103 protein-coding genes and 1 tRNA gene (1 of these 104 running past the window's edge) are annotated in these 115,343 nt (G+C 34.6%); 88 read left to right on the top strand and 16 right to left on the bottom strand.

Annotated features, from left to right (window positions below):
• The 14 genes from ACVQ8P_RS07785 to ACVQ8P_RS07720 all read left to right on the top strand — a co-directional run.
• A protein-coding gene (locus ACVQ8P_RS07785) for a YihY/virulence factor BrkB family protein (RefSeq protein WP_462298655.1) crosses the window boundary here: on the top strand, nucleotides 1-145 show its final stretch. The gene continues 749 nt to the left of window position 1, outside the view; 145 of the gene's 894 nt are visible here — the last part of the coding sequence; its start codon lies off the left edge, out of view; its stop codon occupies nucleotides 143-145.
• Nucleotides 146-546: 401 nt separating this feature from the next.
• Nucleotides 547-1,536 (top strand): LCP family glycopolymer transferase, encoded by a 990-nt coding sequence (locus ACVQ8P_RS07780; RefSeq protein WP_462298654.1) that lies wholly within the window; start codon nucleotides 547-549, stop codon nucleotides 1,534-1,536.
• Between the two features lie 13 nt (nucleotides 1,537-1,549).
• On the top strand, nucleotides 1,550-2,293 hold the full coding sequence (locus ACVQ8P_RS07775; protein ID WP_462298653.1) for a YveK family protein: 744 nt from the start codon (nucleotides 1,550-1,552) through the stop codon (nucleotides 2,291-2,293).
• A gap of 20 nt (nucleotides 2,294-2,313) precedes the next feature.
• Nucleotides 2,314-3,039, top strand: a complete 726-nt coding sequence (locus ACVQ8P_RS07770) for a CpsD/CapB family tyrosine-protein kinase (RefSeq protein ID WP_462298652.1) — start codon at nucleotides 2,314-2,316, stop codon at nucleotides 3,037-3,039.
• Nucleotides 3,040-3,089: 50 nt separating this feature from the next.
• Entirely contained in the window at nucleotides 3,090-4,922 is a 1,833-nt protein-coding gene (locus ACVQ8P_RS07765; protein ID WP_462298651.1) for a polysaccharide biosynthesis protein, read from the top strand.
• Nucleotide 4,923: 1 nt separating this feature from the next.
• Nucleotides 4,924-5,541, top strand: a complete 618-nt coding sequence (locus ACVQ8P_RS07760; RefSeq protein WP_462298650.1) for a sugar transferase — start codon at nucleotides 4,924-4,926, stop codon at nucleotides 5,539-5,541.
• Nucleotides 5,507-6,391, top strand: a complete 885-nt coding sequence (locus ACVQ8P_RS07755; RefSeq protein ID WP_462298649.1) for an NAD-dependent epimerase/dehydratase family protein — start codon at nucleotides 5,507-5,509, stop codon at nucleotides 6,389-6,391. Before ACVQ8P_RS07760 ends, ACVQ8P_RS07755 begins: the two co-directional genes overlap by 35 nt.
• A complete protein-coding gene (locus ACVQ8P_RS07750) occupies nucleotides 6,388-7,536 on the top strand; it encodes a glycosyltransferase (protein ID WP_462298648.1) in 1,149 nt (382 codons plus the stop codon). Before ACVQ8P_RS07755 ends, ACVQ8P_RS07750 begins: the two co-directional genes overlap by 4 nt.
• A 182-nt stretch (nucleotides 7,537-7,718) precedes the next feature.
• On the top strand, nucleotides 7,719-8,702 hold the full coding sequence (locus ACVQ8P_RS07745) for a stealth family protein (protein WP_462298647.1): 984 nt from the start codon (nucleotides 7,719-7,721) through the stop codon (nucleotides 8,700-8,702).
• Nucleotides 8,703-8,714: 12 nt separating this feature from the next.
• Nucleotides 8,715-9,989, top strand: coding sequence for a hypothetical protein (locus tag ACVQ8P_RS07740; protein ID WP_462298646.1), 1,275 nt, complete (start codon nucleotides 8,715-8,717; stop codon nucleotides 9,987-9,989).
• Nucleotides 9,986-10,912, top strand: a complete 927-nt coding sequence (locus ACVQ8P_RS07735; protein WP_462298645.1) for a glycosyltransferase — start codon at nucleotides 9,986-9,988, stop codon at nucleotides 10,910-10,912. Before ACVQ8P_RS07740 ends, ACVQ8P_RS07735 begins: the two co-directional genes overlap by 4 nt.
• 759 nt (nucleotides 10,913-11,671) lie before the next feature.
• Nucleotides 11,672-13,087 (top strand): oligosaccharide flippase family protein, encoded by a 1,416-nt coding sequence (locus ACVQ8P_RS07730; protein ID WP_462298644.1) that lies wholly within the window; start codon nucleotides 11,672-11,674, stop codon nucleotides 13,085-13,087.
• A gap of 457 nt (nucleotides 13,088-13,544) precedes the next feature.
• Entirely contained in the window at nucleotides 13,545-14,720 is a 1,176-nt protein-coding gene (locus ACVQ8P_RS07725; RefSeq protein WP_462298643.1) for a CDP-glycerol glycerophosphotransferase family protein, read from the top strand.
• Between the two features lie 141 nt (nucleotides 14,721-14,861).
• Complete coding sequence (locus ACVQ8P_RS07720) at nucleotides 14,862-15,674, top strand: TIM barrel protein (RefSeq protein ID WP_462298642.1); 813 nt, start codon at nucleotides 14,862-14,864, stop codon at nucleotides 15,672-15,674.
• Between the two features lie 45 nt (nucleotides 15,675-15,719).
• On the opposite strand, the gene ACVQ8P_RS07715 is transcribed toward ACVQ8P_RS07720, so the two are convergent.
• The 4 genes from ACVQ8P_RS07715 to ACVQ8P_RS07700 form a co-directional block, all read right to left on the bottom strand.
• On the bottom strand, nucleotides 15,720-17,012 hold the full coding sequence (locus ACVQ8P_RS07715; protein ID WP_462298641.1) for an APC family permease: 1,293 nt from the start codon (nucleotides 17,010-17,012) through the stop codon (nucleotides 15,720-15,722).
• A 121-nt stretch (nucleotides 17,013-17,133) separates the two neighbouring features.
• Complete coding sequence (locus tag ACVQ8P_RS07710) at nucleotides 17,134-17,361, bottom strand: DUF2922 domain-containing protein (protein ID WP_462298640.1); 228 nt, start codon at nucleotides 17,359-17,361, stop codon at nucleotides 17,134-17,136.
• A gap of 23 nt (nucleotides 17,362-17,384) precedes the next feature.
• On the bottom strand, nucleotides 17,385-17,585 hold the full coding sequence (locus ACVQ8P_RS07705; protein WP_462298639.1) for a DUF1659 domain-containing protein: 201 nt from the start codon (nucleotides 17,583-17,585) through the stop codon (nucleotides 17,385-17,387).
• 100 nt (nucleotides 17,586-17,685) lie between these two features.
• A complete protein-coding gene (locus ACVQ8P_RS07700; protein WP_462298638.1) occupies nucleotides 17,686-18,249 on the bottom strand; it encodes a sigma-70 RNA polymerase sigma factor region 4 domain-containing protein in 564 nt (187 codons plus the stop codon).
• Between ACVQ8P_RS07700 and ACVQ8P_RS07695 the strand changes: the two genes are divergently transcribed.
• The 4 genes from ACVQ8P_RS07695 (at nucleotide 18,248) to ACVQ8P_RS07680 (ending at nucleotide 22,853) form a co-directional block, all read left to right on the top strand.
• Entirely contained in the window at nucleotides 18,248-18,379 is a 132-nt protein-coding gene (locus ACVQ8P_RS07695; protein ID WP_462298637.1) for a hypothetical protein, read from the top strand. The genes ACVQ8P_RS07700 and ACVQ8P_RS07695 overlap by 2 nt on opposite strands.
• A 133-nt stretch (nucleotides 18,380-18,512) precedes the next feature.
• Entirely contained in the window at nucleotides 18,513-19,364 is an 852-nt protein-coding gene (locus ACVQ8P_RS07690) for a hypothetical protein (RefSeq protein WP_462298636.1), read from the top strand.
• A gap of 91 nt (nucleotides 19,365-19,455) precedes the next feature.
• Entirely contained in the window at nucleotides 19,456-21,090 is a 1,635-nt protein-coding gene (locus ACVQ8P_RS07685) for a glucosaminidase domain-containing protein (RefSeq protein WP_462298635.1), read from the top strand.
• 38 nt (nucleotides 21,091-21,128) lie between these two features.
• Complete coding sequence (locus ACVQ8P_RS07680) at nucleotides 21,129-22,853, top strand: N-acetylmuramoyl-L-alanine amidase (protein WP_462298634.1); 1,725 nt, start codon at nucleotides 21,129-21,131, stop codon at nucleotides 22,851-22,853.
• Between the two features lie 54 nt (nucleotides 22,854-22,907).
• Here the strand turns inward: ACVQ8P_RS07680 and rlmD are convergent, their stop codons facing one another.
• On the bottom strand, nucleotides 22,908-24,305 hold the full coding sequence (gene rlmD / locus ACVQ8P_RS07675; RefSeq protein ID WP_462298633.1) for a 23S rRNA (uracil(1939)-C(5))-methyltransferase RlmD: 1,398 nt from the start codon (nucleotides 24,303-24,305) through the stop codon (nucleotides 22,908-22,910).
• Between the two features lie 107 nt (nucleotides 24,306-24,412).
• Here rlmD and recX point away from each other — a divergent pair, with 107 nt between their 5' ends.
• The 11 genes from recX (at nucleotide 24,413) to ACVQ8P_RS07620 (ending at nucleotide 40,568) form a co-directional block, all read left to right on the top strand.
• Nucleotides 24,413-25,222, top strand: coding sequence for a recombination regulator RecX (recX, locus tag ACVQ8P_RS07670; RefSeq protein WP_462298632.1), 810 nt, complete (start codon nucleotides 24,413-24,415; stop codon nucleotides 25,220-25,222).
• Nucleotides 25,219-26,340 (top strand): A/G-specific adenine glycosylase, encoded by a 1,122-nt coding sequence (mutY, locus tag ACVQ8P_RS07665; RefSeq protein WP_462298631.1) that lies wholly within the window; start codon nucleotides 25,219-25,221, stop codon nucleotides 26,338-26,340. Before recX ends, mutY begins: the two co-directional genes overlap by 4 nt.
• Before the next feature lie 82 nt (nucleotides 26,341-26,422).
• Complete coding sequence (ntdP, locus tag ACVQ8P_RS07660) at nucleotides 26,423-26,980, top strand: nucleoside tri-diphosphate phosphatase (protein WP_462298630.1); 558 nt, start codon at nucleotides 26,423-26,425, stop codon at nucleotides 26,978-26,980.
• A 149-nt stretch (nucleotides 26,981-27,129) separates the two neighbouring features.
• Nucleotides 27,130-32,073: a bifunctional glycosyltransferase/CDP-glycerol:glycerophosphate glycerophosphotransferase gene (locus tag ACVQ8P_RS07655; protein ID WP_462298629.1), complete on the top strand. Its 4,944-nt coding sequence runs from the start codon at nucleotides 27,130-27,132 to the stop codon at nucleotides 32,071-32,073.
• Nucleotides 32,074-32,218: 145 nt separating this feature from the next.
• Nucleotides 32,219-33,331, top strand: coding sequence for an AI-2E family transporter (locus tag ACVQ8P_RS07650; protein WP_462298628.1), 1,113 nt, complete (start codon nucleotides 32,219-32,221; stop codon nucleotides 33,329-33,331).
• Nucleotides 33,332-33,399: 68 nt separating this feature from the next.
• Nucleotides 33,400-33,792, top strand: a complete 393-nt coding sequence (gene tagD / locus ACVQ8P_RS07645) for a glycerol-3-phosphate cytidylyltransferase (RefSeq protein WP_462298627.1) — start codon at nucleotides 33,400-33,402, stop codon at nucleotides 33,790-33,792.
• 73 nt (nucleotides 33,793-33,865) lie between these two features.
• Nucleotides 33,866-35,083 carry a CDP-glycerol glycerophosphotransferase family protein gene (locus ACVQ8P_RS07640; protein ID WP_462298626.1) on the top strand — a complete coding sequence of 406 codons (1,218 nt, stop codon included), beginning with the start codon at nucleotides 33,866-33,868 and terminating at the stop codon, nucleotides 35,081-35,083.
• A 154-nt stretch (nucleotides 35,084-35,237) separates the two neighbouring features.
• Nucleotides 35,238-36,755, top strand: a complete 1,518-nt coding sequence (locus tag ACVQ8P_RS07635; RefSeq protein ID WP_462298625.1) for an ATP-binding cassette domain-containing protein — start codon at nucleotides 35,238-35,240, stop codon at nucleotides 36,753-36,755.
• A gap of 36 nt (nucleotides 36,756-36,791) precedes the next feature.
• A complete protein-coding gene (locus tag ACVQ8P_RS07630) occupies nucleotides 36,792-37,436 on the top strand; it encodes a LysM peptidoglycan-binding domain-containing protein (RefSeq protein ID WP_462298624.1) in 645 nt (214 codons plus the stop codon).
• 87 nt (nucleotides 37,437-37,523) lie between these two features.
• Complete coding sequence (locus ACVQ8P_RS07625; RefSeq protein WP_462298623.1) at nucleotides 37,524-38,867, top strand: hemolysin family protein; 1,344 nt, start codon at nucleotides 37,524-37,526, stop codon at nucleotides 38,865-38,867.
• Nucleotides 38,868-38,990: 123 nt separating this feature from the next.
• Nucleotides 38,991-40,568, top strand: a complete 1,578-nt coding sequence (locus tag ACVQ8P_RS07620; RefSeq protein WP_462298622.1) for a peptide chain release factor 3 — start codon at nucleotides 38,991-38,993, stop codon at nucleotides 40,566-40,568.
• Between the two features lie 46 nt (nucleotides 40,569-40,614).
• On the opposite strand, the gene ACVQ8P_RS07615 is transcribed toward ACVQ8P_RS07620, so the two are convergent.
• Nucleotides 40,615-41,700: a MucBP domain-containing protein gene (locus ACVQ8P_RS07615; RefSeq protein WP_462298621.1), complete on the bottom strand. Its 1,086-nt coding sequence runs from the start codon at nucleotides 41,698-41,700 to the stop codon at nucleotides 40,615-40,617.
• 154 nt (nucleotides 41,701-41,854) lie between these two features.
• On the bottom strand, nucleotides 41,855-44,080 hold the full coding sequence (locus ACVQ8P_RS07610) for an ATP-dependent Clp protease ATP-binding subunit (protein WP_462298620.1): 2,226 nt from the start codon (nucleotides 44,078-44,080) through the stop codon (nucleotides 41,855-41,857).
• 203 nt (nucleotides 44,081-44,283) lie between these two features.
• Between ACVQ8P_RS07610 and ACVQ8P_RS07605 the strand changes: the two genes are divergently transcribed.
• The 7 genes from ACVQ8P_RS07605 to ACVQ8P_RS07575 all read left to right on the top strand — a co-directional run bounded on the left by ACVQ8P_RS07605 (nucleotide 44,284) and on the right by ACVQ8P_RS07575 (nucleotide 50,404).
• The gene (locus ACVQ8P_RS07605) at nucleotides 44,284-44,472 is read left to right on the top strand and encodes a hypothetical protein (RefSeq protein ID WP_057973672.1); all 189 of its coding nucleotides are present in this window, start codon (nucleotides 44,284-44,286) and stop codon (nucleotides 44,470-44,472) included.
• Between the two features lie 162 nt (nucleotides 44,473-44,634).
• Nucleotides 44,635-44,901 carry a phosphocarrier protein HPr gene (locus ACVQ8P_RS07600; RefSeq protein ID WP_462298619.1) on the top strand — a complete coding sequence of 89 codons (267 nt, stop codon included), beginning with the start codon at nucleotides 44,635-44,637 and terminating at the stop codon, nucleotides 44,899-44,901.
• Nucleotides 44,901-46,622 carry a phosphoenolpyruvate--protein phosphotransferase gene (ptsP, locus tag ACVQ8P_RS07595; protein ID WP_462298618.1) on the top strand — a complete coding sequence of 574 codons (1,722 nt, stop codon included), beginning with the start codon at nucleotides 44,901-44,903 and terminating at the stop codon, nucleotides 46,620-46,622. Before ACVQ8P_RS07600 ends, ptsP begins: the two co-directional genes overlap by 1 nt.
• A gap of 150 nt (nucleotides 46,623-46,772) precedes the next feature.
• On the top strand, nucleotides 46,773-47,951 hold the full coding sequence (locus ACVQ8P_RS07590) for a glycosyltransferase family 4 protein (RefSeq protein WP_462298617.1): 1,179 nt from the start codon (nucleotides 46,773-46,775) through the stop codon (nucleotides 47,949-47,951).
• A 29-nt stretch (nucleotides 47,952-47,980) separates the two neighbouring features.
• Nucleotides 47,981-49,003: a glycosyltransferase family 4 protein gene (locus ACVQ8P_RS07585; RefSeq protein WP_462298616.1), complete on the top strand. Its 1,023-nt coding sequence runs from the start codon at nucleotides 47,981-47,983 to the stop codon at nucleotides 49,001-49,003.
• A gap of 3 nt (nucleotides 49,004-49,006) precedes the next feature.
• Nucleotides 49,007-50,035: a lysylphosphatidylglycerol synthase transmembrane domain-containing protein gene (locus tag ACVQ8P_RS07580; RefSeq protein ID WP_462298615.1), complete on the top strand. Its 1,029-nt coding sequence runs from the start codon at nucleotides 49,007-49,009 to the stop codon at nucleotides 50,033-50,035.
• Nucleotides 50,036-50,053: 18 nt separating this feature from the next.
• Nucleotides 50,054-50,404: an MmcQ/YjbR family DNA-binding protein gene (locus ACVQ8P_RS07575; protein WP_462298614.1), complete on the top strand. Its 351-nt coding sequence runs from the start codon at nucleotides 50,054-50,056 to the stop codon at nucleotides 50,402-50,404.
• Nucleotides 50,405-50,466: 62 nt separating this feature from the next.
• On the opposite strand, the gene ACVQ8P_RS07570 is transcribed toward ACVQ8P_RS07575, so the two are convergent.
• Nucleotides 50,467-51,642 (bottom strand): pyridoxal phosphate-dependent aminotransferase, encoded by a 1,176-nt coding sequence (locus tag ACVQ8P_RS07570; RefSeq protein WP_462298613.1) that lies wholly within the window; start codon nucleotides 51,640-51,642, stop codon nucleotides 50,467-50,469.
• Between the two features lie 136 nt (nucleotides 51,643-51,778).
• On the opposite strand from ACVQ8P_RS07570, the gene ACVQ8P_RS07565 reads away from it, so the two are divergent.
• From ACVQ8P_RS07565 to ACVQ8P_RS07430, 28 genes are all read left to right on the top strand, one after another.
• Nucleotides 51,779-52,012 (top strand): YkuJ family protein, encoded by a 234-nt coding sequence (locus ACVQ8P_RS07565; protein WP_462298612.1) that lies wholly within the window; start codon nucleotides 51,779-51,781, stop codon nucleotides 52,010-52,012.
• A 74-nt stretch (nucleotides 52,013-52,086) separates the two neighbouring features.
• Nucleotides 52,087-54,150 (top strand): LTA synthase family protein, encoded by a 2,064-nt coding sequence (locus tag ACVQ8P_RS07560; protein WP_462298611.1) that lies wholly within the window; start codon nucleotides 52,087-52,089, stop codon nucleotides 54,148-54,150.
• A 139-nt stretch (nucleotides 54,151-54,289) separates the two neighbouring features.
• Nucleotides 54,290-55,168, top strand: coding sequence for a phosphate ABC transporter substrate-binding protein PstS family protein (locus ACVQ8P_RS07555; RefSeq protein WP_462298610.1), 879 nt, complete (start codon nucleotides 54,290-54,292; stop codon nucleotides 55,166-55,168).
• Between the two features lie 2 nt (nucleotides 55,169-55,170).
• A complete protein-coding gene (gene pstC / locus ACVQ8P_RS07550) occupies nucleotides 55,171-56,091 on the top strand; it encodes a phosphate ABC transporter permease subunit PstC (protein ID WP_462298609.1) in 921 nt (306 codons plus the stop codon).
• Nucleotides 56,091-56,978 carry a phosphate ABC transporter permease PstA gene (pstA, locus tag ACVQ8P_RS07545; RefSeq protein ID WP_462298608.1) on the top strand — a complete coding sequence of 296 codons (888 nt, stop codon included), beginning with the start codon at nucleotides 56,091-56,093 and terminating at the stop codon, nucleotides 56,976-56,978. Before pstC ends, pstA begins: the two co-directional genes overlap by 1 nt.
• A gap of 21 nt (nucleotides 56,979-56,999) precedes the next feature.
• The gene (gene pstB, locus ACVQ8P_RS07540; protein WP_462298607.1) at nucleotides 57,000-57,803 is read left to right on the top strand and encodes a phosphate ABC transporter ATP-binding protein PstB; all 804 of its coding nucleotides are present in this window, start codon (nucleotides 57,000-57,002) and stop codon (nucleotides 57,801-57,803) included.
• A 12-nt stretch (nucleotides 57,804-57,815) separates the two neighbouring features.
• Complete coding sequence (gene pstB, locus ACVQ8P_RS07535; RefSeq protein ID WP_462298606.1) at nucleotides 57,816-58,571, top strand: phosphate ABC transporter ATP-binding protein PstB; 756 nt, start codon at nucleotides 57,816-57,818, stop codon at nucleotides 58,569-58,571.
• 17 nt (nucleotides 58,572-58,588) lie between these two features.
• Nucleotides 58,589-59,275 carry a phosphate signaling complex protein PhoU gene (gene phoU / locus ACVQ8P_RS07530; RefSeq protein ID WP_462298605.1) on the top strand — a complete coding sequence of 229 codons (687 nt, stop codon included), beginning with the start codon at nucleotides 58,589-58,591 and terminating at the stop codon, nucleotides 59,273-59,275.
• Between the two features lie 154 nt (nucleotides 59,276-59,429).
• On the top strand, nucleotides 59,430-59,744 hold the full coding sequence (locus ACVQ8P_RS07525; RefSeq protein WP_462298604.1) for a PspC domain-containing protein: 315 nt from the start codon (nucleotides 59,430-59,432) through the stop codon (nucleotides 59,742-59,744).
• Between the two features lie 17 nt (nucleotides 59,745-59,761).
• On the top strand, nucleotides 59,762-60,115 hold the full coding sequence (locus ACVQ8P_RS07520; protein ID WP_462298603.1) for a phage holin family protein: 354 nt from the start codon (nucleotides 59,762-59,764) through the stop codon (nucleotides 60,113-60,115).
• An 11-nt stretch (nucleotides 60,116-60,126) separates the two neighbouring features.
• Complete coding sequence (hprK, locus tag ACVQ8P_RS07515; protein WP_462298602.1) at nucleotides 60,127-61,065, top strand: HPr(Ser) kinase/phosphatase; 939 nt, start codon at nucleotides 60,127-60,129, stop codon at nucleotides 61,063-61,065.
• A gap of 18 nt (nucleotides 61,066-61,083) precedes the next feature.
• Nucleotides 61,084-61,905, top strand: coding sequence for a prolipoprotein diacylglyceryl transferase (gene lgt / locus ACVQ8P_RS07510; protein WP_462298831.1), 822 nt, complete (start codon nucleotides 61,084-61,086; stop codon nucleotides 61,903-61,905).
• 83 nt (nucleotides 61,906-61,988) lie between these two features.
• Nucleotides 61,989-63,008, top strand: coding sequence for an NAD(P)H-dependent glycerol-3-phosphate dehydrogenase (locus tag ACVQ8P_RS07505; RefSeq protein ID WP_462298601.1), 1,020 nt, complete (start codon nucleotides 61,989-61,991; stop codon nucleotides 63,006-63,008).
• A 14-nt stretch (nucleotides 63,009-63,022) separates the two neighbouring features.
• Nucleotides 63,023-63,922: a UTP--glucose-1-phosphate uridylyltransferase GalU gene (galU, locus tag ACVQ8P_RS07500; protein ID WP_462298600.1), complete on the top strand. Its 900-nt coding sequence runs from the start codon at nucleotides 63,023-63,025 to the stop codon at nucleotides 63,920-63,922.
• 139 nt (nucleotides 63,923-64,061) lie between these two features.
• A complete protein-coding gene (trxB, locus tag ACVQ8P_RS07495) occupies nucleotides 64,062-65,000 on the top strand; it encodes a thioredoxin-disulfide reductase (protein ID WP_462298599.1) in 939 nt (312 codons plus the stop codon).
• Nucleotides 65,001-65,131: 131 nt separating this feature from the next.
• Nucleotides 65,132-66,475 (top strand): DHA2 family efflux MFS transporter permease subunit, encoded by a 1,344-nt coding sequence (locus ACVQ8P_RS07490; RefSeq protein WP_462298598.1) that lies wholly within the window; start codon nucleotides 65,132-65,134, stop codon nucleotides 66,473-66,475.
• Nucleotides 66,476-66,578: 103 nt separating this feature from the next.
• The gene (locus ACVQ8P_RS07485; RefSeq protein ID WP_462298597.1) at nucleotides 66,579-67,064 is read left to right on the top strand and encodes a MarR family winged helix-turn-helix transcriptional regulator; all 486 of its coding nucleotides are present in this window, start codon (nucleotides 66,579-66,581) and stop codon (nucleotides 67,062-67,064) included.
• Nucleotides 67,065-67,138: 74 nt separating this feature from the next.
• A complete protein-coding gene (locus ACVQ8P_RS07480) occupies nucleotides 67,139-68,866 on the top strand; it encodes a phospho-sugar mutase (protein ID WP_462298596.1) in 1,728 nt (575 codons plus the stop codon).
• A gap of 210 nt (nucleotides 68,867-69,076) precedes the next feature.
• Nucleotides 69,077-69,709, top strand: coding sequence for a YfbR-like 5'-deoxynucleotidase (locus ACVQ8P_RS07475; protein ID WP_462298595.1), 633 nt, complete (start codon nucleotides 69,077-69,079; stop codon nucleotides 69,707-69,709).
• A gap of 139 nt (nucleotides 69,710-69,848) precedes the next feature.
• Nucleotides 69,849-70,712: a DegV family protein gene (locus ACVQ8P_RS07470; RefSeq protein ID WP_462298594.1), complete on the top strand. Its 864-nt coding sequence runs from the start codon at nucleotides 69,849-69,851 to the stop codon at nucleotides 70,710-70,712.
• A 148-nt stretch (nucleotides 70,713-70,860) separates the two neighbouring features.
• Complete coding sequence (uvrB, locus tag ACVQ8P_RS07465; protein ID WP_462298593.1) at nucleotides 70,861-72,864, top strand: excinuclease ABC subunit UvrB; 2,004 nt, start codon at nucleotides 70,861-70,863, stop codon at nucleotides 72,862-72,864.
• A gap of 14 nt (nucleotides 72,865-72,878) precedes the next feature.
• Entirely contained in the window at nucleotides 72,879-75,734 is a 2,856-nt protein-coding gene (gene uvrA / locus ACVQ8P_RS07460) for an excinuclease ABC subunit UvrA (protein WP_462298592.1), read from the top strand.
• 135 nt (nucleotides 75,735-75,869) lie between these two features.
• Nucleotides 75,870-76,529 carry a serine dehydratase beta chain gene (locus ACVQ8P_RS07455; RefSeq protein WP_462298591.1) on the top strand — a complete coding sequence of 220 codons (660 nt, stop codon included), beginning with the start codon at nucleotides 75,870-75,872 and terminating at the stop codon, nucleotides 76,527-76,529.
• Between the two features lie 12 nt (nucleotides 76,530-76,541).
• Entirely contained in the window at nucleotides 76,542-77,423 is an 882-nt protein-coding gene (gene sdaAA / locus ACVQ8P_RS07450; protein ID WP_462298590.1) for an L-serine ammonia-lyase, iron-sulfur-dependent, subunit alpha, read from the top strand.
• 87 nt (nucleotides 77,424-77,510) lie between these two features.
• Nucleotides 77,511-78,395 (top strand): RNase adapter RapZ, encoded by an 885-nt coding sequence (gene rapZ / locus ACVQ8P_RS07445; RefSeq protein WP_462298589.1) that lies wholly within the window; start codon nucleotides 77,511-77,513, stop codon nucleotides 78,393-78,395.
• The gene (locus ACVQ8P_RS07440; protein ID WP_462298588.1) at nucleotides 78,392-79,411 is read left to right on the top strand and encodes a gluconeogenesis factor YvcK family protein; all 1,020 of its coding nucleotides are present in this window, start codon (nucleotides 78,392-78,394) and stop codon (nucleotides 79,409-79,411) included. Before rapZ ends, ACVQ8P_RS07440 begins: the two co-directional genes overlap by 4 nt.
• 20 nt (nucleotides 79,412-79,431) lie before the next feature.
• Complete coding sequence (gene whiA, locus ACVQ8P_RS07435) at nucleotides 79,432-80,370, top strand: DNA-binding protein WhiA (RefSeq protein ID WP_462298587.1); 939 nt, start codon at nucleotides 79,432-79,434, stop codon at nucleotides 80,368-80,370.
• A gap of 22 nt (nucleotides 80,371-80,392) precedes the next feature.
• Nucleotides 80,393-80,644 carry a kinase to dihydroxyacetone kinase gene (locus tag ACVQ8P_RS07430; protein ID WP_462298586.1) on the top strand — a complete coding sequence of 84 codons (252 nt, stop codon included), beginning with the start codon at nucleotides 80,393-80,395 and terminating at the stop codon, nucleotides 80,642-80,644.
• A gap of 128 nt (nucleotides 80,645-80,772) precedes the next feature.
• On the opposite strand, the gene clpP is transcribed toward ACVQ8P_RS07430, so the two are convergent.
• Together clpP and ACVQ8P_RS07420 are read right to left on the bottom strand one after the other, a co-directional pair.
• On the bottom strand, nucleotides 80,773-81,366 hold the full coding sequence (gene clpP / locus ACVQ8P_RS07425) for an ATP-dependent Clp endopeptidase proteolytic subunit ClpP (protein ID WP_462298585.1): 594 nt from the start codon (nucleotides 81,364-81,366) through the stop codon (nucleotides 80,773-80,775).
• Nucleotides 81,367-81,787: 421 nt separating this feature from the next.
• Nucleotides 81,788-81,859 (bottom strand) — tRNA-Arg (locus ACVQ8P_RS07420).
• A gap of 67 nt (nucleotides 81,860-81,926) precedes the next feature.
• Here ACVQ8P_RS07420 and rpoN point away from each other — a divergent pair.
• The 11 genes from rpoN (at nucleotide 81,927) to smpB (ending at nucleotide 94,566) form a co-directional block, all read left to right on the top strand.
• Nucleotides 81,927-83,264: an RNA polymerase factor sigma-54 gene (rpoN, locus tag ACVQ8P_RS07415; RefSeq protein WP_462298584.1), complete on the top strand. Its 1,338-nt coding sequence runs from the start codon at nucleotides 81,927-81,929 to the stop codon at nucleotides 83,262-83,264.
• A gap of 232 nt (nucleotides 83,265-83,496) precedes the next feature.
• Nucleotides 83,497-84,525 (top strand): sugar-binding transcriptional regulator, encoded by a 1,029-nt coding sequence (locus tag ACVQ8P_RS07410; protein ID WP_462298583.1) that lies wholly within the window; start codon nucleotides 83,497-83,499, stop codon nucleotides 84,523-84,525.
• Between the two features lie 60 nt (nucleotides 84,526-84,585).
• Nucleotides 84,586-85,605, top strand: coding sequence for a type I glyceraldehyde-3-phosphate dehydrogenase (gene gap, locus ACVQ8P_RS07405; protein ID WP_462298582.1), 1,020 nt, complete (start codon nucleotides 84,586-84,588; stop codon nucleotides 85,603-85,605).
• A gap of 104 nt (nucleotides 85,606-85,709) precedes the next feature.
• Entirely contained in the window at nucleotides 85,710-86,900 is a 1,191-nt protein-coding gene (locus tag ACVQ8P_RS07400) for a phosphoglycerate kinase (RefSeq protein WP_462298581.1), read from the top strand.
• Nucleotides 86,901-86,955: 55 nt separating this feature from the next.
• Nucleotides 86,956-87,711: a triose-phosphate isomerase gene (gene tpiA / locus ACVQ8P_RS07395; protein WP_462298580.1), complete on the top strand. Its 756-nt coding sequence runs from the start codon at nucleotides 86,956-86,958 to the stop codon at nucleotides 87,709-87,711.
• 110 nt (nucleotides 87,712-87,821) lie between these two features.
• Nucleotides 87,822-89,150: a phosphopyruvate hydratase gene (eno, locus tag ACVQ8P_RS07390; RefSeq protein WP_462298579.1), complete on the top strand. Its 1,329-nt coding sequence runs from the start codon at nucleotides 87,822-87,824 to the stop codon at nucleotides 89,148-89,150.
• Between the two features lie 160 nt (nucleotides 89,151-89,310).
• Entirely contained in the window at nucleotides 89,311-89,631 is a 321-nt protein-coding gene (locus ACVQ8P_RS07385) for a bacteriocin immunity protein (protein WP_462298578.1), read from the top strand.
• Nucleotides 89,632-89,763: 132 nt separating this feature from the next.
• Complete coding sequence (locus tag ACVQ8P_RS07380; protein ID WP_462298577.1) at nucleotides 89,764-91,311, top strand: ClC family H(+)/Cl(-) exchange transporter; 1,548 nt, start codon at nucleotides 89,764-89,766, stop codon at nucleotides 91,309-91,311.
• 87 nt (nucleotides 91,312-91,398) lie between these two features.
• A complete protein-coding gene (gene secG, locus ACVQ8P_RS07375) occupies nucleotides 91,399-91,638 on the top strand; it encodes a preprotein translocase subunit SecG (protein ID WP_462298576.1) in 240 nt (79 codons plus the stop codon).
• 100 nt (nucleotides 91,639-91,738) lie between these two features.
• Nucleotides 91,739-94,081: a ribonuclease R gene (gene rnr, locus ACVQ8P_RS07370; protein WP_462298575.1), complete on the top strand. Its 2,343-nt coding sequence runs from the start codon at nucleotides 91,739-91,741 to the stop codon at nucleotides 94,079-94,081.
• Nucleotides 94,082-94,098: 17 nt separating this feature from the next.
• On the top strand, nucleotides 94,099-94,566 hold the full coding sequence (smpB, locus tag ACVQ8P_RS07365; protein ID WP_462298574.1) for an SsrA-binding protein SmpB: 468 nt from the start codon (nucleotides 94,099-94,101) through the stop codon (nucleotides 94,564-94,566).
• Between the two features lie 45 nt (nucleotides 94,567-94,611).
• Here smpB and ACVQ8P_RS07360 read toward each other — a convergent pair whose 3' ends face one another.
• Complete coding sequence (locus ACVQ8P_RS07360) at nucleotides 94,612-96,243, bottom strand: ABC-F family ATP-binding cassette domain-containing protein (protein ID WP_462298573.1); 1,632 nt, start codon at nucleotides 96,241-96,243, stop codon at nucleotides 94,612-94,614.
• A gap of 233 nt (nucleotides 96,244-96,476) precedes the next feature.
• On the opposite strand from ACVQ8P_RS07360, the gene ACVQ8P_RS07355 reads away from it, so the two are divergent.
• Nucleotides 96,477-97,556 carry a 3D domain-containing protein gene (locus ACVQ8P_RS07355; RefSeq protein ID WP_462298572.1) on the top strand — a complete coding sequence of 360 codons (1,080 nt, stop codon included), beginning with the start codon at nucleotides 96,477-96,479 and terminating at the stop codon, nucleotides 97,554-97,556.
• Between the two features lie 612 nt (nucleotides 97,557-98,168).
• Here the strand turns inward: ACVQ8P_RS07355 and ACVQ8P_RS07350 are convergent.
• Nucleotides 98,169-98,735 (bottom strand): N-acetyltransferase family protein, encoded by a 567-nt coding sequence (locus ACVQ8P_RS07350; protein ID WP_462298571.1) that lies wholly within the window; start codon nucleotides 98,733-98,735, stop codon nucleotides 98,169-98,171.
• Between the two features lie 128 nt (nucleotides 98,736-98,863).
• Here ACVQ8P_RS07350 and ACVQ8P_RS07345 point away from each other — a divergent pair, with 128 nt between their 5' ends.
• From ACVQ8P_RS07345 to ACVQ8P_RS07330, 4 genes are all read left to right on the top strand, one after another.
• Nucleotides 98,864-100,300, top strand: coding sequence for an amino acid ABC transporter substrate-binding protein/permease (locus ACVQ8P_RS07345; protein ID WP_462298570.1), 1,437 nt, complete (start codon nucleotides 98,864-98,866; stop codon nucleotides 100,298-100,300).
• The gene (locus ACVQ8P_RS07340; protein ID WP_462298569.1) at nucleotides 100,300-101,037 is read left to right on the top strand and encodes an amino acid ABC transporter ATP-binding protein; all 738 of its coding nucleotides are present in this window, start codon (nucleotides 100,300-100,302) and stop codon (nucleotides 101,035-101,037) included. Before ACVQ8P_RS07345 ends, ACVQ8P_RS07340 begins: the two co-directional genes overlap by 1 nt.
• A gap of 149 nt (nucleotides 101,038-101,186) precedes the next feature.
• On the top strand, nucleotides 101,187-102,506 hold the full coding sequence (locus ACVQ8P_RS07335; RefSeq protein WP_462298568.1) for a PTS transporter subunit EIIC: 1,320 nt from the start codon (nucleotides 101,187-101,189) through the stop codon (nucleotides 102,504-102,506).
• Nucleotides 102,496-103,365, top strand: coding sequence for an alpha/beta hydrolase (locus ACVQ8P_RS07330; protein ID WP_462298567.1), 870 nt, complete (start codon nucleotides 102,496-102,498; stop codon nucleotides 103,363-103,365). The genes ACVQ8P_RS07335 and ACVQ8P_RS07330 overlap by 11 nt, the downstream gene beginning before the upstream one ends.
• Before the next feature lie 81 nt (nucleotides 103,366-103,446).
• On the opposite strand, the gene ACVQ8P_RS07325 is transcribed toward ACVQ8P_RS07330, so the two are convergent.
• Entirely contained in the window at nucleotides 103,447-104,313 is an 867-nt protein-coding gene (locus tag ACVQ8P_RS07325; protein WP_462298566.1) for a Cof-type HAD-IIB family hydrolase, read from the bottom strand.
• Nucleotides 104,314-104,439: 126 nt separating this feature from the next.
• Between ACVQ8P_RS07325 and ACVQ8P_RS07320 the strand changes: the two genes are divergently transcribed.
• The 3 genes from ACVQ8P_RS07320 to tsaE are packed head-to-tail and all read left to right on the top strand — an operon-like array spanning nucleotide 104,440 to nucleotide 106,594.
• Complete coding sequence (locus ACVQ8P_RS07320; protein WP_462298565.1) at nucleotides 104,440-105,117, top strand: uracil-DNA glycosylase; 678 nt, start codon at nucleotides 104,440-104,442, stop codon at nucleotides 105,115-105,117.
• A gap of 15 nt (nucleotides 105,118-105,132) precedes the next feature.
• A complete protein-coding gene (gene pta, locus ACVQ8P_RS07315) occupies nucleotides 105,133-106,122 on the top strand; it encodes a phosphate acetyltransferase (protein ID WP_462298564.1) in 990 nt (329 codons plus the stop codon).
• 16 nt (nucleotides 106,123-106,138) lie between these two features.
• Entirely contained in the window at nucleotides 106,139-106,594 is a 456-nt protein-coding gene (gene tsaE / locus ACVQ8P_RS07310) for a tRNA (adenosine(37)-N6)-threonylcarbamoyltransferase complex ATPase subunit type 1 TsaE (RefSeq protein WP_462298563.1), read from the top strand.
• Nucleotides 106,595-106,694: 100 nt separating this feature from the next.
• Here tsaE and ACVQ8P_RS07305 read toward each other — a convergent pair whose 3' ends face one another.
• Both ACVQ8P_RS07305 and ACVQ8P_RS07300 read right to left on the bottom strand, forming a co-directional pair.
• A complete protein-coding gene (locus ACVQ8P_RS07305) occupies nucleotides 106,695-107,168 on the bottom strand; it encodes a glutathione peroxidase (RefSeq protein WP_462298562.1) in 474 nt (157 codons plus the stop codon).
• A gap of 54 nt (nucleotides 107,169-107,222) precedes the next feature.
• Nucleotides 107,223-107,756 (bottom strand): 3'-5' exonuclease, encoded by a 534-nt coding sequence (locus ACVQ8P_RS07300; RefSeq protein ID WP_462298561.1) that lies wholly within the window; start codon nucleotides 107,754-107,756, stop codon nucleotides 107,223-107,225.
• Between the two features lie 190 nt (nucleotides 107,757-107,946).
• On the opposite strand from ACVQ8P_RS07300, the gene murB reads away from it, so the two are divergent.
• Complete coding sequence (murB, locus tag ACVQ8P_RS07295; protein WP_462298560.1) at nucleotides 107,947-108,846, top strand: UDP-N-acetylmuramate dehydrogenase; 900 nt, start codon at nucleotides 107,947-107,949, stop codon at nucleotides 108,844-108,846.
• Nucleotides 108,847-108,865: 19 nt separating this feature from the next.
• Nucleotides 108,866-110,974, top strand: coding sequence for a cation:proton antiporter domain-containing protein (locus ACVQ8P_RS07290; protein ID WP_462298559.1), 2,109 nt, complete (start codon nucleotides 108,866-108,868; stop codon nucleotides 110,972-110,974).
• A gap of 38 nt (nucleotides 110,975-111,012) precedes the next feature.
• On the opposite strand, the gene ACVQ8P_RS07285 is transcribed toward ACVQ8P_RS07290, so the two are convergent.
• Nucleotides 111,013-111,669 carry a DUF1361 domain-containing protein gene (locus ACVQ8P_RS07285; protein ID WP_462298558.1) on the bottom strand — a complete coding sequence of 219 codons (657 nt, stop codon included), beginning with the start codon at nucleotides 111,667-111,669 and terminating at the stop codon, nucleotides 111,013-111,015.
• A gap of 158 nt (nucleotides 111,670-111,827) precedes the next feature.
• On the opposite strand from ACVQ8P_RS07285, the gene cdaA reads away from it, so the two are divergent.
• The 3 genes from cdaA to glmM are packed head-to-tail and all read left to right on the top strand — an operon-like array spanning nucleotide 111,828 to nucleotide 115,184.
• Complete coding sequence (gene cdaA / locus ACVQ8P_RS07280) at nucleotides 111,828-112,670, top strand: diadenylate cyclase CdaA (RefSeq protein WP_462298557.1); 843 nt, start codon at nucleotides 111,828-111,830, stop codon at nucleotides 112,668-112,670.
• Nucleotides 112,667-113,815, top strand: a complete 1,149-nt coding sequence (locus tag ACVQ8P_RS07275) for a CdaR family protein (protein ID WP_462298556.1) — start codon at nucleotides 112,667-112,669, stop codon at nucleotides 113,813-113,815. Before cdaA ends, ACVQ8P_RS07275 begins: the two co-directional genes overlap by 4 nt.
• A 13-nt stretch (nucleotides 113,816-113,828) precedes the next feature.
• Entirely contained in the window at nucleotides 113,829-115,184 is a 1,356-nt protein-coding gene (gene glmM, locus ACVQ8P_RS07270; RefSeq protein ID WP_462298830.1) for a phosphoglucosamine mutase, read from the top strand.
• Nucleotides 115,185-115,343: the final 159 nt, after the last annotated feature.

The following is a 115,343-nucleotide window of genomic DNA, read 5'->3' as shown; positions in this document are numbered from 1 at the left end:
GAATTTTGGTGCATGGATAATTATGTTAGGTGCCGTACTGAATGCAACAATCGCAATTATTCGTCATGGAGAAATTGAAGAGCAATCAAGTCGGTTGAATACGTTAGTTAATCAGTATACAGACCGATCAAATCGAAAAAAGTAGAAAAATAAGTAATGAGTGTGATGCAGACTAATAGTTGCGAAAGTAACGTTTCGTAGATGTTAGTCTGTTTTTGTATTTATATAGAAGAAAATAGTATAATATAATTTTTTTGTTATATTGATACTAAAATTATTGATTTGTAGAAATTATTGTTTAATAAGAAATTTTTTTGTATTGAAAATGAAATATTTCAATGGTAAACGTAACGTATAATTAAAGAAGCAGTACGCTTAGGCTTTGAAAGCGAAAACAAATAAAAAAGAGAGGCTTATCTATTGACAATAGAATTAAATAATGATTAGACAAAAGAATTTAAGTTTCATTTAAGAATGTTAACAGGTATAATGAATTATTGTGTTATTGTATACATCTTTAAAAAAATTATTTAGGGGTAATCAATTATGAGTGAAGAGCAACATCAACATCATCAAGGTAGCCACAAGAGGCATCATAGCCACAAAAAGAAAAGAATGAGTACGCCAAAAAAATGGGTAATTAGCGTTGGCGTTGTTATCGCCGCTTTATTGGTAATTGGCGGAGGAATGATGGCTAAGATTTATCTAGATGCAAAAGACGTTGTAGATAACACGTATCAAAAAGCTGAGGTTAAAAGTAAACGAACAACTGGTGCTGTGTCATTAAAGAAAGAGGCACCCTTCTCAGTATTAATTTTAGGTGTAGATACTGGTGAAGATAATAGAACGGATCAGGGGCGCTCTGATACAATGATGGTGGCAACCATTAATCCAAAAACGAAAACAACAACATTGACTAGCTTGCCTCGTGATACGAAGATTCCGATCGCTGGACATGGGACAGAGAATAAGTTAAATGCTGCGTATGCATATGGTGACGTGTCGTTAGCAATGGATACAATTCAAAACTACTTGAATATTCCAATTGATTACTACGTTGAAATGAATATGAAAGGATTAGAAGAATTAACGGGCGCTGTTGGGCCTATTACAGTTAATAATCCATTCACTTTCACAGCTGAAAAATATTCTTATGAAAAGGGCGAGGTTGAATTAACTGAGAGTAATGTCCTAGATTTTTCTAGAATGAGACATTCCGACCCTAATGGTGACTACGGTCGTCAAAAAAGACAACGATCAGTTGTAACTGCTTTAGGTAAGAATATCGCATCAGTTAGTGGTGTCACAAAGTACAAACAGATTTTAAGTGCCTTAGAAAGTAACATGAAAACAGACTTAAAATTCTCCGATATGAAAGTAATTGCGACTAAATATCGAAGTGCAATTGGTAAAATTGAGGATGTGCAACTTCAAGGCCAATCACAAATGATTAATGGTGTATCATATGAAGTGGTCCCAACAGAACAAGTGACGAAGGTATCTAAAATGATCAGAAAACAATTAGAATTAGACTAGGAGACTTATACCAATGGAAGAAACGATTAATATTGAACAAATTTTTAATATTTTAAAAAAACATCTTAAATTAATTGGTGGAATAACCATTACAGGGGCATTATTAGCATTTATTGTAACGATATTCTTCATGACACCCAAATATGATGCCACGGTTCAAATTTTGGTTAACAGGACAGAAACAGACAATAATATGGCCGCTGCATATAATACGCAGCAAGCGGATGTTCAGATGATTAATACGTATAAAGATATTATTCAAAACAAAATCGTCTTGGATCCAGTTAGAAAAGAAATAGCTAAGAAAGATAATTTTATTGGGACAAGCGATGAGTTAAAAGGGCAAATAAGTATTTCTAATGAAGAAAATTCACAAGTTTTTAGTGTGACTGTCCAAGACACAAATGCTTATCGTGCGGCTGATATCGCCAATGCTGTAGCTGATACGTTTAAAAAGAAAATTAAAAAAATGATGAAAGTTAATAATGTCACGATTGTGGCTGATGCAATCGCAAAACCAGATGCGGTGTCACCAAATAAAAAAATGAACGTTTTAATAGGTCTGTTACTTGGTGCAATTATTGGAATCGCAATTGCGTTTGCAATAGAGTTGCTCGATAAAACAATCAAGGGAACTGATTTTTTGACTGACCTTGGATTGGCTAACCTTGGCATGATTAATCATATTGATGAAATTAAGAAAAGCCAAGGACTTTTTGGGCAAGCAACATTGGGAGCACGAAAACATATTAATTAGGCAGATAGGAGTTATACAGAATGAGTTTATTTAGAAAAGAAAAGAAATTATCCACTGATAGTATTGATAACGGGGTTGGATTGATTACAGTGACGCAACCAACATCGACGATTGCAGAACAATTTCGGACAGTGAGAACGAATATTCAATTTTCAAGTATTGATAAAGAAATGAAAGTTATTATGGCAACTTCTTCAGGCCCTTCTGAGGGGAAATCAACAATTATCACTAACCTTGCTGTTACGTATGCTAATCAAGGGCTAAAAGTCTTATTAATTGATGCAGATATGCGTCGACCAACGGCCCATCGAACATTTGGCTTGAGTAATCAAACAGGATTAACAAATTGTTTGACAGAAAAAGACATTGATGTTGCAAAAGCAGTTGAGGAAACGCCTATTGAGAACCTTTATGTTATGCCTGCAGGTCCTACACCACCTAATCCATCGGAATTGTTGAATACAAAACGTATGGATTCATTACTTTCTGCTGTCGCTGAACAAATGGATATGGTTATTATTGATACTCCCCCATTGATTTCTGTGACAGATGCGCAGATTGTGGCAACTAAAGTTGATGGCACAATTTTAGTTGTTCGAGAAGGTGTAGCTAATAAAGCTGCTGTCGTAAAAGCGAAGGAACTGTTGGATACTGTTCATGCGAGAATTATCGGTACAATTTTGAATGACGTTTCAGGTAGTGATGAGTCAGGTTATTATGGTGGCTATTATGGATATTATAAATAACGGTTAGTAATATTTATTTGGAAAATAATTTAAGGGAGCAGGGATTGTAAATGAGTAGAAAAAGTAAGCAAGTTGTTTTAACTGGGTTGGATAGTGCTATTTGGATAGTTGCTATTTTATTATCAGTACTATTTTTGGCACCATATATTAATTTTAGTAATTCTGATTTACTAATATTTGGCTGTATAGGACTGGTTTCATATCTGGTGGCGGGTTATTCTTTGAAACTTTTTTCAAAGATTAATCGATATACTGGATTCAAGGAAATGATTTCAATTTTCGCCGCTACGACAACTGCAGCTTTAATTAGTAATATCTGTTATTTCTTCATTAATAGTACAAGGTACAGTTTTCGCTTTGGAATACTAGCGTATTTATTTGCATTACTTTTCATTTGTGGTAGTCGGTTTGCATGGCGATATCTTGTTGAGCATATCTTGAATAATGGAGAATCAAAGCCACAAATTACAACACTGATTGTTGGTGCTGGAGATGGTGCAGAAGTATTAATGGAAAGAATTCAACGAGATAATGCCGATTTGAATGTTATAGGGTATGTTGATAACGATCCACAAAAACAAAAAATGTGGATGATGGGTAAAAAAGTTTTGGGAACCTTTAATGATATTTCTGTAATTGTTAAAGATTATGATGTTAAGCAAGTTTCAATTGCTATTCCATCATTAGCTCCTAAGAACTATGAGGATTTATTAGATATTTTAAATCCTTTAAAAATTAAGATAAACCGTATGTCAAGTTTTGAAGATATGCTAGAAGACAATAGTGATTCTAGAAAAATGCACGATATTGATGTCGTAGATTTACTGGGTCGTCAAGAAATTAAGCTTGATATGGCTAAGATTGAAAGTAAATTATTTGGCAAAACAATTCTAGTTACTGGTGCTGGTGGGTCTATTGGCTCAGAAATTTGTCGTCAGGTTAGCAAATTCAGTCCTAAACGATTAATTCTTTTAGGCCATGGAGAAAATTCAATTTACTTGATTCATCAAGAATTGAAAAATCTTTACGCTGGAAAGATTGATATTGTGCCAATAATTGCTGATGTACAAGATCGTGAACATATTTTTGATTTAATGGCACAATATAAGCCAGATCTCGTGTATCATGCTGCGGCACATAAACATGTGCCATTAATGGAAGCAAATCCAACTGAAGCGATTAAAAATAACGTTTATGGTACAAAAAATGTTGCAGAGGCAGCTAAAGCTGCTAATGTAACGTCGTTTGTTATGATTTCAACAGATAAAGCAGTTAACCCACCTAATATTATGGGCGCAACTAAACGTCTTGCTGAAATGATTGTGACTAGTTTGAATGAAGAAGGTCATACAAAATTTGCCGTTGTTCGTTTTGGTAATGTGCTTGGTAGCCGTGGTAGTGTCGTACCACTCTTTAAAAAGCAAATTGCTAAAGGTGGACCAGTTACAGTTACTGATCTTAGGATGACAAGATTCTTTATGACAATCCCAGAAGCTAGTCGCTTGGTAATTCAAGCTGGAACGCTATCAAAGGGTGGAGAATTATTCATTTTGGATATGGGTAAACCGGTTAAAATTGTTGATTTAGCTCGAAAAATGATTAAATTAAGCGGATATAGTGAACAAGAGATTAAGATTGTTGAATCAGGTATGAGACCTGGAGAAAAATTGTACGAAGAGTTGTTAGTAAGTAGTGAAAAACAGCAGAAACAAGTTTATGAAAAAATCTTCTTGGGTAAGGTAACACCATATAAGATTGATGATATTATGAGCTTTGTTAAGAGTGTTGGGCCATTAACGGGTGATGCTTTGAAGAAGAAAGTAATTAGTTATGCGCATACTCATAATGGTGAACCATCAATTGATTCGGAAGGTATGAATTAATATGTATAGGAATTTTTTTAAAAGAATAATCGATTTTGTTGTTGCATTAATAGGCCTTGTACTTTTATCGCCTATTTTTTTGCTTATCGCGATTATTGTTAAAGTGGATTCAAAAGGCCCAGTTTTTTTTAAACAAAAACGAGTAAGTATTTATAAAACATACTTTGGTATCTTGAAATTTAGAACAATGAGAACTGATACTCCTGATGTGCCAACACATTTATTAGAAGATCCAGATATATTTATTACATACTCAGGTAAAATTCTTCGAAAAACTAGTCTTGATGAATTACCCCAAATTATTAATATTCTAACAGGTAAGATGAGCATTATTGGTCCACGTCCAGCACTTTGGAGTCAAGAGGATTTAATTAATGAACGTGATAAATATGGTGCTAACGATGTTCTACCGGGTTTAACGGGTCTCGCACAAATTAATGGACGAGATGAGTTGCCGATTCGAGAAAAAGCAAAACTTGATGGTAAATATGTTGCACAAATTTCATTTGGACAAGATGTGAAGATATTCTTTGGCACAATTAGTTCAGTTTTGAAACACGATGGTGTTCAGGAAGGCAAAAAAAATGCAAAAAAAGATATTAATCACCGGAGCAAATAGCTATATTGCAAAATCATTTAAAAATTGGATGGATCATTCCAATGCTGAAGAAATGACAATTGAAATGATAAGTGTTCGTGATGAAGCATGGAAAAAAATGAATTTTGGTCTGTATGACACAATAATAAATGTAGCAGGCATTGCTCATGTTTCGTCTAATCCAAATTTAAAAGATCAATATTACAAAGTAAATAGAGATCTTGCAATTAACTTGGCTGAAAAAGCTAAATCTGAGGGAGTTAAACAATTTATATTTTTATCAAGTATGATTGTATACGGTGAAAAAAAGGGATTGAAAAGTTCTAATATAATTGATCAAGACACACCTATGAATCCGATTGATTTTTATGGGGATAGTAAGTTACAGGCGGATGTTAAAATTCAATCATTAACAGATGAAGAATTTAAGACAGTTGTTATTAGAACACCAATGGTTTATGGACCAAATAGTAAAGGAAATTTTCCAAAATTATTAAAGTTAGCTCAAAAGGCACCTATTTTTCCTAGTATTTCCAATGAACGTAGTATGATTTATATAGATGTTTTGACAGAATTTATTAAGCAAACAATCGTTAATGATGTAGCAGGACTATATTTTCCACAAAATATGGATTATGTTTCCACAAGCGATATAATAAAGGTTACAAGAAAACTATTAAATAAGAAAACGCATCTAATTTCTGTTTTTAATCCGTTAATATATTTATTATCTAAAAAGTTTCGTATTTTTAACAAAATATACGGTAATAAAGTCTATGAGAAAAAGATTAGCCAGTATCCCTTTGAATATACATTGGGACTTACGTTAGAGGACTCAATAAAAAAAATATTGATGGAGGAAAAAGAATGAAAAAGGTCTTAATTGTTGCGTCAGTTGCATCGATGATTGAACAATTTAATATGGATAATATTAAAATATTACAAGAGTTGGGATATAAAGTCGAAGTTGCAACTAATTTCTCTTTTGCAGGAACTATAACGGATAATATTGCTAATTCTTTAAAAAAGAAACTTGAAGAAAAAGATGTTATATGTCATCAGGTAGATTTTTTAAGAGGAATTGGATCAATTAAAGCAAATAAAAAAGCAATGGAACAACTTAAAAAGCTAAAAAATAAAGTTACCTACGATTTTGTACACTGTCATTCACCAATTGGGGGAGTACTAACTAGATTAGTATTTAAAAACAGCGATAAAACAAAGATTATTTATACAGCGCATGGATTTCAATTTTTTAAAGGTGGGCCAAAAAAAGATTGGATTTTATTTTATCCTGTTGAACGTTACTTAGCTAAATACACAGATATTCTAATAACGATAAATAAGGCGGATTATAAAATTGGAGAATCTTTCGGCATAAAAAAGGTTATCTATGTGCCTGGTGTTGGAATTAAATGGGATGAACTACGTAAAGAATTAGATAATATCAGTGACGTGAAGAAAAGATTGGGTATATCTGAAAATAGTAAAGTGATGATTTCAGTAGGTGAATTATCTATATTAAAAAATCATATTGTAGGGATAGAAGCAATAAATAGACTAAAGAATAACATTGATATCACATATATTATTTGTGGTGTTGGGGATCAAAGAGACATATTAGAGAGAAAAGTAAAAGAATATGGGTTAGAAAAAAAAGTAATTTTTACTGGATATTCTAAAAATATTAAACAGTATTTAGATATTGCAGATTTTTCTCTATTTCCATCAAAAAGAGAAGGATTAGGTCTTGCAGGACTTGAGGCAATGGCAACTGGACTACCATTAGTGAGCTCATATCTAGGAGGTATCAAGGATTACACAAATGATGGGATTAGTGGACGTGTAATCGAAAATCCTAATGATGTGGATAAATTTATGAAAGCTATAGAAGAGATAGCAAATCTCGATGAAAAAGAGTACAAGAAAATTGCCCAAAATAATATTGAAGTATCTAAAAAATATAGCATTAAGAATGTAAATAAGATAATGGCTGATTTGTATTCTGAAATGTAGAGTAAGTTGTAAATATAATTTCAAGAATGATGTTTAATAGTACATTACTTGAATATATAGTAAACATTTTTCATATTTTAATAACGAACATAGTAATTGGGAATGTTGTATAAAATATGACACATATAACTAAGAATATTTGTAATTTTTATACACTATAAGATGAATAGAAGAGGACATACATGAAAATTGATTTCGTTGTTACTTGGGTAGATGGTGCTGATCCAGAACTTATAGAAAGTAAAAAAAATTTTCTTCCAAAAGAAAAGATAAATAATGACTCAATCCGTTATAGAGATTATGGGACGTTTAAATATTGGTTTAGGTCTGTAGAAAAATATGCACCATGGGTAAATAAAATCTATGTGGTAACAAATGGGCAAGTACCAGATTTTCTTGATATCAAAAATGATAAAATTATATTTATCAAGCACAGTGATTACATTCCTAATGAATATTTACCTACGTTTAGTTCGATACCAATAGAATTAAATTTTGCTAACATTACTGGATTGTCAGAACATTTTGTTGTTTTTAATGATGATACTTTTTTGAATGACTACGTAAAGCCAACTGATTTCTTTTCAAAATCAGGATTACCTAAAGATTCTTTAATAATGAATATTATTACACCTGTAGAAGATTTTGATCACATTTTTGTAAATGATCTTAAAATTATTAATAATAATTTTGATAAACGAAAAGTATTTAGGAATAACTTTACGAAAGCTTTTAATATAAAATATGGATATTTAAATTTATTAAATATCATTTTAATGCCTTGGCCTAGAATCCCTAGATTTATAGATTTTCATATACCGCTATCGTTTAAAAAAAGCACATATAAGAATGTTTTAGAGAAAATAAATGATGATTTTATCAAATCATCGGCTCATAAGTTTAGGGAAATAAGTGACATTAATGATTGGGTTATTAGGTACTGGCAATTATGTAGTGGGGAATTTTCTCCAAGAAGTATTAAATTTGGAAAAATGTGGACACTAGGTAATATTCAAAAAGTTGAAAATGATATTTTACAAAAAAAACACAAAGTTATTTGTATCAATGATTTTGATCTAGATGATGAAGAATATACAATCAGTATAAATATCTTGCAAAAGTCATTCGAGCAAACTTTAACTAATAAATCAAGTTATGAATTATAAAGGAGAACTGTAATGTTATCCCCAATAGTATTATTTTTTTATATTTTTCAATTTCCCATAGATATTGTAAGTACGATTCCTTCTTTATTGATTAGTTCATCAACAATTTTATTAATACCATTTATTATTTTATTTTTAGTGAATTCTGCATATCAAAAAAAAGTTAACTTATTTTTAAAAAATAAGTTAATTAGAAGTATATTATGGAGTTTTTTTGTATTAATTATAGCGTCATTATTATTTGTTATTTTTAGAAATACGAATGATTATAGTTTTACTATAATATTATTGCCACAGTTTATTCAGTTAATCATTGGAATAATTGTTTTACCGTATATTTTAGAATCAAACGTATCAATAAAAAAATTACTTGTAGAAATTTTTTGTATGCAATCAATTATTGAATTTATGGCATTAGTAAGTCCTACTTTTTTAAACATGACAAATATTTTTAGGATTTCACGAGCAGTAGAAAGAAGTCAAAATGCTGATGGTGGTGCTCGTGCGACCGGGATTGCTATAGTAGCATATTTTGGGTTGGCTATTGCTTTTGCAGTAGTGGAATTTATGTTTGTTTATTTTTGGAAAGAAATAGAATATACCAATTTTATGATTAAAATTAGTATATTAATTTTAATCATATTTGGTGGCATTATCGCTGGAAGGACATCGTTTATTGGATTCATTTTTGGAATATTGGTAGTTATTGTACGAGATTTTAGTAAAGGGATAAAAATAAAAAAAATACACATAAAAGTAAGGAATTTATATATGTTTATTATTAGTTTAATAATTTTAATTTTTGGAATTGGAATTATTGTTATTTTTAATATTTCTTCAAAAATTTCTGAATTTATAGCAAGTAATCCTGCAATACAGTCCTTTCAGAAATTTACACTGAGATTGTTTGTGAATTATCAAACGACTGGTAAATTTACTGATAATTCTGTGGAAAGGTTAAAAACAATGTATTTCCCAATATCAATAAAAAGTTTCTTTTGGGGTGATGCGTTATTTACAAATAAGGATAAAACATATTATATGCATACAGATGCCGGTTATATGAGGCAACTACTTTATTCGGGAGTATTTGGATTTTTATATCTTGTTTGGTATCAATTTAAGTTTATAAAGGCAATTAAACCAAAGTTTTTTTCTTTATGTTTGTTGATTTTACTGTTTATTTTAAATTATAAAGGTGTTGTAATAGGAACCTCGTCGATTATTCAAAGCTTATTATTGGCGCTTATTGCTGATGAAATCTTTAAGGGGGAAAAAGTATTTTGAAGACGGTAAGTGTACTAATGAGTGTATATAATGAAAAATATGAATGGATTGAGGAAGCTGTAAACTCTATTCTTAGACAACAAGATGTACAGATACAGTTAATTATTGTAGTAGATAATCCAAATGAGAATGCATTAGTTAAGTTTATTCAAGAATTAAGTGAAAATCGTAAAAATATAGAGGTAGTTGTTAATAAAATTAACGAAGGGCTAGTAAATAGTTTAAATACTGCATTATCATATGCTACAGGAGAGTATATTGCTCGAATGGATGCGGATGACATTTCATATTTAAATAGATTTTCAGCAGAAATAAAATATTTAAAGCAATATAATTTAGATTTTGTAATGGCTGAAACTTTATTGATGGCTGAAAATGGGGAGAAAATAAAATCCTCGACTTATCCAGAAATGCATGGAAAAACTTTTGAAAAGATGGAACTGATAAAAAATATTTCAAGACATTCAACATGGTTAGCAAAGAAAAAAGTTTTTTTTGAGTTAAATGGTTATAGAAAAATTGAATTTACTGAAGATCTTGATTTTATATATCGAGCTATAGAAAAAGGCTATAAGTTGGGTAAAATGGGTGAGCCTCTTGTGAAATATAGAGTGAGAGATAATGGAATTACTAAAACTAATTTACTAGCTCAGTGGAAAGTATATTCAAAATTAAGAAAACTTGCCAATAAAAAAACGGTAAGTAGAACGAGTCCTAAAAAAATAAATTCTGTTATAAAAAAATTAACTGATCGACAAAAAATGTCTTTTATTAAAAGTAATGATTTACTTTATATGATAAAGCAAACAAATAATATAATACAAAAGACGTTTTTATTTTTTAAATTATTAATTAGTTCAAAATATGTGTTAGAATTAATTACTTTTCAGATAAATAGCCGAATCAAGGGAAAAAATTTATAAAAAGCAATATTTATATGAAAAGATGATGTTATGTTAAATATCCGAAAAAGCCCTTAGATTGTTAACGACAGACCTAGTGGTTAATTAAGATATTATATTCTTATCAATATTATTTGTGATTAATTGGATATTAGTTACATCAGTCTGTGGCTTATGGGTGTTGCCTTACCATATAGGAGTTAAGCACGTATCAATTTTCGGATAAGATAATTCGACATCTTTAAATTATATTCTAGAATCACTGCAATGATTTTAGGATATCCATAAATTCTAAAGTTGTCGTTCTTAACGACTAATTTTCTTAAATTTTCCTATTGGTTTTCTTGGAAGCTAACTTAATAATTAAGTCTATTGAGGTACCTTAGATGTTTTTAAAATCAATAACATCTGTGTGAATTGAACTTAATTATTTAAGTATGACTCAACGTTTGCTAACATTTAAAATTATTTTCTAATGTAAGTTAATTAAGAATAGTTTGATAATGAAGTTCAGATTCTTTAGCTAATTTTTTAGATTACCGCCATCATTTACCAATAGAATTTTTGAAGTCTTGATCATAATGGTTTGTCATAAAAGTACCTCCATAGATTATTATACAGAACGAAAGAAAAATGTCCGTAAATACATCATAGGAGTAGTATTGATTCATTATATTTTTTATAGTGGATAACATTGTAAAAAATGTAAAAGGGAAAGTAATTAAATTCTTTTTACTAGTATTCAGTTAGTAATTAAATAATGATAAGGAGATTATGGGTATGAAAAAAATAATTACGAATGTCGCATATCAAGGGCTATTTCAACTGGTCAAGATTATAATGCCCATGATAACGATTCCAATAGTAGCAAATGCATTGGGACCAACTGGTATAGGTACCTATAATTATACGGGATCTATCGTTGGTTATTTTTTATTGTTTGCTGGATTAGGAATACCACTGTATGGGAGTCGTGAGATTGCAACCAAGAGAGACAGCAAAATCGAAATGTCTCGTTTATTTTGGGAAATTGAAATTTTCAGTGTTTTAATTTCTGGAATATCTATGATTATATTTTTGATATTTGCGACATTTTCAAATTATAAGATAATCTATTACTTACAAGCGATGTTAATTTTTTCGTCCATGTTAGACATATCTTGGTTTTTTAGAGGTATTGAAGATTTTAAAAAAATTACTTTGGCAAATTTATTAGTTTCAATATTAACATTCATAATGATCATTTTGTTTGTTAAAAAAAGTAGTGATATATATATATATGTGGGAACAATGACATTCGGTACTGTTATATCTCAAATGGTTCTTTGGTTGTTTATATTCAAAAAAATTAGTTTTGTAAAGGTTACGTTACGGCAAGTTATCAGTCATTTTAAAAATATTGGAACTTATTTCATACCTCAAGTTGGCATGACTGTTTATCTTAACATGAATCGAACAATACTTGGATTAGTTATAGGAACTACAGCAGTTGGTTTTTTTTCTAATGCAAATATTATACCTGCCATTTTGGCACAACTTATTTTAACTGTTGATTCAGTTATGCTGCCTAAATTAACATATCTTTATTCAAAAGGTGAGAATGAAAAAATATTTAAATTGTGGGATATTGTATTTAATTTTCAATTGTTTATTACAATTCCAATAATGGTGGGTTTGATTTTAGTGGTACCAAAACTTGTTCCTTGGTTTTTTGGACCAAAATTTAGTGGAATAGAACATTATCTGATGGCAATGAGTCTATTAGTAGTAATTATCCCAATGGGAAGCGCAATTTCTAGACAATATTTAATTCCCATTGGTAATATGAAATATTATAATTTATCTGTTGTTGTGGGGGCTATTATCAGTTTAATAGTCAATCTAAGTTTGATTCCGTTTCTTGGAATATGGGGTGCTGTTATTGGAACACTCGTTGCTGAAACATTTGTTACGGTCACTAGAGTTATCAAACTTATAAAGGAAACTGGTTTTAAATATAAATGGATAGAATTTTTAAAATATTTGATAGCTAGTATTATAATGTTTGTTATTACTAGAGCAGTCACAGTAGGATATCCAAGTGGTTTAGTGACCAATATAGTGCAGTCGTTAATTGGTGCAACTATTTATTTAATCGTTACAATAATGATTAAAGCAAACCCAATAATGGAATTAATAAAAAAACGTAAGTATTAATAAACCATCCTTGATTGTAAAATGCTGTCAAGAAAAAAATATGAAAGAGAAACAATTAATAAGTTAGTATTTTCATTTTTACCAATAATTATTTGAGCATTAAATCATAATCCGGACTGTGTATTATTCATCGAAGATACTTTTAAGTAACTTATGAAATGCGTTATAAAAATAATGAACTAATAGTAATAACATTACATTAGTTCATTATTTAATTTTGTAACTAAATTGGTTATCGGAACCAATATCAAATAGATTAAGCCTTGCCACTACTGAGAAACATGAAAGGTAAGTAATGAGTTTAATCAATCTGATCTGAACAAGTTTTAAAACGTTCTGTGTATAAGAATGCTCAAATGAATTATGCTACTGTATCAAATTTCTGGACAAAAATATTGATATAAAATTTTTTTTGCTATTAAAAAGTGAACATAATTTTAATAAGGAGATTAACAAAGTGAAAAAAAGTTATAAAATTAGTGTACGAAATTTTTTGGCAAAAATTATTAATTTTATCTATACTCATGCATATTTTTTATGGGTTTTTCCAATTAATAATAAAAAAGTTGTTTTTCAATCTTTTAATGGCTTACGTGGTTATGCTGACAATGGCAAATACATCACAGAAGAACTGTTAAAGTATAATGATTTGTCTATTGTATGGTTGGTTCGAAAGGGAGTAAATTCAACATTTCCAAGTAATGTTAAGCAGGTTAATCGGTTATCAGTCCGAGCATTGTTTGAACTTGCGACTGCGAAAGTCTGGGTTAATGATCAACGGAGTGTTTGGGTACCACCTAAACGTTCATCTCAGACCTATATTATGGTTTGGCATGGAGGTGTTGTGCCAATTAAAATGGTTGAAAAAGACGCTGAACGCGATCTTCCTAAGGGTTACATAAAAAATGCTATGCTTGATTCTAAGAGAACAGATTTAATGATTGCAGGCAGTCAACTAGATGTTGATCTTATTCGTAATTCATTTTGGTATAATGGAGAAATTTTGCTATCAGGGCTTCCGAAATATGATAATTATTTTAATGAAGTGAATCACAATAATTCGGAGGTAAATACATATTTTAATTTAAGTCCAAATGATAAAATATTTTTCTATGTACCAACATTTAGAAAAATATTTGACGCAAGTGTATATGGACTTGATTATGAACGTATTATTACGGTCTTACACAAAAGGTTTGGAGGCAATTGGAAATGTATGATTCGGTTACATCCAAATATAAAAAATCATTTTTCTGAACTTAATTTACCAAAAGATGTTATTGATGCTAGTCAATACCCTGACACTCAAGAACTAATTATGAGGTCTGATTTTGTTGTTTCCGATTATTCTTCGACGGTAATTGATGGAATGTTAGCTAAGAAGAATGTTTTTTTGTACACTCCGGATTTAGATGAATATTTAATACATGATAGAGGAATGTATACTAATCCTTATGAACTACCATTTTCTATTGCAAAAAATCAAACAGATATCGAACAAATTATTTATGGTTTTGATGAGCAAAAATACAGAAAAATAATTGAAGAATACATGCAAGCTAACCAGATAGATATGTCAGGAAATAGTTCTCAAAAAGTCGCAGAGTATATATTGACAAAATTGACCAAATAATATAGTAGAGGCTACTTCTATCATATTATTTATGGTTAAAGTTTTTTTTATTTCTATAGTAAGCATTAAGGTGAACTTTAAGCCGCTCTTTTTTATTTCTAATCATTTTCATGCTAACATAGTACTAAGGAGATGATTAGAATGACAATGCCATTAGGATTAAAAGCAGGCACTGAACCTATTCAACTGCATGATCGTTTGCAGCATAAACCAGACGTTTTCGAATTTTATCTCAATGAATTCGACGTCACTGGTGATGGGTTAAAACGATTATCAGACGAGATTGATGAAGTGAAGGACACAACTAACAAGATTGTGATGCATCATCCAATGAAGTTTGGGGAGCAGGCAGTTGAATTAGCTGTGTCTGAGACGGCTAATCCCAAGTTATATCGATTTGTTAGAGAGAGTACGGAGACATTAATTCAATTAGCGAAAGATAAGTCAATTCAAACGTTAATCCATGGGTCATATAGTAAACAAACACCTATGATTATCGCTGAGTATCCCAACTTTGAGGCTGCACAAGCAACCTTGTTTAAACGGATGGACTATTATCAACAATATGGGCAAGAGCATGTGATGTTTGAAAACTCAATTTCTGATTTATTTTATTATGGATCTGAAGCCTCAGATCAGCTTATTTTACAAAAAGGCTATCGCTTAGCTTTTGATACATCGCATACGTTTATTAAACAATCAGGCAGCAATGCCAGTTTGCAAGCAAGCTTAAAACGCTTGATGCCCAATATCGTTCATTATCACTTAGTTGATTCCATGGGTGAATTCCACGATAGTTTACCGCTGGGCAAGGGGAAGATTGACTGGAAGCAGGCTTACCCTTTATTGAATCCGAACGCAACTTCAATCTACGAAATTGATTTAGCCAATCAAAATGATTGCCGCGAAATGCTTGAAAGTCATGACTATTTACAGAATTTACTAGAAAAATAGAGCTTAGGTTTGATTCACTTCACAACAATGAATCAGACCGTAGCTCTATTTTTTTTGATTATCAAACCAGTACAATAAACAACCTAATACTAAAACGATAACGCCGAACAAGACAATTTTCCAAGTGAAACTAAAGAGTAAGTAGAGTGATACAATCAGCGCGATACTTGGAATAATTGGGCCACCAGGTAATTTGAAACCTTTTGGCAAGTTGGGATCATTATTGAATTTAAATGTTGCTAAAATAGTTGGTACATATTGGACAAATGAGGCGAAGACAATACATGATACTAAGAACAAGTAGCTTCCGCTCAGTAGCAGCAAGATACTTGTGACCGACGTTGCGATAATGGCGACAACGGGTGTATCGTGTTTGCTTTGTTTGCCGACAATTTTTGGTAATAATTGATGCTCGTTTGCTAAAGAAGCAGCGACCACAGGTGTATTGAAGGAAACTGAGATAGCGACACCAAGGATTGAGATGATCATGCCAATGACGATAATCATATACCCCCATTGTCCGAAGATACTTTTGAAGGCTTCCGCAATTGGTAAACTATGTGTCCCTAATTTAGGTCCAAGGACACCAACGGCAACCGATTGAAGTAAGACATAGAGTAAGGTTACGGTCGCAATTACACTCAATAAGGCTTTGGGAATGTTTTTTTCTGGATTATCCATTTTTGCTGCAGCAATTGGTAAGAATGAGAATCCCGTGTACATATAGAAAATGACACCAAATGCGGTATTGAATCTCGTAAACAATTGCGTGCCATTGTGAATATCAGCTGGAATAATTGGTGTAAAATGGGCACTTTTAACGAATAGAGCACCCGCAATGATAAAGAGTAGCATGATGAAGACTTTCGCTGTAGACGATAGGTTATCTGCGAAATCCAAGATAGCTGTGCCAAAATAATTGATGATGCCTAAAATTGTGACTAAAATAATAGCTGTTAAATTATAAATGGGTGCTTGATTCAAGGCTGGAAAAATAATTTTTAGAATGGTCAATAGAGCGGCGATTTCAGCTGATAGCGTGACAACGCCTAATACCCAAGTGAAGATACCAACTTGGAAGCCGGTAAACTTGCCGAATGCATTATAAGCATAGAGCCATGCAGCGCCATCTTCCGAAAATTTACTAGCCAGTGTTGCGTAACAGAGAACAATCGTTGTGACAGCTAATGCTGCAAGAATGATTGTGACAATGCTGAATGCCCCGATATCGTTATAAATGTTACCAGATAGCAAGAATATCCCCGAGCCAATAATTCCGTTAATCCCTAATAAGAAAACGGTAAAGAATGTCATTTTTTTATCTTTTATTTTGTTCATTATATCTCCCCTTATCCAGACAAATGTCCTAAATTTAGCATATCGAATGTCGTGTTAAAACGCAATTGATAGCCATTATGAGGATACAAAAAAAGCCAACAATTAAGTTGGCTTTCAAGGGTTAGACTAATTCGTTCTTGTAGATTGGTGTTTCAATTGTTTCAACAAACTGTGCTGAGACAGGGGTTACGAACATTTTTTCGTTATCACGATGGAATAAATCAGCAGCCGTGATATCGTCCATGGCTTTCTTAACAGTTGCTGGATCTAAATCTGTATTCACATAACGTAGTTTCATATGGCGTGTTTTACCTGTTTCATTTTTAAAGGCTAAATCTAATTGTTTCATATGTTTTCCTCCTTAGTTTTTGTTTAAGCTAAAAGACTTGATTCCGTACGGATAACTAATTTAACTGTGTTATCTCCCGTTAAGGTTTCAATTGTAGCACCAAGTTGTGCAATGGCTTCGTTAGAGGCAGTTTCAGTAATGTTAGCGAATGAACGTTTACGTTCAGCCCCGTCAGAACTTAATCCCTCAACGATGACGTTTGTTTTTACCCAAGTTTTACTCATGTGTATTCTCCTTTGTGTGTCTTTATTTGATAAGTGCCGCGACGCCTTACATAGATAATAAAGAATCAGCGACGCACTTTGTAAAGCAACTAGTCAAAATTTATTCCCGATTCATTTGCGCAATGACTAAAAGAGCTTTTTTACCAACGTTATTGCGCCAGTTATAGGCAGTTTGACGGCTGACGTGGTGACTTGTGGCAATTTCAGCGACCGTTTGATGTCTGATATAACAATCGACTAGATAATGTTGTTCGACGGTTGAACACAAATCGTATAGGGCTTTAAAAAGATGTTCAGTGAATAATTTTTCAGCAATGGTATCTTGCGTTTGAAGGGTCAAATCAATAATGGCATCAGTTGGGTTCGTTGAATCATCCCCGTTAGGTTCTAGATGGGTCTGTTGATTGGACTGACGATTAATCAAATCAAGCAGTCGCCAGTAGACGCGTTGATAGGCGTACACCATGAAAGTCTGTTCGTTATCTTCAATACATTTAGGATATTGGTCGTAAGCTGCACTGAAAGCTAGGCGACCTTCTTGCACGAAATCATCATATGAAGGATGATTTTGATTTAAAGCCATTTTTTTCAAGACGCCGAAGACAAGTGCATCACGATTGTTTTCTAATAGGAAAGTTAATCCTGGATTTGGTTGATTTGTCATGTTAGATAGTAGCTCCGCTTCATTATTAGGATTCCTTGGCCAAGGTTCTTCATTAGAATACGGACTTATTGGTTCAGAAAATACCCGACGAAATGGGACTATTTATGGGTTTTTGATGAGCATTTGTTAAATAAAGGTCATTTTTAAGCTTTCTTAAGATAAACTTAATCATTACGCTTAAGTTCACACAAGATTGTGAGCGATAAAATCTGTACCGTAAGTTAAGTTGCTAAACAAATTGAAACAAGAAAGGGAGTAAGCTATTGAATTGGAAGAAAGAGGGAAGCCGGAATTTTGAGGAAATTATTGATTATCCGGAAACACGCTTGTTATCTGTTGGAACACAATATTGGCGGACGTTGTTGGAGAACCATCCGATTATTGATGTGTTGGATGATGATTTTTTCACGGAACATGGGATAGTGACCGATAATTATCAGGTTAATATGGAGACCACATTGTATATCCATCATATGAATGAAAAACGGGGTAATCTGCGTTCCATTATTTTTGACAAACATAAAGGCATTTTATTGTGTAAATATACAACAACAAATTTTGTGAACCGTTTAATTAATGAAAAGATTCTAACTTTTGTGGCAATGCGTGCAATTGGGTCATTAGTTGAAAAGAAACAAGCATTACCTTATACCTGTGGCATGTATCAATTGTTTCCAGACAGTGGGCCTTCAAAACGTGGGGCGTCGTGGACCGCAGGGCATCACTTGGCAAATATTTCTGATGTCGAAAGTGGGACGGATTTATTTTTTAATAATGGGTTGAGAATCCGAGTTCAAAGTAATTATGCCCAATTCCTGAAACAATTGAATTTGGCGCATCTTTTTACGGATATTCAGGATTCCTTGGCTAGTAAAGTCGCTGCTGAACTTGGTTATGAAACGCCAATTCCTCAATTTAGATACCATGATGCAATCTTGTCATTAGTTCAAAATCGATGTGATACTTACGTGGATAAGATTGATTTTATTAAGGAAGTGAAACGATTATTAGCTGTCTATACTTTGAAAGGTTATTCTGATGAAGCTCCCGATGATTCAGTTATCAAGCAGACATGTAGTTGGACGCATACGAATAGAGGCATACTGCATTACTAATTGTAATCATAATGTAACGAAAAACCCCACCACTAGACCCAACGTTTTGATATAATTATAAGATGACAGATTTGTAAAACAGGGGGAAAGCATGCATAAAAGAAAGTTATTAGTAAAGTTAATGACAGTAACATTCGTCGCTATTACCGGATTTAGTGTGATGAATTTACCAATCGTGAACCAAGGGAACCACGAATCAACAGTTGATGCCGCAACAGTCGTACAAACGCAAGCCTTCGTTAAGAAGATGGGGCCAACTATTCAAGCAGTCTCAAAAGAAAAAAACTTATATTCATCAGTGATGTTAGCACAAATGATTCTCGAATGTTCTTGGGGTCAAAGTAAACTTGCAACTCAGGCGAATAACTACTTTGGGATGAAGGGGAGCTACAACGGACAATCATATTCAGTTAAATCATTGGAATATGATAAAAAAGGTAACCCCTATTACGCAGTTTCAAAGTTCAGAAAATATCCAAATGTTAAAGCATCAATCGAAGATTACGCAAACCATATGCGTAATGGTGTCGATTGGGATGCTAATTACTACTCAGGAACATGGCGTGAAAAAGCTAGCACCTACCAGAAGGCTACAGCAGCGTTGAGTTTAAGATACTCAACAAGTAGTGCTTACGGTAAGATGTTGAATACATTAATTTCAACATACGGTTTACATGAGTTAGATCAGGATGTAAAAGTTGCCTATAATGGTGCGGCAGGATCTGAAACAGTGAAAGTTACTAATTCAGGTTACCGTCTCTATAATCATGTTAAAGGGACAGCGGGAAGTACAGATAAAGGTGTCGCTTCTAAGCTAGCTGGTAAAACAGTTTATGCAGATATGCGTGGTGTTAAAGATGGTAGTACCACATGGTATCGAGTAAGGGCAAAAGGGACAACGACTAAGTATTGGATTTATAGTCAAGCTTTAAAATTAAGAAAGGTAAATTATTCAGCAATGAATATTGCTGGGACTTTTAATGGTAAGTCATATCAGTTACATAATCATGTTTATAATTCAGAGTATTTATCTAAAAAGACTGGTGATTCTAAATCATATAGAAATAAAAAATATACGATCAATAATAAAGCGGTCATTACAGATTACAATGGTGTTAAATCAACGATGCATCGTATTAAAATTGGTGCCAATAATCATTGGGTTTATACGGGTGCTGTGAAGAAGCAAGCATTAGATAAATTAGAAAAACATCGTGCAGATGGCTCAGAAACGGCAACAGTGAATGCGAATAGTTATGTTTTATATAACACTGTTAAAAATACAACAGATAATACAGTTAGTTATGGGATGTCAACAAAGTTGACGGGTCAAAAAGTTCAGTTATTATCTCGCGCAGAGAAACGAAATGCAGGAACAACATGGTACCAAATAAAAGTTGGTTCAGAAAAATATTGGGTTTATGCTAATGCAGTAACCTTTAATCAACAGGTTACCTATAAGGCACTTAAACAAACGGCAACAGTTAGCAAAAATAGTGCGTACCGATTACATGATCATGTGTATAATTCAGAATATTTGTCATCAACAACGGCTAAAGCAAGTGATACAACAATTAAAGGGCAAGCTGTTACTATAGACTGTATGGCAACGATTAAAGAAAAAGGTAAAGCAAATTCTTACATGTATCGATTTACCGTTAAGTCAACGGGGAAAACCTATTGGACTTATGGTAGCGTATTAGTTGGTCGTGCTAATGCTTCTTAGTGTTTAGTGAAGAATAAAAATAGGAGAACTATTAAAAAATGCAGAAAAATTTAATAATGAAATTTACCATTATTCTAGGTATTGTAATGGGGGGATTAATGATTGGAAGTGGGACTTCAGTCTCGGCTTCATCTAAGGTAAATGATTATATACATTCGCAAAAGATACAACCCAATAGTGTAACAAGTTCAATTTGGAGTGGTTTTCCAACAAGTGGTATGGGCTATCGACGTGGTAAACCTGAAGGTGTAGTTATTCATGAAACAGCTAATCCATCATCTACTATTACGGGTGAAATTGCATATATGAAATCTAATTATAAAAATGCGTTTGTACATAGTTTTATTGATGATAATCATATTATTAATATTGCTAAGACTAATTTAATGTCTTGGGGATCTGGAGCAGTCGGTAATCAGCGTTATGTTCAATTTGAGGAAACACGTGTGCACAGTAAGAAAGCTTTCGCACGTGAAGTTAATAATGCAGCGTACTATGTTGCATATATATTACAACAATATGGATTAAAACCAAGTTTAGCAACTGCCTCGAATCATGGCTCAGTTGCGACTATTTGGGCACATGCCGATGTTAGTAATTATCTAGGTGGTACAGATCATGGTGACCCAGTAGGATACTATAGTGATTCTGGTAAAACTTGGTTTAATGATGCATATACAATGACAGATTTATATACCTTAATTAAAGAATATTATGCTCAATTAAGTGTAAAGGTAGTGTATAATAGTGCGGCAGGATCTGAAACTGTAAAGGTTAATAATTCGGGTTACCGTCTTTATAATCATGTTAAAGGCACATCTGGTAGTGTAGATAAAGGAGCTGCTTCTAAGCTAGCTGGTAAAATAGTCTATGCAGATATGCGCAGTGTTAAAAATGGTAGTACCACATGGTATCGAGTAAGAGCTAAGGGATCATCAACTAAATATTGGGTTTATAGTCAAGCTTTAAAATTAAGGAACATAAAATATTCAGCAATGAATATTGCTGGGACTTTTAATGGTAAATCATATCAGTTGCATAATCATGTTTATAATTCAGATTATTTGTCTAAAAAGACGGGTGATTCTAAAGAATATAAAAATAAAACATATAAAATTAATAGTAAAGCAGTTGTTACTGATTACGATGGTGCTCAATCAACGATGTATCGAATTAAAATTGGTGCCAATAATCATTGGGTTTATACGGGTGCAGTGAAGAAGCAAGCACTAGATAAATTAGAAAAACATCGTGCAGATGGCTCAGAAACGGCAACAGTGAATGCGAATAGTTATGTTTTATATAACACTGTTAAAAATACAACAGATAATACAGTTAGTTATGGGATGTCAACAAAGTTGACGGGTCAAAAAGTTCAGTTATTATCTCGCGCAGAGAAACGAAATGCAGGAACAACATGGTACCAAATAAAAGTTGGTTCAGAAAAATATTGGGTTTATGCTAATGCAGTAACCTTTAATCAACAGGTTACCTATAAGGCACTTAAACAAACGGCAACAGTTAGCAAAACAAGTACGTATCGGTTACATGATCATGTGTATAATTCAGAATACTTGTCATTAACAACAGCTAAAGCAAGTGATGCAGAAATTAAAGGTCAAGCTGTTACTATAGACTGTATGGCAACGATTAAAGAAAAAGGTAAAGCAAATTCTTACATGTATCGATTTACCGTTAAGTCAACGGGGAAAACTTATTGGACTTATGGTAGCGTATTAGTTGGACGAACTGATATTGTTTAGGGTAGATAGTTAGATAAAGCAAAAAAAATAAGCCATCTGGCTTATTTTTTTTGCTTATTTTCCAGAAGAACGACGTGATAATTTAACGACGGCTTCAACTTTTGATGTTTGTGGGAACATATCGATTGATTGAATGTAATCAACACGGTATGATTTTGTTAATAATTCTAGGTCTTTGGCAAGTGTCGAAGGATTACATGACACATAGACAAATTTCTTAGGACGACTCTTATTGATTGCGTCAATTAATTGATCATCTAAACCAGTACGTGGGGGATCAACGACCAAGGCGTCAGGGACAAAGCCTTCTTCTAACCATTTTGGTAAGATATCTTCTGCTTTACCGACTTCATAAGTCGTATTTTCTTGATGTGATAAGACTGCATTTTCTCTAGCATCTTCAATTGCTTCAGGTGTCGTATCCATTCCACGAACTTCTTTAGCGCCATGGGCAACATAAAGGCCAATTGTACCAACACCACAGTAAGCATCAACTAATGATTCACTCTTATCCAAGTTAAGGGCTTTACCGATTTCGTCGTACAAAACACCGGTTTGGACTGGGTTTAATTGGAAGAAAGCCCGTGCTGACAATTTGAATTTCATTTTACCAAGACGTTCCATGATGAAATCTTGTCCAGCAATGTTGATCGTTTCGTCGCCCCAAACAAGAGAGGTTTCGCCTTTGTTGATATTTTGCATCACTGAAGTGACCATAGGTAATTCTTCTAAAATATGCATGACTAATTCGCGTTTCTTAGGTAACTTAGATGAGTTTGTAATGAAAGTTAATTGCACCTCACCAGTATCGAATGATTCACGAACAGCAAGTGTTTTGATAATACCTGATTTGGCTTCTTCATTATAGATAGGAATTTCAAGTTCTTCTAATAAAGCAACTACATGACGAATAACTAACATCGTTGTTGGACGTTGTGTGCTAAATTCTTTTAAGTCGACTAAATCATGACTCTTGGGTTTGTAAAGACCCGCAATTACATGACCGTCTTTTTCACGAACTTGGAATTGCGCCTTATTACGGTATTCATAAGGTGTCTGCATACCGATAGTTGGTTTTAAATCATAATGTTCATAGCCACGGGGTTTGTATCTTTCTAAAGATTGGACGATAACATCTTTTTTGAAATCTAATTGACCTTTGTAGTTTAAATGTTCTAATTCGATACCACCAACTTCACCGTAAGTGGCATCTTTTGGTTCAACACGGACGGGGCTTTGTTTACGAATTTTGTGAATTTTAGCGTTGATGTAAGTGGGTGACACACTAGTCACTTCTGCCACAACGACTTCATCTGGAAGTGCACCAGGTACGAATGTAATCTTACGTTTGTAGTAGCCGATACCTTCACCATTAATGCCTAAGCGTTTAATAGTTAAAGGGAAGCGTGAACCGGCTTCGATTTCTGTTCCAAATTCTTGATTGTCTGCCATAGTTTTTATAAACTCCTTATTGCTTTTTCCTTATTATAACACAGGTAATATTGGCATTTTGGCAGTTCAAAGATATAATAACAAGATAAGCATTTAAAGGAGTAAACATGACAAAAAAAATTACAAAAATTACGACACAAAAACGTGTCGGTCGCTATAATGTTTTTCTTGATGAGAAGTACGCTTTTCCAATTGGAGAAGAAGTTTTGATTTCGTTTCATCTTGCAAAAGGGATGGAGTTAGATGACGCATTAATTCAACAAATTGCTAATGCAGATGATCGATCAAAGGCTTATTCTAAAGCATTAAATTACCTATCTACGCAAATGCGAACAGTCAAAGAAATTAAAGATTATTTGAAAAAATATGAAATTACTGAAGATGCAATTGAAGAAACGATTGAAAAATTAGATGAATTTAGATTAATTAATGATCTCGAGTATGCTAAAAGCTATGTGCGCACCATGATGCATACTTCTGATAAAGGGCCAACGGTTATTCGTCAGAAGTTACGATTAAAAGGTGTTGCCGTTGAGAGCATTGATGAGGCATTAGAAGAGTTTCCAGTTGATGAGCAGCTAGAAAATGGGATTAAAGTTGCCGAAAAATTAGTTAAACATTATCATGATCAATCATTTAAAAATTTAACCAATAAGGTTCGTCAGGCATTGATGACTAAAGGCTTTAAATCGGACGATGTCTCACAAATCATGGATGCTTTAGAACTTGAGATGGATCCTGAAGAAGAATGGGATGCCCTTGTTAAACAAGGAGATAAAGTTTGGAAACGACAACGTGGCTTAGAAGGTAGTCAACGAGCTATGAAAGTGAAACAAGGCTTATTTCAAAAAGGGTTCCAGTTTGACGATATTAATGAATATATTGAATTGAAAGAACAAGATGAGGCGCTTGAATGAAGATGTGGGATGACGCAAAAATTAAAGAGTTTCAAGACACCTTGTTGACTTGGTACGATAGTGAGAAACGTGTCTTACCTTGGCGTAAAGACCATGAGCCTTATCACATTTGGGTGTCAGAGATTATGCTGCAACAAACGCAAGTCAACACGGTTATTCCGTATTATGAACGGTTTATGGATTGGTTTCCAACGGTTGAACAGTTTGCAAATGCGCCAGAAGAAAAAATTCTAAAAGCGTGGGAAGGGCTTGGGTATTATTCGAGAGTCCGCAACATGCAAAAAGCAGCTAAGCAAGTTGTTCAAGATTATGAAGGGCAATGGCCACAAACGGCTGCGGAATTACAAAATTTAGTTGGCATTGGGCCTTATACGGCGGGGGCAATTGCGAGTATTGCCTTTAATGAAGTGGTTCCTGCGGTTGATGGGAATGCGTTTCGGGTCTTTTCACGGTTATTTGAGATAGAAGAGGACATTGCGAAGCCACAGACACGTGTGGTTTTTGAAAAAGTGATTCAACAAGTCATTTCTAAAAAACGGCCTGGTGACTTTAACCAAGCGGTCATGGACTTAGGCTCAAGTTACATGAGTGCCAAGAATCCTGATACTGAGCATTCGCCAGTTAAAGCCTTCAATCAAGCTTATTTAGATGGAAAAGAATTGGTATTTCCAGTGAAATCAAAGAAACCACGTCCAGTTGAAATTCCCTATATTGCCTTGGTCATCGAAACGGATAAAGGGTATTTGTTCGAGAAACGGTCGAGTAAAGGGATGCTTGCTAATTTATTAGCCTTTCCTTTAATTAAAGTGGAAGAGTTGAAAGACAAACCAGATGAAGAATTGTTAACAGATGATGTGGTTGCTCGATTAAGTCAATGGAGCCAGACTAATTTGGCTCATCAGTTGGCGTTTTCTGCGTTGGAAGGACAAGTAGTCAAACATACCTTTACGCATCAAAAATGGCTGATTGACTTATTTGTTGTGAAAACAACTTCGTTTGATTTAAGTTATTTTCCTGGTGAATTCGTACCTGTGCAAGATTTTGATCAGATTGCAGTGCCTAAAGTGCAACAAAAGATTTGGGACCGATATTTAAGTCTTTCCTCAAATAAATCTTAGTAAAATGGCTCTTTTTTTGGTATAATATCTTTGCAATCGATGTAAAATGTGCGACGTGTTTAGAAAGTAGGTTTTGGTAGAGATGAGTAATCAGTCAAAGGAGCCTAAAGAAGGCGACTTCATTACCATAAAGAGTTATAAACACGACGGTAGTTTGCATCGAACTTGGCGTGATACGATGGTGTTAAAAACAAGTGAGAACATGATTATTGGTTGTAATGATCATACCTTAGTGACCGAAGCAGATGGTCGACGATGGGTGACCAGAGAACCCGCAATCATCTTTTTTCATAAGCATTATTGGTTTAATATCATAGCCATGATACGTGATAACGGCGTTTCTTATTATTGTAATTTGGCCTCACCAGCCACTTTGGATAAGGAAGCTTTGAAATATATAGATTATGATTTAGATGTCAAAGTTTTCCCAGATGGTGAGAAGCGGTTATTGGATGTAGATGAATATGCAGAACACGGGAAAAAATGGGATTATTCTAACGATATCGATAAGATATTGAAGTATAATGTCCGGACACTCGTAGACTGGATAGATAACGGGAAAGGGCCATTTTCTAAAGAATATATAGATATCTGGTACAATCGTTACCTCGAACTAGCGGAACGTGAGAATAAAAAATAGAAAAGGGTATTCGTCATTTTTATGGTGGGTACTCTTTTCTATTGTGATCATAACTTGACTTGGAAAGTTTGAATATATTATTGAAAATATACATGCTATACTTGTAAAATGTATACAAGTAGAAGAATTTTAAGGAGACAACATAAATAATGACAAAAAATACACCTTTACTTTCAGTTATAATTTTAGGATATAATGTTGAAGAATTTATTGAAGAAAGTATCAACTCGATACTAGAACAAAGTTATAAAAATTTGGAAATTATTTTAATTGATGATGGTTCTACTGATTTAACAGCAAAAATTATGGATCGTTACGTAGCATTATTTGATAATATTGAAGTTATACACAAGGATAATGGTGGACCAAGTGCTGCTAGAAATGCAGGGATTGAGGCTGCTACTGGTGAATATATTGCTTTTGTTGATGGTGATGATTTAGTTCCAGCAAATGCCTATCATTTATTAATGGCATCTGTTGAACAAACAAATTCAGATTTAGCAACTGGTGCAGTTGTAAGGTTTAATTCCACACGTAATGTACGTTCGTATATACATAAGTTGGCTATTAAAGATACGGTATATCAGACGTCTATTCAAGAACATCCAGAATTAGTTTATGATACGACCTCGTGGAACAAAGTTTACCGATTAAAATTGTTTATAGAAAATAATTTACGCTATCCCGTAGGAATGTTGTATGAAGATATTCCTGTTATGATGGCTGCTCATTTACTAGCAAATCATATCAATATCATTACAAGTCCAGTATATAAATGGCGTTGGCGAGAGGGTGATAATAAGTCTATCACACAGAGTCGTGGCAATAATATACAACATTATAAAGATCGGTTGAAAATGCTAAAACTGACTCGTTCATATATGAAACAATATGGCGCCACTCAAAATGTTGAAGATGCTTTTAATTTAAAATTATTAGCTACTGATATTCCATTATCAATGCAGGACATTAGGGAATCGGAAGAAGATTACATATTAGAATTTCAAAAAATGACAACTTTAATAATTCGAGATATTAATCCTGAGTTATTTAAGCAACTATCTATTAAAAATCAGATTCAATATGCAGCTCTTTTACAAGGAAATATTAAAGATTTAAAAAAATATAGTTATCGTCGTAAAAATATTGGACAAATTATTGAACGAAAGAATAAATATAAATTCGTGGACCCTAATATTTCAGTAGATGTTGCTAACGCGGTAAGCATTGAAAAATCACAAAAATTTGAGCAACGTATTTTAAAAGTAGATTTTGATGAAAAAACTAATGAAACGACGATAACGGGATGGCTACAACTTAATCAATTAAAAGTAACTAAAAAATTAAAAGAAAATTTTACAGTTAAATTAGTAAATATTTTAACTGATAAAGTAATGCCAATAGCGTTTAATCGAGAAAGTATTAAGCGGCGTCGACATTTATTTAAACACTCTGATTATCGTTATTTTAAGATAACATTTAATCAGCAACAAGCGTATCAAATATTAGGAAATGGTATTTGGAAAGTACAAGTTAATTATCAAGTGAAAAATATTAATGTTACAGATTTTTTAGCGAGTCCAAAACGTAAATTTAAAAGTAATATACTTTCTGAGAATGGATACCAAATTAAAACTGCTTTCAGTTTTGATTGGACATTAGCATTTAATGTGATGCCACTGCAGATAAGTGAGACTGAGAGTAAAAAAGAATTTCAAACAAATTTAATTCAAACAATTTCGGTTGACCATGATAAAATAACTATTTCAGCATGGTTGAATAAGCCGGATACGACCAATTTAATTAGTATCGATAAGAAAAATAATAAGATTATTTCTCAAGTTATCGGGAATAAAAAAAATGTGTCTACACATCAAGTAATATTTGAATTTTCAGTTCATGAGATTATTAATTCTAGTTCTGTAGCGCAAAAATATCTTCAATTAGTAGATAAGCAAGGACTAAATTTAAATTATGAATTTTCACATGAGAAGCAAGTACAAAAATATGAGGTTGCTCAACATAGTTTATTGATTCAAAAAAATATGAAAAATAAAATTGGACTTTTTATTGCTTCACGTTTTTCAAAATTGATTGAAATACAGTGGTTAAATGATAGTCAATTACAACTAATTGCTGAAAATACGTTATTTCAAGAAAAAGCTAATAAAATTATTTTACGAGTAATCGATCAGAATGAACAATATAAGTATCAATTTGATGACATTGAAATGAATTCTAATGGTAAAATTTTAGCTAATATAAATTTAATTAATGAACAAAAAGATAGTTTTATTAAGGCTGCTAAGTACAGTATCTATCTGGATTTTTATTTTGATAATCAAGTTATCCACTCACAACTTAATGTAGAACCTGAACTTTTAGAAACATTTGAGAGTCACACCAACAATTTAGTTAGAACTTCATTAACCGTAACAAACAATCAATTTTTGATTTTAAATCAGAAATTATCATGGGATAGACAAGATTCTACTAAATTAAAACGTGCAATTAATTTTTCTATATATTACCCATTGCAACGATTGTTTCCTTTGAAAAAGAAAACAATTGTTTTTGATAGCTACTGGGGTGCATATTTTAATGGTAATGAAAAAGCTATTTATGATTACATTCAAGAAAATTTCCCTGATTATGAATGTATATGGTTGTTTAAAGATCCTAACACAACTATTACTGGTAATGGCCAACGAGTTCGTTATTTTAGCAAAAAATATTGGTACTATATGGCACGTGCTAAATATTTTATTGAGAATACAAATCTCCCTAATCAATATGCAAAACGTCAAGGACAAGTAGAAGTTCAATCATTACATGGAACTTTTATGAAAACTATGGGGTTTGATGAACCTTATTTCAAAGATGGATCAAAAGGTCGTCAAAATAATTTTCTGAAGCGAATTAAACGTTGGGACTATCTTGTTTCACCTTCTCCATACATGGATAAAACAGCTAGTCATGCGTTTAATTTTGAAAAAAAGCTAATTACATCAGGATTTCCAAGAAATGATGTTCTTTATCAAAAAAATAACGAAACAAATATATTACAGATTAAAAAGTCTCTTAAAATACCGTTGGATAAAAAAGTGATTCTGTATGCACCAACATATCGTAATAAAGATGGTTTTGATTTTCAGTTAAATATTAAGCAGATGCAAGATAAATTAAGTGACGAATATGTTCTGTTAGTAAGATTACATTATTTTGTTGCAAATAAAATTGATTTAACTGAATTTGAAGGATTTACTTATGATGTTTCGAATTATCCAACAGTAGAGAACTTATATTTAATTGCAGACACATTAATTACTGATTATAGTTCAGTAATGTTTGATTATGCGCATCTTAAACGTCCGATGATTTTCTTTGCCTATGATTTAAAAGATTATACTGAGGATACTCGGGGTGTTTACTTAGATTATAGAGCTATAGTTCCTGGACCTATTGTTGACACGACGGATAAAATTATTGCAGAATTGAGTGATTTTAATCAGCTTCAGACAACATACACGCAAAAAAGAATCGAATTTTATGATGAATTTTGTACTTATGGTCGCCAAGGGAATGCCTCGAAACAGGTTTTTGAAGAAATGATTGGTGATGATTTATTACCACAAGTGCCAAGTGTGCAAGTAATTAGAAATAAAATAAAAAAACTAACAAAATTTAAAAAATGGTATCCTAAAATATTTAATATTATTGGAAAAATGTCAAAGAAAAATATTATTATATTTGAAAGCTTCTTTGGACGCAAATATAGTGATAATCCAAAAGCTATTTATGAATATATGAAAAATCGCTATCCAGAATATAAAATGTATTGGAATGTAAATAAGGAATATGAAACGTATTTCAAAGAACATCATATTCCTTATGTTATTCGGTTTTCATTTAAAGGTATTTTTAAACAGGCTAGAGCCAAATATTGGTTTACTAATGTTCGCCGGCCATTGTGGTGGGTTAAACCTGAAGGTGCAACTATAATCCAAACATGGCATGGAACACCACTGAAAACAATTGGGGTAGATGTGAATACAGGATCAATGCCAGGAGTAGATGCGGCAAAATACCATAGTCAGGTAACAAAAGATTCTGATCGTTGGGATTACGCTGTAACACCTAACCAATACTCTTCAGATATTTTTAGACAAGCATTCCGCTTGAACCGTAATCAAATGATTAATTCTGGATATCCTAGAAATGATATTTTAACGAATTATACACAATCAGATATTGAAAAAATTAAAAGTAATTTGGGCCTTAATTCAGATAAAAAGATTATTTTATATGCGCCAACATGGCGAGATAATGAGTATGTTAAAGCGGATTACTTTACGGCTAATTTGCATCTTGATTTAGATAAAATGAAGGCAGAATTTGGGGATGATATCATTGTTCTTGTTAGAACACATTATTTAATTGCTAATTCATTAGATTTAACGAACTACGAAAAATTTGCACTAAACGTTTCTGAATATGAAGATATTAATGATCTTTATTTGATTAGTGATCTACTAATTACTGATTATTCGTCTGTATTCTTTGATTTTGCAACGTTAAGAAGACCCATTATTTTCTTTGCGTATGATTTAGATGAATATGCGAATGATATTCGAGGGTTCTATTTTGATTACGAAAAGGACGTTCCAGGTCCGATTGTTAAGGATACGAATGCTGTTATCGAAGAAATAAAAAAAGCTTTTGAAACAAAGAGCGTCCATCCTAATTATGCAAGTTTTGTTGAAAAATATAATGCTTGGGAAGATGGTCACGCAACTGAACGTCTTGTTGATTTTGTGATGAACGAACGTGTTTATGAGAAAAATGAGACAATTATTGACACTATTGAGGTTTCGATTGTCGATGGTGCCGAAGTTTGGTCAGAAATCTATGGTTCAGAAGGGTATCAATTTGTAAAAAATATTGATGCTAGAATTAATAAGCAAAGTAAAGTTGATAAAACAGGTTATTTGATTGATCCTATTCAAAAAAATAAAGTTGGCGCTACCTTAATGCATATTACGATGGATGACGGTACAACTGGCTGGATTGATGAACAAGATATTATAAAATAATTATTTTAAAAGACGCCAATTTGGCGTCTTTTTTAGTTGAATGAATTATTTTGATTACTTTTCCTATAATGGATAACGCTATAATTGTTAGTCGTATTACGGTATAATAATTTTATTAGCTGTAAATTAAAGGAGAACTATTACGATGCTAGATAGATTAAGAAATTCCAAATTAATGTTTTGGTCGCTTGAATTGTTAATTGTGGCTACATTAATTTGGATGTGTACAAAAATAAGTTTTATTTTTAGTCCTGTGGGTACATTTATTTCTACCCTATTTATTCCAATTATTGTATCTGGCTTTTTATTTTATCTTTTTAATCCAGTTGTTAAGTTTTTAATGAAAGTGAAAATCAAAAAATTTAAAATTAGTCGAACGGGTGCGGTCGCGATTGTTTTTGTCTTTTTAGCAATTGTTCTCGTTGCATTAATCGGGTACATGATTCCAAGACTATTAAGTCAATTAGGCCAGTTAGTGACTCACATACCAGGTTATGCGAAAGCAGTTAGTGATTCATCAACGGACATGTTTGATCATTTAAATAAATATGCTTGGTTTAAAGAAATTGATTTTGATAGTTATCTAAATCAATTTGAAAGTTCTATGGGTACTTATTTTAAATCAATCGCAACAAATTTAACGAATTCTATTGGTTCGATGATTGGTGTGGTAACTAGTGTGACCGTTGTTGCACTAACGGTGCCTGTGATGTTGTTCTATATGTTGAAAGATGGTCAAAAATTAGTACCAAATCTCAAAAAACTGGTTCCAGAAAAACATGGTGATGAACTGGTTGAATTACTTGGTCGAATGGGTGATACTATTTCAGCTTACATTGGTGGTCAAGCGATTGAATGTCTCTTTGTGGGTGTCTTTACTGCAATTGGATATTCAATTATCGGCATGCCCTATGCGCTATTATTAGGGGTTGTTGCTGGTTTTGCTAATATTGTTCCGTATATTGGACCGTATATCGGACTCTTCCCAGCATTAATTATTGCAGTGACGCAGTCGACTCAAATAGTTATCTTTGTGATTATTGTTGTCTTAGTTGTGCAACAAGTTGATGGTAATTTTGTTTATCCAAATGTTATTGGTAAATCATTGAATATTCATCCATTGACAATCATTATTTTATTGTTAGTAGCTGGTAATATTGCTGGATTATTAGGGATGATTCTAGGAATCCCATTGTACGCAGTTGTGAAAGTTGTGGTTCAATATGTTTACGATATTAGACGACTACAAGAAAAATAAGGCAGACAATAATTGTGAGTTGTGATAAAATAAATTATTATTGTCAATAGTGACGGAGGAGAAATAACATGAAAAAAGTAATTACTTATGGAACATTTGATTTGTTACACAAAGGACATGTGCGAATTTTACAACGTGCAAAAGCAATGGGTGACCATTTAACGGTTTGTATTTCAACCGATGAATTTAATGCAATCAAAGGTAAAAAGGCTTATACATCATATGAAGATCGTAAATTTATTTTAGAAGCCATTAAATATGTTGATGAAGTTATTCCAGAAACAGAATGGGATCAAAAGATTAGTGATGTTGTTGATAATCATATTGATACATTTGTAATGGGTGATGATTGGAAAGGTAAGTTTGATTTTCTCAGTGAATACTGTGAAGTTATCTACCTACCAAGAACGGACGGTATTTCAACAACTAAAATTAAAAAAGATTTAGGAATGAATCTATAAAAAAACGTAAAATATGAGAATATTTTACGTTTTTTTATAGTAAATATTGAATGATAGGGGTGTTAAAGTACTGATGAAACAGAATTTTAAAGGAATACTGCAAAAGATAATTAAACGAGTTGGGCGTCAAGTTTTGATACTCTTGAATGATTTCATGACGATATTCTCTGTTAAGAAACAGCAAGTGATATTTGAGAGTTTTAACGGTCGCGATATCAACGATAATCCAATGGCTATTTACAAACAGGTCAGAGCTGATTTTGGTGAAGAAAATGCAAAACGGTTGTATTTTAGTGTTAAACCAGGGCTATATAATAGCTTAAAAAAACAGTACCCCGAAATTAATTTGATTAAACGCTTTGGATTCGGTTGGACAATTAAGATGGCCAGAGCTGAGTTCTGGGTATTTAATTCAAGGTTACCTATTTGGTGGAAAAAGAATTCAAAAACAACCTATATTCAGACTTGGCATGGCACACCGTTGAAACATCTAGGTATGGATATTGAAAATGTTGCAATGCCAGGCACAACGACGGAGTTATATCACGCTAATTTTACGGCTGAGACAGCACGTTGGGATTATTTGATTGCGCCCAATCAATATTCAAAAGATATTTTTGAAAGTGCGTTTGCATTTAACAATAAATCATTAGATATTGGTTACCCGCGAAATGATATTTTATACGCCGACAATAATGAAAAAAATATTAAAGCGTTAAAAAAAGCTTATCTCGGGAATGAAGATGCTAAAGTGGTTCTATACGCGCCAACATGGCGTGATGACAGTTTTTTCCGTCAAGGAGTCTATAAATTTAACTTAGCTTTTTCATTTGAAGAATTTTTTAAACATGTGTCAGATGATACTATTTTGATTATGAGACCTCATTACTTAGTCAAAAATGGGATAGATGTTACTGGTTTTGAAGACCGGGTTAAGATTATGGCTGATGAAAATATTACGGAACTTTATTTAATGAGTGATATGTTGATTACGGATTACTCTTCAGTGATGTTTGATTATGCTAATTTAAATCGGCCAATGTTATTTTATTGTTACGATTTAGACCATTATCGTGATGAATTACGGGGCTTCTATATTGATTTCGAAGCAGAGGCACCAGGACCTGTTGTTGTTGAAGAAGCGGATTTCTATAAACAATTGGCTGTCTACACTAAAAATGATAACTATCCTGGTTATGAAAAACGTTTTAAAGATTTTCAAGCTAAATTTATTGAGTGGGATGATGGGCAAGCTTCTAAAAAAGTATCCGACATTATCTTAGGTAAGTAGGCATGTTCGCTTTTTCTAAGGAACATGTTTTTTATTTCTTGAAATATTTAGATAAGATGTTAATTTTTATTGATTAATGGTAAAATTGTATAAGTGTAATTGTATACAGGTTGCTGTTTAAAATCAAAATAGCTGGGTGGTTAATGGTGGTAAAATGGAAGACTATAAAATTCGCTTAGAGTACGTTACAAAAGGAATCACAAGTAAGAAAAATCGAAAAGTTGATAAAGATTCAAAAGATATTTATTGGGCTTTAAGGGGGATTTCTTTCGATATTTATCCTGGAGAGTTTTTTGGTATTATCGGCATGGGAGGTTCAGGAAAAGCAACGTTATCTGAGATTCTTGCTGGTAAAGCAAAACAAACGACGGGCTTCTTAACGATGGCCGGGCACACAACAATTGTGTCGTATGAAACACAATTGAAGCGTGATAAGACGGCTGTTCAGAATATTCAAGATGCGATTACAGATTCAAACATTGATTATAAGAATAGTGATCAAACATTAAACAATGTCTTGAGATTTGCTGATTTGGGCGTTTTAAAAGAGAGTAAAATTGAAGATTATTCACCTGATATGCGCGCTCGAGTTGAATTAGCAATGGCTTTTTTTATTGAACCTGATATTATTATTTTAGATGGTGTTTTGTCAGCGTTAGATGATATTTTTTATCAAAAAACGGTTGAAAAAATTAAAAGCCTACAGACAGAAGGTAAGACTTTTGTACTAGCTAGCCAAGATTTACAACAAATGGAATTCTTAACAGATAGAATTGCATGGATTCAAAATGGTCAGTTAATGGATATTGGCGAATCTGAACATGTTGTTATGGGCTATTTAGATTTTGTTGCTTGGTATGATAGTTTGTCTGATATAAAGCGACATGAATACGATAAAGAACGTGATGTAGAGCGTAAATCATTTAGTGTAGAGGCTTTGTACACACAGTATAAAGAAACTCATTTTGATCCCGATATGCCTCGTTCTGTTGAGTTGCGTCGCCGGGAGGCCTTTTATAATGGGCAAGCATTTGATGAGGCAAAATATGAATCAAAAAAGAAAAAAAGCAATGGGCATAGTAAGAGTCATGGTAGATTAGCTTTAGTTATTATCGGCATTTTGATTTTAGCGGTGGTGGGAACGGTTTCTGCGAAGTATATTCAAACGAATAATGCTAAACAGGAGTCTATCTCAATTGACAGTCATCGAAAGTCGTCAATTAAAGCAAAAAAATTGGCAATTTCTAGTTCAATTAGTGTGGTTGATGCCTCTAAAAAAGTGGCGTCATCTTCTAAAGCAACTTCAAGTAAATTAGCCAGTGTCTCTTCTGCAAAACGGAAGAAAGAATCAGTTGCCAAAGTTAAAGCAAGTGAATCCAAAGCCAGGGTAGAGAGTGAACTTAGAGCCAAGGCAGCAAGTGAAGCGAGTGAATCAGCTGCGGCTAAGGAGTCATCTGAAAAGCTGGCTAGTTCAGAATCTGCTAAAAAAGAGAGTATTTCGAAACAAGAAAGTATCGATAAAATTAGTACAAAGACGGTTGAAGTTGGCGATGGCGATAGTTTATCAAGTATTGCGACTGCGAATAATACAACGAGTGACAAATTAATGGATATTAATAGTTTATCATCAGATTTTTTACATTTAGGACAAAAAATAAAAGTGCCCAAATAAATAATGGGATAACTATAAGTTAACTTGGAGGAAGCTATGAAATTAAGAACAAAGGTAATTATTGGGATAGCCGTAGTTGTATGTGTTGGTGGGGGAACAGTATTAGCTAGTACAGAATCTGGTCACAATGTGGTCGAATGGGTCGCTAATCGTGGACAAACAGGATCAGCTTCACAACAGAAAAAAGAATACGCAGAACAACAAAAAGCTGCTAAAGATAAATATGGTAAAAAGGATTCTAGTTCAAGCTCAGATTCAAAAAAGAAAAAAGCAAAAAAGAAAAAAGTCACGACTAAGAAAAGTAAGACAAGAACAACAACGGCGTCATCATCAAGTGCTAATGTTGATACGGATACATTGATTGTTGCTTATGGTGATTCATTATCATCTATCGCGGCAGACCATGGAATGACGGTAAAAGAATTAATTGCGTTAAATGACATGGAAAATACGACGTTAAGACCAGGCCAATCAATTAAAGTCATTGCTGGAAGTGGAAGTACAGACACAACAACGGATACAGATACAACCAGATCAGATAATAATACGACAAGTACAGATTCAGATTCAAGTTCGGACACGAATTCAGACTCAAGTACAGATTCGTCAGATTCAAATTCGGATTCAAGTTCAGATACGTCAAGTTCAACAAGTAACAGTAACAATACAAATGCAAACTAATCGTTACTTTTTGTCAGTCAATTGTTAATGGGTGTATAATGCGTATGGTTAAAAAATAAATATAAATGAATTGGAGCGGATGAGTAAATGAGTTCAGACCCTGGTCACGAACTGCTGTTGCAGCTGATATTGTTAGTTATTTTGACATTAATTAATGCCTATTTTTCAGCTGCAGAATTAGCAGTAGTTTCAGTAAATCGTAATAAGATTGAGACAGAAGCGCAAGCCGGAGATAAAGGTGCGAAAAGAATTCTTGGTATTTTAAATAATTCAACTTCATTTTTATCAACGATTCAGATTAGTATTACTTTCGCTGGATTTTTGTCTTCAGCTTTTGCAGCAACAGCTTTAGCTAAATATGTTGAACCGGCATTCGGGAATGCAATTTGGGCACATGATGTTGCAGTCGTTATTGTTACGTTGATTTTATCTTATTTTTCACTAGTTTTAGGGGAGTTATACCCTAAACAATTGGCATTACAAATGCCGGACAAAATTGCCAGAGCAACGACTGGACCTATTCAAGTTATCGCGATATTTTTCAAACCACTTAACTGGTTGTTATCAATTTCGCTTTTCGCTTTAGAAAAAATAACCCCAATCAAGTTTAATAAAAATGATACAGAAGTGATTAGTCGACAAGAAATCGTTCGTGTGATTCAAACAGGTGAGGAACGTGGCGCCATTGATTCAGATGAATATGAAATGATGGAAGGGGTTATTTCGTTACATACGAAGTTAGCTCGTGAAGTTATGGTTGCTAGAACGGATGCATTCATGATTGATTTACAAAATGATAATGATCGTAATATTGATGCAATTTTAAAACAACCTTATTCTCGTGTACCCGTTTATAGTGATGATAAAGATAATGTTGTGGGTGTTATTCATATTAAAAATTTACTTAAATCTGCTAGAAAATATGGATTTGATAGAATTACGCTACGTCAAATTATGCAGGAGCCAATGTTTATTCCAGAAACAATGGCCGTTGATGATTTGTTATTTGAAATGAAGAAAACACATACGCAATTGGCTATTTTATTAGATGAATATGGTGGTGTTGTTGGATTAGCCACAATTGAAGATTTGATTGAAGAAATTGTTGGGGATATCGATGATGAATCTGATAAACCTGACGATACATTGAAAAAAATTAATGCACATGAATATATTGTGCAAGGTCGTATGACTCTTGATGATTTTAATGATGAATTTAATTGTGACATTGATGTCAAAGATGTGGATACAATTGCCGGATTCGTATTGACTGAATTAGGTCGAATTCCTGACGATAACGAACAATTGCAAGTCACGCTTGATAATGGCTTAATTCTGGAAACAGAAAAAATGGATGGCTCTCGATTAGTAGAATTGAAGGTTATTATTCCAGCCAGTGTGACGACTGATGATTTAAAAACGAAAGAATAAAATATGGAATAAGTAAAGTAAGGGATACAGAACGTAGTGGTTCTATTGCCCTTATTTTTTTACGTCGAAGTTCATTGTCATTTATGATAAACTATAAATAATATGTTTTAGAGAGGACAATTAATGAATACAGAAGAATTAGAGACTCAAGTCAAAAAACGTCGGACATTTGCGATTATTTCTCATCCCGATGCTGGTAAAACAACCATTACTGAACAATTGCTTTTATTTGGTGGTGTCGTTCGTTCTGCCGGAACTGTCAAAGGTAAAAAATCAGGGACTTTCGCAAAATCTGATTGGATGGAAATTGAAAAGAAACGTGGTATTTCTGTTACCAGTTCAGTTATGCAATTTGATTATGACGATAAACGCGTTAATATTTTGGATACACCTGGACATGAGGATTTTTCTGAAGATACGTATCGGACATTAATGGCTGTAGATTCTGCGGTCATGGTGATCGATTCTGCTAAAGGAATTGAACCACAAACAAAGAAGTTATTCCAAATTTGTAAAATGCGTGGCATTCCTATTTTTACATTTATCAACAAGATGGATCGTGATGGTCGCGAACCACTTGATTTAATGGCTGAATTGGAAGAGGTATTGGGCGTTGAATCATACCCAATGAACTGGCCAATTGGTATGGGTAAAGGCTTAAAAGGCTTATATGATATTTATAATCACCGTATTGAACTTTATCAAAAAGAAGATAAAGGCGGTAATTATGTCGACCTAAATGCTGCTGGTGAAATTGAAGGCGCTCATCCATTAAAAGAAGACAGTATCTATCAAGAAGTGCTAGATGAAGTTGAATTGTTGAGTGATGCTGGTAATACCTTTGATGAAGCCAAGATTGCGACGGGGGACTTAACACCTGTCTTCTTTGGATCAGCTTTAACAAACTTTGGTGTAAAAACGTTCTTAGATATTTATTTGAATTATGCACCAGCACCACAATCGCATAAAACGATTGAGGAAAAAATCATTCAACCTGTTGATGATCATTTTTCTGGTTTTGTTTTCAAAATTCAAGCGAATATGAATCCTAATCATCGTGACCGAATTGCATTTATCCGTATCTGTTCGGGAGAATTTGAACGTGGGATGGATGTTAAATTAGCAAGAACGGATAAAAAAATGCGTTTATCAAACTCAACGCAATTTATGGCCGATTCTCGTGAAGTCTTGGAATCAGCTGTGGCTGGTGACATTATTGGATTATATGATACTGGTAATTTCCAAATTGGTGATACAATTAGCAACATGAAGAAACCAATTACCTTTGAAAAATTGCCTCAATTTACACCTGAATTATTTATGAGTGTGACGGCTAAAAATGTGATGAAGCAGAAATCATTTCATAAAGGAATTCAACAATTGGTTCAAGAAGGTGCCGTTCAATTATATAGAAGTTACAATACTGGCGACTATATTCTTGGTGCTGTTGGTCAACTTCAATTTGAAGTTTTCCAATTTAGAATGTTAAACGAATATAACTCAGAAGTAATTATGACACCAATGGGTTCTAAAACAGCGCGTTGGATTGATCCTGAACAATTGGATGAAAAAATGTCGAGCTCTCGTAACTTACTTGTTAAAGATCGACAAGATTTACCCTTGTTCTTATTTGAAAATGCATTCGCAGAACGTTGGTTTGCTGACAAATATCCAGATGTTAAATTAACATCAAAACTATAAGAGCAACAAAAAAGGCATGCCATCTGGTATGCCTTTTTTGTTGCTCTTAGTTCAATGAGTAAGCTATTTTGATATAAGATTCGTTGATAAAGCCGCCATTTTTTAATTCAAACCAAACAATGCTATTTGGTGATGTTAATTGACTGATTAAAGTGACTTGTGTGTTATCTGCTAGAGTGCGTAACTTTTTGCCATAAGGTTCAGCGTAAATAGTGACTGATTTGTCAGGAATATAATCAATTAAAGCGGGTTGATTAATTCTTTTTTTTGTTAATTTATCGATTTCTTTTTTTGTTAATGAGGTGTAATCAGGTTGATCGATGAGATGGACATTGGATGTGTCTTCCAACCATTGATTGCCACCCATACCGTACCAATGGGTGCCTGAATTAGTTTCAATTTTTTCAAATACTTGTAAAATACCACCGGCAGGCAAGAAAGCAGGATAAAAGTTGCCATCAGGGAGATCGAAGCAGCGTGCGCGTTCTGTAATCTGAATGTAGGCATCAATTTTGTCGACTGTTCGCCAATTTAAATTGCGGTAATAGTAGTAGATAGTCTGTTGTTCATTTGTGAAATTACCATAACTCGTTTTTGATGCACGCAATAAATTGAATCCAGGAATGTTCACAGGATCATATGTAAAAGGTTCATGTAATTGTCCGCGCAATAAAGTAGGAGGGCCAATGAGATAGCCACCATCAATATCTTGATTATAAATCCAAACGGCAGCGCCATGCTTTTTTTCATAACTTAAAATGATGGCGCCATAACTGGCTACAAAGGTACTTGTGAATCCAGAAATACCAATTAAATGATAATCTGGAATGGGGTCAAATTGAATTCTCAAATCACTGCCTTTGGTACCACTGATAATTTGAGGTCGTGATAAATTATGATCATCTTGATCTTTGTAGTAGATAATCATCGTGGCATCAGAAACAGATGTTGGTAAAAAAGTTTGATTTTCAATGACTTCATGCCTTTTTATTTTTGAAGGTTCTATTTTCTTAGTTGGATTTGAATTAAATGTGAATTGTATATCGGAAGTGGGATGAGGTTGACTTGGTTTTGTAAAAACAGACAACACATTCCGGAAGAAATCTCTTAAGGCGATTTTAATCAGCTCCATTCATTATCTAATAACATAATTATAACCTAAAAAGCTTAATTATTGGGAAAAAGTGTTTAAAAGATCATTTTATTTATTCAAAATGCGAATGAAAATAAAAAAAGGCGCTAACTTCAGAAAATTAATTCTGAGTTAGCGCCTTTAATTTGGTCTTTTATTCAGCTTTATCTGATTCTTTATCATCAGAAGGAGTATCTGATGAAATTTTAATTTCGTCTTTTTCAATCTTTGCAACCAATTTCGTTACATCAGGGTTATCAAGATAGAAGTCAGCAATTTGGTCTTCAATCTGTTCTTGGATAACACGTCTCAATGGACGAGCACCCATGGCAGGATTGTAACCCAAATCAACTAATTTTTCTTCAACACGATTTGTCACACGGAGTTCTAAGTTTTGATTTTTAAGAACATCATTTACATCGTTAAGCATCAAACTTACGATTGAAACTAAGTTTTCTTTGCTTAGTGGATTGAATTCAACGATATCATCAAAACGATTCAAGAATTCAGGACGGAAGTAGTTAGATAGTTTATCAATGATGGCATGTGTAGCACCATTAGATGTTGCACCAAAACCAACATTAGCTTCAGCATCAGCACTTCCGGCGTTTGATGTCATAATGATAATCGTATCTTTAAAACTTACTGTACGGCCTTGCGAATCTGTTAAACGACCGTCTTCAAGAATTTGTAAGAACATGTGCATAACATCAGGATGTGCTTTTTCAACTTCATCTAACAAGATTAAGCTGTATGGATTACGACGAACTTGTTCAGTTAATTGACCAGCTTCTTCGTAACCAACGTAACCAGGAGGTGAACCAATCAATTTAGAAACGGAATGTTTCTCCATATATTCACTCATATCAAAACGAATCATTGATTCTTTTGTACCAAATAATTCTTTAGATAGTTGTTTTGCAAGTTCCGTTTTACCAATCCCAGTAGGGCCAACAAACAGGAAGGAACCAATTGGGCGTCCAGATTTATTGAAACCAATCCGGTTACGACGAATGGCACGAGCTACTTTGTCGATGGCAGCGTCTTGACCAATGACGCTAGCTTGAAGGGAAGTGGCTAAATTTTTCAATTGTTGCTGTTCCTTTTCCTTCAATTCACCAACAGGGATATTTGTTTTTTCTTCAATAATTTGTTCCATTTCTTTTTCAGTCACAATTGGTAATTCATCAGAATCAGTGTTGCTATCTTGTAATTCTTTGAATTTAGCGACTTGATCACGGTAGTAAGCTGCTTTTTCATAATCTTCGTCACTCAATGCAGCTTGTTTTTGTGTTTCAGCATTCTTAATTTTTTCTTCAACCAATTTTGGATCAATTGCTTTAATGGTCAAATTCATTTTTGAACCTGATTCATCTAGTAAATCAATCGCCTTATCTGGTAAGAAACGATCTTGAATGTAACGGTCTGACAATGATGCGGCTGCTTCAATTGCTTCATCACTGTAATGAACATGATGGTAGGCTTCATATTTCTTTTGAATCCCTTTTAAGATAACAATTGTTTCTGCAACACTAGGCTCATCAACTTGAATAGGTTGTAAACGACGTGCAAGAGCAGCATCTTTTTCAATTTGACGATATTCATTTAAAGTGGTTGCACCCACAAGTTGTAATTCACCTCGAGCAAGGGCTGGTTTTAAGACGTTACCAGCATCCATACCGCCTTCAGCATTACCGGCGCCAACGATTTCATGAATTTCATCAATAAAGAGGATGATACTTTTATCTTCTTTTAATTCTTTCATTAATTGTTGCATGCGTTCTTCAAATTGGCCACGAATACCGGTACCTTGAACTAATGAAACAACATCTAAACGAATGACTTGTTTATTTAGTAGTTTTTGAGGAACGGCAGCGTCAACAATTTTTTGAGCTAAACCTTCAACGACGGCTGTTTTACCGACACCAGCTTCCCCAATTAAAACAGGGTTATTTTTGGTACGTCGGTTTAAAATTTCAATAATTTGATCAATTTCTTGGTCACGACCAACGACAGGGTCAATGTTTCCTGCTCGAGCTTCATCCGTTAAGTTAAGACCAAATTGGCCAAGAACGGTATCTTTACCATTATTTTTATTACCGCCGCCATTTCTACCAGTTTGGGTAGGTGGTGTTTGGTCTCTTCTTTGTGAACTGTTATTTTGGTTATTTGGTGCAATTGCGTTGAACAATTCATCAAGGTTACCAAAGCTAAATGGATCTTGTTGATTGTTGCGGATTTGACCATTGCTTAAACGGTCTTGTTCGTCTTTAAGCAATTGGTAACAATTTTGACATAAATTGTATTCTTGGTGTTGTCCATTTAAATTAGTTGATAAATGGATTGTTGCTTGATTGATTTGACAATTTTGACAGATCATATGTGTCACAACCTTTCGTATTTAATTCGTTATCGTTTATTTTATTTAAGATCAAAGTGGATTGACCATCTCTGACCTTCGATGATTATTATACAAAACTTAAAAAATTTCTGCAAGTAACTTGCCCTCACTTTTTTACATTTTATGAAGGCTAATCTATAATGAAATAGTATAGTAGATTTCAGTGAAAAGGGGTTTGAAAAATGAGTGAAGATTATAAAGCAAAGATTGATGCGTTGATTGCCGGCGAAATAGAGACCATCACCATTAATCCAGACGAATTTATGGCGTTTCAACTTGTTTGGCAAAAAGAAAAATTACGTAAGGCAATTGTTGGTAATGCACAAAGAGAAGGACAAATTATCTATAAATATGTTAGTTTAAAAAACTAAAAAAGTGGCTAAAGACTTGTATCATTTTTTAAAAAATGGTACTATTTATTTCTAGAGATTAATGTGTTTAACTTACTAATGAAAACGTGTTCTTTGCTTTTGTAAGTGGGTTGTACATTTTTCTAAAATAAAAAATATAGAACACCAAGGAGATATATAATCATGGAAAAGAAAGACTTTCACGTAATTGCAGAAACAGGTATCCACGCACGTCCAGCTACATTATTGGTACAAGCAGCAAGCAAATTTACTGCTGATGTTGCTTTGGTTTACGGAGAAAAATCAGTAAACTTAAAATCAATCATGGGTGTTATGTCATTAGGTGTTGGTCAAAACGCTGATGTTACAATCACTGCTGATGGTGCTGATGAAGCAGACGCAATCGCAGCTATTACAGAAACAATGACGAAAGAAGGACTTGCTGAATAATGTCGAAAATGTTAAAGGGGATTGCTGCTAGTGATGGTATTGCCATTGCTAAAGCATATATGTTAGTTCAACCCGATTTATCATTCTCGCAAGTAAGCATTGACAATCCAGAGTCAGAAATTAAACGTCTTGATGCTGCAGTTGCTGCATCAAGTGAAGATTTGAAAATAATCAAACAAAAAGCTGCAGAAAACCTCGGTGCTGAAGAAGCCGAGGTTTTTGAAGCTCATTTGACAATCCTTTCAGATCCTGAACTTATGGGTAACATTGGCGATAAAATCAAAAATGATAAGGTTAACGCTGAATCAGCATTGAAAGATGTAACAGATATGTTCATCTCAATGTTTGAAGGCATGACTGATAATGCTTATATGCAAGAACGTGCAGGCGATGTTCGTGATGTTACAAAACGTGTGATGAGCCATTTATTAGGCGTTTCGATTCCTAATCCTGCGCTTATTGACCAAGAAGTTGTGGTCGTTGCGCATGATTTAACACCATCGGATACTGCTCAATTAAATCGTAAATTTGTTAAGGGATTTATTACTGATGTTGGTGGACGTACGTCTCATTCTGCTATTATGTCTCGAACGCTTGAAATCCCTGCTGTTGTAGGTGCTGGTGATCCAACAATTGCAATTTCAGAAGGCGATATGGTGATTGTTGATGGTATCAACGGTGACGGAATTATCAATCCTTCTGCTGAAGAAATTTCAACATACGAAGCAAAGGCAAAAGCTTTTTCTGATCAAAAAGCTGAATGGAAAGAATTGAAAGACGCTAAAACAGTTACGGCTGATGGCGTGCATTTTGATTTAGCTGCTAACATTGGTACACCTAAGGATGTTGCTGGTGCACAAGATAATGGTGCTGAAGCAGTTGGATTATTCCGTTCAGAATTCTTATACATGGATGCTAGTGAATTTCCTACAGAAGACGAACAGTTTGAAGCTTATAAAACTGCAGTTGAAGGAATGGACGGCAAACAAGTTGTTGTAAGAACAATGGATATTGGTGGCGATAAGGAACTACCTTACTTACCATTACCAGAAGAAATGAATCCTTTCTTAGGATACCGTGCAATCCGTATTAGTTTGGATCGTCAAGATATCTTTAGAACACAACTTCGTGCTTTGCTTAGAGCTTCTCATTATGGACAATTAGCAATTATGTTCCCAATGATTGCAACTGTTAATGAGTTCAAAGCAGCTAAGGCAATTTATGTTGAAGAACGTACTAAGTTAATTGACGCTGGGGTACCAGTAGCAGATAAACTTGAAGTCGGTATGATGATGGAGATTCCTGCTGCTGTTATGAATGGTGATCATTTAGCTAAATATGCTGATTTCTTCAGTATTGGTACAAATGATTTAATTCAATATTCAATGGCTGCTGATCGAGGTAATGAACAAGTTTCATACCTTTACCAACCTTATAACCCATCAATTTTACGTTTAATTAAAATGGTAATTGATTCGGCTCATAAAGAAGGTAAGTGGGCAGGTATGTGTGGTGAAATGGCCGGAGATCAAATTGCTGTGCCTATTTTAGCTGGAATGGGTCTTGATGAATTCTCAATGAGTGCATCATCAATCCTTAAAACACGTAGCTTAATGAAAAAATTAGATACAACAAAAATGAAAGAATTAGCTGATAAAGCTGTTACTGATTGTGAAACTAATGAAGAAGTTATTGCATTAGTTGAATCTTACATGAAGTAATTAATTTTTTTGAAAAACTGATAATTATGATTATCAGTTTTTTTTTGCGTTCAATTGGGAACAAATGAGAAAAATGGACTTCTATTGCATAACGGACTAGAAACCAATATAATTAAACTTATTATATCAAAACAGACAGGAGACCTTATCGTGAATATTGGGATTTTTACAGATACATATTTTCCACAAGTGAGCGGTGTGGCGACTTCGATAAAGACATTAAGAAATGAACTCGAAAAAGAGGGTCATACAGTTTATATCTTTACAACGACTGATCCACGAGTTGATAAAACAGTTTATGAACGTAATATATTTAGGTTTTCTAGCATCCCATTTATTTCTTTTACGGACAGACGAATCGCTGTTAGAGGCTTATTTCAGGCGTACCAAGTGGCTAAAGAACTAAACTTGGATGTTGTCCATACACAAACTGAATTTTCTATGGGCTGGATTGGTAAGTTTGTTGCGAGAAACTTAAAGGTTCCTTGTTTACATACGTACCATACGATGTATGAAGATTATTTACATTACATTGCAAATGGTAAACTATTGAAGCCTTACCATGTTAAACAAATGACGAAGACATTTACCTTCCATATGAGTGGAATTATTGCGCCAAGTGCTCGTGTTCAGAACTTGCTACAAGAATATGGTGTGAAATCAGAAATGCGCGTTATTCCGACGGGTGTGGATATTTCTCAATTTGAACAGGTGGAAACAGAAGACTATCGTGCTAAATTAGATATTGCCGAAGATCGTCCAGTGATGCTTGCGTTAAGTCGATTAGCATTTGAAAAGAATACAAAAGAAATTATTGACGGGATGCCAGCAATTATTGAGAAGATCCCAAATGTTTTATTATTGATTGTTGGGGATGGACCCGCTCGAGAAACACTTGAAGCACAAGTGGTTACTTTAAATTTACAAGAGAATATTCGATTTACTGGCGAAGTAGATAATGATGAAGTATGCCATTTTTATCAGTTAGCAGATTTATTTGTGTCTGCTTCTGTGACGGAATCACAAGGCTTAACATTTATTGAAGCTTTAGCGGCTGGGACACCAGTGTTGGCTAAAACGGGTGAATATACCGATGAATTAATGGATCAACCAGAAATCGGTAAAACATTTGCTTCTGAAGCTGAAATGGTTACGGATATCATCTATTATTTCAATAAACGTAATGAAAAAATTAATCCAGAGCCTAGATTGGATAAGTTAAAAGAAATTTCGGCTGCAACCTTTGGGTCTAAAGTCGCTGCATTTTATCAAGATGCTCAGATTCAATATGTTGAAATGGAAGAAGATGACGAGATTAGTCATCTATAAATGAATCTATTTTTAAAGGAGTTTCAATTATGCTATTAATTAATATGTTTTCTGCGGCCAATTCCGTCAAAGGGCAAGGGGTCGGTAGTGCGTATACTGAAATGATGAGGTTACTTAAAGATCGGTTTCCAACTGAATTTAAAATCAGTGTGAATAAATATAGTCGTTCTGATATTAGTCATTATCATACGATTAATTTTCCTTACTACCTTTCAACTTTTATGCCAGGTCGTGGTAAAAAGATTGGTTATGTGCATTTTTTACCAGAAACACTTGAGGGTAGCGTCAAAATTCCGCAACCGTTCAGAGCAATCTTTTATTGGTACGTGATTGCTTTTTATAAGAGAATGGATCATATTGTTGTGGTTAATCCAAGTTTTATTCCAAAGCTTGAGGCGTTTAAGATTCCAAAGGAACAAGTCACGTATATTCCTAATTTTGTTTCTAAAAAAGTTTTTTATGAAAAAACGGTTGAAGAAAAACAAGCATTCAGAGATCAATTAGGTATTTCTGCAGATAAATTTATTGTCTTTGGTGATGGTCAAGTTCAAGAAAGAAAAGGTGTGCCCGATTTTATTACGTTAGCAAAGCAAAATCCTGACATCCAATTTATTTGGGCTGGTGGTTTTTCATTTGGTAAGTTAACGGATGGTTATGCTGAATTAAAAAAAGTCGTTGATAATCCACCTAGTAATTTAATTTTTACTGGGATTATCGATCGTGAAGCGCTAGTGAATTATTACAATATTGCTAATCTTTTCTTACTGCCTTCTTTCAACGAACTGTTTCCAATGTCAGTATTAGAAGCATTTAGTTGTGGGACACCTGTATTATTGCGCGACCTAGATCTTTATAAAGCGGTTATTGATGGTTATTATGATGCTGCAACGGATGTAGATGATATGCAAATTAAATTGAGAAAATTAAAAGAAGATTCTAACGCTTTATCAGCCTTACACGATAAAGCAGATCAGGCGTCAGCATACTATTCTGAAGATAGACTGGCTGAGATTTGGCATCAATTTTATTTGGACCAGAGCAAAGAGGACTAGAAAATGACGCGTAAAAATATAGGATTATTGACGTTAATGGTCATAATTGGAATTGGCATATTCGCTTTTTCCTTAAGAAATGTATCAATACAGTCACTGATTAAAGATTTAGTTCATATTAATATTTGGTGGCTGTTAGTGGCAATCCTTTGTATATGCATGTACTTTATACTTGAGGCGTTTGTGGTTAAGCGTTTTGTAAAAGGGCAACATAAAAAATTTACATTTAAAAATGCGATTCGAATTCCGTTGATTGAACAATTGTTTAATGGGATTACGCCGTTTTCAACGGGTGGTCAACCTGCGCAATTGTTTGCAATGGTGCAGTCAGGGGTTGATGCTGGACGTGCAAGTTCAATTTTATTAATGAAATTTGTTGTGTATCAAGCGATGATTGTCATTAATTTTGTCGTTTGTTTAGTCATTGGGTTTCAATATATTCAAGACAAAGTCCATTACTTGATGGTTTTTGTGATTTTTGGATTTGTCATTCATTTAGCTGTAATTGTTGGGTTATTAATGATTATGTATTGGTACACATTCACTAAAAAGTTGGTAGGTGTTTGTTTATCTGCTGTTAAGGTCTTTATCAAGGCTGAGCGTTTTGAACGGTTAAATAACAGCATCTATTCTAAAATAGCAAACTTTCATCAAGAGAGTTTGCGTATGAAAAATGAAAAGAAAATAATTTTTGACGTTTTTATACTAACGTTCTTTCAACTAGCATTCTACTATTTGATTCCATATTTTATTATGTTGTCACTGGGTTACACGTCAGTGAATGTCATCATGATTACGGCACTGCATGTGCTTATTGTGATGGTTATCTCACTCTTTCCAATTCCCGGTGGGACAGGTGGCGCAGAATATAGTTTTGCGATTGTCTTTTCTAGTTTTATGACAAGTAATAGTAAATTAGTTTTAGCGATGCTATTATGGCGTATTTTAACGTATTATGTTGGTCTATTTGCCGGTATGTTTGCATTAGTGGTTAATCCGGATAAGGTAGAAGAAATTGGACTTGATGATTAGTTAATCAAGGGGGACGTTATGAAATTTACAAGAAGTGACTTAATTCAATTTATTTTGGAAATGACAGATACGATAGAGTCTTATCCATTTAATAAGGTAAGACCTAACCAAACAGTTGTGTGGACGATTATGAAACAGGTTGGTAGTGGGAAAATGATGGCTATGATTTTTGAAAAAGAGCATAAGCTATCATTAAATCTCAAACTAAAACCAGAACATGTTGAACAAATGAAACAGGTAGAGGGCATTACGGCTGGATTTCATATGAATAAAAAATATTGGATTACGATTGATATTAATCATGCGGATATCACACAAATTGAATTAGAGAACATGATGCATGAAAGTGACTCGTTAACAAAAAAATAAAAATAAGGTCCCAAATCATTTGGCAAAAGCGAAGTGATTTGGGACCTTATTTTATTAATAAATTATTTGTGTTGTGTCATGTAAGCATTTAATCGTTCCATACCAATAACTAAATTTTCCATACTTGCGGCATAACTTAAGCGAATATAACCTTTACCAGCTTCGCCAAATGCAGTTCCTGGAATCAAAGCAAGTTTATTATTAAATGCTAAATCCTTACAAAAGGCCATTGCATCTTGATTATAGCCTTCAGGAATCTTAGCAAAAATATAAAAAGCACCACTAGGCTGGGCCATTTCAAAATTCATTTTTTTCATTTCAGTCATTACAAAATCACGGCGCTTTTTGTATTCGACATTCATAATACGACCGTCATCTTTACCATCACGTAAAGCGGCGACACCAGCACGTTGTGAAATGCTGGTCGCAGAAGTGACTAAGTATTGATGGACTTTCTTTAATTCATCCGTCATGGCTTTGGGTGCTAACAGGAAGCCAATACGCCAACCAGTCATCGCATGTGATTTTGATAAACCGTTAATTAACACTGTTTGATCACGGATATATTTAGCAATTGAAACATGTTTATGATCATAAGTTAATTCACTATAAATTTCATCACTGATAGCCCAAATTTTTTGTTTTCTAATTTCATCGGTAATGGCGATGATTTCATCTTCGGTCCAAGAAATCCCAGTTGGATTACTTGGGTTGATTAAGATGATACCTTTAATGTTCTCATCAGGATTATCTGCAACAGCTTGTTTAATCATATCAGGTGTTAACCTAAAGTTATTAGCACGCGTATCAATGTAGATTGGTTTGATGCGATTTAAGGTGATTAGAGGCATGTAACCAGGATAAAGTGGCGTTGGTACCAGAACGGCGTCACCAGGGTTAAAAATAGTCTGTAGAGCAGTGGCAATAGCTTCGGTAGCACCAACTGTGACTAATATTTCTGATTGTGCATCATAACTAACGTCATATTTTTCATTGAAAAATTCACTGGCTGCTTCACGTAATTCAATATCACCAGCCATTCCCATATAATGTGAGTAATTTTCATTAATGGCTTCAATAGCAGCTTTTTTAATATGATCGGGGGTGTTGAAGTCTGGTTCACCCATGGTTAACTTGATCATATCAGGGATTTTGCTTACTTCATCATCGAATTGACGGATGTCTGAAACTTCTATTTTAAATACTTGATCGTTCAAATCATTTCTAAATAAACTCATTTTTTTCGGCCTCCAAGTCTAATAACTAATAGTTTAGCATAAAAACATGTTAAGAAACGATTATAATCTGAGGAATCAGGTGTAAATGCATAGAAACTTTGGTATTATTAACTATGATATTGAAAGGGGAACAACTATGAAAAATTCTCAGTTAGTAGCAATCATTAGTCGCTTAGAGGCTATGCAAAAAGAAGATAACGGCGAAATCCAAACAAGACACTTTGAACATGAGGGTGTTGAAAAAGGAATCGTTGAATATGATCCAGCTATGAAAGCATATACGTTGGAAGATTTAAGTAACCATACTAAATTTCCATTTGATGATATCGATTTAATTGCCATGGAAGTTTACGACTTATTATTTGGTTAATAATCAACTGAAAGATAGATTTAAAGACATTTTCGTGTTCTCGAAAACTGATCTTAAAAAACGGAGGCACTAAAATGCGGTCAACTTTAAAATATGTTCAGGATAAATTGAGCTCAAGATTGGGATTCTTCCTCTTGATGCTCGTTTTATTTTGGGCCAAAACTGTCGTTGCGTATGAAACAAAATTTACGCTGGGTGCGACGGGTAGCATGCAACAATTTTTACTTTATTTAAATCCAATTCCAACGGCACTTTTGTTGTTCGGAATTGCGCTTTACTTTAAAGGTAAGAAATCATATTGGATTATGCTCATTATTGATTTTATTCAAACATCATGGCTTTTTGCGAATATGATTTATTACCGAGAATTTTCAGATTTCCTTTCATTGGGAATCATAAAAAATTCAAGTTCAGTAGCTAATAACTTAGATAAAGGAATCGCGGGAATTCTACGTCCAACTGATTTTTTTGTTTATATTGATATTATTATTTTAATTTTGATTCTTGTCTTTAAACTTGTCAAAATTGATTATAATCCTATCAAAAAACGTTATGCATTTATTGTTACAATTGCGGCTGTTCTTTTAGCTGCTGGTAATTTAGGCCTAGCTGAAAAGGATCGGTCTCAATTATTGACAAGAACATTTGATAATAATTATATTGTTAAATATTTAGGATTGAATTTTTATGCGGGATATAACGTTTACCAAACGCAAAAAGAAAGTGCGACACGTAAGAATGCAACATCAGAAGATATGACTAAAGTTCTAAAATATCTGGATAAGAATCGTGCTAGTTCTAATATTCAGTATTATGGAAAAGCAAAAGGTAAAAATGTTTTTGTGGTTCATTTAGAAAGTTTCCAACAATTCATGATTGATTATAAATGGGATGGTCAAGAGGTAACACCTAATATTAATAAGTATTATCATGATAAGAATACGTTATCATTTGATAATTTCTTTAATCAAGTCGGACAAGGTAAAACGTCTGATGCTGAAATGATGTTAGAATCGTCACTTTATGGCTTATCATCTGGGTCAGCAATGACAACTTATGGAACACAAAATACCTTCCAATCAGCGCCAGCTATCCTTGATCAAAAAGGATATACAACAGCTGCGTTCCATGGGGATGTTGGTAGTTTCTGGAATCGTAATAATACCTATAAATCATTTGGGTACCAGTACTTCTTTAGTGAACCTTATTACAACGTCAAATCTAACTATAAAGTGGGTTATGGCCTGAAAGATAAGATTTTCTTGAAGCAATCTGTTAAGTATATTGAACAATTACCACAACCTTTTTATGCGAAGCTCATTACCTTAACGAATCATTATCCATATGATTTGGATAGTGAGAATGTGTCGATCAAAAAAACGGATACAGATGATAGTACCGTTGATGGGTACGTTCAAACGTCTAAATATTTGGATCAATCATTCGGAGAATTCGTTAATTATTTGAAGAAGAGTGGGTTATATAAAAATAGTATGATTGTGATGTATGGTGATCATTATGGTATTTCTAATAATCATAAGAAAGCCATTGCGCAATTATTAGGTAAAGATGAAGTCACAAGTTATGATTTAACGATGTTCCAAAAGGTACCATTTATGATTCATATGAATGGTCTTAAGGGTGGCGTTAAGCATACTTATGGTGGTGAAATTGATGTTTTACCAACCTTACTTGATTTATTAGGCGTTAAGAATACGGATACGGTTCAATTTGGTAATGATTTATTATCGAAGAATCGCAATCAAACAGTTGCTTTTAGAAATGGTGATTTTATTTCGCCAACCTTTACTAAGGTCGGCAATACCACATATGATACGAAGACGGGTAAAGAAATAGAGAAGTTAACGGCTACACAACAAAAAGTTTACAATAGGGAGTTAAAACATGTGACAACTTCATTATCGTTATCAGATGAAGTTATTACCGGTGATTTATTAAGATTCTATACACCAAGTGATTTTACGAAGGTGGATAAATCTGATTATAACTACAAAGAGAGTGCAGCACTTAAGACGTTGAAAAAAGCACAAAAGAAAGAAAAAACTAGTTTGATTGAACAAAACGGTGGCGTGTCTACCGAGTCTCTATTTAAAACAGACGCACCAGAATTGAAGTAGCAATGAAAGTCATAACGTCATGTTATGGCTTTTTTTGTAACCTTTACACAATCTTTACAATTCACCCACATGACCTTTACATTGAAATTATAAACTTAATATATAAGTTAAATGTCGAGAATTTCTGGAGGAAGTTGTTATGAAAAAAGGACCTTTATTATTGATTGGTGGACTTTTATCAGTCATGTTATTAACACTAACTGGGTGTGAGACACAATCAAGCTCAGGCAAGTCAATAACAGTCGTTGGTTCGACGGCGTTACAGCCATTAGTTGAGGCGGCCGGTGAACAGTATGGCACTGAGAACGTTGGTGCTTTTATCAATGTTCAAGGTGGTGGCTCAGGAACAGGGTTGAGTCAAGTGCAAGAAAAAGCCGTTAGTATTGGTAACTCAGATGTTTTTGCTGAAGAAAAATCAGGTATCAAGGCGAGCAAACTCGTTGATCACCAAGTTGCCGTTGTTGGGATTACGCCAATTGTAAATAAAGGTGTTGGTGTTAAAAATGTTTCTAAGACACAGCTTATCAAAATTTTTACGGGTAAGTTAACAAATTGGAAACAATTAGGTGGTAAAGATTTACCAATTGTACTTTTAAATCGAGCATCCGGTTCAGGAACACGATTAACATTTGAAAAATGGGGCTTAGATGGTAAACAAAGTAAAGATGCACAAGAGCAAGACTCAACAGGGATGGTTCGACAAATTGTCGGAACAACGCCGGGTGCAATTAGTTACATGGCCTTCTCCTATGTTGATAAAACGGTTGAATCGTTATCCGTTGATAATGTCAAACCAACGGATAAGAATGTTACCACAAATAAATGGAAAATTTGGTCATATGAACATATGTACACGAATGGGGAACCCACAGGGCTAACAAAACAATTTTTAAATTACGTAATGTCAGACAAAATTCAGAAAAAAGTTGTTAGTAAATTAGGCTACATCTCAGCAACACAGATGAAAGTTAGTCGTTCTGTTGATGGTAAAATAACAATAATTAAGAAGGAGATGTAGTTATGGATCCGATTCGTGAAAGTTTACTTAAAAAGTCAAAGGCTTCTAAGCTTGAGACGCGTGGCAAAATTATTACGTATTTCTGTATTGGTTTAATTGTTGCTATTGTTCTTGCTATATTTTATTTTGTTGCTTCAAAAGGATTAGCTACTTTCTTTACTGATAAAGTTTCAATTAAAGATTTCTTATTAGGAAAAAACTGGAATCCGGGGACTGTTAGTAAATCAGGTAAACCTGAAGTTGGGGCTTTACCTATGATTTCTGGGTCATTCTTTGTAACGTTCCTATCTGCGTTGGTTGCAACACCATTTGCCATTGGAACAGCCATTTTCATGGTTGAAATATCACCTAATACAGGGAGCCGAATATTACAACCAGTAACTGAATTATTAGTTGGGATTCCTTCAGTTGTTTATGGATTCATTGGTCTTTCAGTTGTTGTACCATTCGTTCGACATCTTTTTGGTGGAACGGGATTTGGTATTTTATCAGGGACATTTGTTTTATTCGTTATGATTTTACCAACAGTGACGTCAATGACTGTTGATACATTAAAATCAGTGCCTCGTTATTATCGTGAAGCATCATTAGCCTTAGGGGCAACTCGCTGGCAAACTATTTATAAAGTTATTTTAAGAGCTGCAACACCAGGTATTATGACGGCCGTTGTTTTCGGTATGGCACGTGCCTTTGGTGAAGCTTTAGCCGTTCAAATGGTTATTGGTAATGCCTCATTGATGCCAACAAGTTTGATTACACCATCTTCAACTTTAACAAGTATTTTGACAATGGGAATTGGGAATACGGTCATGGGTTCATTAGAAAATAATGCACTTTGGTCACTTGCTTTAATTCTATTATTAATGTCATTATTCTTTAACATGGTTGTTAGATTAATTGGTAAGAGAGGGGCGCTTAAATAATGAATCCGAAAAAAGCAGATAAAATTGCAACAGGTATTTTGTACGGTATCGCAGGCTTTGTCGTTCTCATTTTAGCTGCCTTACTTGGCTACATATTGGTTCGAGGCGTGCCACATATCAGTTGGCATTTCTTAACTTCTCCCGCAAAATCATTCTCACGTGGTGGTGGGGTTGGTATTCAGTTATTTAATTCATTTTACTTATTACTTTTAACCTTATTAATTTCTTTTCCAATTTCATTGGGAGCGGGTATTTGGTTATCAGAGTATGCTAAAAATAACTGGATTACGACGGTTATTAGAACGTCAGTTGAAATTTTGAGTTCATTACCTTCAGTTGTTGTTGGACTTTTTGGCTTTTTAATTTTCGTTGTTCAATTTAACTTTGGGTTCTCCATTTTATCAGGAGCGTTGGCGTTAACCTTCTTCAATTTACCTTTATTAACCAGATCGATTGAAGAGTCGTTACGTGCCATTCCATATTCACAACGTGAAGCCGGATTTTCGTTAGGATTATCACGTTGGGAAACAGTCACAAGAGTCGTTGTTCCGGATGCAGTACCTGGTATTTTGACAGGGGTTATTTTAAGTGCTGGTCGTATCTTTGGTGAAGCGGCTGCTTTAATTTACACTGCCGGACAAAGTGCGCCTGCTCTAGATTTTACCAACTGGAATCCAGCTAATATTTCTAGCCCATTGAATCCCATGCGTCCAGCTGAAACATTGGCTGTTCATATTTGGAAGATTAATTCAGAAGGAATTATGCCTGATGCGTCAGCAGTTTCAGCTGGTGCGTCAGCAGTTTTAATCATCGCAGTGCTATTGTTTAACTTCTTAGCCCGATTCGGTGGCAAGGCACTTTATCGTAAAATTACATCAAGTAAATAAATCATTTAGGAGGTCAAGCATATGGTGGAAAATAAAAATGAAAAATCTAGAATTATGACCTTCAATGAAGACCAACATGAAATTGCTTTGAAAACAAAAGATTTACATGTTCATTACGGTTCTAATGAGGCTATCAGAGATGTTAGCTTACAATTTGAACGGTTTAAAATTACAGCTTTAATTGGTGCATCAGGTTCTGGTAAATCAACTTACCTTAGATCATTGAATCGGATGAATGATGGTATTGCCGATGTAACAGGTCAAATTATTTATCGTGATTTGGATATTAATAAAAATGATGTTGATATTTATGAAATGAGAAAACATATTGGGATGGTATTTCAACGCCCTAATCCATTTTCAAAATCAATTTATGAAAATATCACATTTGCTTTGAAACGGCATGGAATGAAAGACAAACAGTTACTGGCTGAACGTGTTGAAAAATCATTAAAACAGGCTGCGCTTTGGGACCAAGTTAAAGATGATTTAAATATGAGTGCGTTATCATTATCTGGTGGGCAACAACAACGATTATGTATTGCTAGAGCCATTGCAATGGAGCCTGATATTCTATTATTAGATGAGCCAGCAAGTGCTTTAGATCCTATTTCAAGTCGGATTGTTGAAGAATCATTATTGGAATTGAAAAAGAAATATACGATTGTGATTGTGACACATAATATGCAACAGGCATCACGTATTTCAGATTACACGGCCTTTTTCCATTCAGGTAATGCGGTTGAATTTGATAAAACGACAACTATTTTCACACGACCAACAATTAAATTAACGGATGACTATGTTTCAGGAAACTTCGGTTAAGGGGGAGCGCAAATGAGTAAAATAATTGAAACAAATGATGTTCATTTGTATTATGGTAAAAAAGAAGCCCTCAAAGGAATCAATCTTGATTTCAATGAAAAAGGGATTACCGCCCTAATTGGACCATCTGGTTGTGGTAAATCGACTTATTTAAGAACCTTAAATCGAATGAATGATCTTATTCCAGGTGTAACGATTACGGGTACGGTTAAATTAAAAAGCGAAGATATTTATGGGCCAAAAATGGATACTGTTAGTTTACGTAAAAATGTTGGGATGGTTTTTCAGCAGCCTAATCCATTTCCATTTTCAATTTACGAAAATGTGGTTTATGGGTTACGATTGGCTGGTGTTAAAGATAAAGCGACACTTGACGAAGCCGTTGAAAAAAGTTTGAAACAGGCGGCTGTCTGGGATGACGTTAAGGATGATTTGGGCAAAAATGCGCTTGCGTTATCTGGTGGACAGCAACAACGTGTCTGTATTGCTCGTGTCTTAGCGGTTGAACCTGAAGTCATTTTATTGGATGAACCAACAAGTGCTTTAGATCCTGGATCAAGTAGTAAAATTGAAAATATGTTGCTTGAACTGCGTGAAAAATATACTATTATAATAGTGACTCATAATTTACAGCAGGCTTCTCGAATTTCAGATCGGACAGCTTTCTTCTTAGAAGGTAATCTGATTGAAGTTGCCCCAACAAAAGAGTTATTTACACGACCTAAAAATCAAAAAACGGATGACTATATTAGTGGTCGATTCGGTTAAGAAAGGAAGACAAAATTATGCGATTACTTTTTGATGAAGAACAAGAAAAATTACACATTAGATTTAGCGAAATGGGCATGATGGTCAGTGAAGCCATTCATAAATCTGTCCGAGCCTTCATTAATCACGATAAAGAGTTGGCTCATGAGGTTATTGTTGGTGATTATAAAATTAATGAACGCGAAATGAAGTTGGAAAAGCAAACATTAGAAATGATTGCTTTGTATCAACCCGTTACGAGTGATTTAAGAGATATCGTTACTGTTTTGAAAGCAATTTCTGACCTAGAACGAATGGGCGATCATGCAGTCAGTATTGCAAGAGCAACGATTCGTGTTAAAGGGAATCCTAGAGTGCCAGAGATTGAAGAAGAAATTGGGATTATGGGTGATCATGCTCGTAAGATGGTCGAAGAAGTGTTAACAGCATATATTAAGAAAGATGCTGAAAAAGCACGTAAAGTTGCCAAATTAGATCTCGATATTGATCAATACTTCAGTACGATTTATGATCAATGTATTCATGAAATGAAGACGAATCCTGAAACGGTTGTCGGGAGTGCCGATTATTTAATGGTTGCCACTTACCTTGAGCGAATTGGTGATTATGTGACAAACGTTTGTGAATGGATTGTTTACTTGAAGAATGGTCGAATTACTGAATTGAATCCCGGTAAATCTGAGTTAGAAAAAGAAAATGAATAAGGTAATGATCGGCTAATAACTAACAATTTAACGATTGTTAGTTATTTTTGGTTTAAACGTTAAAAATTAGGTAAAAAACGCGTGTTAAAATTGTAAAATGAGTCTGATAAGAAGTACAATGATGTTAGATTATTCTGAATGGAGGAACTACAAAATGAAAACAAATAAAAAATTTACAAAATCAAACAACAGAATTATATCCGGCGTTGCAGCTGGACTTGCCGAATACTTGAATTGGAATCCAACCCTTGTTAGATTTTTATTCTTAATGTTAATTTTTGCGACAAAAGGTGCCTTTATACTTGTCTACATCTTATTAGCCATTAGCATTCCAGGGAAAAAGCGTTCATTTACTAGTTCTTTTGAACAGTTTACGTCTAACACTGGTCAACGTACTGGCTCGTCAACTAAAAATAAAAGTGATCGTAAAATTATAAAAGATGTTGAAGTAACAGATAATAAAAAATAACGATGAGGTGATATTTTATGGGATTTTGGCAACGTATTTTAATTAATGCCATACTGTTTTTGGCAATATCTGGTTTTTTTCCGGATACATTATTTGTTAAAAGTATTTGGGTCGCGTTAATTGCTAGTTTTGTACTGGCCGTTTTAAATATGCTGGTTAAACCATTTTTAGTGATTTTATCACTGCCAGTAACCGTTTTCAGTTTAGGCTTTTTCTATCTAATTATTAACGCATTTATGTTACAAATGACGTCATTTTTTGTGGGTAATGAATTTAGATTTTCAAGTTTTTGGTCGTCCTTCATCATATCAATTGTGATGAGTATTGCTAACACAGTCGTAACGAATTACTTTATCAGAAATAGACAATAGGGGGCAGCAAGATGGGAAATGAAGTTTCAGTTAGAAATTTAGTAGATGCAATGGGATTAACGGTTTTAATTGGGAAAGAGTACTTGGATGATAAAAAAATAACAACAAGTGATATTTCGCGTCCTGGTCTTGAATTAACGGGGTATTTTAACTTTTATCCTAAAGAACGCATTCAACTATTTGGTATGACAGAACATGCATATGCGAATGGGTTAACGCATGAAAATCGGCAAACGGTGATGAGTCAACTCGCAACAGAACAAACACCTTGTTTTGTGGTTTCAAATGATTTAGATGTGCCGCTTGAGTTATTGTCTATCGTTAAAGAAAGACATATTCCAATTTTAATTTCAAAATTGACGACGTCACGCCTATCATCTAATATGGTTAATTATTTGGAAGCCAAACTTGCTGAACGTCAATCAATACATGGCGTTTTAGTAGATATTTATGGACTTGGTGTCATGATTACAGGTGATTCAGGTGTTGGTAAATCTGAAACAGCGCTTGAACTAATCAGACGTGGACATCGGTTGATTGCGGATGATCGTGTGGATGTTTTTCAACAAGATGAAGAGACACTTGTTGGGGAAGCGCCTGTTATTTTAAAACATTTACTTGAAATTAGAGGCATTGGTATCATTGATATCATGAACTTGTTTGGTGCAGGTGCAGTCCGTGATGATACAGATATTTCACTTATTATTCACCTAGAAAATTGGACACCAGATAAACAGTTTGACCGATTAGGTAACGATGATGAATTTGTTAAAATTTTTGACGTCAATGTACCTAAAATTTCAGTCCCTGTTAAGACGGGACGTAATTTAGCTATCATTATTGAAGTAGCTGCAATGAACTTCCGTGCGAAAACAATGGGTTATGATGCAACTAAAGTATTTGAAGATAATTTAAATGGATTAATCCAAACAAATTCAAAAAAAGATTAGAGATTGGATGAGAGCAAATTGAATTTTTTATTAGGCGCATTGAACCCCATCGCACTTAAGTTAGGTTCCATTGAGGTTCGCTGGTATGGCGTGATAATTGCAAGTGCAGTGATTCTTGCGGTTATATTAGCCGTATTTGAAGGTAAACGGATAGGTATTGACGAAGACACCATTTATGACATGATTTTATGGGCATTACCAATCTCAATTATTTCCGCACGTATTTACTATGTTATATTCGAATGGCCCTATTATTCTCAAAATATCAGTGAAATTTATCGTATTTGGGATGGTGGTATCGCTATTTATGGTGGTTTAATCGGTGCAATGATTACAGTTATTGTTTTTTGCCGTCGTCGGAATTTATCAGCTTGGTTAATGTTTGACTTAGCTGCACCAGTAGTTTTACTTGCACAATCAATTGGGCGTTGGGGTAATTTTATGAACCAAGAAGCCCATGGTGGAAAAGTCACGTTACAGGCGTTGCAAAATTTACATTTACCGGGATTTATTATTAATCAAATGTCTATTAATGGAACGTACTATAAACCGACTTTTTTATATGAATCAGTGTGGAGCTTTGTTGGATTTTTGATATTGATTGCTTTGAGACATCGTGTTCATCTCTTTAAACGTGGTGAAATTATGTTTGCTTATCTGACCTGGTATTCATTTGGCCGTTTCTTCATTGAAGGGATGCGGACGGATAGTTTGATGTTATTTTCAACTATTCGTGTTTCTCAGGTTCTGTCACTAGTAATTTTTATTGGATCGATTAGCTGGTTATTATTGAGACGATACTGGGAACCACAGAATCAATGGTATTTAGATGGACAATAAGAATAATTTTTTCTCATAGTTAATGCTATTAGAGCCAAAATTTGGTATGCTTAGAGTGAATAAATTTTGAAGGAGATTATATAATGACAAAAAAAATAGCAGTATTAGGTGCAGGTTCTTGGGGTAGTATTCTTGCAGACATCTTAACTGAAAATGGTCACGATATCAGACTTTGGTCAAATGTTCCAGCACAAGTAGCGGAAATAAATGAGTTCCATACAAATACACATTACTTGGAAGATTACACTTATTCTAAAGATCTACATGCATATGAAGATTTACAAGAAGCTTTGGATCAAGTTGATGCTATTTTATTTGTTGTTCCAACAAAAGCAAGCCGTATTGTTGCTAAACAAGTAGCAGCAATCTTAAAAGAAACAGGTAATAAACCTATTATTATTCATGCAAGTAAAGGATTAGAACAAGTCACACATAAACGTATTTCAGAAGTTATCGAAGAAGAAATTCCTGCTGATATCCGTGGCAGTATTGTTGTCTTTTCTGGACCAAGTCATGCTGAAGAAGTTGCTAATCGCGATTTAACAACAATTGTATCAGCAAGTGCTGATGCAGCAGCAGCAAGTTTTGTTCAAGATATCTTTATGAACAAATTCTTAAGAATCTACACAAATAATGATGTTATTGGTGTAGAAATGGGTGCAGCTATGAAGAACATTATCGCTGTTGGTGCTGGTATGTTACATGGTATGGGCTATGGTGATAATGCTAAAGCCGCTTTAATTACACGTGGTTTAGCTGAAATTTCTCGTTTAGGAACATCATTTGGTGCTAACCAATTAACTTTTATGGGCCTTTCAGGTGTTGGTGATTTAATTGTTACTGCAACAAGTGTTCATTCACGTAACTGGCGTGCCGGTGATCAATTAGGTAGAGGAAAATCATTAGATGACGTGGTTGCCGATATGGGAATGGTCATTGAAGGTGTTGGGACAGCTAAAGCTGCTTATGAATTAGCACAACAACAAGGAATTGATATGCCAATTACAAATGCTATTTATGACGTTTTATATAATAATAAAGAAATTAACTCTGTGATTGATGCTTTAATTAATCGCGAAGGAAAATCTGAATTAGCAGAATAAAAGGGGATTACAATATGCAAAAAGTAAAAAAAGCCATCATTCCGGCTGCTGGATTAGGCACGCGTTTTTTACCAGCAACTAAAGCTATGGCAAAAGAAATGCTTCCAATTGTTGATAAACCAACGATTCAATTTATTGTTGAAGAGGCGCGTCAATCAGGTATAGAAGATATTTTGATTGTCACAGGTAAAGGTAAGAGACCGATTGAAGATCATTTTGATTCGGTGCCAGAACTTGAAGCTAATTTGACTGCAAAGCATAAGGATGAATTATTAAAATTAGTTGAAGAAACAACTGATATTAATTTATATTTCATTCGTCAATCACATCCACGAGGTCTTGGTGATGCCGTTTTAATGGCTAAAGACTTTGTTGGTGACGAACCTTTTGTTGTGATGTTAGGCGACGATTTAATGGAGGATAAAGTGCCATTAACGCGTCAACTAATGAATCGTTTTGATGAAACACATGCATCGACTTTAGCTGTGATGAAGGTCCCACACGAAGAAGTATCGAAGTATGGGGTGATTAATCCGGAAACAGAAGTTAAACCTGGATTATTCAACGTTAAAAATTTTGTTGAAAAGCCTGAACCTGAAGATGCACCTAGTGATTTGGCAATTATTGGACGTTATTTATTAACACCTGAGATTTTTGGTATTCTTGAACATCAAAAACCGGGTGCTGGTAATGAAGTTCAATTAACCGACGCTATTGATGCATTGAATAAAGTACAACGTGTTTTTGCTCACGAATTTAAAGGGACTCGTTATGATGTCGGCTATAAATTTGGTTATTTAAAAACAAGCATTGAGTATGGGTTGAAGCATAAAGAAGTTAAAGATGAATTAAAAGAATATTTGAAGACTTTAGGTGCAAAATTAATTGCAGAAGATGCGGCTAAGAGTAAGTAATAGCCGTTAAAGTCAAATGGGTCACAAGTTAGTTAAACTTGGGACCTGTTTTTATTTAAATGGTCAAGCAATAAAATGGACAAAAAAAGTGCCATGAGGTATTGTTATGTTACTTACTAAAAGGAAGAAGGTTGGACTAATGACAAAAAAATATGATGTTGTCGTGATTGGTGCTGGTCCCGGTGGAATGACTGCTGCGCTCTATGCATCACGTGCAAATCTGTCAGTTTTGATGATTGATCGTGGGATTTATGGTGGTCAAATGAATAATACGGCCGAAGTTGAAAATTATCCTGGTTTTAAATCAATTTTGGGACCTGATTTGGCAAAAGAAATGTATGAAAGTTCAACACAATTCGGTGCAGAATATGCTTATGGAAGTGTGAACGATATTACAACTGAAGGTGATACGAAATTCATCACAACAGATAGTGATGTCTTTGAAACAAAAGCCTTAGTTATTGCGACGGGTTCAGAATATAAAAAATTAGGTGCTGAAGGCGAAGAAGCCTTTGGTGGCCGAGGTGTGTCATATTGTGCCGTGTGTGATGGGGCATTCTTTAAAAATCGTGAAGTGGTTGTCATCGGTGGCGGTGATTCAGCGATTGAAGAAGGATCTTATTTAACACAATTGGCATCAAAAGTGACGGTTATTCATCGTCGTGATAAATTACGTGCTCAAAAAATCTTACAAGATCGTGCCTTTGCAAACGATAAAATGAATTTTGTTTGGGATAGTAATGTGACGGATATTGTTGGTGATGATCGTAAAGTAACTGGTGTAAAAGTCACAAATAATAAAACTGGTGAAACGTCAGAAGTTCCTGCGAGTGGTGTCTTTATCTATGTTGGTGTTAAACCAATGACGATGGCATTCACAAAGCTTGGTATTACGGATGATTACGGCTGGATTCCAACAGACGAACATATGCGTACAAACGTACCTGGCATTTTCGCTATTGGTGATGTTCGTAAAAAAGAATTACGTCAAATTACAACTGCTGTTGGTGATGGTGGTATCGCTGGACAACAAGTATTTAGTTATCTAGAATCATTAAAAGATGCAGAATTAAGCTAATCTATTAAATAAGCCTTTTGTGGGGCTTATTTTTTTTAGTTGACTTTATGTGCATGTGCACATTATAATAGTCTAAGCTACTGATATGCAATTAAGGCATAAATGTAAATCTAAGTGAGAAGAGAGTTAGAATGACAAACAAAAAAAGAAATACAATTGGTGCTGTTTTATTAATTGCGACTTTTGCCGCCTTATTAAATCAGACATTAATGATTACCGCATTACCAAAATTAATTTCAGTTTTAAATGTTAACCTTGCAACCGCACAATGGTTAACGACAGGTTACGTGCTAATGGTTGGAATTTCAACGCCATTATCAGCAACTTTATACGAAAAATATTCAACAAGACAAATTTTCGTTGGTATTATGGTCGTTTTTCTGATTGGTAGTATTGTTGCCTCAAGTGGCGCTAATTTTTGGGCAATTCTAATTGGCCGATTAATTCAAGCAGCAGCTGGTGGCGTATTAACGACCTTCACTATGGTCAGTATGATTGCCATTAATCCAATCGAACGTCGTGGTACGGTGATGGGACTTGCTATGTTGGTGATTTCAGCTGCACCCGCAATTGGTCCAACTTTATCAGGTATTATGATTACCTTTTTACCATGGAGAGCCTTATTTATTTTCATTATTCCAATTATGTTGGTGATTTTAATTGTTGGGTTATTCATTTTACCTAACTATTCAGAAAAACAAGATGTTAAAATTGATTTTAATTCATTCTTTTCATCATTAATTGGATTGACTGCTATTTTAATTGGTATTTCAATTCTTGGAAATCAATTGTTAATTGCACTTGCTCTAATTATTATTGGTATTTTAGTTTTGATCTATTTTGGTCGTCGTCAATTAACGTTAAAAGAACCCTTTTTAAATATTCGTATTTTTAAAGTGCGTTCATTCTCAACTATGATTTCGTTAATTATGCTCGTTTTTGGTATTTTAATGGCAACAGAATTAGTCATGCCAATGTTCTTAGAAAATAATCAACATTTATCAGGGATGACTGCTGGATTAATTATGTTACCCGGAGCTGCAATTAATGCAATTATTTCACCTATTGTTGGTAATCTTTATGATCAATATGGTTACAAAAAAATATTTACATTTGGCTTTTTAATGTTATTTATTTCAGTATTGCCAATGCTATTTTTAACAGTAACATTCCCAGTTTGGTTATCGGTTGTTACGTATGCTATTCGATTAACGGGGGTTGGTGCGATTATGGCACCTGCTACAACAGAAGCTTTGAAAGATTTAAATCCAATGGAAATCAATCATGCAACGACGTTGACGAATACCTTACGTCAAGTGAGTGGGTCATTGTTCAATACAATCATTATTGTTATTGCTAGTATTCCAGCATCATTTGTTGTTGGATACCGTTTTTCAATGATCTTTATCATGATTGTTTCAATTGTGATTGGATTAGTTGGTCTAGTGTACTTCAGAAAAACAAGTAAGGCTTAAAAATGAATCGAAAAAAACAAATCTACTAAGATTTGTTTTTTTATTTACTTAGTATTATTGAATCAGTATACTTTAGAAGAAGTAAAGATTAAGGAGTTTTGGGATGCAAAATATAAATGAAGATTCTTTTTATGACACGCATGAAGTTGAAAAATTGACAACGATTTACAACAGAATGATTCGATTAAGAATAAATGATGCGGTAAAAGAATATAAGCTTTCTGAAAGTAATTTTTTTTATGTGTTATTGGTTTGTGAGTCACCCGGCGTTAGTCAGGATAAGCTAATCCAAAATATTTATCGGGATCACAGTATTGTGACACGTGCTATCTCAAAACTAATCGAAAATGGTTGGATAGAAAAGAAAAGGTCATCAATAGACAGACGGCAGACAGAGCTCTATCCAACGCTGAAAGCAATAGATAATTATCAAGCCATTTTTGATCGAATCACAGCTGTTAACGAGGAAAGTGTGTCGGCACTTAGTGAGGAAGAAACAGATCAGTTTAAGCATATTTTGGAAAAAGTGACTCAATCGGGAATTGAACGTGAGCGTCTTGCAGGTAAAAAAATATCGGAATTATCTTGATATCTTTTTTTAATCCTGAATAGTAAGCGTATTTATTGTATAATGAGATTATTATATGAATGGGAGTGATATTTTTGACATGGGAAGATAGTTATTTAACATGGTTAAACGAAGAAACATTAGATGCAACATTGAAAAATCAAATTGTTTCACTTAAAAATAATCAAGAAGACTTAAAAGATGCTTTTTATCAACCAATGGAATTTGGTACTGCTGGAATGCGTGGTTTGATGGGACCTGGGATTAACAGGATGAACATCTATACAATTCGCCAAGCGACTGAAGGCCTAGCTCGGTTTATGGATACTTTGGACGATGCAATTAAATTACGTGGCGTCGCCATTAGTTATGATTCTCGTTACCAATCACAAGAATTTGCTATGGAATCAGCTAAAGTCTTGGGTGCTCATGGTATTCCAAGTTTTGTTTTTGAAAGCTTACGTCCAACACCAGAATTATCATTCGCAGTTCGTCATTTGGCTACTTATGCTGGAATCATGATTACAGCTAGTCACAATCCTAAACAATACAATGGTTATAAGATTTACGGTGAAGATGGTGGTCAAATGCCACCTAAAGAATCAGATATGATTACTGGTTTTGTCCGTGAAGCTGATGATTTATTTGCTATTCAAGTAGGCGATGAAACAGCATTAAAAGCTGATAAAACAATTCAAATTATCGGTGAAGCAGTTGATGCTGCTTACCTTGCTGAAGTTAAAAAAGTCACAATTAATCAAAAATTAGTTGATGAAGTTGGGGCTTCAATGAAACTTGTCTTCACGCCACTTCATGGTACAGGTAAAATGTTGGGCGAACGTGCTTTAAAACAAGCAGGGTTTGAACAATTTAAAATTGTGCCTGAACAAGCGGAAGGTGATCCTGAATTTCCAACAATCAAGTTGCCTAATCCAGAAGATGCACCAGCATTTGATTTAGCTATCAAATGGGGTCGTCGTGAACATGCTGATTTATTAATCGCTGTTGATCCAGATGCTGATCGTATGGGAGTTGCCGTTCGACAAGCTGATGGGGAATACAAATTATTGACAGGTAACCAAATTGCTGCATTAATGTTCAATTACATTTTGACAGCAACTGAAGCAGCTGGAACATTGCCTGCTAATGCTGTTGGGGTTAAATCAATTGTGTCTAGTGAACTTGCAACTAAAATTGCTGAAGCACATCATACGAAAATGATTAATGTTTTAACGGGATTTAAATTTATTGCAGAACAAATTAAAAGTTATGAAGAAACGAATGCACATACTTTCATGTTTGGGTTTGAAGAAAGTTACGGTTACTTAATTCGTCCGTTCGTTCGTGATAAAGATGCTATCCAAGCCTTAGTGATGTTGTCTGAAGTTGCGGCATATTACAAACAATTTGATAAAACTTTATCTGATGGATTAGATGATTTGTTCAAAGAATATGGGTATTATGCTGAAAATACGAAAGCTTTAACATTTGAAGGTATTGAAGGTGTTCAAAAAATTAAAGACTTAATGACTATTTTCCGTGATGATGCGCCTAAAGATTTTGCTGGCTATAAAGTGACTAAGTTAGAAGATTTCACAACAGGTATGGCGCAATTAGCTGATGGCACATCTGAAGAAATCGGATTACCCACAGCAAATGCTTTAAAATATATCTTAGAAGATAGTTCTTGGATCGCAATTCGACCTTCAGGAACAGAACCTAAAATTAAATTTTACGTGGGAACACAAGCTGACACTAATGAGAAGGCTCAAGCTAAGTGTCTTGCCTTTGAAGAAGCTATTATGGCTATTGTTAACGCCTAATTTGAAAATAGTGTGATAGAAGCACTTAAAAATAAAAGTTGATTATACCAAAAAGGCGATATTTAGAGATTTTTTCTCTAAATGTTGTCTTTTTTATAATGATTAAAAAGGTATAAGTTTTTTGTTAATAACTAGTGACGCTTGAATTGTCTTTTTAATATGTGGTAAGATTGTAAAAATTTAAGTAAAAAATGAGAAGGAGCTGTTAATATGGGAATGCATCAATACCTACAAAGTTTAAGCAATTTAGAAACACTGAGACGAGCACCAGGCTATTTTAAATATGAAGAACATTCGGTAGCTGAGCATTCATTCAAAGTAACAGAGGCTGCTCAATTTTTAGGGGACGTTGAAGAAAACGCTGGTAATAAGATTAATTGGCGCATGTTATATGAAAAAGCATTGAATCATGATTATACAGAACGGTTTATTGGTGATATTAAAACGCCAGTGAAGTATGCAACGCCGACGTTAAGAGAAATGTTAGCAAACGTTGAAGAATCATTATCTGAAAACTTTATTAAAAATGAAATTCCAGAAGAATTTCAAGATGCTTATCGTCGTCGATTATCAGAAGGTAAGGATGATACTTTAGAAGGTAAAATTTTATCCGTAGCTGATAAGCTAGATTTGTTATATGAATCATTTGGCGAAATTCAAAAAGGTAATCCTGAAGCGGTTTATACTGAAATTTATCAAGAAAGTTTGAAAACAATTTTGGGATTTTCTGATTTGGCTAGTGTTCAATATATTTTGAAAGAAATTTTACCCGAATTGTTAACTGAAGATTTTACGGATAAAGATAAAATCAAAAAAATAACGTTGGATATTATTAAAAAATAGATCACGCATGTGTGAAAGATTGGGTTGTATGCTAAAATAATGCATACAGAACAATCTTTTTTTATAGAAAAATTTTTAGATGTTTCAAAGCCATCTACTAAGGTGATAATGTTCAAAAAAGGATCATAGGGAGAATTTAATGAAAACCGCGATTGTAACTGATAGTGCTTCGTATATTGATCCAAAAGTAGCCGAAGCTCAAAAGATTATTGTTGTACCAATTACTGTTATTTTTGGACAACAAACTTATTTAGAAGATGTGGAAATTTCTTCTTCTGAATTTTATGAAAGAATGCAAAATACTGATAAATTACCAACAACGTCACAAGTCACAATGGGACAAATGCAAGTTGTCTTTGATAAATTAATTGCCGAAGGCTTTGATGAAGTGATTTCAATTCATCTTTCAACAGGAATTACAAGTTTTGTGGATAATTTGCGTGCTTATTCGAAAAATGTTGAAGGGATTACCGTTTATCCTATTGACTCTAAAGCAGCCAGTTCCGCAGAAGCTTTTCTTGTATTGAAAGCGGCTCAGTTAGTGGCTCAAGGTGAGCATGCTGAGACAATTGTGCCTAAGTTAGAAGCCATGCGTGAGACAGTTGGTATTTTCTTTGTTGTGGACAACTTGAGCCATTTGCTTAGAACGGGACGCATGACAAATAGTGCCGCATTTGTCGGTAATTTATTGCAAATTAAACCTATTTTGACTTTTAATCATGAAGGTAAAATTATTCCTTTAACCAAAGAACGTACTAAAAAACGGGCTTTTCAACGTGTGATGGCAGATTTTGCAGATGCGATTAAAGAAGTCAGCTATCCGATTCGTGTTAGTATTGTTGATGCAAATAATCCCGAAGATAGTGCGAAGTGGGTTGCCTTTATTAAAGCTAACTATCCTGAAATACCAGTTGAAGTTAGTCATATTGGACCTGTTATTGGTGTTCACACTGGCGAAAAAACGATGGGCCTTATTTGGGGCCGTGATTATTTAGTTGATTAAGTTATCTTGAAAAAATAAGTGAGATGTCGTGCGAAAGTATGTTCGGTATGCTAATATAATTGATAGAGAATAATCATTTTTAAATGAGCCTGGTAGGTTATTCCGGGCTTTTTTTATTTAAAAAAAGAATTGCATTGGAGGGATTAACTTGATTGATAGACATGATGATGGTGTTTTTGATTTAGTATCAAAGTACGAACCAACTGGTGATCAACCCAACGCTATTGCAACTTTAGTAAATGGGTTGAATGATGGGGAAAAAGAACAAATTTTAATGGGTGCAACAGGAACAGGTAAGACATTTACGATTGCGAATGTGATTAAGGATGTTAATCGTCCGACGTTAGTGCTTGCACATAATAAAACATTAGCTGGTCAATTATATGGCGAATTAAAAGAATTCTTTCCGAATAACGCGGTAGAATATTTTGTGAGTTATTATGATTATTATCAACCAGAAGCGTACGTCCCTTCAAGTGATACGTACATTGAAAAGGATTCAAGCATTAATGATGAAATTGATAAATTACGACATTCAGCAACCAGTTCATTATTAGAACGTAATGATGTCATTGTGGTTGCCTCTGTTTCAAGTATCTTTGGATTGGGTGATCCAACAGAGTATCGAGATCATGTTATTTCTCTACGGACTGGAATGACAATGGAACGTGACGATTTACTTAGAAAATTAGTGGATATTCAATTTGAACGAAATGATATTGATTTTCAACGTGGCCGTTTTAGAGTCCATGGAGATATTGTGGAAATATTCCCTGCATCTCGTGACCAAAAGGCTGTCCGTGTTGAATTTTTCGGCGATGAAATTGATCGTATCCGTGAAGTTGATTCATTAACGGGTGAAGTGATGGGTGAATTAGAACATATGGCTATTTTCCCCGCAACTCATTTTATGACAAATGACAATGTGATGGACCATGCAATTGAAGGCATCGAAATGGAACTTGCTGATCGATTAAAAGAATTAAAAGGCGAAGAAAAATTACTAGAAGCTCAAAGGCTAGAGCAACGGACAACTTATGATTTGGAAATGTTACGTGAAATGGGCTACACATCCGGTATTGAGAATTACTCACGACATATGGATGGTCGTAAACCTGGCGAACCGCCTTATACATTAATCGATTTCTTTCCAAAAGATTTTTTAATTGTAGTGGATGAATCACATGTTACGATGCCCCAAATCCGAGGCATGTACAATGGTGATCGTGCTCGTAAACAAATGTTGGTAGATTATGGATTTCGCTTACCCAGTGCGCTAGATAATCGGCCATTAACGATTGCTGAGTTTGAAGGGCATGTTAACCAAGTTATTTATATGTCTGCGACGCCAGGACCTTATGAAATGGAACGGACAACAAATGTTGTTCAACAAATCATTCGACCAACGGGACTACTTGATCCAATTATTGAAGTGCGTCCAATTATGGGGCAAATAGATGATTTAGTCGGCGAAATAAATTTGCGTGTTGAACGAAATGAACGTGTTTTTGTCACAACTTTGACCAAGAAAATGTCGGAAGATTTAACTGATTATTTGAAAGAATTAGGGATGAAGGTTGCGTACTTGCATAGTGATATTAAGACAATGGAACGAACGAAAATTATTCGTGATTTACGTTTGGGGACATTTGATGTTTTAATTGGGATTAATTTGTTGCGTGAAGGAATTGATGTCCCTGAAGTATCATTGGTGACTATTTTAGATGCTGATAAAGAAGGCTTTTTACGTAGTGAACGGTCATTAGTTCAAACAATTGGACGTGCTGCTCGTAATGAGAATGGGCGTGTCATTATGTATGCTGACAAAGAAACGGATTCCATGAAGGCTGCGATTGAAGAAACACAACGTCGCCGTGATATCCAAATGGCTTACAATAAAGAGCATAATATTACACCAACTACAATTAAAAAGGCAATTCGTGAGTTAATTACACCAACTAAAATTGAAGATAATTCAGGAACAGTTAAGACATTTACTGAAACTGAGTTTTTGGATTTGGATAAAAAAGAACAACAAGATATGGTTGATCGCTTAGAAGAACAAATGAAAGAAGCTGCTAAAAAATTAGATTTCGAGACGGCTGCATCATTGCGTGATACTGTACTAGAATTAAAAACACAGATGTTATAATAGGAGGATTTTTCTTGAAAAACGATAAAATTGTGATTCATGGTGCACGTGCCCATAATTTAAAAAATGTGGACGTCACTATCCCAAGAGACAAGCTAGTTGTCATCACTGGGCTCTCAGGATCGGGGAAAAGTTCCTTAGCTTTCGATACCCTTTACGCTGAAGGCCAACGACGTTACGTTGAAAGTTTATCTGCGTATGCACGTCAATTTTTAGGTCAGATGGATAAGCCAGATGTTGACTCGATTGATGGGTTATCACCTGCGATTTCAATTGACCAAAAAACGACTTCAAAAAACCCACGTTCAACAGTTGGGACGGCAACTGAAATTAATGATTATTTAAGATTATTATGGGCAAGAGTGGGGCATCCCATTTGTCCAAATGATGGTCATGAAATTACGAGTCAATCCGTTGAACAGATGGTTGATCGCGTTTTGGAATTAGAAGATCGCACAAAACTACAAATTTTATCACCCATTATTCGTAATAAAAAAGGACAACATAAAAAGATTTTTGAAACAATTAAACGTGAAGGATTTGTTCGTGTACGAGTTGATGGTGAATTACATGATATTGATGAAGACTTTAATCTCGAAAAAAATATTAAACATTCAATTGATATTGTGATTGACCGAATTGTTGTTAAAGAAGGTATCCGATCACGTTTATTTGATTCATTTGAAGCTGCCTTACGCTTATCATCTGGGTATGCAACAGCAGATATTCTTGATGGTGATGCAGATGGTGCTACGATTCAATTCTCTGAACATTATGCTTGCCCTATCTGTGGATTTACAGTGGGTGAATTAGAACCACGTTTGTTCTCATTCAATGCTCCTTTTGGCGCATGTGAAACTTGTGATGGATTAGGAATGAAGTTAGAAGTCGATGAAGATTTAGTTGTGCCTGACCCAACTAAAACGTTGGCTGATGGCGCCATTGAACCTTGGAATCCAATTAGTTCGCAATATTATCCTTCAATGTTGGCGCAAGCCGCAGAAGCATTTGGTATTCCAATGGATGTGTCATTTGAAACGTTAACGGATGAACAACGCGATATTGTTTTAAACGGTGCAGGTACTCGTGAATTTCATTTTCATTATGCTAATGATTTTGGTGGTATTCGCGATGTTGATGCTCTATTTGAGGGTGTTATGACTAATATTAGTCGCCGTTATGCGGAAACAAATAGTGATTTTACACGTGACCAAATGCGCAAGTATATGACGAGTTTGACGTGTCAAACCTGTCATGGTTACCGTTTAAATCGTAAAGCATTAGCTGTCCAAATTAATGGTCAGCATATTGGTAAAATTTCTGCTCTTTCAATTGGTGCTGGTTTACCTTTCTTTGATAATATTGAATTGTCAGAAAAAGAAGCTATAATAGCCGCACCAATTTTGAAAGAGATTCGTGATCGCCTTACTTTCTTGCAAAATGTGGGTCTAAATTATCTCACATTATCTCGTTCAGCTGGAACTTTGTCAGGTGGGGAAGCGCAACGGATCCGATTGGCAACACAAATTGGATCAAATTTATCAGGTGTCTTATATATTTTAGATGAACCTTCAATCGGATTACATCAACGAGATAATGATCGTTTGATTGAATCACTTAAGAAAATGCGTGATTTGGGCAACACATTAATCGTCGTAGAACATGATGAGGATACAATGATGGCTGCCGATTATTTAATTGATGTTGGTCCTGGCGCTGGCGAATTGGGTGGTGAAATTGTTGCTGCCGGAACGCCTACACAAGTTAAAAAGAGTCGTAAGTCATTAACGGGACAATACCTTTCTGGTAAAAAGTTTATTTCATTACCAGAAACACGTCGTGATGGTAATGGTAAGAAAATTCGGATTACTGGTGCAAAAGAAAATAATTTGAAAAATATTACTGTTGATTTTCCTTTAGGTGAATTCATTACTGTAACGGGTGTTTCAGGCTCTGGTAAATCAACTTTGGTAAACGGTATTTTGAAAAAAGTATTGGCACAAAAGTTAAACCGCAATTCTGAAAAACCTGGTAAATATAAATCTGTTTCTGGTGTTCAAAATATTGAAAGTGTGATTAATATTGATCAAAGCCCAATTGGACGCACACCACGAAGTAATCCCGCAACTTATACAGGTGTCTTTGACAATATTCGTGATTTATTTGCTGAAACCAATGAAGCTAAATTACGTGGCTATAAAAAAGGCCGTTTTAGTTTCAATGTTAAAGGTGGCCGGTGTGAAGCCTGTAAGGGTGATGGAATTATTAAAATTGAGATGAATTTCTTACCAGATGTTTATGTACCATGTGAAATTTGTCATGGTGCGCGGTATAATTCTGAAACACTTGAAGTAACCTACAAGAATAAGACAATCGCTGATATTTTGGATTTAAAAGTGGGAGAAGCGTTAAAATTCTTCGAACCAATTCCTAAGATTCGACGTAAGTTACAGACAATTGTGGATGTCGGGTTAGGCTATGTTTCATTAGGTCAATCTGCGACGACGTTGTCTGGTGGTGAAGCCCAACGAATGAAATTGGCTTCTGAATTACATCGCCAATCAAATGGAAAAAGTTTCTACATTTTAGATGAACCTACAACTGGGTTGCATACGGATGATATTAAACGATTACTCGGTGTGTTAAATCGATTAGTTGATGCTGGAAATACCGTATTAGTGATTGAACATAACTTAGACGTCATTAAAACATCTGACCACTTAATTGATTTGGGTCCAGAAGGTGGCGAGGGTGGTGGTACCGTGCTCGCAACTGGAACGCCAGAAGAAATTGCTGAAGTGCCCGCAAGTTATACAGGACATTATCTAAAAAAAATCTTAGAACGTGATCGTGCACGAATGAATAAATAAGTGATTTTGAGAAGGCAGATGAGAATCTGTCTTTTTTTATGACCTTTTTATGAAAAAATCAGTGATTTTACATCAAAGTTTTGAAAAAAGTGGTAACTTTAAAGAAGAAATAAATTAATTGGAGGACGGTTAGCTGTGGGCAATAACTATAAAAGTGTTTTTGATATTATTGGACCAATTATGATAGGACCGTCTAGTTCGCATACAGCTGGTGCCGTCAAAATTGGGAAAGTCGGTTTCCAACTGTTTAATGGGCAAATGACTAAATTAAAAGTTCGTTATTATGAATCATTTGCCAAGACACATCGTGGTCATGGGACAGATTTTGCGACAGTTGCGGGCGTATTAGGATTTAATCCTGATGATTCACGTTGTCCCCAGTCAATCCAAATTGCTGAAAAAATGGGCATTGAAATTCAGTTTATTGAAGACAGCAATCCAAGTCCAATTAATCATCCAAATAGTGTTGAATTGACACTCGAAAATGAGACAAAAAAGGTTGAATTAATGGGTTGTTCAATCGGTGGTGGCGCCATTGAAATTAGAGAGTTTACGATAAAGCAACAACAATTTTTTCCAAAGGGTAGCTTACCAATTCTGGTATTAGAAGCCAATCCAGTTAATAAAGAGGCAATTAAAAGCCAAATTGAAACAACAACATCAGTCATTCAGCAAAGTGAATCTGAGTTAGCGCCAGATGAAAGTATGTATGAATATGATTTAACCAGAAACATTGATGAGGCACAGCTTAAGCAACTACGATTATTGACGCATCATCTCATTTATTTAAAATAGGAGGAATCTATCTTGTATAAAAGTATTGCTGAATTAGTGTCAACCGCAAATAAGGCACATAAATTAATTTCAGAATTAATGATTGAACAAGAAATGACACAGTCTGGTGAAACTAGAGAGGTTATTATTGGGAAAATGTCAGCTAATTTAGACGTGATGAAACAGGCGATTGATAGAGGATCAATTGGTGAAGGGGTTTCTTCGTCCACTGGATTAACTGGAGGAGATGCTGTTTTATTACGGAAATATCGTGAAAAAGGGTATTCTTTATCTGGGGATGCCAATTTAGAAGCGATGCAATACGCAATTGCGACCAATGAAGTTAATGCATCAATGGGACTTATTTGTGCGACACCAACGGCCGGTTCATCTGGGACATTGCCAGGGGTTATTTTCATGATTCAAAAACGTTTGAATTTATCGCATGAAAAAATGATTCAAGCTTTATTTACGTCTAGTGCATTCGGAATGATTGTGGCTAATAATGCCATGATTGCTGGTGCAACGGGTGGTTGTCAGGCAGAAGTTGGGAGTGCATCGGCTATGGCGGCTGCAGCTGCGGTTGAGATTACAGGGGGAACACCTGAGCAATGTGCTGAAGCTTTTGCGATGGGATTGAGTAATTTATTAGGGCTGGTGTGCGACCCAGTAGCTGGCTTAGTTGAAATTCCTTGTATTAAACGGAACGCAATTGGCGCCGTTAATGCTTTAACAGCGGCTGATATGGCTCTTGCTGGATTATCGAATAAGGTGCCTGCTGATGAAGTTATTATGGCAATGAAGGATATTGGTGAACGGATGCCAAGTGCCCTTAGAGAAACGGGGATTGGCGGATTAGCCAGTACACCAACAGGTCAAGCAATTAAGATGAAAATATTTGGTGAAACTATTTAGGGTTGGGAACAACTCTTTTTTTGTCCACTGATACAAAAGAAACACCAGGTATGTTATACTTAAAAAAGCAGATTTGGAGGAATGAAAATGGCAGATACGTTAGAATTAGTTGTAATTACAGGGATGAGTGGGGCCGGAAAGACGGTCGCAATGCAAAGTTTTGAAGATCTTGGTTATTTTTGTATTGATAATTTACCACCAACTTTATTACCTAAGTTTTGGGAACTGGTAAAAGAGTCAGGTAAAATTTCAAAAATTGCACTCGTAATGGATTTAAGATCAAGGGCTTTCTATGATGAAATTATCGAAATGTTATCAGGATTTGATAACACTGAATTCGTCACAACTAAGATTTTATTTCTGGATGCATCTGATGCAGAATTAGTTTCTCGTTATAAAGAGACAAGACGTGCTCATCCATTAGCAATGGAAGGCCGTCTTATGGATGGTATTGAAAAAGAACGTGGGTTATTAAACGATATTAAAACGCAGGCACAGTTGGTGATTAATACTACTAATTTATCACCACGCCAGTTACGTGAAGAAATTTTCCATAATTTTGAAACAAGAGAAACAGCTAATTTTCATGTTGAAGTGCTGTCATTTGGATTTAAATACGGATTACCAATTGATGCAGATATCGTCATGGATGTTCGTTTCTTACCTAATCCACATTATATTCCAGAGTTAAAGCCACAAACAGGCTTGGATAAAGCCGTTTATGATTATGTGATGAAACAACCTGCAACAGAGGGATTTTATACGAAGTTTGAATCTTTACTTGAATCAATTTTACCAGGCTATGAAGCTGAAGGTAAAACCAATTTAACTATTGCAATTGGTTGTACAGGTGGACAGCACCGATCAGTTGCTTTGGCTAAACGATTAAGTGAAGAATTGAAACTTGAATATCCAGTGAATGTCACACACCGAGATATTAATAAAAGTAAAGAATCGGTAAATAGATCATGACAAGAAATGGACGCAGACCTAAAATTGTGGTGATTGGTGGCGGAACTGGACTACCAGTCATTTTAAAAAGTTTAAGGGATAAAAATGCTGATATCACAGCCATTGTAACAGTTGCTGATGATGGCGGTTCATCAGGTATCATTAGAGATTATGTGAATGTTGTGCCACCTGGTGATATTCGTAATGTGATTGCGGCATTATCTGAGTTACCAGAATTATATTTAGATATTTTTCAATATCGATTTGATACATCAGATAGATTCTTTGCGGGCCATGCTATTGGTAATTTAATTATTGCGGCATTGGCTGAAATGAAAAAGGGTGTTTTTGCTTCAGTGCAAGAATTGTCAGAAATGATGAGAGTGGATGGACATGTCTATCCTGTTGCTGATGAACCTTTAGTTTTAAATGCGGAATTTTCTGATGGAACCTTTTTATCTGGTGAAGCTGAGATAACGGCTGCTAGAAAATCAATTAAACGTGTTTGGGTAACCTCAAGTGAAACGAGTGAAGACGGTGTTCCGGCTGCTGTCCCAGAGGTGGTTAAGGCCATCCTTGAAGCAGATCAAATTGTTTTGGGACCTGGTAGTTTGTTCACAAGTATTTTACCTAATTTAGTCATTGGTAATGTTGGTAAAGCACTATCTGAGACCAAAGCTGAAGTCGTTTATATCTGTAATATTATGACACAAAAAGGTGAAACAGAACGCTTTACTGATGCGGATCATGTTCGCATTTTAAATAATCATCTTGGTAATTGTTTTGTAAATACAGTGCTTGTGAACACAGCACCAGTGCCAAGTGATTACATGGATAAAGAAAAATATGATGAAAATTTGATTCAAGTTGAACATGATTTTAATGGGTTAAGAGGACAGCATTGTCGTGTCATTTCATCTAACTTTTTGAAGTTAAAAGATAAAGGCGTTTTCCATGATGGTGATAAGGTTGTTGAAGAATTGATGCGTTTAGTTGGTCGACCAAACCACGAATTAAGACACAGAAATAATAGTTAGCACAGAGATAAGGTGAAAAAATGTCGTATGCAAGTGAAGTAAAAAAAGAATTAACGACTCTCAAAGTTAGACGGAATAATGCTAAAGCAGAATTAATGGCGTTGATTCGAATGAATGGTTCTTTGAGTATCATTAATCATCAATTCGTTTTAAATGTTCAGACAGAAAATCCCGCAATTGCGAGACGAATTTATGAACTTTTAAATGAGTTTTATGATATTACGAGTGAATTATTAGTGCGTCGTAAAATGAAATTGAAAAAAAATAATGTCTATATTGTTCGTTTGAAAACGGGTAGTGATTTTGTTTTAAAAGACTTGGATATCATTGAAGATATGCAACTTAAGATGGGTGTGCCAACTGATTTATTGGAACATGATGACATGATGATGCGCTCGTATTTACGTGGGGCTTTCTTGGCAGGTGGATCAGTTAATAATCCTGAAACAAGTCGTTATCATTTGGAAATATATTCTGTCTATGAAGAACATAATCAAACAATCTGTGAAATGATTAATAAGTTTGGGTTTAACGCTAGAATGACTGAACGTCGTAGTGGTTATATTGTTTATTTGAAAGAGGCAGAAAAAATTGCTGATTTTCTTTCATTAATTGGCGCTACAACTGCTATGTTGAAATTTGAAGATATCAGAATTGTCCGTGATATGCGAAACTCCGTTAATCGAATGGTTAATTGTGAAACGGCTAATATGAATAAAGTTGCTGATGCTGCCAACAAACAAATTGCAAATATTGAGTTTATTGCACAATCAGTGGGATTAGGTCAATTGCCCTCTAAATTAAAAGAAGTGGCTGAAGCACGATTAGTTCATCAAGAAGTCAGTTTGAAAGAATTAGGCGATTTAGTACCCGGTGGTCCAATTTCAAAATCTGGAATTAATCATCGATTACGGAAAATTAATGATTTTGCTGAAAAAGTTCGAATTGGTGAAAAATAGCATTTTGGAAGGATAAAATATCGTGATAGAATTTAAATATGATACGCAGTTACTGTTAGAAGGCAGCACGTTGAGTGAAGATCAATTATATAGTGAAATATTGCGTCAATTTGAAGGGGATAGTTTACTCGTTGCTGGTGATTCTGATTTGATGAAACTACATTTTCATACGAATTATCCATGGGAAATTTTGGCATATTGTGCCGGACTTGGAGAAATCTTTGATATTGTTGTTGAAGATATGGTAAGACAATCTAAAGGATTAAAAGGTTAATATAAAATAATCATCTGCTTGATCGTTGGTGCCTCAGCTATCAAACAGATGATTATTTTTTTATTTTACGAAATAGGCAAAAAAAGACACTAACAAATTAAATTGTCAGTGTCTTTGAGGCTCGAAACTTATTTAAGGCCTTTTTTGTTAGTCATAATTTCATCAATCAAACCATATTCTTTTGCTTGTTCAGCAGTCATATAGTTATCACGATCTGTATCTTTATTAAGAACTTTGATATCTTGACCAGTTGCATCAGCCAAAATTTTGTTAATCAATGTTCTTGTCTTCAAGATATGTTCAGCAGCAATTTCGATTTCTGTTGCTTGACCTTGAGCGCCACCAAGTGGTTGATGAATCATAATTTCTGAGTTAGGTAATGCAAAACGTTTACCTTTTGTACCGGCAGTTGCCAATACACTGGCCATTGAAGCAGCCATACCCATAACGATTGTTTGAACATCAGCATTGATAAAGTTCATTGTATCGTAGATAGCTAAACCGGCTGAAACAGAACCACCGGGTGAGTTAATGTAAATTGAAATATCTTTTTCTGAGTCTTGGGCATCCAAGAAGAGCAATTGGGCGATAATAGCGTTTGCCATGTCGTCATTAACTTCACCTGAAAGCATGATAATTCTGTCTTTTAAAAGACGAGAATAAATATCGTATGCACGTTCGCCACCGGCAGATTGTTCGATAACTGTAGGAACTACATTCATAGTTGAAAACCTCCAAATTATTATTAATTACTTTTTTATATTAGCATTTGAACTAATGTAATGCTAGTTTAAACCCTTGGTCAAAAAAGGTCAAATAAAATGATTTGAGTATAAATAAAAAATAAGAACGGACATTTTTATTGGAAGTATCCGTTCTTATTTTCTGTTGTTGACTGCCTCATTATCGTAATAGTCAGATCTCGTGTAATCCTTTCATAATTATTTTCTTTAAATAATTATGCGATAAATTTGAGGACTAATAGCTATCTTAAGAAACATGATATATAATTAATAATGTAAGCGAAAACAAAAATACCTGACACTAATGTGAGGTGTTTAAAACAAGAAATTATTAATCCTAACTTAACCACACGAAAACGACATAAAAGTACTATAAATGTTGCTTTATCAGTGATGATGATGCGCCATGAGGGAGTCGAACCCTCAGCTCAAGAACCGGAATCTTACGTGCTATCCATTACACCAACGGCGCAGTACATTAATAGTTTAGCTGAATTACGTTGAAAAAACAAGCAACGAAATTGGAGGTCTAGAAGAAAATGGCATTTGAACAGAAATTTAAACAACAACAAACCCAAATTCAAAAATTGGCTATGACACCTGAATTGCAGCAGTCTATCAAAATGTTGCAATATAATATAGAAGATTTACAACAATTTATCACTGATAAAGTCATGGAAAACCCCTTGATTGAAGCGGTTGATGATAATCAAAGAATTCAAGCAGGTGAGTCTCGATATAAAGTGAATCTAACAACAGACGGTGATGCTGACTATATGAATTCGGTAAGTGATGATGAAGGGCAGTCTTTATTAGATTACTTGTTGGATCAAATTTATTTAACGATGCGACAGACGCCACTTAGAAAAGTTGTTCTTTATTTAGTAGATTATATTGAACAAACGGGTTATTTTAATGCGAATTTAGATGATTTAGCGGAAGAATCAGGGATACCACCTATTATGTTGATGGATGCATTAACCTTGATTCAACGTTTGGATCCACCTGGTGTTGGTGCACGAAACGTGCAAGAAAGTTTGATGTTACAGATTGATTCTGATGATTTAGCTCCTAAGATGGCATATACGGTTATTAAAGATGATTTCGATGATTTCGTTGATCGTAAATGGCAAGACATTGCAAAAAAATACCGTGTGAATGTCTCGAAAATTCAGGAAATATCGGATTTTGTTCGGACGTTATCACCTAATCCTGGCGCAGGTTTTGGGACAACTAGAATTGGGAAAATATATCCAGATTTGGTTTTAAAAAATAATAATGGTGAACCCGTGCTATATAAAGTTCGTGGGGCTCAGCCTGAAATTGTTTTCCAACAAAAATATTTTGATGATATGTCAAAAGACCAAGATCCTGAAGTGACAAAGTATCTGGCTGATAAGAAACGAGAATATGAATGGCTTGTTAGTGGATTGAAACAACGTGGTGATACTATTTTAAAAGTTGGACAATATATTTTGAAATATCAGGCAGATTTTTTCGCTGATAAATCAAAATCAATTAAACCATTACTTCTAAGAGAAGTTGCGGCTGCTTTAGATGTTCATGAATCAACGATTAGTCGAACGGTTAACGATAAATATATCGAAACGGAGTTTGGGGTTTATGAGTTAAAATCATTCTTTGGACAAGTAGCAAATAAAAATAAAAAGAATGCTGAAGAATTATCTTCAAAAGCTATCATGACAACCATTCAGACGTTGATTGATGCCGAAGAGAAGACCAAGCCCTTATCAGATCAAAAAATAGTTTTACAATTAATGAAACAAAATATCGATATTTCAAGACGGACGGTTGCTAAATATCGCGAAAACCTGAACATTCCGTCATCATCGGCAAGAAAACGCTACAAAGATTAAGAACATTAGGGACCTCTCCTCTTGCATATCAAACGGCAACTGCTAACATAGCAGATAGTCTGTTGAAGTGCTTGCAAAGCATAAAATAAACTGCTATAATTTGTCTTGTAATAAAGGTATGAAGACACTTTGATTAACGCAGAATGTTATTGTGCTTTGTTTTTTTTGGAATCAATGGGTCATAATGCGACACTACGGGACGTTTTACGCCCCGCAAGAGAGCAGGTGCACTATGCATCATGAATTAGAATGGATTGAAGCGATTGCACCGGACATGATTAAAGCCTTAAAACAAAGATATTTTGTTTTAAGGCAGATAGAGTGGATGATGCCAGTTGGTCGAAGAGTGTTGGCCTCAACTTTGAATCTTAGCGAACGCGTTATGAGAACTGAAACAGATTTTCTGCGTAAGCAAGAACTCATCAGCGTTGGTAAGTCAGGAATGACACTAACGGACAGGGGTCTATCAGTATTACATGGTCTTGAAAAAGTGATGGACAATTTAGTTGGTGTTCAGCAAAATGAACAAGAATTAAGTCGAATTTTAGGCATTAAGCATTGCTTGATTGTATCAGGTGATTCTGATGAACAACCTAAAGTTTTAGACGCAATGGGTAAAAGTTTAGCTGCGAAGTTAGCACTTTTATTGCCCGAAGGTAAAAATTTAATTGCGGTAATGGGTGGAACAACGATGGCTCAAGTAGCTGATCAGTTAACAACACGCATTTCAATTAAACGCGATTTAACTTTTTTACCGGCCCGAGGTGGTGTTGGCGAGTCAGTTGATATACAAGCCAACTCAATTAGTGGTAAAATGGCATTACATACAGGAGGGAATCATAGAGCCTTGTATGTACCCGAACAATTAAGTGAGAAAACGTACGAGCCTCTTCTTGAAGAACCGAGCATTCAAGAAGTTTTGGGCTTAATCAAGGAAAGCAATGCTGTGATTCACAGTATTGGAGAAGCAATGCATATGGCTAAGCGTAGAGACATGTCTAGTGGTATAATAAACATGTTGAAGAACGACAAAGCTGTAGGTGAGGCATTCGGATATTTCTTTGATGCTCAAGGTAAGGTCGTTTATAAGATTCCTCGTATCGGTTTACAAATAGAGGATCTCACGCATATAAAATGTATTTTTGCAGTTGCAGGTGGTCATTCAAAGGCTGAAGCAATTGTGGCATACATGAAACTTGCACCTAAACAGACGTGGTTAATCACGGATGAGGGTGCCGCAAACTCGATTTTAAAAAAGTAGTGTGTAAGCACGCTTTTTAAAATAAATAAATCTTCATTTCCTAAAGGAGGAAATTTAAGTATGTCAGTAAAAGTTGGTATTAACGGTTTTGGTCGTATTGGTCGTTTAGCTTTCCGTCGTATTGCTGAAGTTTCAGATAACATCGAAGTTGTAGCAATCAACGATTTAACTTCTCCATCAATGTTGGCTCATTTATTAAAATATGATACAGCCCATGGTAACTTCGACGCAGAAGTTAGCGCAACAGATAATGGTATTGTTGTTAACGGTAAGGAAATTCCTGTATATGCAGAAGCAGATGCATCAAATATTCCTTGGGTTAAAAACGATAATGTTGATATCGTATTAGAATCAACTGGTTTTTACGCATCAGAAGAAAAAGCATCAGCACATATCAAAGCTGGCGCAAAACATGTTTTAATCTCAGCTCCAGCTGGTAAAATGCCTACAGTTGTTTACGGTGTTAATGATGACATCTTAACTGCAGATACAAAAATCGCTTCTGCTGGTTCATGTACTACTAACTGTTTAGCACCACTTGCTGGCGCTATCAACGATGCCTTTGGTATCCAAGTTGGTACAATGACAACAGTTCATGCTTACACAGCTACACAAAAATTACAAGATGGTCCTGATCGTGGTGGAAACTTACGTGCTGCACGTGCTGCTGCAAGTAATACTATTCCTCATTCTACTGGTGCTGCTAAAGCTATCGGTATGGTAATCCCTGATCTTGTTGGTAAATTGAATGGCCATGCACAACGTGTCCCAGTTATCACTGGTTCATTAACAGAATTGGTTACAATTTTAGATTCTAAAGATCTTACTGTTGACCAAGTAAATGCTGCTATCAAAGCAAGAACTGAAAACAACGAATCATTCGGTTACAATGCTGATGAAATCGTTTCTTCAGATATTATTGGTACAAGTTTTGGTTCAATCTTTGACCCAACACAAACAGAAGTAACTGGTACTGGTTCTAACCAATTGGTTAAAACTGTTGCTTGGTACGATAACGAATCTGGCTTTACAGCACAAATGATTCGTACATTAGAAAAATTTGCTGGTTTAGAAGCATAAGCTAGTCAAACTTTTTTAACCGCATAGTTACTATGCTTAGGCGGAGGGAGGCAATACTCCCTCTGCCTTTTTATTTAATCAAAATTAAACAGGAGGCTATTATAATGGCTAAATTAATTGTTTCAGATTTAGATGTTACTGACAAAAAAGTTTTAATCCGTGTTGATTTTAATGTTCCTATCAAAAATGGTGTGATTGGTAATGATAACCGTATCGTTGCTGCATTACCAACAATCAAATATGTAACTGAAAATGGTGGTAAAGCCATTCTTCTTTCTCATCTTGGTCGTATCAAAACTGAAGATGACAAAAAAGAATTATCATTACGTCCAGTTGCAGAACGTTTATCTAACTTATTAAACAAACCTGTTACTTTTGTTCCTGCTACACGTGGTCCTCAATTAGAAGACGCAATTGCAGCAATGAAAGACGGCGATGTTTTAGTAATGGAAAACACACGTTTTGAAGATTTAGATGGTAAAAAAGAAAGTAAGAACGATCCTGAATTAGGTAAATACTGGGCTTCACTTGGCGATTTATTCGTCAATGATGCTTTTGGTACAGCTCATCGTGCACATGCTTCTAACGTTGGAATCTCAAGCAACATGGACCAAGCTGCTGCTGGATTCTTAATGGAAAAAGAAATCAAATTCTTGGGTGAAGCTGTTGACGAACCTAAACGTCCATTTGTTGCTATCTTAGGTGGCGCAAAAGTTTCAGATAAGATTGGTGTTATTTCTCATTTACTTAAAAAAGCTGACAAAGTTATCGTTGGTGGTGGTATGACTTACACTTTCTACGCTGCTAAAGGTATGAAAATTGGATCATCATTAGTTGAAACTGACAAAATTGATTTAGCTAAACAAATCATTGAAGAAGCTGGCGACAAATTAGTTTTACCAGTTGATTCAATTGTTGCTGAAAAATTTGATAACGATGTTGAACATAAAACGGTTGATGGTGACATTCCTGATGGTTACATGGCTTTGGATATCGGACCTAAATCTGTTGCAGAATTTAAAGATGTTTTAAAAGATGCTAAGACAGTTGTATGGAACGGACCAATGGGTGTTTTCGAAATGAGTAACTACGCTAACGGAACACTTGAAATCGGTAAATTCTTGGGTACTTTATCAGATGCTACAACAATTGTTGGTGGTGGTGATTCAACTGCTGCTGTTCAACAATTAGGTGTTGCTGATCAATTAACTCATATTTCTACTGGTGGTGGCGCTTCACTTGAATACCTTGAAGGTAAAACATTACCAGGTATCGCTGCTATTACAACAAAATAATTTTTAATTAAATTGTTGTAAGTAAACTGTCTATTAACGAAAGGAAGTTATTATTTTGCGTAAACCAATTATTGCTGGTAACTGGAAAATGAATAAAGGCCCTAAAGAAACTGCGGAATTCGTTGCAGGTCTTAAAGGCAAATTACCAGATTTTAAAGATGTTGAATCTGTTATTGCTGCTCCTGCAGTAGATTTACAAACATTACTTGATGCTGCTAAAGGCACAGACTTAAAAGTTGCTGCTGAAAATGCATACTTCGAAGACGAAGGTGCATTTACTGGCGAAACTTCACCAAAAGTTCTTTCTGAAATGGGTGTTGATTACGTTGTTATCGGACATTCAGAACGTCGTCAATACTTCGGTGAAACTGATGATGATATTAACAGAAAAGCACATGCTATTTTCAATAATGGTATGGTTCCTATTATCTGCTGTGGTGAAACGTTAGAACAACGTCAAGCCGGCGAAGCAGAATCATGGGTTCAAGGACAAGTTTCTGCTGCATTGAGAGGCTTATCTGTTGAACAAGTTAGTCTTGCTGTTATTGCATACGAACCAATCTGGGCTATCGGTACTGGTGAAACAGCTACTTCTGACCAAGCACAAGAAATTTGTGCAGTTGTTCGTAAAACAGTTGCTGATTTGTATGACCAAACAGTTGCTGATAAAGTTCGTATCCAATACGGTGGTTCAGTTAAACCTGGTAACGTCGTAGAATTAATGGGTAAAGAAGATATTGATGGTGGTTTAGTTGGTGGTGCAAGTATGGAACCTGCTTCATACTTAGACCTTGTTAACTTCAAAGCATAATTCGATTTTTAACTATTAAAAAGATTGAAAATGAACCAATAAACTATTAAAATAGTGGTAAGGGTGTTAAATCCCGGCCAAAAAATGTTTTTAAAGGAGAGTACAAATTTATGTCAATGATTACAGATATTTATGCACGCGAAGTTCTAGATTCACGCGGTAACCCAACTGTTGAAGTTGAAGTTTACACAGAAGACGGCGCAATGGGCCGCGGAATTGTTCCTTCAGGTGCTTCAACAGGTGAACATGAAGCTGTTGAATTACGTGATGGCGACAAATCTCGTTACATGGGCTTAGGTGTTACTAAAGCTGTTGATAACGTAAACAACATTATCGTTAAAGAAATTGTTGGATTTGACGTTACTGATCAAGTTGGTATTGATAAAGCTATGATCGCATTAGATGGTACACCAAACAAAGGTAAATTGGGCGCTAACGCTATTTTAGGTGTTTCAATTGCTGCTGCTCGTGCTGCTGCTGATGAATTAGAAATTCCTTTATACAGTTACTTAGGCGGATTTAACGCACATGTCCTTCCAACTCCTATGATGAACGTTATCAATGGTGGATCACATGCTAATAACAGTGTTGATTTCCAAGAATTCATGATCATGCCTGTTGGCGCACCTTCTATCAAAGAAGCTGTACGTATGGGTTCAGAAACATTCCATAACTTACAAAAGATTTTAGCTGAAAAAGGCTATTCTACTGCTGTTGGTGATGAGGGTGGTTTCGCTCCTGATCTTAAAAACAACGAAGAACCATTTGAAATCTTAATCGAAGCAATCGAACGTGCCGGTTACAAACCTGGTAAAGATATTGCTATCGCATTTGATGCTGCTTCATCTGAATTCTACAATGCTGAAACTGGCAAATATAGATTACAATATGAAGGCGAAAATGGTAAAGATTACACTTCAGAAGAAATGGTAGCATTCCTTGAAGCAATCGTTGACAAATACCCAGTTATCTCAATTGAAGATGGCTTGGATGAAAACGATTGGGAAGGCTGGAAGATGATGACAGCTAAATTGGGCGCTAAAGTTCAATTAGTTGGGGATGATTTATTTGTTACAAACACTGACTACCTTAAAAAAGGTATCGAAATGGGCGTTTCAAACTCAATCCTTATCAAAGTTAACCAAATTGGTACGCTTACAGAAACAATGGAAGCTATCGAAATGGCTAAAGAAGCTGGTTACACAGCTATCGTTTCTCATCGTTCAGGTGAAACTGAAGATACAACTATCGCTGACTTAGTTGTTGCAACTAATGCTGGCCAAATCAAGACTGGTTCATTGAGCCGTGTTGATCGTATCGCTAAGTACAACCAATTAATGAGAATTGAAGATAACTTAGAAGAAACAGCAGAATACAAAGGTATCCACTCATTCTACAACTTGAGTTCAGATGCTCGCGACACAATCATCAACAAATAATTCTTTATGAATTATGCGTTTTGATAAAAAGGTCGACCTAATTTTATTAGGTCGACCTTTTTATTTTAATTGTGATCTATTGTTGAATATTATAAGGTTGTGATGTATTATTTGGGCGAGAATACTTAGGGGAGAATAAAACCAAGGGATTTGATAACGGATGAAGAAAGCAGAACGAATTGCATTAGAAGAAAAATTAACGGAAACAGTTTATGATCTTATTCTGAATCTGGAAACGACAGAGGATGAACGCAAGATATTGGTCATATTTAAAAATCATGTTGAAACAGGGATGTATTTTACAAAAGCTGAGTCGGATCTTGCTGAAGCCTTACGTCAGTTAGCAGTTCGTAATCTAAAATATAAAGTGAAATTAAGCCCTAATGTTGGTCAGTTGTATATGGATATTTCTACAAATGGTTTATTTAATAAAAATTTAGGTTGGGGATTAATCGCAATGAGTGGGACGCGATTGTTCTAAAACACTTAGTAACGAAAATAATAGCTTGAAAAAGAATTATCTAAATTTAGATAATTCTTTTTTGTTTAATGGTTATATGAAAAACATTGGATTTTAGCATATACTAGTAGTTGAAGAGGTGTATGAGTATTTATGACAAAACTAGGTATTAAAGAACGATTAAATTTAGTTAATCTCATCTTTATCTTAAGAGGATTATTGATTGGGTTAGTAACAGGAGTTGTCGTCAGTTTATTTCGATTAGCCATTATTTATGTTTTTAAATTGTTTAACTATATTTATCAAATGATTAACCAAAATATGTGGTTATTGATTCCAATGATTTTGTTGAGTTTTGCGATGGCATTAGGAATTGGAACGCTAATGAAACAAGAACCAAATATTATGGGATCTGGGATTCCGCAAGTGGAAGGGCAACTTGCTGGAAATCTTGAAATGCGTTGGTGGTCCGTTTTATGGCGGAAATTTATTGGTGGTGTTTTAGGAATTGGTTCTGGACTATTTCTCGGTCGCGAAGGCCCATCTATTCAATTGGGTGCAGCTGTTGGACAAGGATTTGCAGAAATGACTAAACAGACTGAATCTGAACGTCGTATTTTGATTGCGGGTGGTGGTGCTGCAGGTTTATCTGCAGCTTTTAATGCACCGATTGCGAGTACCCTTTTTATTTTGGAAGAAGTTTATCATAATTTTTCGCCATTAATTTGGACAACGGCACTGGCAAGTTCAATTTCAGCTAATTATATTTCGTTGCATTTTTTTGGCTTAAAACCTGCATTACAAATGGTTAATATTCAAACCTTATCGTTGCCACAATATTGGCATTTGATTGTCCTAGGACTCATTTTGGGGCTTCTAGGCTATCTGTATCAGAGTGTATTGCTGAGAGCATCAGATTTATATAATATATTACATAAAATTCCTATTTTTTATCGCTCAATTGTGCCCTTTATTTTAGTCATCCCAATTGGCTTGTATTTACCACAAACATTGGGTGGTGGGAATGATATTATTTTAAGTTTAGTTAAAAGTAATACATTAACGCTTTTATTGGGGCTTTTCCTTCTAAGATTTGTTTTTTCAATGATATCTTATGGTTCAGGTTTGCCTGGTGGTATTTTTCTACCGATTTTAACTTTGGGTGCCATTATTGGTGCTGCTTATGCTACTGCGATGATAGCATTAGGGTTACTACCAGCTAAATATTTAACTGATTTTATTATTTTTGGAATGGCAGGTTATTTTTCTGGTATTGGAAAAGCACCTTTTACAGCTATCTTATTAATTACAGAAATGGTGGGAAGTCTACACCATTTAATGCCATTAGCCATCATTTCATTGGTGTCGTTTTTAGTGATTGATGTTTTAGGCGGCGCACCAATCTATGACTCATTACTCAAAAAATTAATTGGCCAAAATGAAATTGATTTAGGTGGCAAAAAAGATCGACTGGAAACACCAATTTTTGCTGGATCAGAATTAGAAAATAAAAAAGTTTCAGAAGTAGATTGGCCTGAAAATAGTTTATTAATCACAGTTAGGCGTGGTGAAAAACAGCTGATTCCACATGGCGAGACTATTTTAAAAGCGGGGGATACATTAGTTCTTTTGACGGAACATCAAAATAGAGCAAACCTTCGAACAGAAATGGACGCTTTATCTGGATTTGAATCGCTTTAATAAAATAATAACGGTGGAAAATTAATGCAATCTGTGCTAAATTAGTATAGATATAGATTATCCAATTGGGGTAAGGAGGTAAATGATTTGACTAACATACTAACAATTTCAATTATTATCGTTTCAGTCTTAATGATTATCGCTGTAATGATGCAACCTGCAAAAACAAATAACGCATCAGGTGCCTTGTCTGGTGGTGGTGCTGACGATTTATTTAGCAAACAAAAACCACGTGGATTCGAAGCATTTATGCAAAAGGTAACCTTCGTGTTAGGCGTTCTATTTTTCTGTCTAGCATTAGGTCTTGTCTATTTAGCTTCAAAATAATAAAAAAGCCTCCTGTGCAAATTAGTTGTTGCAGCAGGAGGCTTTTCTTTAGATATAAAAATGATAGTAATTCCAATATGGAAATGAAAATGAGGTATACATGGATAAAAAAATGCAAGAACTTATATTAAAGGAATTAAAAATTAAAGAAAATGAATCATTTAGTGTTGAAGAATTAACAGCTGCACTTGGATTAGAGGGTCAAGACTCGTTCAAGGAATTGGTTAAGATGCTTGCTGAAATGGAACGTAAACGTGAAGTGAAAATTACTTCTGAAGGTAAATTTCAAATTGCGCTTCAAACACCACAATTAGTTGGTATTTTTCATGCAAACGATCGTGGGTTTGGATTTGTCACTATCGATCCAGAACAACCTGACGTTTTTGTTAATCCAACACAAACAATGTCTGCCTTAAATGGGGATAGTGTTGAAATAGAAATTACAAGTCCAGCTAAGCCTGGGGATGACCGTGGCCCAGAAGGTAAAGTTAACAAAATTGTTGAGCACAATGTGACTTCTATTGTTGGTGAGTTTGAGGTAGAACCAGCTGATCTTGAAAATACAGGTGTAATTGGTCATTTAGTTGTTAAGAACAAGAAATTACAACGTTATAACTTGTTAGTTACGGGTGTTGGTTTACATCCAGTTGCTGGTGAAGTGGTTACAGCGGACATTACGGCTTATCCAACAAGTGAAAAACCTTTGGTTATTGAAACATTGGTTAAAGAAGTTGTGGGAAATAAAGACGATCCAGGTATGGATATTTTACAAGTCGTTTATCAACATGATATTCCTAGTGAATTTCCTGAAGACGTGATGGCACAAGCTGAAGCAACGCCAGATGTTGTCCTACCTGAAGAAAAAATAGGCCGTGTTGATTTAACAGACCAAAAATTGGTAACAATTGATAGTATTGATTCTAAAGATTTAGATGATGCTGTCACTGCTTGGAAACTGGATAATGGGAACTTCCATTTAGGTGTCCATATTGCAGATGTCTCACATTATGTCCAACCTGGCACGCCTCTTGATCGTGAAGCATACGAACGTGGGACTAGTGTTTATTTAACTGACCGTGTGATTCCAATGTTGCCTCATAAATTATCAAATGGGATTTGTTCATTGAATCCAAAGGTTGAACGTCTTGCAATGAGTTGTGAAATGGAGATTACACCAGAGGGGTATGTGGTTAACCACAAAATTTTCCAAAGTGTGATTAAAACAACAGAACGTATGACTTACAAAGCAATTAATAAAATTCTTGAATCAGATGATGAAAAAACAAAAGCAAAATACGAAGAATTAGTCCCAATGTTTGAAACAATGGGTGAGTTACATAAAATTCTTGAAAAGATGCGTAAAAAACGTGGTGCAATTAGTTTTGATGATAATGAATCTAAGATTATCGTTGATGAATCTGGTCACCCAATTGATATTCAAATCAGAACGCGTGGAACAAGTGAACGAATGGTTGAATCATTCATGTTGGCTGCTAACGAAACAGTTGCAGCACATTATGATAAATTAAAAGTCCCATTTGTTTACCGTATTCATGAAACACCAAAAAGTGAAAAAGTTATGCGTTTCTTCGAAACATTAACAAGTTTTGGTATCGTTGTTAAAGGGGATAGTAAAAACGTAACCCCTAAAATGTTACAAGGTGTTTTAAAAGAAGTTGCTGGTAAGCCAGAAGAATCAATGGTTTCTGTTATGTTGCTTAGAAGCATGCAACAAGCTAAATATACAGATGAATCATTAGGTCATTTTGGGTTAGCCGCTACGGATTATACTCATTTCACGTCACCAATTAGACGTTATCCTGATTTGATGGTTCACCGTTTGATTCGTTTTTATGAAGAAAATGGTATTGGGGATGCTCAAAAAGAAAAATATGCTGAACAATTACCTGAAATTACAACGCATGCTTCACAAATGGAACGTCGTGCAATTGATGCTGAACGTGACACTGATGCAATGAAGAAAGCTGAATATATGGCTGATCATGTTGGCGAAACCTTTGAAGGGGTCGTTAGTTCAGTGATGAAATTTGGTGTCTTCGTATCATTGCCAAATACGGTTGAAGGTCTTGTTCATATTAGTAATATGAAAGATGATTACTATGAATACTTAGATATGCACATGGCTTTAGTGGGTAAGAGAACGAAGAGAACCTTCAGAATTGGTCAACCAATTGAAGTAAAAGTTGCCAAAGTTGATATTGAACAAAGTGCGATTGATTTTGAAATTGTTAATCCACAAAAGACACCAACTTCTGATTTACGAGGTAAGGGTGGTAACTTCAAACGTCCAGGGAATGGGCGTCCAGGCGATAAGAAACCTTATAATCGTAATGGTAAACCTGCTGGCAATGGTAAGAAACCATTCTATAAATCAGCTAACAAGAATAATGCACCAAGAAAAAATAATACACGTCAAAAATAATATCGGGGGGATTAAGATTGCGGAAAGAAAAGTCATCTTTTGATAAACCCTTAGCTCAAAATAAAAAAGCAAGACATAGTTATAATATTGAAAATACGGTTGAAGCGGGAGTTGTTTTAACTGGTACTGAGATTAAATCTGTCCGAAATAGTCGCATTAATTTAAAAGATGGGTTTGCGCAAATTAGAAATGGTGAAGCTTGGCTGATGAATGTGCATATTTCAACCTATGATCAAGGTAATCAGTTCAATCATGATCCACTTAGAAATCGCAAACTATTATTGCATAAAAAACAAATTGCTCAATTTGATGAAGCAACTAAAAATAAGGGTGTTACAATTGTCCCTTTAAAAGTCTACATTAAAAATGGGTTTGCTAAAGTGCTGATTGGTGTCGCAAAAGGTAAGAATGATTACGATAAACGTGAAACAATTAAGCGTCGAGATCAAGAACGTCAAATCCAACGTGTGCTTAAAAATTATTAAATAAAAAAGAAGTCGCCATTTTAAAATGACGACTTCTTTTTTTATTTAAGCTTGTTTGTAAAGGTCAGCAATTTGATTTTGAACATCTTTATTTTCTAAAAATTCGTCATAAGTTGTGTCTGCACGATCAACCAGACCGTTTGGTGTAACTTCGATAATACGGTTAGCGATTGTTTGAATGAATTCACGATCATGAGAACCAAATAATAAAGCACTCTTGTAGTTTGAAAGACCTTCATTCAATGAAGTGATTGATTCCAAATCTAAATGATTAGTAGGATCATCAAGTAAAAGGACATTGTTTCTTGTTAACATCATTTTTGATAACATACAACGAACTTTTTCTCCACCTGATAAGACGCCAACTTCTTTATCGACTTCTTCACCAGAGAATAACATACGACCCAAGAAGCCACGTAAGAAAGTATTGTCACTTTCTTCTTTAGAAGCAAATTGGCGTAACCAATTGATGATGGTTAAATGTTCATCAGCAAATTGGTCATTGTTATCCTTAGCAAGGTAAGCCTGTGAAGTTGTAACACCCCATTGAACAGTACCTGTATCTGGTTTTAATTCACCAGAAAGAATTCTGATTAAAGTCGTAACGGCAATATCTGTTTCACTTGTGAAAGCTGTTTTATCATCTTTACCCAAGCTGAATGAGATATTATCTAAGACTTTGACACCATCAATTGTTTTTGAAACACCACTAACTGATAATAAATCATTACCAACTTCACGATCAATTTCAAAGTTAATGAATGGGTAGCGACGTGATGAAGGTTGGATATCATCAAGTGTGATTTTTTCAAGCATTTTCTTACGAGAAGTTGCTTGTTTAGATTTAGAAGCGTTGGCACTAAATCGGGCAACGAAATCTTGTAATTCCTTGATTTTAGCTTCTTTCTTTTCATTAGAATCATTTGCAAGTTTTGAAGCTAATGCACTTGATTCCATCCAGAAGTCGTAGTTACCAACGAATAATTTAATTTTACCAAAATCGACATCACACATATGAGTACATACGTTGTTTAAGAAATGTCTATCATGAGAAACAACAATAACTGTATTTGAGAAGTTAATTAGGAAATCTTCTAACCAGTTAATTGACTTGATATCTAGCCCATTAGTAGGTTCATCAAGTAAGAGAACATCAGGATTACCAAAAAGTGCTTGTGCAAGCAAAATTTTAACTTTTTGACTTTCCGTTAATTCACTCATTTTTTTGTCTTGCATGTCTTCACCAAAGCCCAAACCTTGTAAAAGTGTTGAGGCTTCTGATTCAGCTTCCCAACCATTCATTTCGGCAAAGTCAGATTCTAGTTCGGCAACTTTGATACCATCTTCATCAGAAAAATCAGCTTTTGCGTAAATAGCATCTTTTTCTTTCATAATGGCATAGAGTTCTTTATAACCCATAATGACTGTTTCAAGAACAGTATATTCTTCGAAGCCATAATGATTTTGTTGAAGCATAGTCATACGTTCATTGGGATCCAATGAGATTTTACCAGTACTTGGTGTGATTTCACCAGATAAAATTTTTAAAAATGTTGATTTACCAGCGCCGTTAGCACCGATTAGTCCGTAACAATTACCAGGCGTGAATTTTAAATTGACGTCATCGTATAACTTACGGTCTGAAAAACTTAAACTTACATTACTTACAGTTATCATTTAATACCCTCACTATCGTTTGTATAATCTATATATCATAGCATATTTTAGACCTAAAATGAAACAGTTTTGAAAATGAACACGAATAAAGTGATTATTTCTGAAAATGATGTCAAATTAGTCACAAGGCTGTAATATGAGTGATATTTTGTAATGTTCCTGACACATGCTTGACTTGTCAGTCCGATATACTCTATAGATAAGTTAATTAAGGGTTATGAAGGAGCATTATTTTGAACATTAGACATATTATTGTCCTTGGCGCAATTGTCCTTGGACTATTAGGTGGATCAGTTTCTGTTAGTGCAACATCTATCAGTGACTTAAAGAAACAAGAATCTTCTGCACAAGAAAAGGTTACGGCTGCTAATTTGAAGATTTCAAAGGCAATGACGAGTATTAATGCCGAATATTCAAAAATTGATAAACTGAATCAAGAAATTACTAATAAAGAGAAAAAGATTGGTTCGCAAGATAAATCAATTGATGATCAACAGGCACAATTAGAGACACGTATTGAAAATGCTAAAGATAGATTGAGAAGTTTACAAGTTAATGATTCAAGCAGTAAAATGGTTACGGCTATTCTTGAAGCTAAAAATGCAGGAGATTTTGTTAGTCGCTTGTATGCCGTTTCTGTCTTACAATCTGCTGATAACAAAACGATGAAAGATGTTTCAGTTAAGATTAAAATGATGAAAGAGGCTAAAGTTAAGCTAGAAACTGAGCAAGAGGCATTGAAGTCAAAAAAAGTTGAGACTAAAAAAGAAACAACAAAAATGAATCACCAATTAACATCTTTAAAAGGGACATTGGATGATTCAAAAAAAGAACTAGCTAAGGTTACAAAAGCAAAAAATGCAGAATTATCAAAAAAGGCAAGAAAAGCCAAAGAAGCTAAAGAGGCCGCCGCAGCCAAAAAAGCCGCAGAGGAAAAAGCAAAGACGGAAAAAGAGACGACTAAGAAAGAAAAAAGTGGCGACTCAACTAGTCAAAAAGCAAGTAACGATCTTTCTGGTAAAACAACTAAAAAAACGCTACAAATGGTCGCAACTGCCTATTCAGCAAATGCACCAGGGATGGGTACACATGGTTCGTATGGGTTAAGTTTGATGACGAATCCACAACAAATAGCTGTTGATCCATCAGTTATTCCATTAGGTAGTGTTGTCTGGGTATCTGGTTATGGTGTCGCAATTGCTGGTGATACTGGTTCAGCAATTAAAGGCAACCGAATTGATGTTCATTTCTTATCAAATGCAAGATGTTATGCATGGGGTAAAAAAAGTGTAACGGTAAAAATTTTAAATTAGACGTATGAAAAATAGGGGCTTGTGGTATAAGTCCCAGGAAAGAGACGACATTTAGAGAAAAATGTCGTTTTTTTGTACAATGGTGTAAAAATAAAGGGATTAAATGACGTTTCTAAGTGATTAGTTTGTAGACTACTAAATTGTTGACGAGTAAAATAATTAGAGTTAGAATGAAATCGTTTTAAAAGGGCTGTTACTTTAAATCTAAAAAGGGGATAATATTATGGGGGGAAATAAGCAAGTAGCTGTTGTTTCAGCTCACGTGAATGTTTCACATGGTGTTATTAGGGAGTCTCTTGCTTCTTGGAAACAACAATGAACGAACGTGTTAGACGACTAGCTGTAGTGCTTGTAATTGTATTAGGATACGCAGGAATCTTTACACAAAGTATACCTGTTTTACTAAGATATAATGTCGCAACAGTTTTAATCATACTTTTAAATATAAAAAAGATAAAGAAGTAATAAGCTTAGACAGAGCTAACCATATTAAGCGCCAGAAAAAAGACGACATTTAGAGAAAAATCTCTAAGTGTCGTCTTTTTGGTAAAAATAAAAGAGTAGCTGATCATGAACCAGTTACTCTAAAAGTTCTTTATTAATTAGTTAAAGTTAAATCTCTTTTTGCATATGGTGATAGTCATGACCACTGATGACCATGTTACCAACAGTTTTGAAACCCATTCTTGTGTATAACTTTTCAGCTTTAGGATTTGCTAAATCGACGTTTAAGCCAATTTTATTTTTTCCAGCTGCACGGGCAATTTCAGGTAGTGATTCTAGTAATTTTGTACCAATACCTTGGCCTTGGAAATCTGGTGAAACAGCGATTGTATCAAGGTACCATTCATCTGGATAAACCTCTGAATCAGGGAAGAGTTCAGTTGATTCAGGTAGCCCAATTTGTGGGAAGAATTGATTCAATGCATCGTCAAGATGTTCTTCATCTTCATCAGGGTAACCAAAGGCAATTCCGGCAACTTTACCATCAATGTCCGCAATTTGGACACGACCATAGCTGTAACGGTAATCCTCTGTTTCGAAAGCAAGTTCTAATATTTTGAATAGGTCGGGTAATGGAATCTCTTGAAGAATAGGAATTTCCATCTCTTCTAAAATAATGTTCACTAAAGGAACGACTTCATGTGCGTCTTCTTTTGTTGCACTTCTAATAATCATAAAAACCATCCTTTCCATAATCTCTCTAGTGTATAGGGGATAGAAATAATTGTCAAAAATAACCTAATTGCGTGCTACGATTAGATATGTTATATTATGTAACATGAAGTTAATTTGAGGGGGATATTATGAAAAAATGGCAGTCAATGATCATGACAATGATGATCACGTGTGGATTTGTATTATTTTTACATAGTAATCAAGTAAATGCAGCGGAAAAAACGTACACTATTGGAACTGATGTGACTTACGCACCATTTGAATATCAGGCAGAAAATGGGAAATCATATGTTGGTATTGATATGGATATTATGCGTGCAGTTGCTAAAGAAGAGGGCTTTAAGGTTCAGATTAAGGCCTTAGGATTTAATGCAGCCGTTCAGGCATTAGAAGCAAATCAAATTGATGGTGTTATTGCTGGAATGACAGTTACGCCAGAACGCCAAGCGAAGTTTGATTTTTCTGATAGCTATTATGATTCTGGGACTGCCATGGCGGTTGGCAAGAATAGTACAATTAAATCTTTAGCAGATTTAAAGGGGAAGAAAGTTGCGATTAAAGTGGGAACATCTTCTGCCGCTTTTGTAAATTCGATTAAAAAACAATATAATATTACGACAACAACTTTTGATGATTCAAGTAACATGTATGATGATGTTGTAACGGGTAATTCCGTTGCCGCTTTTGATGATAAGCCCGTTTTGGCTTATGGTATTAAAAATGGTGTCAAAATGAAGATTGTTGGTAAAACATATGTAAAAGGTGAATATGGATTTGCCGTTAAAAAAGGTGAAAATAAAGAGTTACTGGCGAAATTTAATGTTGGTTTAGAGAAACTTAAAGCCAACGGTAAATATAAAAAGATTGTGGATAAATATACGGGAACAAATGCTAAGAGTGCAAATTCAAAAAATTCTCGAACAATTTTAGGTTTATTGAAAACGAATAGTGGGACTTTATTAGATGGATTTAAACAGACGATGTTATTAACAATTGTTGCGATTGTTTTTGCAACGTTATTAGGTATCATTCTGGGTATAATGGGTGTTGCACCTAATAAATGGCTTAATGGTCTTTCAAGTACATTGATTTATATTTTCCGTGGGTTACCATTAATTGTTTTAGCCTTCTTCATATATATTGGTATTCCTAATTTAACGGGTAGCAAGATACCGGCATTTGTTGCTGGTATTATCACGTTAACGTTAAATGAAGGAGCTTATACGGCTGCCTTTGTTAAAGGTGGTATCAAGGCTGTTGATAATGGTCAAATGGAAGCCGCTCGTAGTTTGGGGCTTCCGTATGGTAAATCAATGTTGAAAGTTATTATGCCACAAGGAATTAAAATTATGATTCCATCATTCATTAATCAATTTATTATTACGTTAAAAGATACATCAATTTTATCTGTTATTGGTATTTTGGAACTTACTCAAACAGGTAAGATTATTATTGCAAGAAACCTTGAAGGGTTTAAAATGTGGTTGATTATCGCAGTGATTTATCTTGTTATCATTACGTTATTGACATGGTTATCTAATTTAGTCGAAAGGAAGATTAAATAATGGCAGCTAAAATACAAGTTAAAAATTTGAAGAAAAATTATGGTTCAAATGAAGTGTTAAAAGGGTTAGATATTTCAGTTGAGGAAAAAGAAGTTGTCTGTATGATTGGGCCTTCGGGTTCTGGTAAGAGTACTTTCTTACGCTGTTTAAATAAATTAGAAGATTTAACGTCAGGTTCAATTATTATAGATGGACATGATATTAGCGATTCAAAAACTGATTTGAATCGTGTTCGTCAAAATATTGGAATGGTATTTCAACATTTTAATTTATTTCCACATTTAACAGTCCTTGAAAATATTATTTTGGCACCTGTTGAATTAAAAAAGGAAACAAAAGAAGCAGCAATTGAAGATGCAAAACGATTATTAGCCCAAGTTGGGTTAAGTGATAAAGCTGATGCCACACCTAATTCATTGTCTGGTGGTCAGAAACAACGTGTCGCAATTGCACGTGCGCTTGCAATGAAACCAGATGTTATGTTGTTTGATGAACCGACATCTGCGCTTGATCCAGAAATGGTTGGGGATGTTTTAGATGTCATGAAACAACTTGCTAGGGATGGAATGACGATGGTTGTTGTCACACATGAAATGGGTTTTGCTAAAGAGGTTGCCGATCGTGTCGTCTTTATGGCTGATGGGTACATTTTAGAAAGTAGCACACCTGATGAAATGTTTAGTCATCCAAAAAATGATAGAACAAAAGACTTTTTAAATAAAGTTTTAAATGTATAAAGAATAGTGCTTGTCAGTGGGAATGTCATTGAGAAATCGGTTATCTAATAACGGGTTTCTTTTTTTTGCATTTATTTTTGAAAATCGGGCGACATTTATGTTGTTATGTTCTGATCAGTTTATAATGAAGGAAAGTAAGGAGGAATTTGATGATGGCAATATGGCAGGGGTTTTCAAGAAAGTTATTAAGCTTTGATCGACGCATAAAAAAATCTTTTATTTATCAAGCAATTGAAAAAACATTCGCAATTATTTTACCCTTTATTATTATTGGCAGTTTGAGTCTTGCACTTAGTTCTAGCGTTTTTTCAAAGCAAGGGTTCTTTAATCAGGTATATGATATTTCATCATGGTTGCCTTACGAAACCGTAATAAAAGAAATATTTGAAATAATTAATACAGTAACCATGGGTTTTATTGCCATAATGACAGCTTTTTTGAGCGCAAAATACATGACACGATTTTTGGGAAAGGACGAACAAATTGCGGGATTTACTGGGGCAATAGGGATGCTTGTGTTAAATTATAATTTAGCGAGTTTCACCTCTGATGCAACTCAAGAGACGTTTTTTAGTCAAGAACTAGGAATCAGAGGCGTTTTTATTTCGTTGATTTTAGGCGTTTTTGTAGGTTATATATTTAAATGGTTTTCACCTAGAAATAGGCAAGGTAAAGGGGATTATAGCCCTTTTATTTCCCGTGGTATAGTGAGCTTGATACCCGTAGTAATCATATTAGGTATTTTAATTGGATTAACGATGTTAGCTTCGATTGCTAATCAGATGGGTGTGAATGGTCTTTTATATTCATTATTCAGATTAACCGAAATTAAATCTAAACATTTAATTGTAACGCTTTTATTTTTAGCTTTTTTCAATAATATTTTGTTTGGTGTTGGTATTTCAGGCCCTTTAGGTATTATGCAGGGTGGTTTAGATGATACATCAGTGGTCAGTAACCTAAGTTATGCGCTAAAACATGGGACATCATTTGGGGCTCCTTTTCCTATTTCAATTCATACAATTTATGATAGCTTTGGTAGTTTTGGAGGGACAGGGATGACTTTGTCCTTAATTATAGCGATTCTTATCACATCTAAGGATAAAAATAGCCGTGAAATTGCAAAATTCTCAATTATTCCAAGTTTTGTGAATATTAATTTTCCCTTGATGTTTGGATTACCGGTTATTTTAAATCCAATTTTAATGATTCCGTTTATCATAGCACCACTTGTATCAATGCTGATTGGGTACTTTTTTATCTATTTCAAGTGGATGCCGCCAGCCGTTTATAATTTGCCTAAAACAACACCGGCACCATTGATGGCATTTTTGGGAACTAATGGTCATTGGAGTGCGCTTGTTGTATCGGGAATCGTTCTAGTCGTTACGGTCTTAATTTATATACCATTTGTCAAATTGAATAATCAGGCGGCAAGGGATGATGGAGGTAAGCTAAATGAAAAATAAACGAAAAATGGGTCAACGGTTGTTGATTGGGTTAGCCGTTTTAGCTTGTCTGTTAGCTATTATTATCCCGGCAAATAATTGGAATAGGCAAAAAGTTAAAAATAGTCGTATTATTCATAATTCAAAGTTGAATCCGATTATTCTTATTCCAGGAAGTAGTGCGAGTCAAAATCGCTTTGATGAATTAATTGATGTCTTAAATACGTCAACGAATCGAGCGCATAGTTTATTAAAAATTACAGTTCGAAAAACGGGGAAATTAAAGATTACTGGTGAAATTGCTAAACGTGATAGGCAACCTTTTATTGTTGTCGGATTTGAAGATAATTCAAATGGATATAGCAGTATCAAAAAACAAGCCAAGTGGTTTAATACGGCATTTAATTATCTTTCTAAAAAATATAAGTTTAATCAATTTAATGCTATCGGGCATTCTAATGGTGGTCTGATTTATACGACTTTTTTAGAAAAATATTTTGATAACAAAGCGGCTTCTATTAATACATTGATGACCATTGGATCTCCATATAATGGTGAAGAAACGAATCAAAGTACGAGAACCCAAATGTTAGCGGACTTTGTAGCGAATCGCAAAAAAATTCCCAAGGACCTAGTGATGTATTCTATTGCTGGGACGGAGAATTATGTTAACGATGGGATTGTCCCTTATCAAAGTGTTAACGCTGGAAAGTACGTTTATCAAAATCAGGCGAAATCTTACACGGAGATAACCGTTACGGGAAATGAATCAGAACATTCTGATTTGCCACAGAATAAACAAATTGTAGCGTTAATTAAACAGTATGTTATGGATGACAGTGGCTCTAAAAATACTGATCTGGACGATAAAAATAAATAATAGTTCAAGGATATTTGTGGATAAAAAATGCCAAATCGGTTAGGAATACTAACTGATTTGGCATTTTTATATGCTAGTGATTTATTTTTCAGCTAATTGTTCTAGGATGGCTAAGCCAACACCGTCTTCAGAATTTGTTTTTGCTGAATGATTTGCGATACGTTTTACTTCTTCGTGACCATTGGCCATGGCGTAACTTACACCAGCGACTTTTAACATTGAAATATCGTTTAAATTATCGCCAATCGCCATAACTTCTGACATTGGGACATTTAAATTCTTAGCAAATGCTTGAAGGGCAATCCCTTTTTGGGCGTTCATATGATTAATTTCAAGATTGGTTGGTGCAGAAGAGGTCACAACTAGTGACTGTTCTTCTTCAATTTTAGCTTTTAAAGGAATGAGTTCAGCTTGACCGTCCATGCTGAACACAATTAACTTGAAAATAGCAATTTCAGGATCATCAATGACTGTTTGGTAATCGTCAACGTAATTGATATTCATTAATTCAAGTCTAGCTGCAGCTAATGAAACAGCAATTTTAAAAGGTGTATCTGGATTTGTATCTGAAATTAAACGTGCCACATTTTGAATACGGTTTGCTCGGTTATCAGAATAAACTCCATTTGAAGTGGTCATTTCAAAGTAAAATCCTTCTTTTTTGAATAATTGGACTAGTGTCTGGATGACTTCTTTTGAGATTGGAGTGGTGCTGAGTGTTTCGCCTTCTTCGTTTAATACCTCGGCGCCATTGAAGGTAATCATTGGACTATTGAACCCAGCAGCTGTAATCAAAGGTTTAACTTCAGTGTAGCCACGGCCTGTAGAAACGATAAAATGGATTCCCAAAGCCTGTGCTTGTTTAATCGCATCGGCATTTTTTTCAGAAATCACCATTTGATCATTCAATAATGTACCATCCATATCTGATGCAATAATTTTTATCATAAATGCAACACTCCTCTAATCTTATTTACTTGTTTTATTTTAACATGAAACCGCTCAATATTTTAATCAAATCATTTATTTTTGCAGTCACTAATATGGTAAACTTGATTCATGAGGTGTTGTGTAATGACTATTAATGTTGAAAATGATTGGCAGCCATTTTTAGAAAAAGAATTTTCAAAACCTAAATATGCTGATCTGAAGACTTTTATTGCTAATGAATATCAAAATGAAACTATTTATCCAGAACAGAAACGAATATTTGAAAGTTTTAACCTGACACCATTTTCTAATGTCAAAGTTTGTTTGTTAGGTCAAGACCCTTATCATGAGAAACACCAAGCGCATGGCTTAAGTTTTTCAGTTTTGCCTGGAGAGAAGATTCCGCCTTCTTTACGTAATATGTATCAAGAATTAGAGACTGATTTGGGCATTAAGCCAGTGAATCATGGGTATTTAAAAGCGTGGGCAGAACAGGGCGTTTTGATGCTGAATTCAGTTTTAACAGTTCGAGAGGGTGCTGCAAATTCGCATCGTAATCATGGCTGGGAGATGTTGACAGATGCTGTGATTGAACAGTTATCAGCAGCAGACCAACCCGTTATTTTTGTGCTATGGGGAAAAACAGCTCAAAATAAGATTAAATTAATTGATACGGAGCGTAATTTTGTGATAATATCACCTCATCCAAGTCCGTTATCTGCCTATCGCGGCTTTTTCGGATCAAAACCATTTTCAAAAATAAATCAAAAGTTAATCAGTTGGGGATTAGAGCCTATTAATTGGCAATTACCCAATATTTAATGAGGAGGAAACAAAATGTCATTATTTGAAAGTTTGAAAAGTAAAATTGAGGGTAAAAAAATTAAGCTGGTTTTTCCTGAAGGGGAAGAAGAACGAATTTTAAGAGCCGCTGTTAAGTTGGCTGAAGATAACCTAGCTGAACCTATTTTATTAGGGGATGTTGAACTAATAAAAACATTAGCCACAAAACTAAACTTAAAAATTGAAGGTATTGGGATAAAGCTACTTGATCCTAAGGCATATGCGGAAACGGATTTTGCTGAGATGAAGGCTGCTTTTGTTGAACGTCGTAAAGGTAAAAATACACCAGAACAGGCAGATAGCATGTTACAAGATGTTAACTATTTTGGGACAATGCTTGTTTATATGGGTCTAGCTGAAGGAATGGTTTCTGGGGCAGTTCACGCAACCGGAGATACTGTTCGACCCGCATTACAAATCATTAAAACAAAACCAGGTGTTAGCCGGACTAGTGGCGCTTTTATTATGACTAGAAATAATGATACAGAAAAATATTTATTTTCTGATGCTGCAATTAGTATTAATCCAACTGCGCAAGAATTGGCAGAAATGGCGATTGAAAGTATCAAGACGGCTCGTATTTTTGATATTGATCCCAAAGTAGCGATGTTGAGCTTTTCAACCAAAGGTTCAGCTCAAGCACCAGAGGTATCAAAGGTTGCTGAAGCAACGGCTATTGCTCAGCAGTTAGCGCCAGATGAAGCGATTGATGGTGAATTACAATTTGATGCTGCCTTTGTGCCAAGTGTTGGCGCACAAAAAGCACCTGATTCAAAAGTTGCAGGGCAGGCCAATGTCTTTATCTTCCCTGAATTACAATCAGGTAATATTGGTTATAAGATTGCACAACGATTGGGTGGATTTGAAGCTATCGGGCCAATTTTGCAAGGCTTAAATCAGCCTGTTTCTGATTTATCTCGGGGTGCCAATGTTGAAGAAATTTATAAAGTTGGTATTACGACTGCTGCACAAAGTTTAGAATGAAATGGTGAAATAATTAATGAATATTGAAGTGAGTTCTGTCGAAGAAACACAAAAAATTGCTGAAAAAATTGGAAAACTTGTTGAACCAAATATGATTTTGTTACTAGATGGTGATTTGGGCGCAGGGAAGACAACTTTTGCCAAGGGATTAGCGGTTGGCTTAGGGATTACACGAAATGTAAAAAGCCCAACGTTTCCGATTGTGAGAGAATATCGTGAAGGCCGCTTGCCTTTATTTCATATGGATGTTTATCGTCTTGAAGGGATGGGTGGCGCAGATTTAGGATTGGATGAATATTTCAATTCCGATGGTGTGAGTGTGGTTGAATGGTCTGAATTTATTCAAGCAGAATTGCCAGATGAGTCGCTAAGAATCACCTTATTGAAGGATGACCATGATGATAATCGTCGTGTTATTAAGCTTGAAAGTCATGGGGCACAATACACAAAAATGCTGGAACATTTGAACTAAAAAAAGGATATATAACTAAAAAGAAAACGAGTTGATAAAACCAATTTGGGTTTATCAACTCGTTTTCTTTAATCAAGCCTTCTTATAACAGAGATTCTTTTTAATTAACTAATTTTTCAATTTCTGGTTTCATCTTCAATGGATTAGTTTTAGGTGAGTAGCGGTTAACGACTTGTCCATTACGATCAACTAAAAATTTAGTGAAATTCCATTTAATCGAATGACCCAACACGCCTTGAGTGCCTTCAGTTAAATAGTTAAATAAAGGTAACGCGTCTTTGCCGTTTACATTTTGAATGGTGTGCATAGGAAAGCTAACGCCATATGTCATGCGACATGTTGCAGCTGCTTGGGCATCATCGTCGACTTCTTGATGGAATTGATTAGATGGGAAACCAAGCACCACTAAACCTTGATCTTGATATTCCTCATATAATTCTTCTAATTGCTTGAATTGTGGGGCAAAACCACACTTAGTGGCGGTGTTAACAATCAATAGAGGATGACCTGTATACTTTGATAGTGAATAAGTGTCACCATTTTCTAGCGTAACCTGATAATCATAAATTGACATTATAAATTCCCCCTAATCTAACTTAATTTCTTTCATTGTACCACTCTAGCTTGATTAAGCTGGTTTTACGAATGGTTTTAAGCTATCTTGACCGAAATTATTTTCTTGATAAAGTAAAATGTTAGCACAAGCAACTGAATCGTCTAATGCGTTATGATGATTCGTTAAAGTAATGTCTAATTCATCACAAACGGTGTTTAGTTTATGATTTGGAAAGTCTGGGAATAATTTACGGCTTGTTTTAACGGTATCTAACAATAAAAAATTGGGTGTTTCTAGACCGTAATAAGCTAATGTATGATGTAAAACGCTATTATCAAATGGGGCATTGTGCGCTACAATTAGGCGGTTATTTTGGAAAAGTGTTGAGATGTGTGACCATAGTTCTGGAAATTTTGGGGCAAATTCAACATCTTCTTCATGAATACCGTGAATTTGGATGTTGCGCCAATTAAAAGGTGTTTCTGGTTTAATGAGCGAATAAAATTCATCGACGATTTGATTATTTCGAACAATTGTTAATGCAATTGAACAGGCACTGTGACGCTGATTATTAGCAGTTTCAAAATCCATTGTAACAAAATTCATAAGTGACTCCTTTTTAATCTACTATTGGCTGATTGGGCGAATAAGCCTATTCGCCCTGAATGTTCATAAAGTATAACAGTTAGCCTATAAAATTAAAAGTCAGCTGTTTAATAGGATAAATTAGAAAAATAAACGGTGAACGTGTTAAAATAAAAGGAATTGCTAAATGTTGAAAGGAATCGTATAAATCATGAAAATCAATACATTTGTAGAACTATTTCCATCTATGAAAATTTTAAAAAATGAACCACTTGCTAAATATACAAATACTGAAACAGGTGGGGTGGCTGATATATTGGCTTTTCCAAAAACTGTTTCAGACGTCAAACTTTTGGTGAACGTGGCTAATGAAAATAAAATGCCATTAACTGTTTTAGGAAATTCAAGTAATTTAGTTGTAAAAGATGGTGGAATTCGTGGACTTGTAGTGATTTTGACGGATATGGATCAAATTACTGTGTCTGGAACAAAGATTGTAGCACAAGCCGGTGCCTCATTGATTGAAACAACAGAACAAGCGTATCAAGCGGGGTTAACTCATTTTGAATTTGCTGCTGGAATTCCTGGGAGTATTGGTGGTGCCGTATTTATGAATGCTGGTGCGTATGATGGCGATATTAGTCGTGTTTTAACTGAAGTTAGTGTGATAACACGTACAGGCTATATGAAAACAATGGTTAATGAAGAAATGAATTTTTCATACCGTCATAGCCAAATTCAAGATGATCATGACATTATATTAGAGGCAACCTTTACCTTAAAAGAGGGTAATAAATCGGATATTCGTAAAAAAATGAATGACTTTAATTTTCTTCGTGCCTCGAAACAACCTTTAGAATATCCATCATGTGGAAGTGTTTTTAAAAGACCCGAGGGATACTTTACTGGTAAGCTAGTCCATGAAGCCGGGTTACAGGGTTATCAAGTTGGTGGCGCTCAAGTATCAAAGAAACATGCTGGATTTATTGTCAATGTGGATGGTGCTACGGCAACAGACTATATGAATGTTATCAAACATGTCCAAGATGTTGTCTGGGAGACCGCTAAAGTTAAATTAGAAACGGAAGTTAGAATTATTGGAGAAGATTAAGCAGAAAGGAAGATGATCAATGCCATTACTCGAATCAGTTATTGTCTTAGCTGCGCTTGTTTTGTTATCAAACGTAATCAGTCATTATCTGGTTTCTATTCCCGTTGGTTTAATTCAAATTAGTTTGGGACTTATTGTTGCCCTTATTTTTAAAGTTTCCATTGAATTAGAAACAAACTGGTTTTTATTGTTATTTATTGCACCGTTATTGTTTAATGATGGTCGAAAGTTTCCAAAGCGCGAATTATGGAAATTAAGAGGAGCTATTTTTGCGAATGCAATTTTATTAGTCTTTCTAACAACGGTGGTTGGTGGACTATTCATTCACTTGATGATTCCTAAAATGCCATTAGCGGTTGGATTTGCGTTGGCAGCTATTTTGTCTCCAACGGATCCAGTTGCCGTACAATCTATTTCTGAAAAAGCCAAATTACCTAGTAATATTTTACATTTAGTGAGTGGTGAAAGCTTAATCAATGACGCTAGTGGCCTAATTGCCTTTAAATATGCCATTGCAGCAGCTGTTACGGGCTATTTTTCATTAACTCAAGCTTTTGGTGATTTCTTCTATATCGCAATTATTGGATTTATTTCAGGAGCAGTCTTGATGTTAGTAATTTCAACGATTCGAGACTTTTTAATGAGACAAGGGATTAATGATGTTGTATTCAATACTGTCTTACAAATTTTAACGCCATTCGTTATTTTTCTTTTTACGGAAGAATTTTTACATGCGTCTGGGGTTATCTCAGTAGTTGTTGCGGGTGTTATTTCAAGTATGCGTAAAAATAGTTTTGCTACCTATTTACCCGAAATTAAGTTAGTTACGGAAAAAACTTGGGAGATTGTTGTTTATCTTTTGAATGGCTTTGTGTTTATTATTCTTGGAATCGAATTACCGACTGCAATGTCAAATACATTAGAAGACAATAATAGTAGTACCTTTTCAGCAATTGTTGATGTTTTTGTAATCTGGTTATTCTTAGTTTTAATACGAGTGATTTGGACATACATTAACATGGTGTTTATTATAAAAAGCGGTAAAGTAAAAAATGCTGAGACACCAAGTTGGCGTATTTCGCTAATTTCAGGTTTTTCAGGCGTTCGTGGCGCGATTACAATGGCCGGAGTTTTAACGGTGCCAACAGTTATAAAAACGGGTGCTCATTTTCCGGAACGTTCATTAATGTTATTTATTGCGGGTGGCATTATTATCTTAAGTTTGTTAGCTGCCATTTTAATCTTACCTTTGTTAACTAAAGAAAAAGGTATTATGAAAACGAGTGGTGAGCTGCCAGATGATCTGGATGAAACTGCTATCGTGAATAATGATAGTGAAAATACGCAATTTAATGAAAAACAAGCGCGTATTTATATTATGCGTGTTGCCATTAGCCGATTAGAGTCTGAAAGGCGAGAAACGAATCAAAAAGTTGCTTATGAATTAATTTTGGAATATCAATTTATGATTCGACGACTTGAATTTTCTGATCAGGATGATGAACGCTTACGACAAATTGTTGAAGAAGAAGCGGATATCAGACGGATTGCTTTAGATGGTGAATTGGAAGCTTTAGATAAAATGAAATTGAAAAATGTTGTTGGTGATCAAAATTATGCGATTATTAATAAAAAAATTATGAAACAAAAAGCAAAGTTAGGTCGAATTAATAATCGAAAAGTTTCTTTCGTCACGATTAGAAATAGTAAGCATGCGTTTAAGCAGTTGGTTAAGTTTGTAAGACGTGCCATGTTTTCTGAAAAAGAATTAAAAATGGTTTATGAACGTCGGAGTATCGAAAAAGCTTTATCGAAGGCAGCTATTAAATCGTTATCTGCGTACGTTAAAAAATCTGATGGTGGGCAACAACAATTTAATCAACAAGCTATTTATCATTTGATTGTGTATTATCGTAATCGTATTGAAACGTTAAAACGGTCAAAAAAAATGGATCAATCTGAATTTGAAGAACAAAGCTATGAATTAAGATTGAAAGCTATTGCGGCAGAACGGTCTGCAATGCAGGAGTTGATGGAACAGGGGTATATCACGTGGGCATTGGCTTCAAGTTTACGTGAATATATCAATTATTCTGAAAATGTGATTATGCTTTCTGAAGAAGATTAAAAAAATAGACGTGATTCGCAATTTTTATGCGAATCCGTCTATTTTATTGTTTTTCGATATAATTCTAAACAAATAATAATTGTGAGTTGGACGATTGTGAGTAAGACAACAAAGGCTAACATTTTAATAGTCCACATATCAGTAATCATTTTTACTGCCCATTTTGGAGAAGTCACTAGGTATACAGTGTGAAGTCTCAAAAAACGACCGATATAAACACCTATTGATGATAAAACAGTTAGACCAAGCATAATCACATAATGATAATAAGGTAATTCTAAATGTAATCTGTCTTTTATTTGGTCAGCAATTTGAGAAAGACCGATGAGAGCGAGTAAGGTGCAGGATAGGGCACTTACCATTAAAAAGGTATAATTCAACCACATATGAATATCCAATCGGATCAAACCGGTTGTTACACTATAAGGTTGTAGTAATGATAAGTGAAAAAGATCTGTTAATAAGTAAGGCGCATTTGGATAAAAGAATAGCCAAAGTAGCGTTAATAACCAAAAAGAGAGAGTTGATTGGTCTTTTTTTATGTGGAAGGCTAATTCGATTGGCAGATAGCCTAAGAATGTATTCAGCAGCAAGAAACTAAAAAGTGCTTGTTGCTTGTAAATGAACAAATAAATAATAATTAAGTAGCCTATAAAAAATAACCTGATGCCGCGTTTCATGGTCGTATTTATCATAATGGTCATCCTTTTCTTTAGTGACTTCTATTGTAGCAAATAATAGTATGAAATCAAATGAATATGTGCCAAAATAACAGAAAAACCGTGATAATAAGGCAACCGATTCGACAACGTGGTATAATAAAACGGTTAATAAATATAGAGGAGGCCGAGTAATGTCCATTAACTGGGGTGGTCTTGTAACGTGGGGACATATGGTTAACATACTAGATATTATTGTCGTCTGGTTTGTTGTTTATGAACTCATGGTACTTTTAAGAGGAACTAAGGCGGTTCAACTTTTTAGAGGAATTATAATCATTGTTGTGATTAAACTAATTAGTGTCGTTGTTGGATTACAAACGGTATCGTGGATTATGGACCAAGTTATTAATTGGGGTGTTATTGCCATGGTCGTTATTTTCCAACCGGAAATAAGACGTGGCTTGGAACACCTTGGTCGTGGGTCCTTTTTTTCAAGAGGTAAACAAAAAAATAAAGATGAAGAACATATGATTGCTGGGCTAGATTCAGCTATTCAATATATGTCAAAACGTCGAATTGGGGCATTAATTACAATTCAAATGAACACGGGTTTGGAAGATTATATCGAAACTGGTATCAAGTTGGATGCTGAGATTACCGGTGAATTATTAATCAATATTTTCATTCCAAATACGCCTTTACATGACGGCGCAGTAATTATCAAGGATAATAAAATTGCTGTTGCAGCCGCTTATTTACCCCTTTCTGAAAGTAATTTAATTCCTAAAGAATTAGGGACTCGTCATCGAGCCGCAGTCGGAATTAGTGAAGTGACTGATGCGATTACAATCGTAGTATCAGAAGAAACAGGGGCGGTTACAATCACGCTAAATAATGAGTTGATTCGTGACTTATCACAAGAAGATTATCTCAAATTATTGAACAATGAGTTAATTAAAGATGATGAAAATAAAAAGAATAATCCTTTCTGGGAATTTTTTGAAAATTTCGGACACAGGGGGAATAAAAAATGAATCTAAACAAATTTTTTAATAGCCGCTCATTTTTTATTGGGACATCTTTAATCCTAGCCATTCTATTATTTATTTACGTTAATTATGATCAATTATCAAATACAAATAATTTAGCTGATTCAAAAAAAACTAGTTTGGTTGCGAATACATCGAGAACGGTTAAGACTGGGCTTCAAATTACAGCGGATAATGATAAATACTTTATTACTGGGTATCCTAAAAATGTAAAACTGACATTGGACGGTCCAAGTGCTTTAATTACGACAACTATGAATACCCAAAACTTTAGTGTTTATGCTAATTTAAAAGGGTTGAAACCAGGGAAACATACTGTGAAATTGCAAGCAGAGGGATTAAATAAAGAGATTAGTTATAAAATTAAACCTGCTACAATTGATGTTAATATTCAACAACGTAAAACAGCTACATTCCCTATTCAGGTGAAATTCAATGAACGACGTCTAGCTCAGGGTTATAAAATGGGAGTGCCTGTTCTTGATCAAAATACGGTTTCTGTATCAGGAGCAACAGATGACGTGAATGCTATTTCAGAAGTTGTTGCTCAAGTTAATGCAAAAAGTAATCAAATAAAATCTAAAATTTCGCAAGAAGTGTTGCTTGAAGCCTTAGATAAGAATGGTAAGACATTGAACGTTGTCATGACACCGCAGACTGTGGGTGTTACAATACCAGTTGAAAGTTCAAGCACAACAAAAAAACTTTCTTTGAATTTTGTTTCAAGTGGAACGGGTGTGTCTGGGAAGACCTATAAGTTCTCAAGTGCAACGAAACAAATTACAGTGACAGGTACCAAATTAGATTTAGATAAATTAAATAAAATTGATGTGGTTGTTCCGATAGATAATATTCGGGCTTCCGTTACGAAAATGCTTGATATTGATTTGGATAAGAATAATTTAATCTCATCAGATCCAAATTCTGTTAAAGTAAAAATTGACGTTTCTAGTGGCACATCAGCTACAGCAGCGACATCAGTAGCATCAAGTAGTGAAGCAACAGCTGATCGAGCGTCGTCAAGCTCCGAATCAAGTTCGGAAAGTAGTGAAAGTACTGCTTCGTCAGCGGCGGCAAGTTCAGATAGTGCAAGTGAATCAGAAAGTACATTAAATAATTCAAACAATTAGTGAGGAGAAAATGATGAAATATTTTGGGACAGATGGTGTTAGAGGTATTGCAAATAAAGAATTAAGCCCTGAGTTAGCATTTAAATTGGGACGATTAGGTGGCTATGTTCTATCAGAACATGCACAACTTGAAAATAATGACAGACCACGAGTACTTGTTGCTCGCGATACACGAATTTCAGGTCAAATGCTTGAACAAGCTTTAATTTCAGGTTTATTATCAGTTGGGATTGAAGTATTATCTTTAGGGGTTATTTCAACACCAGGCGTGGCTTATCTTGTACGTGCACAAAATGCAGTTGCTGGAATCATGATTTCAGCTTCACATAATCCAGTTCAAGATAATGGAATTAAATTCTTCGGTGGGGATGGTTATAAATTATCTGATGAACAAGAAGAAGAAATTGAAGTATTATTAGAAAAGGCTTCTGATGATTTACCAAGACCTGATAGTGAAGGACTTGGAACGTTAACAGATTATCCAGAAGGTGTTTTGAAATATACGCAATTCTTGGAACAAACAATTCCTGATGATTTAGAAGGATTACATGTCGGAATTGATTCTGCAAATGGGGCAACAAGTGGTCTTGTTTCAAGATTATTTGCTGATTTAAATGCTGATTTTGAGACGATGGCGACATCACCTGATGGGTTAAATATTAATGATGGTGTTGGATCAACACATCCAGAAGGTTTGGCTAAATTTGTAGTTGAAAATAAACTTGAAGCCGGAATTGCTTTTGATGGTGATGGTGATAGATGTATTGCTGTCGATGAATTAGGCAATATTATTGATGGTGATAAGATTATGTATATTTGTGGTTTGTACATGAATGAACGTGGTCGTTTGAAAAAAGAAACAGTTGTGACAACCGTTATGAGTAATATTGGGCTATACAAGGCACTTGAAACTGCTGGATTAACATCCGTTAAAACGCAAGTTGGTGATCGTTATGTTGTTGAAAAAATGCGAGCTGATGGCTACAACATTGGTGGCGAACAATCAGGACATATTGTTTTCTTAGATTACAATACAACAGGTGATGGGATGCTAACTGCTATTCAATTATTAAATGTAATGAAGAAAACGGGTAAGAAGTTGTCTGAATTAGCAGCAGCCGTTCAAACTTATCCACAAGAATTAGTAAATGTTAAAGTGACAGATAAACAAGCTGCACTAGATAATCAAAAAATTAAAGATAAGATTACAGAAGTTGAAGCAGAAATGGCTGGGGACGGGCGTGTGCTTGTTAGACCTAGTGGAACTGAAAACCTACTACGTGTCATGGCTGAAGCACCAACTGAAACAGAAGTTAAAGCCTATGTCGATCGAATTGTACAAACAGTTCAAACTGAAATGGGTGTTTAAAAGGGTTCTTCGTCAACTGTTGTTGGTGAATGATATTATGAAGGTTCTAATCACTTAGTGATTAGGCCTTTTTTTGTATGAATCTTAAGGGTATAAAATATTCTGATGCGAAATCTATAAAAGTTTCTAAAACCAAAACTAACGCGTTTAATGACCTTT

It is taken from the genome of Dellaglioa sp. BT-FLS60, assembly GCF_054941065.1.
This window is presented reverse-complemented; position numbering and strand designations above follow the sequence as displayed.

Coding starts and splice junctions, on each gene's coding strand:
- pstB (WP_462298606.1), top strand. CDS start 57,816: ATGAGTAAAATAATTGAAACAAATGATGTTCATTTGTATTATGGTAAA.
- ACVQ8P_RS07750 (WP_462298648.1), top strand. CDS start 6,388: ATGAAAAAGGTCTTAATTGTTGCGTCAGTTGCATCGATGATTGAACAA.
- ACVQ8P_RS07485 (WP_462298597.1), top strand. CDS start 66,579: ATGCAAAATATAAATGAAGATTCTTTTTATGACACGCATGAAGTTGAA.
- ACVQ8P_RS07580 (WP_462298615.1), top strand. CDS start 49,007: ATGACGCGTAAAAATATAGGATTATTGACGTTAATGGTCATAATTGGA.
- ACVQ8P_RS07755 (WP_462298649.1), top strand. CDS start 5,507: ATGCAAAAAAAGATATTAATCACCGGAGCAAATAGCTATATTGCAAAA.
- ACVQ8P_RS07680 (WP_462298634.1), top strand. CDS start 21,129: ATGCAGAAAAATTTAATAATGAAATTTACCATTATTCTAGGTATTGTA.
- ACVQ8P_RS07615 (WP_462298621.1), bottom strand. CDS start 41,700: ATGGAGCTGATTAAAATCGCCTTAAGAGATTTCTTCCGGAATGTGTTG.
- hprK (WP_462298602.1), top strand. CDS start 60,127: ATGGGAAATGAAGTTTCAGTTAGAAATTTAGTAGATGCAATGGGATTA.
- rlmD (WP_462298633.1), bottom strand. CDS start 24,305: ATGGCAGACAATCAAGAATTTGGAACAGAAATCGAAGCCGGTTCACGC.
- ACVQ8P_RS07640 (WP_462298626.1), top strand. CDS start 33,866: ATGAAACAGAATTTTAAAGGAATACTGCAAAAGATAATTAAACGAGTT.
- ACVQ8P_RS07555 (WP_462298610.1), top strand. CDS start 54,290: ATGAAAAAAGGACCTTTATTATTGATTGGTGGACTTTTATCAGTCATG.
- rapZ (WP_462298589.1), top strand. CDS start 77,511: ATGGCAGATACGTTAGAATTAGTTGTAATTACAGGGATGAGTGGGGCC.
- ntdP (WP_462298630.1), top strand. CDS start 26,423: ATGAGTAATCAGTCAAAGGAGCCTAAAGAAGGCGACTTCATTACCATA.
- ACVQ8P_RS07570 (WP_462298613.1), bottom strand. CDS start 51,642: ATGAGTTTATTTAGAAATGATTTGAACGATCAAGTATTTAAAATAGAA.
- ACVQ8P_RS07335 (WP_462298568.1), top strand. CDS start 101,187: ATGATGGCAATATGGCAGGGGTTTTCAAGAAAGTTATTAAGCTTTGAT.
- ACVQ8P_RS07720 (WP_462298642.1), top strand. CDS start 14,862: ATGACAATGCCATTAGGATTAAAAGCAGGCACTGAACCTATTCAACTG.
- ACVQ8P_RS07285 (WP_462298558.1), bottom strand. CDS start 111,669: ATGATAAATACGACCATGAAACGCGGCATCAGGTTATTTTTTATAGGC.
- ACVQ8P_RS07700 (WP_462298638.1), bottom strand. CDS start 18,249: ATGACAAATCAACCAAATCCAGGATTAACTTTCCTATTAGAAAACAAT.
- pstC (WP_462298609.1), top strand. CDS start 55,171: ATGGATCCGATTCGTGAAAGTTTACTTAAAAAGTCAAAGGCTTCTAAG.
- ACVQ8P_RS07275 (WP_462298556.1), top strand. CDS start 112,667: ATGAATCTAAACAAATTTTTTAATAGCCGCTCATTTTTTATTGGGACA.
- ACVQ8P_RS07300 (WP_462298561.1), bottom strand. CDS start 107,756: ATGAATTTTGTTACAATGGATTTTGAAACTGCTAATAATCAGCGTCAC.
- ACVQ8P_RS07330 (WP_462298567.1), top strand. CDS start 102,496: ATGAAAAATAAACGAAAAATGGGTCAACGGTTGTTGATTGGGTTAGCC.
- ptsP (WP_462298618.1), top strand. CDS start 44,901: ATGTCGAAAATGTTAAAGGGGATTGCTGCTAGTGATGGTATTGCCATT.
- trxB (WP_462298599.1), top strand. CDS start 64,062: ATGACAAAAAAATATGATGTTGTCGTGATTGGTGCTGGTCCCGGTGGA.
- pstB (WP_462298607.1), top strand. CDS start 57,000: ATGGTGGAAAATAAAAATGAAAAATCTAGAATTATGACCTTCAATGAA.
- glmM (WP_462298830.1), top strand. CDS start 113,829: ATGAAATATTTTGGGACAGATGGTGTTAGAGGTATTGCAAATAAAGAA.
- rnr (WP_462298575.1), top strand. CDS start 91,739: ATGGATAAAAAAATGCAAGAACTTATATTAAAGGAATTAAAAATTAAA.
- ACVQ8P_RS07770 (WP_462298652.1), top strand. CDS start 2,314: ATGAGTTTATTTAGAAAAGAAAAGAAATTATCCACTGATAGTATTGAT.
- ACVQ8P_RS07705 (WP_462298639.1), bottom strand. CDS start 17,585: ATGAGTAAAACTTGGGTAAAAACAAACGTCATCGTTGAGGGATTAAGT.
- ACVQ8P_RS07345 (WP_462298570.1), top strand. CDS start 98,864: ATGAAAAAATGGCAGTCAATGATCATGACAATGATGATCACGTGTGGA.
- phoU (WP_462298605.1), top strand. CDS start 58,589: ATGCGATTACTTTTTGATGAAGAACAAGAAAAATTACACATTAGATTT.
- ACVQ8P_RS07635 (WP_462298625.1), top strand. CDS start 35,238: ATGGAAGACTATAAAATTCGCTTAGAGTACGTTACAAAAGGAATCACA.
- ACVQ8P_RS07685 (WP_462298635.1), top strand. CDS start 19,456: ATGCATAAAAGAAAGTTATTAGTAAAGTTAATGACAGTAACATTCGTC.
- ACVQ8P_RS07620 (WP_462298622.1), top strand. CDS start 38,991: ATGAATACAGAAGAATTAGAGACTCAAGTCAAAAAACGTCGGACATTT.
- ACVQ8P_RS07525 (WP_462298604.1), top strand. CDS start 59,430: ATGAAAACAAATAAAAAATTTACAAAATCAAACAACAGAATTATATCC.
- galU (WP_462298600.1), top strand. CDS start 63,023: ATGCAAAAAGTAAAAAAAGCCATCATTCCGGCTGCTGGATTAGGCACG.
- rpoN (WP_462298584.1), top strand. CDS start 81,927: ATGGCATTTGAACAGAAATTTAAACAACAACAAACCCAAATTCAAAAA.
- ACVQ8P_RS07710 (WP_462298640.1), bottom strand. CDS start 17,361: ATGAAACAATTAGATTTAGCCTTTAAAAATGAAACAGGTAAAACACGC.
- murB (WP_462298560.1), top strand. CDS start 107,947: ATGAAAATCAATACATTTGTAGAACTATTTCCATCTATGAAAATTTTA.
- ACVQ8P_RS07385 (WP_462298578.1), top strand. CDS start 89,311: ATGAAGAAAGCAGAACGAATTGCATTAGAAGAAAAATTAACGGAAACA.
- ACVQ8P_RS07775 (WP_462298653.1), top strand. CDS start 1,550: ATGGAAGAAACGATTAATATTGAACAAATTTTTAATATTTTAAAAAAA.
- ACVQ8P_RS07440 (WP_462298588.1), top strand. CDS start 78,392: ATGACAAGAAATGGACGCAGACCTAAAATTGTGGTGATTGGTGGCGGA.
- ACVQ8P_RS07520 (WP_462298603.1), top strand. CDS start 59,762: ATGGGATTTTGGCAACGTATTTTAATTAATGCCATACTGTTTTTGGCA.
- mutY (WP_462298631.1), top strand. CDS start 25,219: ATGAAGATGTGGGATGACGCAAAAATTAAAGAGTTTCAAGACACCTTG.
- ACVQ8P_RS07380 (WP_462298577.1), top strand. CDS start 89,764: ATGACAAAACTAGGTATTAAAGAACGATTAAATTTAGTTAATCTCATC.
- ACVQ8P_RS07715 (WP_462298641.1), bottom strand. CDS start 17,012: ATGAACAAAATAAAAGATAAAAAAATGACATTCTTTACCGTTTTCTTA.
- ACVQ8P_RS07740 (WP_462298646.1), top strand. CDS start 8,715: ATGTTATCCCCAATAGTATTATTTTTTTATATTTTTCAATTTCCCATA.
- ACVQ8P_RS07410 (WP_462298583.1), top strand. CDS start 83,497: ATGCATCATGAATTAGAATGGATTGAAGCGATTGCACCGGACATGATT.
- ACVQ8P_RS07780 (WP_462298654.1), top strand. CDS start 547: ATGAGTGAAGAGCAACATCAACATCATCAAGGTAGCCACAAGAGGCAT.
- ACVQ8P_RS07730 (WP_462298644.1), top strand. CDS start 11,672: ATGAAAAAAATAATTACGAATGTCGCATATCAAGGGCTATTTCAACTG.
- whiA (WP_462298587.1), top strand. CDS start 79,432: ATGTCGTATGCAAGTGAAGTAAAAAAAGAATTAACGACTCTCAAAGTT.
- ACVQ8P_RS07305 (WP_462298562.1), bottom strand. CDS start 107,168: ATGTCAATTTATGATTATCAGGTTACGCTAGAAAATGGTGACACTTAT.
- ACVQ8P_RS07695 (WP_462298637.1), top strand. CDS start 18,248: ATGTTAGATAGTAGCTCCGCTTCATTATTAGGATTCCTTGGCCAAGGT.
- ACVQ8P_RS07505 (WP_462298601.1), top strand. CDS start 61,989: ATGACAAAAAAAATAGCAGTATTAGGTGCAGGTTCTTGGGGTAGTATT.
- ACVQ8P_RS07475 (WP_462298595.1), top strand. CDS start 69,077: ATGGGAATGCATCAATACCTACAAAGTTTAAGCAATTTAGAAACACTG.
- ACVQ8P_RS07340 (WP_462298569.1), top strand. CDS start 100,300: ATGGCAGCTAAAATACAAGTTAAAAATTTGAAGAAAAATTATGGTTCA.
- ACVQ8P_RS07610 (WP_462298620.1), bottom strand. CDS start 44,080: ATGATCTGTCAAAATTGTCAAATCAATCAAGCAACAATCCATTTATCA.
- ACVQ8P_RS07560 (WP_462298611.1), top strand. CDS start 52,087: ATGCGGTCAACTTTAAAATATGTTCAGGATAAATTGAGCTCAAGATTG.
- ACVQ8P_RS07400 (WP_462298581.1), top strand. CDS start 85,710: ATGGCTAAATTAATTGTTTCAGATTTAGATGTTACTGACAAAAAAGTT.
- tsaE (WP_462298563.1), top strand. CDS start 106,139: ATGAATATTGAAGTGAGTTCTGTCGAAGAAACACAAAAAATTGCTGAA.
- pstA (WP_462298608.1), top strand. CDS start 56,091: ATGAATCCGAAAAAAGCAGATAAAATTGCAACAGGTATTTTGTACGGT.
- cdaA (WP_462298557.1), top strand. CDS start 111,828: ATGTCCATTAACTGGGGTGGTCTTGTAACGTGGGGACATATGGTTAAC.
- ACVQ8P_RS07600 (WP_462298619.1), top strand. CDS start 44,635: ATGGAAAAGAAAGACTTTCACGTAATTGCAGAAACAGGTATCCACGCA.
- ACVQ8P_RS07655 (WP_462298629.1), top strand. CDS start 27,130: ATGACAAAAAATACACCTTTACTTTCAGTTATAATTTTAGGATATAAT.
- pta (WP_462298564.1), top strand. CDS start 105,133: ATGTCATTATTTGAAAGTTTGAAAAGTAAAATTGAGGGTAAAAAAATT.
- ACVQ8P_RS07470 (WP_462298594.1), top strand. CDS start 69,849: ATGAAAACCGCGATTGTAACTGATAGTGCTTCGTATATTGATCCAAAA.
- ACVQ8P_RS07575 (WP_462298614.1), top strand. CDS start 50,054: ATGAAATTTACAAGAAGTGACTTAATTCAATTTATTTTGGAAATGACA.
- ACVQ8P_RS07745 (WP_462298647.1), top strand. CDS start 7,719: ATGAAAATTGATTTCGTTGTTACTTGGGTAGATGGTGCTGATCCAGAA.
- ACVQ8P_RS07490 (WP_462298598.1), top strand. CDS start 65,132: ATGACAAACAAAAAAAGAAATACAATTGGTGCTGTTTTATTAATTGCG.
- ACVQ8P_RS07565 (WP_462298612.1), top strand. CDS start 51,779: ATGAAAAATTCTCAGTTAGTAGCAATCATTAGTCGCTTAGAGGCTATG.
- ACVQ8P_RS07325 (WP_462298566.1), bottom strand. CDS start 104,313: ATGATAAAAATTATTGCATCAGATATGGATGGTACATTATTGAATGAT.
- ACVQ8P_RS07585 (WP_462298616.1), top strand. CDS start 47,981: ATGCTATTAATTAATATGTTTTCTGCGGCCAATTCCGTCAAAGGGCAA.
- ACVQ8P_RS07350 (WP_462298571.1), bottom strand. CDS start 98,735: ATGATTATTAGAAGTGCAACAAAAGAAGACGCACATGAAGTCGTTCCT.
- ACVQ8P_RS07290 (WP_462298559.1), top strand. CDS start 108,866: ATGCCATTACTCGAATCAGTTATTGTCTTAGCTGCGCTTGTTTTGTTA.
- ACVQ8P_RS07765 (WP_462298651.1), top strand. CDS start 3,090: ATGAGTAGAAAAAGTAAGCAAGTTGTTTTAACTGGGTTGGATAGTGCT.
- ACVQ8P_RS07650 (WP_462298628.1), top strand. CDS start 32,219: ATGCTAGATAGATTAAGAAATTCCAAATTAATGTTTTGGTCGCTTGAA.
- gap (WP_462298582.1), top strand. CDS start 84,586: ATGTCAGTAAAAGTTGGTATTAACGGTTTTGGTCGTATTGGTCGTTTA.
- ACVQ8P_RS07630 (WP_462298624.1), top strand. CDS start 36,792: ATGAAATTAAGAACAAAGGTAATTATTGGGATAGCCGTAGTTGTATGT.
- clpP (WP_462298585.1), bottom strand. CDS start 81,366: ATGAATGTAGTTCCTACAGTTATCGAACAATCTGCCGGTGGCGAACGT.
- ACVQ8P_RS07360 (WP_462298573.1), bottom strand. CDS start 96,243: ATGATAACTGTAAGTAATGTAAGTTTAAGTTTTTCAGACCGTAAGTTA.
- tagD (WP_462298627.1), top strand. CDS start 33,400: ATGAAAAAAGTAATTACTTATGGAACATTTGATTTGTTACACAAAGGA.
- ACVQ8P_RS07625 (WP_462298623.1), top strand. CDS start 37,524: ATGAGTTCAGACCCTGGTCACGAACTGCTGTTGCAGCTGATATTGTTA.
- ACVQ8P_RS07320 (WP_462298565.1), top strand. CDS start 104,440: ATGACTATTAATGTTGAAAATGATTGGCAGCCATTTTTAGAAAAAGAA.
- recX (WP_462298632.1), top strand. CDS start 24,413: ATGACAAAAAAAATTACAAAAATTACGACACAAAAACGTGTCGGTCGC.
- ACVQ8P_RS07760 (WP_462298650.1), top strand. CDS start 4,924: ATGTATAGGAATTTTTTTAAAAGAATAATCGATTTTGTTGTTGCATTA.
- ACVQ8P_RS07605 (WP_057973672.1), top strand. CDS start 44,284: ATGAGTGAAGATTATAAAGCAAAGATTGATGCGTTGATTGCCGGCGAA.
- eno (WP_462298579.1), top strand. CDS start 87,822: ATGTCAATGATTACAGATATTTATGCACGCGAAGTTCTAGATTCACGC.